General features: G+C 72.6%; 87 protein-coding genes, 1 tRNA gene and 1 pseudogene. 35 read left to right on the forward strand and 54 right to left on the reverse strand.

Going from position 1 to position 109,809, the window contains the following annotated elements:
* Nucleotides 1-155: 155 nt before the first annotated feature.
* From ACFVHO_RS26980 to ACFVHO_RS26990, 3 genes are read right to left on the reverse strand one after another with little or no spacing between them, the layout of a single operon-like run.
* On the reverse strand, nucleotides 156-602 hold the full coding sequence (locus tag ACFVHO_RS26980) for an NUDIX hydrolase (protein ID WP_385719701.1): 447 nt from the start codon (nucleotides 600-602) through the stop codon (nucleotides 156-158).
* Between the two features lie 57 nt (nucleotides 603-659).
* Nucleotides 660-1,574: a pyridoxamine 5'-phosphate oxidase family protein gene (locus tag ACFVHO_RS26985; RefSeq protein WP_385719704.1), complete on the reverse strand. Its 915-nt coding sequence runs from the start codon at nucleotides 1,572-1,574 to the stop codon at nucleotides 660-662.
* 34 nt (nucleotides 1,575-1,608) lie between these two features.
* Nucleotides 1,609-2,061 carry a VOC family protein gene (locus ACFVHO_RS26990; RefSeq protein ID WP_385719707.1) on the reverse strand — a complete coding sequence of 151 codons (453 nt, stop codon included), beginning with the start codon at nucleotides 2,059-2,061 and terminating at the stop codon, nucleotides 1,609-1,611.
* A gap of 127 nt (nucleotides 2,062-2,188) precedes the next feature.
* Here ACFVHO_RS26990 and ACFVHO_RS26995 point away from each other — a divergent pair, with 127 nt between their 5' ends.
* Complete coding sequence (locus ACFVHO_RS26995; RefSeq protein ID WP_385719709.1) at nucleotides 2,189-2,752, forward strand: CGNR zinc finger domain-containing protein; 564 nt, start codon at nucleotides 2,189-2,191, stop codon at nucleotides 2,750-2,752.
* A 225-nt stretch (nucleotides 2,753-2,977) separates the two neighbouring features.
* Nucleotides 2,978-6,307 carry a S8 family serine peptidase gene (locus tag ACFVHO_RS27000; RefSeq protein ID WP_385719712.1) on the forward strand — a complete coding sequence of 1,110 codons (3,330 nt, stop codon included), beginning with the start codon at nucleotides 2,978-2,980 and terminating at the stop codon, nucleotides 6,305-6,307.
* 108 nt (nucleotides 6,308-6,415) lie between these two features.
* Here the strand turns inward: ACFVHO_RS27000 and ACFVHO_RS27005 are convergent, their stop codons facing one another.
* The 3 genes from ACFVHO_RS27005 to ACFVHO_RS27015 all read right to left on the reverse strand — a co-directional run bounded on the left by ACFVHO_RS27005 (nucleotide 6,416) and on the right by ACFVHO_RS27015 (nucleotide 9,738).
* On the reverse strand, nucleotides 6,416-7,915 hold the full coding sequence (locus ACFVHO_RS27005; protein ID WP_385719715.1) for a M28 family metallopeptidase: 1,500 nt from the start codon (nucleotides 7,913-7,915) through the stop codon (nucleotides 6,416-6,418).
* Nucleotides 7,916-8,179: 264 nt separating this feature from the next.
* Nucleotides 8,180-9,172: a hypothetical protein gene (locus tag ACFVHO_RS27010; RefSeq protein ID WP_385719717.1), complete on the reverse strand. Its 993-nt coding sequence runs from the start codon at nucleotides 9,170-9,172 to the stop codon at nucleotides 8,180-8,182.
* Entirely contained in the window at nucleotides 9,169-9,738 is a 570-nt protein-coding gene (locus tag ACFVHO_RS27015; RefSeq protein WP_385719720.1) for an RNA polymerase sigma factor, read from the reverse strand. The genes ACFVHO_RS27010 and ACFVHO_RS27015 overlap by 4 nt, the downstream gene beginning before the upstream one ends.
* Nucleotides 9,739-9,962: 224 nt before the next feature.
* Between ACFVHO_RS27015 and ACFVHO_RS27020 the strand changes: the two genes are divergently transcribed.
* Both ACFVHO_RS27020 and ACFVHO_RS27025 read left to right on the forward strand, forming a co-directional pair.
* Complete coding sequence (locus ACFVHO_RS27020; RefSeq protein WP_385719723.1) at nucleotides 9,963-10,982, forward strand: aspartate-semialdehyde dehydrogenase; 1,020 nt, start codon at nucleotides 9,963-9,965, stop codon at nucleotides 10,980-10,982.
* 152 nt (nucleotides 10,983-11,134) lie between these two features.
* Nucleotides 11,135-11,332, forward strand: a complete 198-nt coding sequence (locus ACFVHO_RS27025; protein WP_385719726.1) for a hypothetical protein — start codon at nucleotides 11,135-11,137, stop codon at nucleotides 11,330-11,332.
* Between the two features lie 132 nt (nucleotides 11,333-11,464).
* On the opposite strand, the gene ACFVHO_RS27030 is transcribed toward ACFVHO_RS27025, so the two are convergent.
* Nucleotides 11,465-12,649 (reverse strand): MFS transporter, encoded by a 1,185-nt coding sequence (locus tag ACFVHO_RS27030; RefSeq protein WP_385719729.1) that lies wholly within the window; start codon nucleotides 12,647-12,649, stop codon nucleotides 11,465-11,467.
* A gap of 98 nt (nucleotides 12,650-12,747) precedes the next feature.
* On the opposite strand from ACFVHO_RS27030, the gene ACFVHO_RS27035 reads away from it, so the two are divergent.
* Nucleotides 12,748-13,641, forward strand: coding sequence for a LysR family transcriptional regulator (locus ACFVHO_RS27035; RefSeq protein ID WP_385719732.1), 894 nt, complete (start codon nucleotides 12,748-12,750; stop codon nucleotides 13,639-13,641).
* 3 nt (nucleotides 13,642-13,644) lie between these two features.
* Here the strand turns inward: ACFVHO_RS27035 and ACFVHO_RS27040 are convergent, their stop codons facing one another.
* The 6 genes from ACFVHO_RS27040 to ACFVHO_RS27065 form a co-directional block, all read right to left on the reverse strand.
* Nucleotides 13,645-14,148, reverse strand: a complete 504-nt coding sequence (locus tag ACFVHO_RS27040) for a DUF1203 domain-containing protein (RefSeq protein WP_385719735.1) — start codon at nucleotides 14,146-14,148, stop codon at nucleotides 13,645-13,647.
* 538 nt (nucleotides 14,149-14,686) lie between these two features.
* Complete coding sequence (locus ACFVHO_RS27045) at nucleotides 14,687-15,979, reverse strand: flavin-dependent oxidoreductase (protein WP_385719736.1); 1,293 nt, start codon at nucleotides 15,977-15,979, stop codon at nucleotides 14,687-14,689.
* Complete coding sequence (locus ACFVHO_RS27050; protein ID WP_385719739.1) at nucleotides 15,976-16,851, reverse strand: ABC transporter ATP-binding protein; 876 nt, start codon at nucleotides 16,849-16,851, stop codon at nucleotides 15,976-15,978. Before ACFVHO_RS27050 ends, ACFVHO_RS27045 begins: the two co-directional genes overlap by 4 nt.
* A gap of 133 nt (nucleotides 16,852-16,984) precedes the next feature.
* A complete protein-coding gene (locus ACFVHO_RS27055) occupies nucleotides 16,985-17,932 on the reverse strand; it encodes an ABC transporter permease (RefSeq protein ID WP_385719742.1) in 948 nt (315 codons plus the stop codon).
* The gene (locus ACFVHO_RS27060; RefSeq protein WP_385719745.1) at nucleotides 17,929-18,861 is read right to left on the reverse strand and encodes an ABC transporter permease; all 933 of its coding nucleotides are present in this window, start codon (nucleotides 18,859-18,861) and stop codon (nucleotides 17,929-17,931) included. Before ACFVHO_RS27060 ends, ACFVHO_RS27055 begins: the two co-directional genes overlap by 4 nt.
* 287 nt (nucleotides 18,862-19,148) lie before the next feature.
* Entirely contained in the window at nucleotides 19,149-20,189 is a 1,041-nt protein-coding gene (locus ACFVHO_RS27065) for an ABC transporter substrate-binding protein (RefSeq protein WP_385719747.1), read from the reverse strand.
* A 189-nt stretch (nucleotides 20,190-20,378) separates the two neighbouring features.
* Between ACFVHO_RS27065 and pepN the strand changes: the two genes are divergently transcribed.
* Nucleotides 20,379-22,979, forward strand: coding sequence for an aminopeptidase N (gene pepN, locus ACFVHO_RS27070; protein ID WP_385719750.1), 2,601 nt, complete (start codon nucleotides 20,379-20,381; stop codon nucleotides 22,977-22,979).
* Nucleotides 22,980-23,222: 243 nt separating this feature from the next.
* Here the strand turns inward: pepN and ACFVHO_RS27075 are convergent, their stop codons facing one another.
* The 3 genes from ACFVHO_RS27075 to ACFVHO_RS27085 form a co-directional block, all read right to left on the reverse strand.
* Nucleotides 23,223-24,119, reverse strand: a complete 897-nt coding sequence (locus tag ACFVHO_RS27075) for a LysR family transcriptional regulator (protein ID WP_385719753.1) — start codon at nucleotides 24,117-24,119, stop codon at nucleotides 23,223-23,225.
* 27 nt (nucleotides 24,120-24,146) lie between these two features.
* Nucleotides 24,147-25,049, reverse strand: a complete 903-nt coding sequence (locus ACFVHO_RS27080) for a DMT family transporter (protein WP_385719919.1) — start codon at nucleotides 25,047-25,049, stop codon at nucleotides 24,147-24,149.
* Nucleotides 25,050-25,169: 120 nt separating this feature from the next.
* Nucleotides 25,170-26,135, reverse strand: a complete 966-nt coding sequence (locus ACFVHO_RS27085; RefSeq protein ID WP_385719756.1) for an EamA family transporter — start codon at nucleotides 26,133-26,135, stop codon at nucleotides 25,170-25,172.
* A 183-nt stretch (nucleotides 26,136-26,318) separates the two neighbouring features.
* Here ACFVHO_RS27085 and ACFVHO_RS27090 point away from each other — a divergent pair, with 183 nt between their 5' ends.
* The gene (locus ACFVHO_RS27090; RefSeq protein ID WP_385719921.1) at nucleotides 26,319-26,870 is read left to right on the forward strand and encodes a MarR family winged helix-turn-helix transcriptional regulator; all 552 of its coding nucleotides are present in this window, start codon (nucleotides 26,319-26,321) and stop codon (nucleotides 26,868-26,870) included.
* A gap of 158 nt (nucleotides 26,871-27,028) precedes the next feature.
* Here ACFVHO_RS27090 and ACFVHO_RS27095 read toward each other — a convergent pair whose 3' ends face one another.
* The 3 genes from ACFVHO_RS27095 to ACFVHO_RS27105 all read right to left on the reverse strand — a co-directional run bounded on the left by ACFVHO_RS27095 (nucleotide 27,029) and on the right by ACFVHO_RS27105 (nucleotide 30,000).
* A complete protein-coding gene (locus ACFVHO_RS27095) occupies nucleotides 27,029-27,268 on the reverse strand; it encodes a hypothetical protein (RefSeq protein WP_385719758.1) in 240 nt (79 codons plus the stop codon).
* A gap of 83 nt (nucleotides 27,269-27,351) precedes the next feature.
* Nucleotides 27,352-29,763, reverse strand: a complete 2,412-nt coding sequence (gene malQ / locus ACFVHO_RS27100; RefSeq protein WP_385719761.1) for a 4-alpha-glucanotransferase — start codon at nucleotides 29,761-29,763, stop codon at nucleotides 27,352-27,354.
* Complete coding sequence (locus tag ACFVHO_RS27105; RefSeq protein WP_385719764.1) at nucleotides 29,764-30,000, reverse strand: hypothetical protein; 237 nt, start codon at nucleotides 29,998-30,000, stop codon at nucleotides 29,764-29,766.
* Between the two features lie 579 nt (nucleotides 30,001-30,579).
* Here ACFVHO_RS27105 and ACFVHO_RS27110 point away from each other — a divergent pair.
* The gene (locus ACFVHO_RS27110) at nucleotides 30,580-33,573 is read left to right on the forward strand and encodes a beta-N-acetylglucosaminidase domain-containing protein (RefSeq protein WP_385719767.1); all 2,994 of its coding nucleotides are present in this window, start codon (nucleotides 30,580-30,582) and stop codon (nucleotides 33,571-33,573) included.
* A gap of 46 nt (nucleotides 33,574-33,619) precedes the next feature.
* Here the strand turns inward: ACFVHO_RS27110 and ACFVHO_RS27115 are convergent, their stop codons facing one another.
* Complete coding sequence (locus tag ACFVHO_RS27115) at nucleotides 33,620-34,156, reverse strand: HNH endonuclease (protein WP_289950701.1); 537 nt, start codon at nucleotides 34,154-34,156, stop codon at nucleotides 33,620-33,622.
* 267 nt (nucleotides 34,157-34,423) lie between these two features.
* Here ACFVHO_RS27115 and ACFVHO_RS27120 point away from each other — a divergent pair, with 267 nt between their 5' ends.
* From ACFVHO_RS27120 to ACFVHO_RS27185, 14 genes are all read left to right on the forward strand, one after another.
* Entirely contained in the window at nucleotides 34,424-35,518 is a 1,095-nt protein-coding gene (locus tag ACFVHO_RS27120) for a mechanosensitive ion channel family protein (RefSeq protein ID WP_385719771.1), read from the forward strand.
* 174 nt (nucleotides 35,519-35,692) lie between these two features.
* Complete coding sequence (locus tag ACFVHO_RS27125; RefSeq protein WP_385719774.1) at nucleotides 35,693-36,883, forward strand: ROK family transcriptional regulator; 1,191 nt, start codon at nucleotides 35,693-35,695, stop codon at nucleotides 36,881-36,883.
* Between the two features lie 108 nt (nucleotides 36,884-36,991).
* Nucleotides 36,992-38,332 (forward strand): ABC transporter substrate-binding protein, encoded by a 1,341-nt coding sequence (locus tag ACFVHO_RS27130; protein WP_385719777.1) that lies wholly within the window; start codon nucleotides 36,992-36,994, stop codon nucleotides 38,330-38,332.
* A gap of 13 nt (nucleotides 38,333-38,345) precedes the next feature.
* Complete coding sequence (locus ACFVHO_RS27135; RefSeq protein WP_385719780.1) at nucleotides 38,346-39,281, forward strand: carbohydrate ABC transporter permease; 936 nt, start codon at nucleotides 38,346-38,348, stop codon at nucleotides 39,279-39,281.
* A 6-nt stretch (nucleotides 39,282-39,287) separates the two neighbouring features.
* Nucleotides 39,288-40,199 carry a carbohydrate ABC transporter permease gene (locus tag ACFVHO_RS27140; RefSeq protein WP_385719783.1) on the forward strand — a complete coding sequence of 304 codons (912 nt, stop codon included), beginning with the start codon at nucleotides 39,288-39,290 and terminating at the stop codon, nucleotides 40,197-40,199.
* Between the two features lie 8 nt (nucleotides 40,200-40,207).
* A complete protein-coding gene (locus ACFVHO_RS27145; protein ID WP_385719785.1) occupies nucleotides 40,208-41,473 on the forward strand; it encodes a 6-phospho-beta-glucosidase in 1,266 nt (421 codons plus the stop codon).
* The gene (locus ACFVHO_RS27150; protein WP_385719788.1) at nucleotides 41,464-42,480 is read left to right on the forward strand and encodes an N-acetylglucosamine kinase; all 1,017 of its coding nucleotides are present in this window, start codon (nucleotides 41,464-41,466) and stop codon (nucleotides 42,478-42,480) included. The genes ACFVHO_RS27145 and ACFVHO_RS27150 overlap by 10 nt, the downstream gene beginning before the upstream one ends.
* Before the next feature lie 379 nt (nucleotides 42,481-42,859).
* On the forward strand, nucleotides 42,860-44,305 hold the full coding sequence (locus ACFVHO_RS27155) for a hypothetical protein (protein ID WP_385719790.1): 1,446 nt from the start codon (nucleotides 42,860-42,862) through the stop codon (nucleotides 44,303-44,305).
* Between the two features lie 17 nt (nucleotides 44,306-44,322).
* Nucleotides 44,323-45,375, forward strand: a complete 1,053-nt coding sequence (locus ACFVHO_RS27160; RefSeq protein WP_385719793.1) for a glutamate ABC transporter substrate-binding protein — start codon at nucleotides 44,323-44,325, stop codon at nucleotides 45,373-45,375.
* Between the two features lie 46 nt (nucleotides 45,376-45,421).
* Nucleotides 45,422-46,741, forward strand: coding sequence for a hypothetical protein (locus ACFVHO_RS27165; RefSeq protein WP_385719796.1), 1,320 nt, complete (start codon nucleotides 45,422-45,424; stop codon nucleotides 46,739-46,741).
* Entirely contained in the window at nucleotides 46,738-49,392 is a 2,655-nt protein-coding gene (locus ACFVHO_RS27170) for a tetratricopeptide repeat protein (protein ID WP_385719799.1), read from the forward strand. The genes ACFVHO_RS27165 and ACFVHO_RS27170 overlap by 4 nt, the downstream gene beginning before the upstream one ends.
* A 2-nt stretch (nucleotides 49,393-49,394) precedes the next feature.
* Nucleotides 49,395-50,873 (forward strand): PP2C family serine/threonine-protein phosphatase, encoded by a 1,479-nt coding sequence (locus tag ACFVHO_RS27175; protein ID WP_385719802.1) that lies wholly within the window; start codon nucleotides 49,395-49,397, stop codon nucleotides 50,871-50,873.
* A 149-nt stretch (nucleotides 50,874-51,022) separates the two neighbouring features.
* Nucleotides 51,023-52,366 (forward strand): VWA domain-containing protein, encoded by a 1,344-nt coding sequence (locus tag ACFVHO_RS27180; RefSeq protein WP_385719805.1) that lies wholly within the window; start codon nucleotides 51,023-51,025, stop codon nucleotides 52,364-52,366.
* 1,278 nt (nucleotides 52,367-53,644) lie between these two features.
* Nucleotides 53,645-54,538 (forward strand): FHA domain-containing protein, encoded by an 894-nt coding sequence (locus ACFVHO_RS27185; protein ID WP_385719808.1) that lies wholly within the window; start codon nucleotides 53,645-53,647, stop codon nucleotides 54,536-54,538.
* 62 nt (nucleotides 54,539-54,600) lie between these two features.
* On the opposite strand, the gene ACFVHO_RS27190 is transcribed toward ACFVHO_RS27185, so the two are convergent.
* Nucleotides 54,601-55,599, reverse strand: a complete 999-nt coding sequence (locus ACFVHO_RS27190) for a methyltransferase domain-containing protein (RefSeq protein ID WP_385719811.1) — start codon at nucleotides 55,597-55,599, stop codon at nucleotides 54,601-54,603.
* 85 nt (nucleotides 55,600-55,684) lie between these two features.
* Between ACFVHO_RS27190 and ACFVHO_RS27195 the strand changes: the two genes are divergently transcribed.
* A complete protein-coding gene (locus ACFVHO_RS27195; RefSeq protein WP_385719813.1) occupies nucleotides 55,685-56,089 on the forward strand; it encodes a globin in 405 nt (134 codons plus the stop codon).
* Between the two features lie 66 nt (nucleotides 56,090-56,155).
* On the opposite strand, the gene ACFVHO_RS27200 is transcribed toward ACFVHO_RS27195, so the two are convergent.
* From ACFVHO_RS27200 to ACFVHO_RS27230, 7 genes are all read right to left on the reverse strand, one after another.
* Nucleotides 56,156-56,842: a hypothetical protein gene (locus ACFVHO_RS27200; RefSeq protein WP_385719816.1), complete on the reverse strand. Its 687-nt coding sequence runs from the start codon at nucleotides 56,840-56,842 to the stop codon at nucleotides 56,156-56,158.
* Nucleotides 56,839-57,312, reverse strand: coding sequence for an acyl-CoA thioesterase (locus tag ACFVHO_RS27205; RefSeq protein WP_385719819.1), 474 nt, complete (start codon nucleotides 57,310-57,312; stop codon nucleotides 56,839-56,841). The genes ACFVHO_RS27200 and ACFVHO_RS27205 overlap by 4 nt, the downstream gene beginning before the upstream one ends.
* Before the next feature lies 1 nt (nucleotide 57,313).
* Nucleotides 57,314-58,978: an energy-dependent translational throttle protein EttA gene (ettA, locus tag ACFVHO_RS27210; RefSeq protein ID WP_385719822.1), complete on the reverse strand. Its 1,665-nt coding sequence runs from the start codon at nucleotides 58,976-58,978 to the stop codon at nucleotides 57,314-57,316.
* Nucleotides 58,979-59,155: 177 nt separating this feature from the next.
* The gene (locus tag ACFVHO_RS27215) at nucleotides 59,156-60,841 is read right to left on the reverse strand and encodes an LAETG motif-containing sortase-dependent surface protein (RefSeq protein ID WP_385719924.1); all 1,686 of its coding nucleotides are present in this window, start codon (nucleotides 60,839-60,841) and stop codon (nucleotides 59,156-59,158) included.
* A gap of 341 nt (nucleotides 60,842-61,182) precedes the next feature.
* A complete protein-coding gene (locus tag ACFVHO_RS27220) occupies nucleotides 61,183-61,791 on the reverse strand; it encodes a single-stranded DNA-binding protein (protein WP_385719825.1) in 609 nt (202 codons plus the stop codon).
* A gap of 256 nt (nucleotides 61,792-62,047) precedes the next feature.
* Nucleotides 62,048-64,132 carry a GTPase gene (locus ACFVHO_RS27225; protein ID WP_385719927.1) on the reverse strand — a complete coding sequence of 695 codons (2,085 nt, stop codon included), beginning with the start codon at nucleotides 64,130-64,132 and terminating at the stop codon, nucleotides 62,048-62,050.
* A gap of 5 nt (nucleotides 64,133-64,137) precedes the next feature.
* Nucleotides 64,138-65,814, reverse strand: a complete 1,677-nt coding sequence (locus ACFVHO_RS27230; protein ID WP_385719828.1) for a dynamin family protein — start codon at nucleotides 65,812-65,814, stop codon at nucleotides 64,138-64,140.
* A gap of 328 nt (nucleotides 65,815-66,142) precedes the next feature.
* Between ACFVHO_RS27230 and ACFVHO_RS27235 the strand changes: the two genes are divergently transcribed.
* A tRNA-Arg gene (locus tag ACFVHO_RS27235) sits at nucleotides 66,143-66,218 on the forward strand.
* Between the two features lie 69 nt (nucleotides 66,219-66,287).
* Here ACFVHO_RS27235 and ACFVHO_RS27240 read toward each other — a convergent pair.
* From ACFVHO_RS27240 to lanKC, 9 genes are all read right to left on the reverse strand, one after another.
* Nucleotides 66,288-67,088: an ABC transporter ATP-binding protein gene (locus tag ACFVHO_RS27240; protein WP_385719831.1), complete on the reverse strand. Its 801-nt coding sequence runs from the start codon at nucleotides 67,086-67,088 to the stop codon at nucleotides 66,288-66,290.
* 9 nt (nucleotides 67,089-67,097) lie between these two features.
* Nucleotides 67,098-69,347 (reverse strand): prolyl oligopeptidase family serine peptidase, encoded by a 2,250-nt coding sequence (locus ACFVHO_RS27245; RefSeq protein ID WP_385719834.1) that lies wholly within the window; start codon nucleotides 69,345-69,347, stop codon nucleotides 67,098-67,100.
* Nucleotides 69,348-69,351: 4 nt separating this feature from the next.
* A complete protein-coding gene (locus tag ACFVHO_RS27250; RefSeq protein WP_385719837.1) occupies nucleotides 69,352-70,587 on the reverse strand; it encodes an MFS transporter in 1,236 nt (411 codons plus the stop codon).
* Entirely contained in the window at nucleotides 70,584-72,485 is a 1,902-nt protein-coding gene (locus tag ACFVHO_RS27255) for an FtsX-like permease family protein (protein WP_385719839.1), read from the reverse strand. The genes ACFVHO_RS27250 and ACFVHO_RS27255 overlap by 4 nt, the downstream gene beginning before the upstream one ends.
* 158 nt (nucleotides 72,486-72,643) lie before the next feature.
* Entirely contained in the window at nucleotides 72,644-72,733 is a 90-nt protein-coding gene (locus tag ACFVHO_RS27260; protein ID WP_385719842.1) for a class III lanthipeptide, read from the reverse strand.
* Between the two features lie 49 nt (nucleotides 72,734-72,782).
* Complete coding sequence (locus ACFVHO_RS27265) at nucleotides 72,783-72,872, reverse strand: class III lanthipeptide (RefSeq protein WP_385719842.1); 90 nt, start codon at nucleotides 72,870-72,872, stop codon at nucleotides 72,783-72,785.
* 65 nt (nucleotides 72,873-72,937) lie between these two features.
* Nucleotides 72,938-73,027: a class III lanthipeptide gene (locus ACFVHO_RS27270; protein WP_385719845.1), complete on the reverse strand. Its 90-nt coding sequence runs from the start codon at nucleotides 73,025-73,027 to the stop codon at nucleotides 72,938-72,940.
* 50 nt (nucleotides 73,028-73,077) lie between these two features.
* Nucleotides 73,078-73,230, reverse strand: coding sequence for a class III lanthipeptide (locus tag ACFVHO_RS27275; protein WP_385719848.1), 153 nt, complete (start codon nucleotides 73,228-73,230; stop codon nucleotides 73,078-73,080).
* Between the two features lie 135 nt (nucleotides 73,231-73,365).
* Entirely contained in the window at nucleotides 73,366-75,933 is a 2,568-nt protein-coding gene (lanKC, locus tag ACFVHO_RS27280) for a class III lanthionine synthetase LanKC (protein ID WP_385719851.1), read from the reverse strand.
* Nucleotides 75,934-76,194: 261 nt separating this feature from the next.
* Between lanKC and ACFVHO_RS27285 the strand changes: the two are divergent.
* A pseudogene (locus ACFVHO_RS27285) lies at nucleotides 76,195-76,485 on the forward strand (response regulator transcription factor); the annotation flags it as partial.
* 81 nt (nucleotides 76,486-76,566) lie between these two features.
* Entirely contained in the window at nucleotides 76,567-76,842 is a 276-nt protein-coding gene (locus tag ACFVHO_RS27290; RefSeq protein ID WP_385719930.1) for a response regulator transcription factor, read from the forward strand.
* Between the two features lie 127 nt (nucleotides 76,843-76,969).
* Here ACFVHO_RS27290 and ACFVHO_RS27295 read toward each other — a convergent pair whose 3' ends face one another.
* The 5 genes from ACFVHO_RS27295 to ACFVHO_RS27315 form a co-directional block, all read right to left on the reverse strand.
* Nucleotides 76,970-77,959, reverse strand: coding sequence for a winged helix-turn-helix domain-containing protein (locus ACFVHO_RS27295; protein WP_385719854.1), 990 nt, complete (start codon nucleotides 77,957-77,959; stop codon nucleotides 76,970-76,972).
* A gap of 71 nt (nucleotides 77,960-78,030) precedes the next feature.
* The gene (locus ACFVHO_RS27300; protein WP_385719857.1) at nucleotides 78,031-78,471 is read right to left on the reverse strand and encodes a hypothetical protein; all 441 of its coding nucleotides are present in this window, start codon (nucleotides 78,469-78,471) and stop codon (nucleotides 78,031-78,033) included.
* Nucleotides 78,472-78,534: 63 nt separating this feature from the next.
* Entirely contained in the window at nucleotides 78,535-79,776 is a 1,242-nt protein-coding gene (locus ACFVHO_RS27305; RefSeq protein ID WP_385719860.1) for a sensor histidine kinase, read from the reverse strand.
* Nucleotides 79,777-79,927: 151 nt separating this feature from the next.
* Nucleotides 79,928-80,413 carry a hypothetical protein gene (locus ACFVHO_RS27310; protein WP_385719863.1) on the reverse strand — a complete coding sequence of 162 codons (486 nt, stop codon included), beginning with the start codon at nucleotides 80,411-80,413 and terminating at the stop codon, nucleotides 79,928-79,930.
* Nucleotides 80,414-80,518: 105 nt separating this feature from the next.
* Nucleotides 80,519-80,929, reverse strand: coding sequence for a DUF3291 domain-containing protein (locus ACFVHO_RS27315; protein WP_385719865.1), 411 nt, complete (start codon nucleotides 80,927-80,929; stop codon nucleotides 80,519-80,521).
* A 109-nt stretch (nucleotides 80,930-81,038) separates the two neighbouring features.
* Between ACFVHO_RS27315 and ACFVHO_RS27320 the strand changes: the two genes are divergently transcribed.
* Complete coding sequence (locus ACFVHO_RS27320; protein ID WP_385719868.1) at nucleotides 81,039-81,665, forward strand: MerR family transcriptional regulator; 627 nt, start codon at nucleotides 81,039-81,041, stop codon at nucleotides 81,663-81,665.
* Here ACFVHO_RS27320 and ACFVHO_RS27325 read toward each other — a convergent pair.
* Entirely contained in the window at nucleotides 81,662-83,578 is a 1,917-nt protein-coding gene (locus ACFVHO_RS27325; RefSeq protein WP_385719871.1) for an AMP-dependent synthetase/ligase, read from the reverse strand. The two genes, ACFVHO_RS27320 and ACFVHO_RS27325, sit on opposite strands and share 4 nt — an antisense overlap.
* Before the next feature lie 347 nt (nucleotides 83,579-83,925).
* Between ACFVHO_RS27325 and ACFVHO_RS27330 the strand changes: the two genes are divergently transcribed.
* The gene (locus ACFVHO_RS27330; RefSeq protein ID WP_385719874.1) at nucleotides 83,926-85,746 is read left to right on the forward strand and encodes a hypothetical protein; all 1,821 of its coding nucleotides are present in this window, start codon (nucleotides 83,926-83,928) and stop codon (nucleotides 85,744-85,746) included.
* Between the two features lie 313 nt (nucleotides 85,747-86,059).
* Here ACFVHO_RS27330 and ACFVHO_RS27335 read toward each other — a convergent pair whose 3' ends face one another.
* The 3 genes from ACFVHO_RS27335 to ACFVHO_RS27345 form a co-directional block, all read right to left on the reverse strand.
* Entirely contained in the window at nucleotides 86,060-87,823 is a 1,764-nt protein-coding gene (locus tag ACFVHO_RS27335; RefSeq protein WP_385719877.1) for a von Willebrand factor type A domain-containing protein, read from the reverse strand.
* 196 nt (nucleotides 87,824-88,019) lie between these two features.
* Entirely contained in the window at nucleotides 88,020-88,931 is a 912-nt protein-coding gene (locus tag ACFVHO_RS27340; RefSeq protein ID WP_385719933.1) for an ABC transporter permease, read from the reverse strand.
* A gap of 47 nt (nucleotides 88,932-88,978) precedes the next feature.
* Complete coding sequence (locus tag ACFVHO_RS27345) at nucleotides 88,979-91,696, reverse strand: alpha/beta fold hydrolase (protein WP_385719881.1); 2,718 nt, start codon at nucleotides 91,694-91,696, stop codon at nucleotides 88,979-88,981.
* 157 nt (nucleotides 91,697-91,853) lie between these two features.
* Here ACFVHO_RS27345 and ACFVHO_RS27350 point away from each other — a divergent pair, with 157 nt between their 5' ends.
* Nucleotides 91,854-93,098, forward strand: coding sequence for a pyridoxal-phosphate dependent enzyme (locus ACFVHO_RS27350; protein WP_385719884.1), 1,245 nt, complete (start codon nucleotides 91,854-91,856; stop codon nucleotides 93,096-93,098).
* A 41-nt stretch (nucleotides 93,099-93,139) separates the two neighbouring features.
* Here the strand turns inward: ACFVHO_RS27350 and ACFVHO_RS27355 are convergent, their stop codons facing one another.
* Both ACFVHO_RS27355 and ACFVHO_RS27360 read right to left on the reverse strand, forming a co-directional pair.
* A complete protein-coding gene (locus ACFVHO_RS27355; RefSeq protein WP_385719887.1) occupies nucleotides 93,140-93,973 on the reverse strand; it encodes an ABC transporter permease in 834 nt (277 codons plus the stop codon).
* The gene (locus ACFVHO_RS27360; protein WP_385719889.1) at nucleotides 93,970-94,995 is read right to left on the reverse strand and encodes an ATP-binding cassette domain-containing protein; all 1,026 of its coding nucleotides are present in this window, start codon (nucleotides 94,993-94,995) and stop codon (nucleotides 93,970-93,972) included. The genes ACFVHO_RS27355 and ACFVHO_RS27360 overlap by 4 nt, the downstream gene beginning before the upstream one ends.
* A gap of 152 nt (nucleotides 94,996-95,147) precedes the next feature.
* Here ACFVHO_RS27360 and ACFVHO_RS27365 point away from each other — a divergent pair, with 152 nt between their 5' ends.
* Nucleotides 95,148-95,843 carry a TetR/AcrR family transcriptional regulator gene (locus tag ACFVHO_RS27365; RefSeq protein ID WP_385719892.1) on the forward strand — a complete coding sequence of 232 codons (696 nt, stop codon included), beginning with the start codon at nucleotides 95,148-95,150 and terminating at the stop codon, nucleotides 95,841-95,843.
* 15 nt (nucleotides 95,844-95,858) lie between these two features.
* Here the strand turns inward: ACFVHO_RS27365 and ACFVHO_RS27370 are convergent, their stop codons facing one another.
* From ACFVHO_RS27370 to iolC, 6 genes are all read right to left on the reverse strand, one after another.
* Nucleotides 95,859-97,298: an APC family permease gene (locus ACFVHO_RS27370; RefSeq protein WP_385719895.1), complete on the reverse strand. Its 1,440-nt coding sequence runs from the start codon at nucleotides 97,296-97,298 to the stop codon at nucleotides 95,859-95,861.
* Nucleotides 97,299-97,618: 320 nt separating this feature from the next.
* Nucleotides 97,619-99,121, reverse strand: coding sequence for a CoA-acylating methylmalonate-semialdehyde dehydrogenase (gene mmsA, locus ACFVHO_RS27375; protein WP_385719936.1), 1,503 nt, complete (start codon nucleotides 99,119-99,121; stop codon nucleotides 97,619-97,621).
* A 31-nt stretch (nucleotides 99,122-99,152) separates the two neighbouring features.
* On the reverse strand, nucleotides 99,153-101,060 hold the full coding sequence (iolD, locus tag ACFVHO_RS27380; protein ID WP_385719898.1) for a 3D-(3,5/4)-trihydroxycyclohexane-1,2-dione acylhydrolase (decyclizing): 1,908 nt from the start codon (nucleotides 101,058-101,060) through the stop codon (nucleotides 99,153-99,155).
* Nucleotides 101,057-101,860, reverse strand: a complete 804-nt coding sequence (iolB, locus tag ACFVHO_RS27385) for a 5-deoxy-glucuronate isomerase (protein WP_385719900.1) — start codon at nucleotides 101,858-101,860, stop codon at nucleotides 101,057-101,059. The genes iolD and iolB overlap by 4 nt, the downstream gene beginning before the upstream one ends.
* Before the next feature lie 31 nt (nucleotides 101,861-101,891).
* Nucleotides 101,892-102,767, reverse strand: coding sequence for a deoxyribose-phosphate aldolase (locus ACFVHO_RS27390; protein ID WP_385719903.1), 876 nt, complete (start codon nucleotides 102,765-102,767; stop codon nucleotides 101,892-101,894).
* 5 nt (nucleotides 102,768-102,772) lie between these two features.
* Nucleotides 102,773-103,771: a 5-dehydro-2-deoxygluconokinase gene (iolC, locus tag ACFVHO_RS27395; protein WP_385719906.1), complete on the reverse strand. Its 999-nt coding sequence runs from the start codon at nucleotides 103,769-103,771 to the stop codon at nucleotides 102,773-102,775.
* A 127-nt stretch (nucleotides 103,772-103,898) separates the two neighbouring features.
* Here iolC and ACFVHO_RS27400 point away from each other — a divergent pair, with 127 nt between their 5' ends.
* The 5 genes from ACFVHO_RS27400 (at nucleotide 103,899) to ACFVHO_RS27420 (ending at nucleotide 109,281) form a co-directional block, all read left to right on the forward strand.
* The gene (locus ACFVHO_RS27400) at nucleotides 103,899-104,825 is read left to right on the forward strand and encodes a sugar phosphate isomerase/epimerase family protein (protein ID WP_385719908.1); all 927 of its coding nucleotides are present in this window, start codon (nucleotides 103,899-103,901) and stop codon (nucleotides 104,823-104,825) included.
* 115 nt (nucleotides 104,826-104,940) lie between these two features.
* Nucleotides 104,941-105,942 carry a helix-turn-helix domain-containing protein gene (locus tag ACFVHO_RS27405; RefSeq protein ID WP_385719911.1) on the forward strand — a complete coding sequence of 334 codons (1,002 nt, stop codon included), beginning with the start codon at nucleotides 104,941-104,943 and terminating at the stop codon, nucleotides 105,940-105,942.
* Between the two features lie 407 nt (nucleotides 105,943-106,349).
* Nucleotides 106,350-106,550 (forward strand): AlpA family transcriptional regulator, encoded by a 201-nt coding sequence (locus tag ACFVHO_RS27410; protein WP_190113812.1) that lies wholly within the window; start codon nucleotides 106,350-106,352, stop codon nucleotides 106,548-106,550.
* Nucleotides 106,551-106,688: 138 nt separating this feature from the next.
* Nucleotides 106,689-106,934 carry a heavy-metal-associated domain-containing protein gene (locus tag ACFVHO_RS27415; RefSeq protein WP_385719914.1) on the forward strand — a complete coding sequence of 82 codons (246 nt, stop codon included), beginning with the start codon at nucleotides 106,689-106,691 and terminating at the stop codon, nucleotides 106,932-106,934.
* Nucleotides 106,935-107,016: 82 nt separating this feature from the next.
* Nucleotides 107,017-109,281 (forward strand): heavy metal translocating P-type ATPase, encoded by a 2,265-nt coding sequence (locus tag ACFVHO_RS27420; protein ID WP_385719916.1) that lies wholly within the window; start codon nucleotides 107,017-107,019, stop codon nucleotides 109,279-109,281.
* The last annotated feature ends 528 nt before the right edge of the window (nucleotides 109,282-109,809 follow it).

The following is a 109,809-nucleotide window of genomic DNA, read 5'->3' on the forward strand; positions in this document are numbered from 1 at the left end:
CCCGGACCCCCGCTTGTCGGCGCTCCGCGCCTCGTCCTCAATCGCCGGACGGGCTAGAAAATGTGCGGCTAAGTCTTAGCCCCTCCGGCGTTTGAGGAGCGGGGTCTGGGGCGGAGCCCCAGTTACGGGAAGGGGCGGGCTTGGGGAGCCTCCGGCTACGGCAGATGCCCGTCCGTCGGGCGCGTGCGCCAGAAGGCGAGGCCTACGTCGACCAGGCTCACGCGGTCCAGCGCGGCGACGTCGTCCAGGGGGTGCCACGCCGCCAGGTCCGTCGAGCCCGACGTCTCGTGGCGGAGGGAGCCCCCGGTGATCCGGGCCTCGTACACGATGCGCACCCCGTGGAAGTCCGCCACCGCCCCGAGGCGCCTCGGATAGCGGCGCCGCAGCGAGTCCACGCCGAGCAGCGTGACGGGCTCCACGGCGTAGCCGGTCTCCTCCTCGGCCTCCCGGATCACCGTGTCGTACGGGTCCTCGCCGTGGTCCATGCCGCCCCCGGGCAGCGTCCAGCGCTTGCTGCCGTCGCCCGCCACCCAGCGGGCGAGCAGCACGGACCCGTCGCGTACGCATACGGCGTAGGCCGCCACCCGCAGTTCTTTGTGCACGGGCCGACGTTAGACCGCGTACACCGGATCAGCACGTCCCGTTCCCCCGCGGCCCGGTCACCCGGTGAGCGGGAGAGGCGGGTTGGCCGGGGAGTACTCCGGGGCCGACCAGACCCAGGGGGAGGCCCCTGCCGTCTCCCTCACCCCGGCGACCGAGAAGCGGACCGTGCGGCTGCCGTCGGGCGCGTACGCGGTGGTGGCCGTGCCCGTCAGCTGCAGCGCGGCGCCCGTCGTCCAGTCCAGGAACAGCAGTCCCGCCCGGGGGTCGGCGGTGAGGTTGCCCAGGGTCAGGAACATCGCGTTGCCGGGGTAGTCGGGCCACTCCAGTTCACGGGGTGAGAGCACGCGTACGAAGCCGGGGTTGCCGCCGCGGTGGCTCGCGTCCGCGCCGGTTTCGTGGACCGTGGCGAGGAAGAAGGTGTCGGATTCGGTGATCAGCCGCTGCTGGGCGGGGGTGAGGGCGGTGCCGGACGTGCTGTGCGGGGTGCCCTGTGGGGTTCGGGTGCCCAGGAGTTCGCGCCGCTGCAGGTGCTTCGGGCAGTTGGAGAAGACCTGGTCCGCCTCGATCGCCAGGCCGCGCGGGGTCGGCCGCGCCCTGCCGTTCAGGCGCATCCGGCGCCGCGTGCGCGGGTCGAGGGCGAGGGTGCCGACGGGGGTGCCCTCGCGTTGCAGGGCGGGCGTCAGGGGGTCGCCCGCCGGGAGTCGCGTCGTGAGCGAGATCTGGTGCGGGGCCGTCGCCCGTACGAAGCCCGGCTCGCCCGTGAGCAGGGACGCCCACACCTCGCCGCCCGCCGGGTCCGCCGCGCCGATCACCAGCATCGGCTGGAGTTCGAGGAACGCGGCGGCCACCGGGCGGATGCCGGGGCCGATGGACCTGCCGACGTGATCGGCGAGTTGGCGTACGCCCACGCGGTCCTGCACGGCGCGCGAGCCCGGGCGGTAGGGGTCGGGTGGGGTGTTCGTGGTGTCCACGGGGCCGTCCTTCTTGAAGAAGCCGCGGGTCGGTCTAGAAGAAGCCGCAGGTCGGTGCCGCCGCCACGGGCGCCTGCGCGGACTCGGCGCCGGTCGGGGCGTAGATCTCCAGGCGGATGCCGTCCGGGTCGTGGAAGAAGATCCCGCCGGACGCGGCGCCCTCGCCGTGCGGCACGACGCCGTCGTAGGCGAACTCCACTCCGTACGCCCGCAGCTCTGCCTCGTACGCCCGGACCCGGTCGATCGTGTCGACCTCGAAGGCGAGGTGGTGCAGGCCCGCGGGGCCGCGCTCGAAGGGGGCTTCCGCCTGCTGCCAGAGCGTGAGGGTGAGCGCCCCTCGGTGGCCGAGGAAGGCGAAGCGGCGGTCCTCCTCCTTGCCTTCGGTGATCACTTCGAGGCCGATCACGTCCCGGTAGAAGGCGAGGGAGCGGTCGAGGTCGGTGACGCTCAGGCCGATGTGACCCGTGCGGGGGGCGTGCGGAGGCATCGTGCCGCCTTTCGACAGGGGTGGCCCGCCCGTGCGGGCTAACCGTCTACATTCATGTTAGAGGTTATAGATCGCAGAGGTCAACCGGTCACGTACTCTTGAGCGGTTAGCGCCGAAGGGAGCCCCCATGCCCGTCACCACCCCGCCCGACCCCCGCCCCCTCACCGGCGAACCCCTCTCCCTGGACCTGCTCAACACCCGGTGGGTCCACGACGGGGTGCGCGCGGACCTGCTCACGGACGTCGAAGGGCTCGCCGTCTGGCTCGGGGCGAACGGCCTCGACGGGCGGTTCGCCGCCGACGGCCGCACCCTGGAGCGGCTGCTTCGCGCCCGCGACGCCCTCGCCGGTCTCGTCGATCTGCCGGGCAAGCCGGGCGGCGCCCCGGACGCCGTCGCCCGCGTCGACGCGGTGCTCGCGCACGGCAGGGTCCGGGCGACGCTGACGCCGGACGGGCCGGGCGAGGAGGCCGAGTTCGCGGATCCGTCGTGGGGGCCTGCGTGGCTGGCCGCGCGGGACTATCTGGAGCTGCTCACCACCGCGCCCGACCGGATCCGCGGCTGCGCCCATGAGGCGTGTGTCCTGCACTTCTTCGACACCTCGCGGAACGGCACCCGGCGCTGGTGCTCGATGGCCGTGTGCGGCAACCGCGCGAAGGCGTCCCGTCACTACGCGCGGTCGCGGGACAGCTAGTCGCGGCCTCGGGGCGGCTTCCGGCCGCGCCCTCCCGGTCGTCAGATCCCGTTATGGGGCGCCTTGTTCCCGATGGCGTATGGCGGAAGTACGCCATCGGACCATTCCAGCCCCGGGCAACTCTCCCCAAACAGGCACCCCTTACGTAAAGCTGAGCGGTCATCCGGCCCCGTATTCCGGACCCTTCGCTGCATCGGCTCGACCAGCCGATCTTTACGTACAGGGATGCTGATGACCCTCGATCCACACCACGCGCCCCAGGGCGCGAGACGCGGCGACCGCGCCAGACGCACCGCCCGCCTCGCCACCGCGATAGGCGTGGCCGCCGCTCTCTGCGCGGCGGCCCCGCTCCCGCTCGCCTTCGCCGCCGACGGCCCCTCCCCCGTCCCGGCCGCCCCCGCGCCCAAGGACGCCGCCGCGAAGCTCGGCGCCCAGGACGCCGAACTGCTCGCCGACGCCAAGGCGGAGGGCGAGAAGACCGTCACGATGATGGTCGCCACCGCGCCCGGCGCGACCGAGCAGGTCGCCAAGGAGCTGGACGCCGTCAAGGGCGGCTCCGTCGGCCGCACCTACGACAAGCTCGGCTACGTCCGCGCCGCCGTCCCGACCGCGCGCGCCGACGCCGCGATCAAGGCCGCGTCGAAGCTGACCTCCGTGCACGCCATCGACCTGCGGCACGAGATCGAGCTGGACGACCCGAGGCCCGGCGGCACCAAGGGCGCGAAGTCCGCGCAGGGCCGGGCCGCCTACCCGGCGCCGGACAAGAACACGCCCGCCAAGAACCCGTACAACCCGTCCTTCGAGACGGGCGCCGTCGACTTCGTGAAGAAGAACCCGAAGGCGGACGGCCGCGGCATCACCATCGGCATCCTCGACTCGGGCGTCGACCTCGGCCACCCGGCGCTGCAGAAGACCTCGACCGGCGAGCGCAAGATCACCGACTGGGTGACGGCGACCGACCCGATCGTCGACGCCGACGCCACCTGGCGCCGGATGACCAACCCGGTGTCCGGGCCCACGTTCACGTTCGACGGCGACTCCTGGAAGGCCCCCGCGGGCTCGTACCAGATCAGCCGCTTCCGTGAGGCCGCCACGACCGGCGGCGACGCCAAGGGCGACCTCAACCGGGACGGCGACACCACCGACACCTGGGGCGTCCTGTACGACCCGGCCGCCGGGACCGTGCGCGTCGACCTGAACGACAACAAGGACTTCGGCGACGACGCGCCGATGAAGCCCTACGGCAAGAACCACCAGGTCGGCTACTTCGGCAAGGACGACCCGGCGACCGACGTCGCCGAGCGGGTGCCCTTCGTCGTCGAGATCCGCAAGGACGTGCCGACCGACCCCTACGGCGGCGACTGGGTCGGCAAGAAGGCCGACTTCGTGAACATCGGCCTCATCGAGTCCGAGCACGGCACGCACGTCGCGGGCATCACGGCCGCCAACAAGCTGTTCGGCGGCAAGATGAACGGCGCCGCGCCCGGCGCCAAGCTGGTGTCCTCGCGCGCCTGCACCTGGACCGGCGGCTGCACCAACGTCGCGCTCACCGAGGGCATGATCGACCTCGTGACGAAGCGCGGCGTCGACATCGTCAACATGTCGATCGGCGGCCTGCCCGCGCTCAACGACGGCAACAACGCGCGCGCCGAGCTGTACAAGCGCCTCATCGACACCTACGGCGTGCAGCTGGTGATCTCCGCGGGCAACTCAGGACCCGGCGCCAACACCATCGGCGACCCCTCCCTCGCCGACCACGTCGTCTCCGTGGGCGCCTCGGTCTCCAAGGAGACCTGGGCCGCCAACTACGGCTCCGAGGTGACGAAGAAGAACGCCATGTTCAACTTCTCCTCGCGCGGCCCGCGTGAGGACGGCGGCTTCCAGCCCCTGGTGACCGCGCCGGGCTCGGCCATCAACACCACGCAGACCTGGCTGCCGGGCGGCCCCGCCGCCGAGGCCGGCTACCAGCTGCCCGCCGGCTACTCGATGCTGCAGGGCACGTCGATGGCGTCGCCGCAGGCCGCGGGCGCCTCCGCGCTCCTGCTCAGCGCCGCCAAGCAGCAGCGCGTCGACCTCACCCCGGCCAAGCTGCGCACCGCGCTCACCTCCACCGCCCACCGCATCCCGGGCGTGCAGGCCTACGCGCAGGGCACCGGCCTGATCGACGTCGTGGACGCCTGGAGCGCCATCAAGGGCGGCGCCAAGGCCCATGAGTACACGGTCAAGGCCCCCGTCGACACGGCCCTGGAGCAGGAGCTGAAGAAGCCCGGCACCGGCCTGTACGACCGTGAGGGCGGCCTGAAGAAGGGCCAGAAGAAGACCTACAAGGTCACCATCAAGCGGACCACGGGCCCGGCCCGTCCGGTGATGCACAAGCTCGCCTTCGCCAACAACCACGGCAAGACCTTCCGCCTGGTCGGCGACGACGACGTGCTGCTGCCCCTGAACACGGCCGTGACCGTGAAGGTGCAGGCCAAGCCGGAGTCCTACGGCGTCTCCAGCGCCGTGCTCACCGTGAACGACAAGCGCACCCGCGGCATCGACCACCAGATCATGACGACGGTCGTCGTGGCCAAGGACCTCGCCAAGCCCTCCTTCACCACCTCGTCGACCAGCTCGGTGCAGCGCAACGGCACCAAGTCCCTCTTCGTGACGGTGCCGAAGGGCGCGAAGACCCTTGAGGTCGCCCTCGGCGGCCTGAAGGACAAGAGCCAGACGCGGTTCATCTCCATCCACCCGTACGGCGTCCCGGCCGAGTCGACGTCCTCGCTCGTCTGCTACCCGAACTTCCCGAACCCGGACAACACCTGCCGCCCCGACCTGCGTTCGTACGCGAACCCGACGCCGGGCGTCTGGGAGATCGAGGTCGAGTCGCGCCGTACGTCGCCGCTGCTCGACAACCCGTACAAGCTTCAGGTCGCCGCGCTCGGCGTGTCCTTCGCCCCGGCGCCGCAGAAGGTCGCGGAGGCCAAGGCCGGTCAGGCCGCGCCCGTCACCTGGAAGGCGACGAACGACTACGCCGCCGTCGACGGCAAGCTGAAGGGCGGCACGCTCGGCTCGGCCGCGACCACGCGTCCCACCATCAAGCAGGGTGAGAAGCAGACCACGACGGTCGACGTGCCCGCGGGCACCGAGCGGCTCGACGTGGCGATCGGCTCGACCGCCGACGCCGCCGCCGACCTGGACCTGACGGTCCTCAAGGACGGCGTGCCGGTGGGCAGTTCGGCGGACGGCGACTCCGAGGAGTCGGTGAGCCTGCCCAAGCCCGCCGCGGGCAAGTACACCATCGAGGTCGCGGGCTACTCCATCCCGTCCGGCTCGACCGCGTACGACTACCGCGACGTGTTCTTCTCCGACTCGCTCGGCCAGATCAAGGTCGACGAGTCGAAGACGGTCAAGCTCGCGAACGGGGCGTCCGCGGACGTCTCGGCGGAGGTCGTCGCGAGCGCGCCGACCGCCGCGGGGCGCGTCCTGTTCGGTGAGGTCAACCTCCTGAACGCGCGCGGGACCGTCGCGGGCACGGGCAGCGTGACGGTGGAGAAGGTCACTCCGTGACGCTGACAGCATGAGAACGGGGCGGGCACTCAAGTGCCCGCCCCGTTCGGCTGTTCAGACCGCGATCAGCTCTTTCAGAACGCGATCAGCTCTTCAGGAAGCAGGAGTTCACTTCTTCAGGGAGCTGAGGTCGTGGGCGTAGGTGCCCACCGCGTGCGCGATGACGTCGATGTTCGTCGCGAACGCCTTGCGGTTGATGTTCTTCAGGTCGTCGCCCGCGCCGTGGTAGTTCGGGTCGTACGGCTGACCGGCCTTGCCGCCCGCCTTCGCCGCCTGCTCCTCGGTCTTGAGACCCTCGGCGCCGGTGAAGGTGCCGCCGGCCGGGATGCCGTTCGCGATGAACGCCCCGTAGTCCGAGCGGCCGTCGAAGTCGGTGCCCCAGTGCGGGACCTTCTTCTTGTCGAGGAAGCCGTTGATCAGCTTCTCGATCTGGGCGGAACCGGCCGGGCCCGCGCCCTCGCCGACCTTGTCGGAGTCGTCGCCGTCGTAGACCAGCTCCGCCGCGTTCGGCGAGGCGATCATGTCGAAGTTCAGGTACAGCTTGATGTTCTTCTTCTGCTTCGCCGACAGCGACTTGACGTAGTGGTCCGAGCCGAGCAGGCCGAGCTCCTCGGCCGACCACCAGGCGAAGCGGACCTTGTTGGTCAGCTTCTTGCCGCCCTTGGTCTCCTTGGCGAGCTTCTCGGCGACCTCGATCAGACCGGCCGAGCCGGAGCCGTTGTCGTTGATGCCGGGGCCCTCGGGCACGGAGTCCAGGTGCGCGCCGAGGCCGACGACGCGGTCGGCGCGGCCGCCGCGGGTCTCGGCGACGACGTTGCGGGTCTTGTGCGGGACGGCCTTGGTGGCGACGTCCACGGAGACCTTGACCTCGCCCTTGGCGAGGTCGGCGGCCAGCTTCTCGCCCTCGGCCTTGGTGATGCCGACGGCCGGGATGTGCGCGTTCGCCGGGACCTCCAGGTTGCCCTTCACGGGCTGGTCGCCGGAGTGGTTGTACAGGACGAGGCCGATGGCGCCCGCCTTGGCCGCGGCGGCCTCCTTCTCGGCGAAGGTGCAGGTGCCGCGCTTCACCAGGGCGATCTTGCCGGTGAAGGTGTCGGACGTGTAGTCGTCGGCCTCGCAGCCCGGGGTGTCGTCGACACGGGCGGCGGCGAGGGGGGCCTGGATGCCGCCCTCGGGCGTGGACTTGCTGAAGTCGAACGCCAGGGCGTCGAGCTTCCGCGCGTCGGGCGTGAGCACCGCGGCGCTCTCGCGCAGGGTCTCGGACTCGTAGAACGTGAAGTCCTGGTACGAGACCTTGTAGCCGGCCTTCTTCAGGCGGTCGTACACGTACTTCGTGGACGCCTTGTGGCCCTTGGTGCCCGCGGCGCGGTTGCCGCCGTTGGCGTCGGCTATCTCCTGGAACTTCTCCAGGTGGCGGTAGGCGCTCTTGCCGGTGGACTTCTTCACCAGCTTCTCGGCGAGCTTCTTCGCCTGCGCGGACTGCGTCGAGTGGTGCCCGGCGGCGCGGGGCGCGTCCTGGGCTCCCGCCGGGGCTGCGGCGAGCAGGAGGGGGGCGGCGACGGCCGCGGAGACGAGAGCGGCCGTGGTCCGGCTGCGGGGTGCGCGCACGGAGGTCCTTCCTTGCGTGGTCGGTTCGGCGCCGGTGACCTCCGTGGTCGGGCACGCGGTCGGTACTGGTCGGGTACGCGACCGGCGTGCGGCGGTGATCACCGGCGAGCGGTGGAAGGACGTTAGCCCGGCGAAACCCCAGTTCAGGGGATTCGCCGGGTTCGCAACCGCGCCTTCACGCAGTTGTCACCGGAACTCAGTACTCCGGGTGTCATCGCCCCGGAATGCGGTGTTCCGACCCCTGGTGCCGCCGGAAGGTGTCACTCAGCACCGCACGCCGCGTGCCCCCGGGAGCGCCTTCTCGATCCACGCGCGGTCCTTGGCGATCCGTTTCCCCGTCGTCCAGAGGTCGGGCGTGGTCTCCCCCGCGCTGATCCCGATCAGCGCGCGGTCGCCCGCCCGCAGCCGCGGGTCCACGTCCGCGTCCATCACGAACGTGATCCTCGGCTTGCCCCCGGCGGGCTTGTGGTAGCGGGACACGTCGAGCGTGATCCGGTCCTGGGTGCCGCCGGGCAGCGCCTCGACGCGGCGCACGGTGCCCTCGACGATGAGCCGCGCGCAGGCGACGTAGCCCTCGCGCGACCGGCTGTCCCCGGCGCCGTCCGAATCGTCCTGCGAGTCGTCCGGGGCCTTCGAGGCGTCGGGGGCCTCCTGCCGCCCCTCGCTGAGCTCCGGCGCCGCGTGCTTCGCGCCGTCGCCGCCCGCCATGTCGCCGTCCCCCGTCCCGGCGTTCGCCCCGAGCCAGACGAGGCCGCCGAGCATTCCGGCGGCGAGCACGGCGGCGAGGGCGAGCACGGTGCGGCGGCGGGCGGCGCCGGGCTCGCGGAAGGGGGTGGCGGGCGGCAGGGCGGGGGCCGGGAGGGGGGTTGTGCGGGCCGGGTCCTCGGGGCGGGTCCGGCCCTGGCCTTCCTGGCTCTCCGGGCGGGTCCGGCCTTGGCCTTCCTGGCCCTCCGGGCGGGTCCGGCCCTGGCTCTCCCGGCCCTCCAGGCGGGTCCGGCCCTGGCCCTCCTGGCCCTCCTCCCCTTCCTGCCCTTCCCGCCCCTCCTCGCGCGCTCGCGCCTCCCCCTCCGGCCCCCGCGCCAGCGTCTCGCCCACGATCCGCAGCTGTTCGCGCAGCGCCGCGACGTCGGCGACCGCCGCCGCGTGCTCGGCCATGAACCGCTCGTCGGCGCGCACGGCCTCGGGCACCGGTGTGTCCGTGACCGCCAGCGTCAGCGCGTCGACGGCGTCGTAACTCTCCTCGTGCGCCACGGTCACACCACCTCTCCCTCGTGCAGCCGCGTCCGCAGCATCCGTACGGCCGCGTGCAGCCTGCTCTTGACCGTGCCCTCCGGGATGCCCAGCTCGGCCGCGATGTCCCGGACCGGCAGATCGGCGTAGAAGCGCAGCACGACGACCTGCCGCTGACTGTCCGGCAGCGCGTCGAGGCCCTGCGCCACGGCCAGCGAGAGGACCCTCGACTCGGCGCCGTCCGCACCGGCCTCCGCGGGGCGCAGCGCGGCGAGCCGTTCGCCGAGCCGCTCCTGGCGGCGCCGGGCGCGGTGGAAGTCCATCGCCCAGTTCGAGGCGACCACAGCGGCCCACGCGGACACGTCACGCGGCGCCTGCTCCCCCTTCGCCGCCCGCTCCAGGAGCCGCAGCCTGACCTGCTGCACCCCGTCCTGCAGTTCCCCGTGCGGCACCCCGCCCAGGGACAGGACGGCCCGGACCCGGTCCTCCTGGGCCGGGTCCAGCGGGTCGGCGGCCTCGGGTCCCCCGTGTCCCCCCGGTCCCCCCTGACCGCGTGGTCCGCGTGGTTCGCGGCGCGTGATTCTGCGCAGCAATGGCCCTCCCCTGTTTCGCGCGCGTGCCCGCGTTTCCCCTAGGACGCCGCAGCGGGCCGAAACGTTCGCGTGGATGTGGCGTCCCGCACCTCGGACAATGGATTGGACAAAGCGGCCGTGGACAGACGCATCATGGAGCGGCGGCGGCAGCGCCCCTGGCCGGACGGCCGCACGCCCGGGCAGGAGACTGCCGCAGCCAGGCACGCAACTACGGAGGGACCCCTGTGAAGGTCGGAATCGTCGGAGCCACCGGTCAGGTCGGCACGGTCATGCGCAAGATCCTCGCCGAGCGGAAGTTTCCGCTCGACGAGCTGCGCCTGTTCGCCTCGGCCCGCTCGGCCGGCTCGGTCCTGGACGGGGTGACGGTCGAGGACGCCTCGACGGCCGACTACACGGGCCTGGACATCGTCCTGTTCTCCGCGGGCGGCGCCACCTCCAAGGCGCTCGCCGAGAAGGTCGCCTCGCAGGGCGCCGTGGTGATCGACAACTCCTCGGCCTGGCGCCGCGACCCCGAGGTGCCGCTGGTCGTCTCCGAGGTGAACCCGCACGCCATCGCGGACCGCCCCAAGGGCATCATCGCGAACCCGAACTGCACGACGATGGCCGCGATGCCGGTCCTCAAGCCGCTGCACCTGGAGGCGGAGCTGACCTCGCTGGTCGTCGCCACCTACCAGGCCGTGTCCGGCTCCGGGCTCGCGGGCGTCGACGAGCTGTTCCAGCAGGTCAAGAAGGTCGGCGACGACGCGCCGAAGCTGACCCACGGCGGCGACCAGGCCGAGTTCCCCGAGCCGGACAAGTACGTCGCGCCGATCGCGTACAACGTCCTGCCGATGGCGGGCTCGGTCGTCGACGACGGTCTGAACGAGACCGACGAGGAGCAGAAGCTGCGCCACGAGTCCCGGAAGATCCTGGAGATCCCGGAGCTCAAGGTCTCCGGCACCTGTGTCCGCGTGCCCGTCTTCACCGGCCACTCCCTCCAGGTCAACGCCCGCTTCGCGCGGCCGCTGTCCCCCGAGCGCGCCACCGAGATCCTCGCCGCCGCGGAAGGCGTCGTCCTCACCGACGTGCCGACCCCGCTGCTCGCGGCGGGCCGCGACGAGTCCTTCGTGGGCCGTATCCGCGGCGACGAGACCGTCGAGAACGGCCTCGCGTTCTTCATCTCCGACGACAACCTCCGCAAGGGCGCCGCGCTGAACGCGGTGCAGATCGCGGAGCTGGTGGCGGCGGAGCTCTCGGGTTCCTGAGTCCCGGCCCCCCGGCTCGCGGCCGCGGCGGGGGAAACCCGCTGGTCGCGGGGGATCGTTTCACCACCCACGGATGAGTGAAACGGCGCATGGCTCCCGGGCGGGTCCGGGCAGTACCTCGGTGCACCGACCGCACCACACAAGGGAAGTTCATGCGCCGTATCACCGCCGTCGCCACCATGGCCGTCGGAACCCTCGCCCTCGCCGGAGCGCTCGCCGCCCCGGCGAGCGCCGTACCGGACCCCGTAGCCACCGTCGACTGTGCCGTCCAGGAGGTCACCGGCCTCGTCGACGTCGCCAACCCCGGTGTGCCCGCCGAGGTCCCCGCCACGGGCTGCCTGGCCCCGTGACCTGACGATCTCAGGCCCGGGACACCGCCGCGCCCGTACGGACCCCGACCAGGTCCGTACGGGCGCGGTGCCGTTAGGTCACTCCTAGCTGATGCGCGACTCCTCACTGACGCACGACTCCTCGCCGTTACGTCACTCCTCACCGTTCCCCGCAACGGCCACCACCCCCAGCGCCACCACCGCGAGCCCACCGCCGACCAGCAGGACTTCGGTCACCCCGATCCCGTCGGCGACGCGGCCCCCGGTCAGCGCGCCCACCGCGATGGCCACGTTGAACACCCCCGCGAACAGCGCGGACGCCGCTTCCCTCGCGCCCGGCGCGGCCGCCATCACCCAGTTCTGCGAGGAGACGGAGACGGCGCCGTAGGACAGGCCCCACGCGATCAGGAGCAGCACCGACACGGCGAGCGAGCCCCCGACCGGGACCAGCAGGAGCATCACGCCGCCGAGCGCCGCCGAGATCAGCAGGAGCGCGCGGCGCGGGTCGCGGGCGGCGAGGGAGCCGCCGAGGAAGTTCCCGGCGATCCCGGCGACGCCGTAGACGAGGAGCAGCGCGCTGACGAGGCCCGCGCCGAGGTCCGGCACCCGCTCCAGGACGGGCCGTACGTAGGTGTACGCGGTGAAGTGGCCGACGACGAGCAGCGCCACCGCGATCAGGCCGATCCGCAGCCGCGGCATGCGGATCAGCTCGGGGAAGACGCCGAGCCGCACCGGCTCGGTGGGCGGGAGCGGGGGCAGGACGGCGGCGAGCAGCACGGCGACGGCGACGCCGAGCACGGCGACGGCCGCGAAGGCCCAGCGCCAGCCCGCGAGTTCCCCGAGGAAGGTGCCCGCGGGCACGCCGAGCACCGACGCCACGGCTATCCCGCTGAAGATCACGGCGGTGGCCCGCCCGACGGACTCGGTGCGCACGAGGCGGACCGCGAGGGAGGCGGCGACGGCCCAGACGCCGCCGATGCACAGGCCGACGACGATGCGGGCGCCGAGGAGCACCGCGAAGGACGGCGCGAGCGCGGACAGCAGGTTCACGGCGCCGAGCAGCAGCATCAGGCCGCACAGCACGGCGCGCCGGTCCGCGCGGCGGGCGGCGACGGGCAGCAGCAGGGCGGCGAGGGCCGCGACGAGGCCGGGCAGGGTGACGGTGAGCCCCGCGGTGCCGTCGCTGACGTGCAGCCCGTCGGAGAGCGAGGTGAGCAGTCCCACGGGCAGCATTTCCGTGGTGACGACGGAGAAGGTGGCGGCCGCGACGGCGAGGACGGACAGCGGCAGGGACCGTCGTCCGGTGACGACCGGCGCGGTTTCAGTCACGGTTTTCATGGGCACCAGCCAACGCCCGAGCGGTCACCGGGAACAACGTCGAACCTCTCATCCTTGAATGAGCGTGGCTCATCGATCGAGGAACGGGGCGAACGCGTATGAGTGGGCTCGAGGTCCGGGAGCTGGAGTGTTTCCTGGCGCTGGCCGAGGAGCTGCATTTCGGCCGGGCGGGTGAGCGGCTCTACGTCTCACAGAGCCGGGTCAGCCAACTCCTTGCCGCCCTGGAACAGCGCATCGGCGCGCGCCTCGTGGAGCGTACTAGCCGACGGGTGCGGCTGACCCCGCTCGGCGAGCGGTTCCACGCGGAACTACGGCCCGCGTACGAGGAGTTGGCGGGCGTCGTGGGACGGGCGCGGGAGTCGGCGCGGGGTGTGGCGGGCCGGATCAGGCTCGGCTTCCAGGGGACGGCGGACGCGCGCCTCATGGAGGCCATCACCACGTTCCAGAAGCGGCATCCGGGCTGTGTGACGGAGATCGTCGAGGTGCCGTTCGCGGACCCGTTCGGGGCGGTGCGGAACGGCGACGTGGACGCGGCGATCGTGCTGCTTCCGGTGGCGGAGCCCGAGCTGGTGCTCGGCCCGCTGTTCTCGCGCCAGCAGCAGACGGTGGCGGTGTCGGTACGGCATCCCTTCGCGTCCCGGACGTCACTGGCCGCGGCCGAACTGGCCGACGTCCCGCTGATCTCGGCGACGGCGCCCGCACCCGCGTACTGGCGCGAGGCCCAGGCCCCTTCGGCCGTGCCCGCGCCCGCCGTGCGCACCCTCCAGGAGGGGCTGACGCTGGTGGCCGCGGACCGGGGCGCGATGCTGCTGTGCCGGCCGACGGCGGAGTACCACGGTCGGCAGGACGTGGTGTTCGTGCCGGTGGAGGGGGTGCCGGACTCGGTGCTCGGGCTTGTGTGGCACCGGGACGGGGAGACGGAGCGGGTGCGGGCGTTCGCGCGGGCGGTGGCCGGGGTGGGGGCGGCCGACGGGGAGGCGTCGGCCGCCTGAGGCTCAGGCCGGGCGGCGGACCTCGAAGTGGAAGCAGCCGTACTCCACGGCGCGGACGTGCACGAGGGCGACCTGCGGGTCGGCGAACGCCTCGGTGAGGGCCTCGTCGAAGCCCGCCGTGGTGTCCTCGGGGACCTCCAGGAGGCGGCCGCCGACGATGTTGCCGCCCGCGTCGTAGCGGCGGAACGCGCGCAGTGCGCCCGCCCTGACGTACGGGTACGCCGTCGCCGGTTCGGGTCCTTCGCAGGGGTCCGCGTGGATGAACACGGGGCCCTGTTCGTCGTACGCTCCCGGCTCGGCGCCGGTGTCGGCCGCCCAGCGGCGCAGGGGGGCGTACGAGACCAGGGCTATGCGTTCGCCCGCGCGGGCGGGGCGCAGGCAGCAGCGCAGGGGGTCGCCGCCCTCCGGGTCGGTGAACGGCACGCAGGGGCGGCCCGCGTCGTCGGTGTCGCGGAGCTGCTTGAGGGTGTCGGGAGTGATGGGGCGCGGGGTGAAGGTTGTGCTCATGGGCCCAGGTTCGCCCCTGCGGGGCGTTCCGGCTGGCGGTTTCCGGACGCCTACCTTCCCCTGGGCCGGGGGCGCCCCCGATTTCGGCGCTCCGCGCCTCGTCCTCAAACGCCGGACGGGCTATCCCCCACCCACCCGCCCAAACTTGCACCGGCCTGCCCAACAGCCCGGCACCATCAGCCCCGAAAGGGCCACCCCCGGATCGCGCTCCGCGCTCGTCCTCAATCGCCGGACAGGCTTTCTCCCACCCACCCGCCCAAACTTGCACCGGCCTGCCCAACAGCCCGGCACCCTTCAGCCCGCCCCGCAGCGCCTTTCGGCCCGCCTCGGCGAAGTATCCAGCCCGTCGTGGGGGTCCCCCTGCTCCTCAAGAGCTTGGGGGAGATTGAGGACGAGGCGCGGAGCGCCGATTCGGGGGCGGACCGTCCCACCCGAAGGGGACACCCATCCCCGGGGTCCAGGGGCGCAGCCCCCCGCGCGGCGGAGCCGCAAATTGACACAGCCGGAGAAGGGGCGGGACTGGGGCGCCCCGCGAGGGCTAGACGCCCCACGACCCCCTCCCGTTGAGCTCCGCCACATCCGTGCCCGTCGTCCACCGATACGCCGCGTCGAGCTCGGCCAACTCCTCGGTGGTCAGCACGTCCTCGACCCGTTCGAAGCCCTCGGGGGCGCGCTCGGCGACGACTTGGAGGAGGCGGTCGGCGGGCATCCGCCGGTTGGCGAGGACGAGCGCGGCCGTGGCCTCGCGCCGCACCTCCTCGTACGCCCGCAGCCCGGCGACCCGGTCGGGGTCGTTGACGGCGAGGCTGCGGGCGAGGACCCGGGCGTCGAGGACGGCCTGCGAACCGCCGTTGGAGCCGACGGGGTACATCGGGTGGGCGGCGTCACCGAGGAGGGTGACGGGCCCGCGGCCCCACCGCGACAGCGGCTCCCGGTCGACCATCGGGTACTCCAGGATGCGCCGCGTCGCGGCGAAAAGCGCGGGCACGTCCAGGTCCCCGATCCGCCACCCGGCGAAGTACGGAAGGACGTCGGAGAGCCGCCCGGTGCGGTTCCAGTCCGCGGCCCCGGACATCGCCCCGTGCTCGACGGGGAACCGCACCTCCGCGACCCAGTTGAGCAGCGCACGCCCACGCCGCTCGGCCTCGCCGGAGATGGGGTAGACGACCAGCTTGGCGTGCGCGTTGCTGCCCGCGATGGCGACGGTGCGGCCGCCGAGCACGGGCTCCCACTCGGTGATGCCGCGCCACATCCGGATGCCGTTCCACAGCGGCGGCCCCTCCCCGGGGTGCAGCCGGGCGCGCACGGTCGAGTAGAGCCCGTCGGCGCCGATCAGCGCCCGCACCCGCACGGCGTGCTCCCGGCCGCGCGCCATGTCCCGCAGGATGACCCGCAGCAGCGGCCCCTCCGTCTCGGCGCACCGCACGAACGACGTGCCGGTGACGACGGCGCGTTCGCCGAGGCGTTCGCGCACCGCGTCGAGCAGGATCATCTGGAGGGCACCGCGGTGGAGGGAGTACTGCGGCCAGTGGTAGCCGAGGGCGTGGCCGCGGGGCTCGCCCCAGATGCGGTTGCCGTGCCGGTCGTAGTGGACCATCTCGGCGGTGGCCACGCCGGTCGCGGCGAGCTGCTCGCCGAGGCCGAGTTCGGTCAGTTCGCGGACGGCGTGCGGCAGCAGGTTGATGCCGACGCCGACGGGCCGGAGCACCTGCACGGGTTCGACGACCCGTACGCCGATCCCCGCCTCGTGCAGGCTCAGCGCCGCCGTGAGCCCGCCGATGCCCGCGCCCGCGATCAGGACGTCGGCGTTCGCGGCGTTCATGGCGCTCATGGCCGCCGCACCGCCCGTCCGACCTCGGCCCGCAGTCTCACGAACTCCGGCAGGCCGCGGGTGCCGATCTGGTCGCGCGGCACGGGCAGTTCGACGCGCAGCTCGCTGTGGACGCGGCCGGGGGCGCCGGTGAGGACGACGACGCGGTCGCCGACGTACACGCTTTCGTCGATGTCGTGGGTGACGAGCAGGATGGTCATCCCTCGGGCGTCGCTGCCATCGCCGCCATCGCCGCCACCGCTTCCAACGCTGCCGCCGCCATCGCTGCCGCCACCACCGCCACCACCACCGCCATCGTCGCCGTCGCGGCCCCCGCCCGACCCTCCGCCGCCGCCCCCGCGCACCGACAGGAGCAGGTCCTCCAGGTCCTCCCTGGTCTGGGCGTCGACGGAGCCGAACGGCTCGTCCATCAGGAGCAGCGAGGGCCGGTAGGCGAGGGCGCGGGCGATGGCGACGCGCTGCTGCATGCCGCCGGACAGCTGCCACGGGTATCGGCCCGCGGTGCCGTCGAGGCCGACCTGCGCGAGGGCTTCCTGCGCGCGGGCGCGGCGCTCGGCGCGGGCGAGGCCGCGGCGGCGCAGCGGCAGGGCGACGTTGTCGCGGACGGTCAGCCACGGGAAGAGCGAGCGGGTGTAGTCCTGGAAGACGACGGCGAGGTCGTCGGGTACGCCGTCGACGTCCCGGCCGCCGACGGCGATCCGGCCCTCGCTCGGCCGCTGGAGTCCCGCGACGCACCGCAGGAGCGTGGACTTGCCGCAGCCGGACGGCCCGACGATGCTCACCAACTCGCCGCGCGCGACGTGTAGTTCGACCCCTTCGACGGCACGGTGCCCGTCGGCGTAGCGATGACTGAGCCCAGCGATCTCCAGCATCCCCTGTTCCCCCTGTCCCCCTGTTGCCAACTGCCTTGCGGTCTAAGTGATGTGAGGGTCCGTAGGCCCCTCGCGTTCCCCGTGCGCCCCCATGGATCGCGGCCGGTCCGCCGCCCCGCGGGGGCCGGGTGGTCTAGGTGTCCGCCCGCCGTGCGCCCCGGTGCCAGGCCAGGACCTTTCGCTCGACGAGCAGGAACAGTCCGTTCAGTACGCAGCCGACGGCGCCGAGCAGCACGATCCCGGCCCACAGCCGGTCCGGCCTGAACTCGCGCTCGGCGGCGTTGAGCCGGGAGCCGATGCCCTCTCCGGACCCCATCAGCTCGGCGATGACCATGAGGATCAGCGCGAACCCGAGCGCGACCCGCAGCCCCGCGAAGATCTTCGGCGCGGCCCCCGGCAGGATGACGTACCGCAGCCGCGCGAGGGGGCCGAGCCCGAGCACGCGGGCGGTGTCGAGCTGCAGCGGTTCCACGGAGCGCACGCCGTCGGCGGTGTTGAGCAGCACCGGCCAGACCACGCCGAAGACGATGGCCGCCAGTTGCATGGACGTGCCGAGCCCGAAGGCGACCATGAAGAACGGGATGAGCGTGGGCGGCGGCACGGCACGCCCGAACTGCAGCACCGGGTCGAGCACGTGGAAGGCCACCCGGGAGAGCCCGATCCCGACGCCCACGGCGATCCCGACGGCCCCGGCGGCGGCCCAGCCGAGCAGCAGATGGCTGAGGCTCGGCACGAAGTCGTCGACGGCGAGGTCGCTCAGCCACAGCCGGGACGGCGGCCCCGACCACCACATCTCCCGCATGGTCCGCACGATCCGCGTGGGCGGCGGAAAGTACAGGTCCTCGGCCCGTCGGGCGGCCAACTCCCAGAGCACGACGAGGAGTACGAGCAGCCAGGCCCGGGCGAACACTCCGATGACGACACGCCGGACCCGCCCGCCGCTGACGCGCCCCGCACGCCCGGGGCCGACGCCCCCGGCCTGCCGGGGCTCGGCGTCCCCCGCACGCCCTGGGCCGACGTCCCGCACGTGCCCGACGGCCGCGTCCACCGCGCGCTCCGACCGCTCCCCTCCCCCGCTCATCGCCCCGCTCCGGACCTGTTGAGCCCGTCGTGGGGGCCTTTCCCTGCTCCTTCAGCGCTCGGGGGAGATTGAGGGCGAGCGCGCAGCGCGACACGGGGGGTCCGGGGGGCGGAGCCCCTTGGCCTCGGGAAGGGGCGCCCGCGCGCGGAGCGCGCTGATCGAGCACTGTGGGGAAACAGAGCCCTCCCCACCCCCACAAGACCGGCGTTGGCCGCAACCCCCAGCGCTCCCGCCCAACACGCCCCCGCCACCATCAGATCGGGCCGCCCGCCCCCGGACTGCGAGTCGAGCAGATAGACGCCGAGTCCCCCGTCACCCCCGGCCCGCAACTCCGCGCTGACCGCCACGATCAGCCCCACGGACGCCGCGATCCGCACCCCCGTGAGGACGAAGGGCCCGGCGCTCGGCAGCGACACCCGCCACACCACCGCGAGCGGCCCGAACCCGAAGGACCGCAGGGTCTCCTTGGCGACGGGGTCGACGTCGCGGAGCCCGTACAGGGTGTTGAGGAGGATGGGCCAGAGCGCGGCGTAGCAGACGAGGGACCGCTCCACCCGGTCGGGCTCGACGAAGACGAGGATCGCGAGCGGGATGAGGGCGACGGAGGGGATGGGGCGGGCCAGCTCGACGACGGCGAGGGCGGCGGCGCGGAGCCGCGGCAGGGAGCCGAGGAGGAGCCCGGCGGGCACGGCGAGGGCGACGGCGAGGGCGAGGCCGCCGAGCCAGGCGGAGACGGTGGTCCAGAGGTCGTCGAGGAAGCCGTCGTCGACGGCCATCTCGGCGGCGCGGGCGAGCACGGAGGAGGCGGGCGGCAGGGCCTGGTCGTCGAACACCCCGCTGCGGGCGACGAGTTCGAGGACGAGGAAGGCACCGCAGAGGCCGAGCGCCCCCAGCAGAACCCGCCCGGACCTGCGCTCGACCAGGCTCACGGAGCGCGCACCGGCGCGCGTGCGAGCGCGCGCCCCGAATCCCGGGCCGAGGCCCGGTCCGGAGCGCGCGTCCTGTTTCACCGCATCGCCCTCTTCATCGCGGCACCCGCGTGGGCGGCGTCGTCCGCCTGGGCCGCGTGATCCGCGTGAGCCGCGTAATCCGCGTGGGCCAAGTGATCCGCGTGACCCGAGTGACCTGAGTGACCCGCGTGAGCCGTGTCGTCCGCGTGGGCCGCGTAACCCCCCTCACCGCATCGCCCCCCTCACCGCACACCCCGCGCCCACCCTCACGGCCCCGCACGCACCAGCAGCGGCTCCACGTCGAGTTTGCGCTTCAGGTATCCGAACTCCCGCATCAGCTCGACCACCCGTTCGAGGCGTGCGGGGTCGAGAGCGGCGGGGTAGCCGCCGAGGTTCAGCTGGGCGGCCTGGTCGGCGGTGATCTTCGTGTAGTCGGGGAGCGTGTCGACGACGGCCGAGCGGTTGGCGGCCTGCCGCTGGGCGCGGGCCATGGCGCGCTGGAAGGCGGCGACCGTCTTCGGGTTGTCCTCGGCGAAGGACGCCGTGGCCGCGTACCCGGCGATCGGGAAGCCCGCGGTCGGCGGCTTGCCGAGGTCGGCGACGACCCGGCCGGTGCCGGACCGCTCGATCGCGGAGACGAACGGCTCGACGGCCTGCACGGCGTCGACGCTGCCGGACTTCAGGGCGGTCTCCATGTTCGGCATGTCGACCTCGACGAAGTTCTTGTCGTCGTCGAAGGCGGCGCCCTCGGCCTTGCCTGCCTTCTTGACGAGCAGGGCGCTGATGTTCCGCTTGGTGTTGACGCCGATCTTCTTGTCCTGGAGGTCCTTCAGGGACTTGACCGGCGAGTCCTTCCGGACCAGGACCGCGTGCGTGCGGGGCGCGGACTGGAAGGCGTCGGAGACGATGCGGACGTCGATGGCCTTGTTGGCGTGGGCGAGGAAGTACGAGACGTAGTTGCCGAAGGAGATGTCGAGGGCGCCCGCCCGCAGCCGGCTGACGGACTCCGCGCCGCCGCTGAGCGTGGTCGTGCGCACGGTCAGCCCCTCCGCCTTGAAGAAGCCCTTGCGCTGGGCCATCTCCAGGGGCGCGGTGTCGGCGACGGGCATGGTGCCGACGGTGATGCGGGTCTTCTCCGGGCCCTTGCCGTCACCGCCGCCGGAGTCGCCGGAGCCCTCGGACGAGCCGCAGCCCGCGGTGGCGGTCAGCAGGAGCAGGGCGAGGGCGCCCGCGCCGCGTAACCGTGCCCGGCTCCGTGACCGCCGCGGCCCGCGCGGGCCCTGCGCACCGCGTGCACCCCTAGCCATATGCATCTGCTCCCGACCGTTTCGGCCCGCTTCGGCCCGCTTCAGGCCGCTCCTCGACCTGAGCCGACGCGCGGATGCTAACGGCCGCGCGACCTGAGAACAATGGCCCGGCGCGGGCGACGGCTGCACATGGAAGGATGGCGAGAAACATCGCAAAAAGTTCGCAAGTCGTACCGAGGAGATGACCGCGTGCCCGGCACCAATCTGACCCGCGAAGAGGCGCAGCAGCGGGCGAAGCTGCTCACCGTTGACTCGTACGAGATCGATCTCGACCTCTCCGGAGCGCAGGGTGGGGGTACCACCCACTCGAGCGAAGCCGAGAGTGGGGGAGGGACGTACCGGTCGGTGACCACGGTGCGTTTCGACTCCGCCGAGGCGAACGCCGAGACCTTCATCGATCTGATCGCCCCGGCCGTCCACGAGGTCGTCCTGAACGGGCACGCGCTCGAGGTGGGGGCGGTCTTCCGGGACTCCCGCATCGCGCTGCGGCACCTGGCGCAGGGCGCCAACGAGCTGAAGGTCGTCGCGGACTGCGAGTACACCAACACCGGCGAGGGTCTGCACCGCTTCGTCGACCCGGTCGACCAGCAGGCCTATCTGTACACCCAGTTCGAGGTCCCGGACGCGCGCCGTGTGTTCGCCTCCTTCGAGCAGCCCGACCTGAAGGCCACCTTCCAGTTCACCGTGAAGGCGCCGTCCGGCTGGACCGTCATCTCCAACTCGCCGACGCCGGAGCCCAAGGACGACGTCTGGACCTTCGCGCCGACGCCCCGCCTCTCCACGTACGTGACGGCGCTCATCGTCGGCCCGTACCACTCGGTGCACAGCGTCTACGAGAAGGACGGGCAGTCGGTCCCGCTCGGCATCTACTGCCGCCCCTCGCTCGCCGAGTTCCTGGACGCGGACGCGATCTTCGACGTCACCCGGCAGGGCTTCGACTGGTTCCAGGAGAAGTTCGACTACGCCTACCCGTTCGCGAAGTACGACCAGCTGTTCGTGCCGGAGTTCAACGCGGGCGCGATGGAGAACGCGGGCGCGGTGACGATCCGCGACCAGTACGTGTTCCGCTCCAAGGTGACGGACGCGGCGTACGAGGTGCGGGCCGCGACGATCCTGCACGAGCTGGCGCACATGTGGTTCGGCGACCTCGTGACCATGGAGTGGTGGAACGACCTGTGGCTGAACGAGTCGTTCGCGACGTTCGCCGAGGCGGCCTGCCAGGCGTACGCGCCCGGGTCGAAGTGGCCGCACTCCTGGACCACGTTCGCGAACTCCATGAAGACCTGGGCGTACCGGCAGGACCAGCTGCCGTCCACGCACCCGATCATGGCGGACATCCGCGACCTGGACGACGTGCTCGTCAACTTCGACGGCATCACGTACGCCAAGGGGGCGAGCGTCCTCAAGCAGCTCGTCGCCTACGTCGGCATGGACGCGTTCTTCAGCGGCGTGCAGGCGTACTTCAAGCAGCACGCGTTCGGCAACACGCGCCTGTCCGACCTGCTCGGCGCCCTGGAGGAGACCAGCGGGCGTGATCTGAAGACCTGGTCGAAGAAGTGGCTGGAGACGGCCGGCATCAACGTGCTGCGTCCCGTCGTGGACGTCGACACGCAGGGCGTCATCACGTCCTTCGCCGTCAAGCAGGAGGCCCCCGCGCTGCCCGAGGGCGCCAAGGGCGAGCCGACGCTGCGTCCGCACCGGATCGCGATCGGCTTCTACGACCTGGACGACGAGTCCGGCAAGCTGCTGCGCACGGACCGCGTCGAACTGGACGTCGACGGCGAACTGACCGCGGTGGACGCCCTGGTGGGCAAGCACCGGCCCGCCGTGATCCTGCTCAACGACGACGACCTGTCGTACGCCAAGGTCCGGCTCGACACCGAGTCCCTCGCCTTCGTCACCGAGCACCTGGGCGACTTCGAGGCCTCGCTGCCGCGGGCGCTGTGCTGGGCCTCGGCGTGGGACATGACGCGCGACGCGGAGCTGCCGACGCGCGACTACCTCTCCCTCGTCCTGTCCGGCATCGGCAAGGAGTCCGACATCGGCGTCGTGCAGTCGCTGCACCGGCAGGTGAAGCTGGCGCTCGACCTGTACGCCGCCCCGGCGGGCCGTGAGGCCGCGCTCGCGCGGTGGACCGAGGCGACCCTGGAGCACCTGCGGGCGGCCGAGCCCGGCGGTGACCACCAGCTGGCGTGGGCGCGGGCGTTCGCCGCGACCGCCCGCACGGAGTCCGACCTGGCGCTCCTGGAGGGGCTGCTCGACGGCTCGGAGTCCATCGAGGGGCTGGCCGTCGACACCGAGCTGCGGTGGGCGTTCGTGGCGCGGCTCGCCGCGACCGGGCGCCTCGACGAGGCGGGGATCGCCGCCGAGGCCGAGCGCGACAGGACGGCCGCGGGCGAGCGACACGCCGCCGCGGCGCGGGCCGCCCGGCCCACCGCCGAGGCCAAGGCCGAGGCGTGGGCGTCCGTCGTCGAGTCCGACAAGCTGCCCAACGCCGTGCAGGAGGCGGTGATCTCCGGCTTCGTCCAGACCGATCAGCGGGAGCTCCTCGCCCCCTACACCCAGAAGTTCTTCGACGCCGTGAAGTCCGTGTGGGAGTCCCGCTCCCACGAGATGGCCCAGCAGGTCGTGGTCGGTCTCTACCCGGCCGTCCTGGTGTCCCAGGAGACGCTGGACGCGACGGACGCGTGGATCGCGGCCGCGGAGCCGACGGCGGCGTTGCACCGGCTGATCACGGAGTCCCGTGCGGGGGTGGAACGCGCGCTGCGCGCGCAGGCCGCCGACGCGTAGCCCTGGCCGGGCGGTTCACGGACGCCGGGGGCGGGCTGGTCGAGCCCGCCCCCGGCACCGGACGACCGTCTTTCTCCCACCCGCCCACCCGTTACACCTCACCACGGATGCGACCGCCCCGGGCGACCTCGCCCTCGGCGACGGCCCACCCGCCCCCGTGGCTGGCCTCTGCGGCTGGGCCCGTCTGGCGTCTGCGGCTGCCGGGAGGGTGGGCACAGCCCCCGGCCGACGGCGCCCCTTACGTCAAGGGGACGTAACCCCACGCAGCGCCGCCAGGACATGGCTCACCGTCGGGGAACCCTCCGCCCCGCGCCGTACCGCGGCCACCACATGCCGGTGCGGGCGCTCCGCCAGCTCCCGCATCACCACCCCGCCCCTCCCGAAGGCGCCAGCCATCCGGGGCACGAGGGCCACCCCCATCCCCGCCCCCACCATCGCCAGGATCGCCTCCCACCCCGCCGCGCTGTGCGCCTGCTCGGGCACGAATCCGGCGGCCTCGCACGCGGCACGCGTGATCTCCGACCAGGGGCCGGAGCCGCCGAAGATCCACGGCTCGTCGGCGAGGTCGGCGAGGCGCAGGGCGTCCGCGCGGGCGAGCGGGTGGTCGAGGGGGAGCGCGACGTCGAGCGGGTCGGCGAGGAGGGTGACGCGGGTGAAACGGCCGTCCCGCCCCCGGGGGGCCTGCGCGGCGAGGGACAGGGCGAGGTCGACGTCCCCGGCGGCAAGGAGTTCGTAGGCCGCGCCCGCCTCGGCCTCCCGCACCCGCACCGTGATCCCGGGGTGCGCGACGCGCAGGGCCCGGACGGCGGGCACGACGAGGGCGGGCACGGCGGTGGAGAAGGCCCCGACCCGCACCTCCCCGGCCTCCCCCTTGGCGTAGGCCGCCAACTCGGCGTCGGCCCGCTCCAGTTGGGCGAGGACGGCGTCGGCGTGGACGAGCAGGAGCCGGGCGGCGCCGGTGAGCCGCACCCGGCGCCCGTGGGCCTCCAGGAGCGGCACGCCGACCTGCTTGGCGAGGTTGGAGAGTTGCTGGGACACGGCGGAGGGGGTCATCAGGAGGGCCCGCGCGGTCGCGGTGACGGTCCCGCGTTCGGCGAGGGTGCGCAGGATCTGCAGCTTCTTGATGTCCCACTCGGTCATGGCGTCAACGTACCCGCGCACCGGCCGCTACTTCCCGCCCGCCGACCCGAGGACCACGCCGCCGAGGATCAGGCCCATGCACAGCACCTGGAGCCATCCCACGCCCTCGCCGAGGACGGCGAAGGACAGCAGGGCCACGCACACCGGCTGCAGGTAGTAGACGACGCCCGCGCGGGCCGCGCCGATGACGGAGATCGCCTTGTTCCAGGCGAAGAAGGCGACCGCGGAGGAGACGACGCCCACGTACAGGAGCGGGGACACCGTCGCGGCCGTCGGTTCGAAGCCGCCCTGCACGGCGAGGCTGACGAGGAAGACGGGCAGCAGCATCAGCGCGCCGAGGACGAAGGTGCTGAAGAGGAAGGGCAATCCGGAGATCTCGGCGGGCCTGCGGCGAAGGAGCGCGCTGTACGAGCCGAAGGCGACGGCGCCGCCGATCACCCACAGGTCGCCCACCGCCAGGTCCATGGCGAGGGAGCCGCCGCTGACCAGGAGCAGGACGCCGACGCAGGCGACGAGCATGCCCGTGACGCGCCGCGCGCCGAGGCGGGCTCCGCCGAGGCGTTCGTACACCGCCATCAGGACGGGCGAGGCGGCCATGATCATGCCCATGTTGCCCGCGGTGGTGGTCACTCCGGCCTGGTTGACGAGGGTGTTGTAGACGGTGACGCCGAGCAGGGAGGCGGCGAGCAGGAAGCGGAAGTGGCGGCGGAGCAGGGCCCGTTGGCGCCAGGTGCGGCGGGCCGCGAACGGCGCGACGGCCGCGACGGCGATGAGCCAGCGCCAGAACGCGTGCTGGATCGGCGGGACGCTGTCGGCGAGGGCGCGGGAGGTGACGAAGCTTCCCGACCAGACGACGGTGGCGAGCACGGCGAGGCCGAGTCCGACGCCGAGCCCCGCGGCGGCGGCAGGCCCACCTCCCGTGCCCCGCACGCTCGTGTCGCCGCCGCCGCTGCCACTCCGGTCCAGGTCCAGGACGCTCGCCACTGGTATCTCCTTGCCTCTCTCCCCGGTACGGGGCGCTCGTCCGGCCCCGCTCCGGGGCCGGCTGAGCTACCGTCCCAGCCCGGAACCACTCAGGTCCATCGAATCTTTCCGACCGGTCTTTGAAGCTGAGCTGAACGATTCCTCGACGAGCAGTTGCGGCTGCGGCTGCGGCTTCTCCTGCGGCTTCGGGCTCAGCTGGCCGAACACCGTCGCCCCGAACGCGATCGCCATCCCCGCCACCTGCACCGCGGTCAGCGACTGGCCGAGCGCGGCCCAGCCGATGACCGCGGCCGTCAGCGGCGAGAGCGGGCCGAGGAGGCTGGCCTGGGTGGCGCTGAGGCGGCCGATGCCGCGGAACCACAGCCAGTACGCGACGGCCGTACCCGCGAGGGACAGGTAGAGGTAGCCCGCGATGTTCCGCCCGTCGAGGGCGGGCGGCGCGCCCTCGACCAGGAACGCGACGGGGGCGATGAGCAGGCCGCCGACCGTCAGCTGCCAGGCCGTCAGCGCGAGCGGGCCGATGCCGTCCGGGCGGCCCCAGCGCTTGGTGAGCACCGTGCCCGTCGACATGGAGGCCGTCGAGCCCACGGCCGCGAGCAGCCCGACCGCGTCCAGCGACCCGGTGGCCTTCAGGACGACCAGGCTGACGCCGAGGGCCGCGGCGGCCCCGGTGAGCAGGGTGCGCGGGGTCGGCCGGTCGGCGAGGAGCAGGGCCGCGAGTCCGGCGACGAAGAGCGGGCCGACGGAGCCGACGACCGCGGCCATGCCGCCGGGCAGGCGGTAGGCGGAGAGGAAGAGCAGCGGGAAGAAGGCGCCGATGTTGAGTGCGCCGAGGACCGCCGACTTCCACCACCACTCCCCCTTGGGCAGGCGTCTGGCGAGCAGGAGCAGCAGCAGCCCTGCGGGCAGGGCGCGCATCAGGGCCGTGAACAGGGGGCGGTCCGCGGGGAGGAACTCGGTGGTGACGGCGTAGGTGGAGCCCCAGGTGAGGGGGGCGTAGGCGGTGAGGAGGATGGCGGTGGCGCGCTTCATGACGGACGTCTCCCAAAGGAATCAAGGACCCGAGGACCCAAGGGCTCAGAGGCTCAGGGACTGAAGGGCTCACGGAGGAAGCTGAGCAGTAAGTAGCTTAGCCGTAAGCTACTTATCGTCAACCCACTTACTTGCAAGCTTCTGTATCTCGTGGATACTTCCCTCATGAACGCGAGCAACGTGATGTCCTCCCAGAGCGCGACGCACTCCGGAGAAGCGGCCGCCGCCGCGCCCGACGGCGTCGACGCGATCATCGAGCAGTGGGCCGTCGTACGGCCGGATCTGGAGACCACACCCATGGAAGTCTTCGGCCGCGTCTACCGCACCACGCAGGCCATGGGCGACCGCACCGAGAAGGCGTACCGCCGCCTGGGCACCACGCGCGGGGAGTTCGACGTGCTCGCGACGCTGCGCCGCCACGGCGAGCCGTACACGCTCTCGCCGCGCCAGCTCTCCTCGACGCTGATGCTGACGACGGGCGGCATGACGGGGCGTCTGGACAAGCTGGAGCGGGCCGGGCTGCTGCGCCGCTCCCCCGACCCGCACGACCGGCGGGGGCTGCAGGTGACGCTGACCGAGGAGGGCCGGGAGCTGGTGGACCGGGCCGTCGTGGCGGGCGTCGAGGAGCAGCGCGCGGCGCTCACGGCCGCCGGGCTCGACGAGGCGGAGACGGCGCAGCTCTCGGCCCTGCTGCGCAAGCTGCTCGCGGGCTCGCAGGCCGGGGACGCCTCATGACGGCGGGCGGCGCCGGAGGTTCGTGAAACACCGAGGGCGCCCTCCGGCCTCGTACGAAGACGTCAACAGGCGTCCGTGTACGTGGCCGAGGGGCGCCCTCGGCGAAGAAAGGCGAAACCGATCAGCTGTGGTGACAGCCGGGCGGCGGACCCGCGTCGTCAGCTCTGCTTCTGCTGCTTGCGGGACTTGTCGCCGACCATCACCAGGCCGGCGATCACCAGGAACAGCACGATCGGCGCGGCGACATACAGGCCGAGCGTCTCCATCACGCTCAGGCCCGGGCCCGGGTCGTCGCCGTCGTCGCGGTTGAGCGCGAGCGCGGGGGACGACATGAGCAGCATCATCAGCGTCGTACCGGCCGTCAGTACACCGGCGCGCAGGGCGTTCTTCTTGTCCACGGTGCCAACGTAGCGAACCGCCGCGCGGCCCGCGCGCCCGGGGTGCCGTACGGGCGCCCCACCCGGTGCGCGGCGGGGCGCGGTCACGGCGTCCGGGACGGGCGGAACACCTCGAGGAGCGCGTGCAGGCGCGGGGCGGCGGCCAGGTCCTCCAGGGTGACGGGACGGCCCGCGGCGTCGGCGATCGGCAGGCGCCAGTTGGGGTACTGGTCCCAGGTGCCGGGCAGGTTCTGCGGACGGCGGTCGCCCACGGTGTCGGGCAGCCAGACGCCGACCATGCGGGCGGGCGTCGCGAGCAGGAACCGGTGCACGGCGCGGACCTCGTCCTCCTCGTTCCCCGCGCCGCCCGGCAGCAGGCCGAGCCGGGACAGCAGGCCGAGCCACTCGCGGACGTCGGCGGCGGCCTCGGCGCGTTCAGCGGCCAGCGGGCGGGTGAGCAGGCCGAGGTCGTACCGCAGGCGCACGTGCGCCCCGGTGACGCGGGCGGCCGTGGACGGCAGGTCGTGCGTGGTGGCGGTGGCCAGGCAGTCGGCGCGCCAGTCGGCGGGCGCGATCGGCTGGCCGGTGCCGTCCCAGTCCCGCTCGAACCACAGCACGGACGTGCCGAGCACCCCGTGCGCGCGCAGCGCCTCGCGCACGCCCGGCTCCACCGTGCCGAGGTCCTCGCCGATGACGAGGGCGCCCGCCCGGTGCGCCTCCAGGACGAGGACGGCAAGCATGGCCTCGGCGTCGTAGCGCACGTACGTCCCGTCGCCGGGGGTACGTCCGTTCGGCACCCACCAGAGCCGGAAGAGACCCATGACGTGGTCGACGCGGACGGCGCCCGCGTGCCGCAGTGTCGCGCGCAGCAGGGCGCGGAACGGGGCGTAGCCGGACTCGGCGAGCCGGTCCGGGCGCCACGGCGGCAGGCCCCAGTCCTGGCCGCGGTCGTTGAAGGCGTCCGGGGGCGCGCCCACCGACATGCCCGCGGCGAAGTACCGCTGCCGCGCCCAGGCGTCGGCGCCGTCCGGATGCACGCCGACGGCCAGGTCGTGGACGAGGCCGACGGCCATCCCCGCGTCCCGTGCGGACCGCTGCGCGGCGGCCAGTTGCTCGTCCGTGAGCCAGGCGAGGCGCTCGTGGAAGTCGACGCGGTCCATCAACTCGGTGCGGGCGCGGGCCGTTTCGGGCGACGCGGGGTCCCGCAGCGGCTCCGGCCAGGCGCGCCAGTCGGGCCCGTGCCGCTCGGCGAGCGCGCACCACGTCGCGTGGTCCTCCAGGTCCTCGCCCTGCTCGGCGAGGAAGTCGCTGTACGCGGCGCACCGGCCGGGCCCCAGCGGCACACCCCGGATCAGCTCCAGCGCCGCCGACTTCACGTCCCACACGGCGTCCCGGTCGATCAGGGCGCCCCCGCTCAGCACCTCCCGGCGCAGCTCCTCCCCCCGCTCCCCGAAAGCGCCCGCCCTCTCGCGCGCCTCGCCCCGCAGGTGGGCGAACTCCGGGACGTTCTCGATCCGCAGGTGCACGGGGTCCGGGAAGCGGCGGGAGGACGGGCGGTACGGCGAGGGGTCCCCGGCGCCGCCCGGCACTCTCGGCACCGCCGCGTGCAACGGATTCACCTGCACGAACCCCACCCCCAACACCCGTCCCGCCCACGCCGCCAGCTCCGCGAGGTCACCCAGGTCCCCCATGCCCCAGGAGTGCCGACTGAGCAACGAGTACAGCTGCACGAGGAAGCCGTAGGTGCGGGGCGGCGGCGCGGGGGCGAGGCGCGGGGCGACGACGAGGTGGGCCTGGGCGGTGCGGCCGTCGGGGGTGGTGGCGGTCAGGCGGTGGATGCCCAAGGGGAGGTGGGGAGTTGTGGGGAGATGGGGAGTTGTGGGGGTGTGGGGGGTGTCAGGGGCGTCAGGGGTCTCGCGGGCCTTGGGGGCGCTGGGAGCGGTGGGGGTGCTGGGAGCGTCGGAGGCGCTGGGGGCGCTGGGGGCGCTGGGAGCCTCGCGGGCGCCGGGAGCGCTGGGGGTGCTGAGAGCCTCGGGGGCGCTGGGGACGTCGGGGAGATTGATGCGCTTGCCGTCCGGCTCCGTCTCCACGACGAGGCGGGTGCCTGGGGGGAGGGAGGAGAGGACCTCTGGGAGAGAGGTGGACTGCGGAGGCTCGGCTTGTGGAGGCTGCGGGGCTTGTGGAGGCTGCGCGGACTGCGGAGGCTGTGGGGCTTGTGGAGGCTGCGCGGACCGCGGAGGCAGTGGGGCTTGCGCGGCTTGTGGGGCCTGCTCGGCCTCCTCCGCCGGGGGCCGTCTCTCCGTCCACAGCACCACGGTGGGCGGTAACAGCCTCTCCCGTAACTCCCGTTCGCGTGCCGCCACCGCGTCCCGTACCGCCTCCGGCGTGCTCGCGTCGACGTCGAGCGCGGCGAGGGCCGCGACGACCGCGGCCTCCGAGGCCTGGACCGTGCGGTCCGGGGACGGTGCGTAGGAGGTGGCCACGCCGTGCAGGGCGGCCAGCCGGGCAAGGGTCATCTATACGCCCATGGGGTCCAGGCCCGCGGCCATGCCCGTGGAGGTGGGCTCGCTGGTCAGCGGGGCGGCGTCCGTCAGGGGCGGCTCGCTGGTGAGGGGGGAGGCGTCGGCCAGCGGGGGCTCGCTGGTCAGGGGCGGCTCCAGGCAGCCGCAGGAGCAGGAGCCGTCGAGGCCGGAGTCGGGGTGCGAGACCTGTTTGGACAGGGCGGAGAGGAGGAGGTTCGCGGAGGCGGGCATGGGGTGCTCCCTTGGTCGCGGATGCCGGTTCCGAAGCCCTACCCACTGCGGTGGGGGGCATCCGTATACGGTCGGGGAACGTGGCGGTGGTCACACCCGGGTCCTGGGGGTTCCCGGGGGTGGGTGTCCCGTGCGGGTGGGACGGGGGCGCCGCCGATCGGCGCTCCGCGCCTCGTCCTCAATCGCCGGACGGGCTCTCTCCCACCCACCCGCCCAAACCCGCACCACCAGCCCAACAGCCCGGCACCATCACCCCCGAAACACCTCACCCCACAGCGCATCACCGGCCCGCCCCGGCGAGATTTTCAGCCCGTCCGGCGTTTGAGGACGAGCGCGCAGCGCGATCGGCGGCGCCCCGTCCCACCCGAAGGGGACACCCACCCCCGGGGTCCAGGGGCGCAGCCCCGGTTTCGGGAAGGGGTGGGATTGGGGAAAGCCCCGCAGGGCCCCCGCATTGACACCCTCCCCACCCCAGTGATGGGCTTCCCGCACCCTGTGTGACCACACGAGTGGGCACAGTGACGAGGGCGGCGAGGCGCCCCACCGCCGGACCACTGCCGAGCGGCAAGGGAGAAGCACGTGCAGCTGCGACGCAGAAGGACCGCGGCCACCCTCGCCCTGGCGGCCCTCGCGGGCACCTTCACCCCCGCCCCGTACGCCCTGGCCACCCCGCCCCCGCCCGACGGCGGCCCCCCGACGACGACCCCGGACGACCACGGGTCGGCACCCGTGCCCGGGGTCTGGCCGAGGCCGCAGACCCAGGAGGCCACAGGCCCGGGGAACACGGTCACGGTCGGCGACGACGTGGCCCTCGTGACGGGGGCGCACGCCGACCCGCACGCCGTAGAAGCGTTGCGCACGCTGCTCAGGACGACGGGCGCCCGCCGGATCGACGAGGTCCCCGCGGGCGCCCAACTGCCCGCGGGCTCCCACCTCGTGGTGCACGCGGGCGGCCAGGACGCCGCGGCGGCCCTGCGCGCGCTGGGCGCGAGGCCCCGCGCCGACCTCCCCGCGGGCGGCTACCGCCTCGCCGTGGGCCGGATCGAGGGCCGCGACACGGTCGCGCTGGACGGCGCGGGCCCCGACGGCCTGTTCCACGCCGTCCAGACCCTGCGCCAGCTCGCCGACGAAAGGACCCGCACGGTCCCGGGCGTCCGCATCCGCGACTGGCCCGCGACGGCGGTGCGCGGCCTGACGGAGGGCTTCTACGGCACTCCGTGGACCCACCGCCAACGCCTGGCCCACCTCGACTTCATGGGCCGCACCAAGCAGAACCGCTACCTGTACGCGCCGGGCAACGACCCGTACCGCCAGGCCCGCTGGCGCGAGCCCTACCCGGCGGCGCAGCGCGCGGAGTTCCGCGCGCTGGCCGCGCGGGCGGCCCGCAACCACGTGACGCTCGCCTGGGCGGTGGCCCCCGGCCAGGCGATGTGTCTGTCGTCGGAGGCGGACGTACGGGCCCTGACGCGGAAGGTCGACGCGATGTGGGCGCTGGGCGTGCGGGCGTTCCAACTGCAGTTCCAGGACGTGAGTTACAGCGAGTGGCACTGCGGGCGGGACGCGGACGCGTTCGGTTCGGGGCCGCGCGCGGCGGCCCGGGCGCAGGCGCGGGTGGCCGACGCCGTGGCGCGGCACCTCTCCGTGCGGCACCCGGACGCGCCGCCGTTGTCGCTGATGCCGACCGAGTACTTCCAGGACGGCGCCACGGAGTACCGCGCGGCCCTGTCCGCGGCGCTGCACGACTCCGTCGAGGTGACGTGGACGGGAGTCGGCGTCGTACCGCGCACCATCACGGGCCGTGAACTGGCGGGCGCGCGGCGGGCGTTCGGGGAGCAGCCGCTGATCACGGCGGACAACTATCCGGTGAACGACTTCGCTCAGGACAGGATCTTCCTGGGGCCGTACACGGGCCGTGAGCCCGCCGTCGCGCAGGGGTCGGCCGCGCTGCTCGGCAACGCGATGGCACAGTCGACGGCGTCCCGGATCCCGCTGTTCACGGTGGCCGACTTCGCCTGGAATCCCCGGGGTTACCGTCCCAGGGAGTCCTGGCACGCCGCGATCGACGACCTCGCGGGCGGCGACGCGAGGGCGCGGGCCGCGCTCGCGGCGCTCGCCGGGAACGACGCGTCGTCCGTCCTCGGCGCCGCCGAGTCGGCGTATCTCCGGCCGCTGCTGCGGGAGTTCTGGCACGCGCGCACGACGGCCGACCCGCGCCGCGTCGACGCCGCCGCACGCGCGCTGGGCGATGCCTTCCGGGTGATGCGGGACGCGCCGGGGGATCTGGCCGCCGGTGAGGCGGAGGGCGTCGGGGAGCTCGCGGCGGAAGTGCGGCCGTGGACGGAGCGGTTGGCGCGCTACGGCGAGGCGGGCGGGACGGCTGTCCGGATGCTGAGCGCGGCGGCGCACGGAGACGGCGAGGGCGCGTGGCGCGCCGCGCGCGCCCTGCACGCGCAACGTGCTGATTGGGCAGAGGAGGAGAACGCGAGGGAAGGCGGGCGGGTCACGGTCGGGGAGGGGGTTCTCGGTCCGTTCGTGGAGCGGGCCCGGGAGGCGTACGCGAGGTGGGCGGGGATCGACGGGGAGCACACCGGGTCGGGCCCGGGCGCCCGCTGGCGGGGGGCCCGGCCGCTCGCCGGGGTGACGGTCCTGGCCGCCCCGGGCACCCGCGGCACCCTGGAGGCCCACGTCCCCGGCAAGGGCTGGCGCCGCCTCACGTCCCTGTCCCCGTCGGGCTGCACGGAGCTGACGCGCCGGGAGACCCCGCGCGCGGGCGGTCCCGTCCTCCCGGAGGGCCTGCGCGCGGACGCCCTCCGCGTCGTCCTCGACCAGGGCGCCGTGCGGCACGTCGTGCCGTGGTTCGCCGACACGGCCGTCGCGCGTTTCGGGCGGATTCCGGCGGGCGTGGACGTGGAGATCGGCGGCGGCGCGCGCCGGGTCACGGCGGAGCTGTTGTCCCGGCGGCCCGGTGACGTACGGGGTGAGGTGACGGTGCGGGCGCCGCGGGGTGTCGAGGTGCGGGCGCCGCGGGCGGTGACGGTGCCGCGCGGCACGGCGGTCGGGGTGCCGCTGGACGTGACCGCGCCCAGGGGCACGCGCGCGGGGACGTACGAGATGTCCGTCACGTTCGCGGGCGGGACGCGGACCGTGTCGGTGCGGGCGTTCCCGCGCACCGGCGGCCCCGATCTCGCGCGCGGCGCGCGGGCCACGTCCTCGGGCGACGAGACGGCGGACTTCCCCGCGTCGGCAGCGAACGACGGCGACGCCACGACCCGCTGGTCCTCGCCCGCCGATGACGACGCGTGGTGGCAGGTCGAGCTGGCCGAGCCGGTGCGCCTGGGGCAGGTGGTGCTGCGCTGGCAGGACGCGTACGCCGCCGGGTACCGGATCCGGACGTCGGCGGACGGTAGGACCTGGCGGACCGCCGCCGTCGTGCGCGACGGCGCGGGCGGCCGCGAGTCCGTCCGCATGGACGCCCCGGGCACCCGCTTCGTGCGGGTGTCGGGCGAGCGCCGGGCGACCCGGTTCGGATACTCGCTGTGGTCGGTGGAGGCCTACGCGGTGGCGGAGGACTGAGGCCGCCTCCGGCACCGCGCACGTACAACAAGGCCCGGATCGATTCCTAGGCGGAAATGCCGTCGATCCGGGCCATCGCGTCGTCCGCGCCGAACGGCTGCAAGTACGGCAGCCAGCGCGGATCCCTATGCCCGGTGCCGATGATGCGCCAGGCGAGGCCCGTGGGTGGGGCGGGCTTGTGACGCAGGCGCCAGCCGAGCTCCAGCAGGTGCCGGTCGGCCTTGACGTGATTGCAGCGGCGGCACGAGGCCACCACGTTGTCCCAGGCGTGCTGGCCGCCCCGGCTGCGCGGAATGACGTGGTCGACGCTGGTTGCGACGCCACCGCAGTACATGCACCGGCCGCCGTCGCGGGCGAACAGGGCACGGCGGGTCAGTGGAACGGGCCCCCTGTAGGGGACCCGCACGAAGCGCTTGAGCCGGACCACGCTGGGTGCGGGGATGGTGCGGGTCGCGCTGTGCATGAAGGCGCCGGACTCCTCGAGGCAGAGTGCCTTGTTCTCGAGGACGAGGACGAGCGCGCGGCGGAGCGGTACGACGCCGAGCGGCTCGTACGACGCGTTGAGGACCAGGACATGCGGCACGGATGCCTCCTTGTACGCCGGCGGCGCGTGGCTCGCGCCGGGACGATCTGTAGCCAGTCTCCCCTCATGCCTGGTCGTAGCGCCAGCATGTGCCGGTAACGGCCCTGAAGTGTTTTCGCCCACACTTCCGATGGAGGCACGTTTCCGCGCTGGTGAGCACCGTCTCTCCTTCGAACATGACAACGATCCCCACACAATGCCCCGTTAGTGTGGTGGGTCTGCCCGGTGCATCTCCTGGGCAGGCCGCTATGCCTGGAGGTACCAGCCGTGTTCCTGTCCGTCCTTTCGGCCGCCGGAACGGACCCGGACCCGACACCGACGCCGACCCGTGAGCCGGTGACGCTCGACGACGCCCAGGAGAGCGCGACGAACGCCGCCAGCTGGGTCGAGGAGAACTGGTCGACCTGGCTCGCCATCGGTCTGCGCATCCTGCTGATCGTCGTGATCGCGATGGTGCTGCGCGTGATCGTGCGGCGCGCCATCACCAAGCTGATAGAGCGGATGAACCGCACGGCGCAGGCCGTGGACGGCACCGCGCTCGGTGGGCTGCTCGTCAATGTGGAGCGGCGGCGGCAGCGTTCGCACGCCATCGGGTCCGTGCTGCGGTCGGTGGCGTCGTTCCTGATCCTCGGCACGGCCGCGCTGATGATCCTCGGCACGTTCCAGATCAATCTGGCGCCGCTGCTCGCGTCCGCGGGTGTCGCGGGTGTCGCGATCGGTTTCGGCGCCCGCAACCTGGTCACGGACTTCCTGTCCGGCGTCTTCATGATCCTGGAGGACCAGTACGGGGTCGGTGACTCCATCGACGCCGGGGTGGCCTCCGGCGAGGTCATCGAGGTCGGGCTGCGCGTGACCAAGCTGCGCGGCGACGACGGCGAGATCTGGTACGTCCGCAACGGCGAGGTCAAGCGCATCGGCAACCTCTCCCAGGGCTGGTCGACGGCCGGCGTCGACGTGACGGTGCGCCCGGACGAGGACCTGGACAAGATCAAGCGGGTGCTCGGCGAGGTCGGCGAGCGGCTCGGCAAGGACGAGCCGTGGAACGAGCAGCTGTGGGGCCCGGTCGAGGTGCTCGGCCTGGACAGCGTGCTCCTTGACCAGATGGTGGTGCGGGTCTCCGCCAAGACCATGCCGGGCAAGTCGCTCGGTGTGGAGCGGGAGCTGCGCTGGCGCATCAAGCGGGCCTTCGACGCGGAGGGCATCCGCCTGGTGGGCGGCCTGCCGATGCTGCCGGACGGCGGCGTGGCCCAGGCCCCGGACCCGACGGCGGGCATGGCGGCCCCGTCCGCGTACGCGTCGTCGACGTCCCCGCAGTCGCTTGCGGCGTCGCCCATCACGCCGCCGCCGAATCTGTCGAAGTAGCCGCCCTCACCACCCCGCATATGACCGCGCCCCCCAGGTAACGAGTTGGTTGCCTCGGGGGCGCTCGGTCTTGACGACCCCTTCACGGGCCTTTACGTTCCTCGCATCAAATAGGAAGCCTTCCTAACAGTGAAGTCAGGGAGGCGGGCCACCGAAGGGCAGGTGTCGTCAGCGATGGCTGGAACCACCCCATCCAATGGGTCTCCCGGCGTGCCGGGCACGCCCCGCGTGCTCCGCGCCATGAACGACCGCGCCGCGCTCGACCTGCTCGCCGCCCACGGCCCGCTCACCCGCACCCGCATCGGCGAGCTGACCGGCCTGTCCAAGCCCACCACCTCCCAGCTCCTGAACCGACTGGAGAGCGCGGGCCTGGTGCGCACCACCGGCCGCCAGAGCGGCCGCCCCGGCCCGAACGCCGTCCTGTACGAGATCGACCCGGCCGTCGGCCACGTCGCCGCCCTGTCCGCCGACCCCACCGGCATCACCGCCCTGGTCGCCGACATCACCGGCCGCGAGGTGGGCCGCCAGCGCATCGAGGCCTACCCCGAGAAGCCGGTCGCCGAGGACGTGCGCCACCGCACCGCCCAGCTGGTCGTGGAGGCCGTGGACGGCGCCCTCGCCAAGGCCGGGCTCGGCCACCACGACCTGCGCGCCACCGTCATCGGCACCCCCGGCGCGATCGACCCGCACGACGGCCGGCTCCGCTACGCCCCGCACCTGCCCGGCTGGCACTCGCGCACCCTGCGCGCCGAGCTGGCCGAGGTCCTCGGCACCCCGGTGACCATCGAGAACGACGTGAACCTCGCCGCCATCGCCGAGCAGTACGAGGGCGCGGCGCAGGACAACGACAACTTCGTGCTGGCCTGGCTGGACGAGGGCGTGGGCGCGGCGATCGTGCTCGGCGGCGTGCTGCTGCGCGGCGCGACCGGCGGCGCGGGCGAGATCGGCTACATGCCGGTGCCGGGCGCCCCGCTGCTGCGCGGCGGCCCGGGGGCGACGCCCGACGCGTACCGGGGCGGCTTCGAGAGCCTCGTCTCCGGCTCCGTGGTCCGCGAGCGCGCGGGCGGCAGGCCGCTCACCGAGGCGCTCGCCGACCCCGTCGTGCGCGACGAACTCGCCGGGCACATCGCCACCGGCCTCGCCGCGGTCGTGGCGGTGGTCGACCCCGAACTCGTCGTCCTGTCCGGGCAGGTGGCCCAGTTGGGCGGCGAGGAGCTGCGCCTGCGCGTCAAGGAGGAGATGACCGGCCTCGCGCTGCCGCGCCCGCTCCTGCGGATCAGCGAGCTGGACGGCGACCCGATCCTCACCGGCGCCCTGCGCACCGCCCTCACCCAGGCCCGCGACACGCTCTTCGACACCGCCTGAGCCCACGGCAGGCCCTCCCTCTTCCCCCCTCCCTCGTCACCCCCTCCCTCGTCACCCCCCTCACCCCCTTCACCTCCCCAACACCGCCTCCCGCAAAGGACGTCCGCCATGCCGCGATGGCGCATACGCACCCGCGTGCCCGCCGCCCTGACCGCGGTCGGACTGCTCTTGGCCGGCTGTGCCAACCCGAGCACCGGCAGCGCCGACGACGACCCGACCAAGCCCGTGACGCTGAAGTTCTGGCACGGCTGGTCGGCCCCCGGTGAAGTCAAGGCGATCAACGCCAGCATCGAGCGGTTCGAGAAGCTGCACCGCAACATCGATGTGAAGGCGATCGGCAACGTCACCGACGAGACCATCAACCAGGCCCTCAGGGCGGGCGGCGGTGAGGCCCCCGACGTGGTGTCGTCGTTCACGACGAACAACGTCGGCCAGTACTGCGACTCCGGGATGTGGGTCAACCTCGACCCGTTCATGAAGAAGACCGGACTCGACAAGAAGAAGACGTTCCCCAAGACCCTCCTCGACTACACGAGTTACGAGGGCAACCAGTGCGCGCTGCCGTTCCTCGCGGACGCGTTCGGCATGTACTACAACAAGGACGCCTTCAAGGAGGCGGGCATCACGCACCCGCCGCGCACCATGTCGGAGTTCAAGAAGGTCGCCGCGAAGCTGACCGTGCGCAGCGGCAAGGACTCGTACGAGCGCGTCGGTTTCATGCCGAACTTCCGGCTGTACCAGAACGCCCCGGACCGGCTCTTCGCGCAGTGGGGCCCGAAGTACTTCGACGCCGACGGCAAGTCGAACCTCGCCGACGAGCCCAAGACGTACGACTACTTCAAGACGACCAATGAGCTGATCGAGGCGCAGGGCGGCTACGGCGACCTGGAGAAGTTCCGGGCCACGTTCGGCGAGGAGATGTCGAGCCAGAACGGCTTCCTCACCGGCAAGCTGGCGATGCACCTCGACGGCGAGTGGCGCGGTCTGATGCTGGACGAGAAGAAGGCGAAGTTCGACTGGGGCGTGGCGCCGCTGCCGGTCCCCGACGACCAGGCGGACAGCTACGGCCGGGGCTTCATCACCGGCACCGTGCTCGGCATCGCGCACAGCAGCAAGAAGCAGAACGCCGCCTGGGAGCTGGTCAGGTTCCTGACGGCGAACACCAACCAGGTCGTGGACCTCGCCAACGACATCCACAACGTGCCGTCGACGTTCGCCGCCCTCAAGTCACCCCGCCTGGACGCCGACAAGCGCTTCCGCACCTTCTTCAAGATCCTGGAGAACGAGCACAGCACGGCGCTCCCGCAGTCCACGAACGGCGGCTCCTACATCGTCTCGCTCGCGGACCTCGCGTACTCCGTCGAAGCCGGCGGCAAGAAGAACCTGCGCGAGGCGCTGAAGAAGCTCGACGAGCAGATCGACGCCGACAACCTCCAGGCAGAGAACTGAGGAGCGCCCCGCCATGGCCCTGACACTCTCCCGTCCCGCGCGCCGCAGACTGCGCGTCCTCGGTTTCCTCTCCCCCTGGCTGATCGGCTTCAGCGTCTTCTTCCTGTATCCGCTGATCGCCACCGTCTACTTCTCGTTCATGCACTACAACCAGATCAAGGAGCCCACGTTCGTGGGCCTGAAGAACTGGCGGTACGTGTTCGAGCAGATGCCGCTGTTCGGCCCCGCGCTGTGGAACACGCTGTGGCTGGTCGTGGTGATGGTGGCGCTGCGGGTGGTCTTCGGGCTCTCGCTCGGGCTGCTCATCACGAAGATCAAGTCGGGGGTCGGGTTCTTCCGAACCGCCTTCTACATCCCCTATCTCGCCCCGCCGGTGGCGGCCACGGTCGCCTTCGTCTTCCTCCTGAACCCGGGCACCGGGCCGGTCAACGAGATCCTCTCCAAGGTCGGCATCGACGCCCCCACCTGGTTCAACGATCCGAACTGGGCGAAACCGTCGCTCGTGATGCTCTCCCTGTGGGGCATCGGCGACCTGATGGTGATCTTCATGGCGGCGCTGCTCGACGTACCGAAGGAGCAGTACGAGGCGGCGGAGATCGACGGCGCGGGCGCCTGGGCGAAGTTCCGGTACGTCACCTGGCCGTCCATCACCCCGATCGTGATGTTCGCCGTGGTCACGGGCGTCGTCCAGACCATGCAGTACTACACGCAGGCCCTGGTCGCCGGAAAGATCGCCTCCGGTGTGTCCATCGGCCCCGGCTCGGTGATCCAGCCCGGCTATCCGGACCACTCGACCCTCACGGTCCCGCAGCTCGTCTACCAGATGGGCTTCCAGAACTTCAACACCGGTGCGGCGTGCGTCCTTTCGCTCGTCCTCTTCGTCATCGCCATGGCCGTGACGATGCTCCTGATGCGCAAGCGCTCCGGTCTGCTCTCGGCGGAGGACTGATCCCCGATGACTTCCACGACACTCAGCGCGCCCGCCACGGCGTCCTCCGCCACGCCCGTCCGGCCGCGCGGCCCGGAGGCCGCCCGCGCCCGCCGCAAGCGGATCCTGCACTGGATAGCGGTGCACAGCGTCGCCATCGCCGTGGCCCTGCTGTTCATCCTGCCCTTCGTGTTCGTCTTCCTGACGTCCGTGATGAGCGACTCGCAGGCGATGAGCGGCGACCTGTGGCCGACCTCCTGGCACTGGGAGAACTACAAGGCCGTCTTCGAGACGGACGGCTTCCTCACCTGGTGGCGCAACTCCCTGCTGTACGCGGGGCTCGGCACCCTGTTCACGGTGTGCTCGGCGATCCCCGTGGCGTACGCCCTCGCCAAGTTCCGCTTCCGCGGCCGCCGCACCGCGATGCTGCTCGTCATCTCGACGATGATGCTGCCGCCGCAGGTCATCGTGATCCCGATGTACCTGGTGTGGGCGCAGCAGTTCCACCTGTCGGGCACGCTGTGGCCGCTGATCATCCCGATGGCGTTCGGCGACGCGTACTCGATCTTCCTGCTGCGCCAGTTCCTCCTCACCATCCCCAAGGAGTACATCGAGTCGGCGCGCGTCGACGGCTGCGGCGAGGTCAAGACCCTCCTCAAGATCATCGTGCCGATGGCCAAGCCCGGCATCGCGGCCATCGCCCTGTTCCAGTTCTTCTACTGCTGGAACGACTACTTCGGCCCGCAGATCTACGCCGCGCAGGACCCGGGCTCCTGGACCCTCAGCTACGGCCTCGAGTCCTTCAAGAGCGCCCACATGGTGAACTGGAACATGACCATGGCGGCAACCCTCCTGGTCATGGCTCCGGTCATCGTCATCTTCTTCTTCGCACAGAAGGCCTTCGTCGAAGGCGTCACCCTCACCGGAGTAAAGGGCTGATTCAGCACATGAAGCTCGCAGTGGTCGGCGGAGGCTCGACCTACACACCCGAACTCATCGACGGATTCGCACGGTTGAGGGACACCCTGCCGATCGAGGAACTCGTCCTCGTCGACCCGGCGGCCGACCGCCTGGAGCTGGTCGGCGGCCTCGCCCGCCGCATCTTCGCCAAGCAGGGCCACCCGGGCCGCATCGTCACCACCTCCGACGTGGACGCGGGCGTCGCCGACGCCGACGCGGTCCTGCTGCAGCTGCGCGTCGGCGGCCAGGCGGCCCGGCAGCAGGACGAGACGTGGCCCCTGGACTGCGGCTGCGTCGGCCAGGAGACCACCGGCGCGGGCGGCCTCGCCAAGGCGCTGCGCACGGTCCCCGTCGTCCTCGACATCGCCGAACGCGTCCGCCGCACCAACCCGAACGCGTGGATCATCGACTTCACCAACCCCGTCGGCATCGTCACCCGCGCCCTGCTCCAGGCCGGGCACAAGGCCGTCGGCCTGTGCAACGTCGCCATCGGCTTCCAGCGGAAGTTCGCCGCGCACCTGGGCGTGGACCCCGCGCAGGTGCACCTGGACCACGTCGGCCTCAACCACCTCACGTGGGAGCTGGGCGTGCGGCTCGGCGGCCCCGGCGGCGAGAACGTGCTGCCGAAGCTGCTCGCCGAACACGGCGAGGCCATCGCGGACGACCTGCACATGCCGCAGACCATCGTCGACCGCCTCGGCGTCGTCCCGTCCTACTACCTGCGCTACTACTACCAGCACGACGCGGTCGTACGAGAGCTGCGCACCAAGCCCTCCCGCGCGGCCGAAGTGGCCGCGATGGAGAAGCAGTTGCTGGACATGTACGGCGACCCGGCGCTCGACGAGAAGCCGGAGCTGCTCGCCAAGCGCGGCGGCGCCTTCTACTCGGAGGCGGCCGTGGACCTCGCGGCGTCGCTCCTGGGTGGCGGCGGCAGTCCCTACCAGGTGGTCAACACCCACAACAACGGCACGCTGCCCTTCCTCCCCGACGACGCGGTGATCGAGGTCCAGGCGTCCGTGGACGGATCCGGCGCGACACCGCTGCCCGTCCCCACCCTCGACCCGCTCTTCTCCGGCCTGATCGCGAACGTCACCGCGTACGAGGACCTGGCGCTGCACGCCGCCCTGCACGGCGGCCGCGACCGCGTCTTCAAGGCGCTGCTCGCCCATCCGCTGGTGGGTCAGTACGAGTACGCGGAGAAGCTCACGGACGATCTCGTCGCACACAACCGGGAGCACCTGGCGTGGGCCTGAGCACACCGCACGGCGCGGGCCCTTCGGCGTCCACGTCCCTGCTCGCCATCGACGCGGGCAACAGCAAGACCGACGTCGCGGTGGTCACGGCGGCCGGCGAGGTCGTCGGCGCGGCCCGCGGGGGCGGCTTCCAGCCCCCGCTGGTCGGCGTGGAGACAGCCGTGGACACCCTCGCCGAGGCGGTCGCCGCCGCCCTCGGGGAGGCCGGTCTCACCTCGGTCGGGCATGTCTCCGCGTGTCTGGCCAACGCCGATCTCCCGGTGGAGGAACGGGAGTTGGCGGCCGCGCTGCGGCGGCGCGGCTGGAGCACCAGCGTGGACGTCCGCAACGACACCTTCGCGATCCTCAGGGCGGGCCTCGTCGAGGACGCCGAGCCGCGCGGGGTCGCGGTGGTGTGCGGGGCGGGCATCAACTGCGTGGGCATGCTGCCGGACGGCCGCACGGCCCGCTTCCCGGCGATCGGCAAGATCTCCGGCGACTGGGGCGGCGGCGGCCACCTCGCCCAGGAGGCGCTGTGGCACGCGGCCCGCGCGGAGGACGGCAGGGGCGGCCCCACGGCCCTCATGGCGGCCCTCCCCGCGCACTTCGGCCTGCCCTCCATGTACGCCCTCATCGAGGCCCTGCACCGCGGCCACATCGACGCCGACCGCCAACACGAGCTGACCCCCGTCCTGTTCGCGACGGCGGCCACCGGCGACCCCGTCGCCTGCTCCCTGGTCGACCGCATGGCCGAGGAGGTCGTCGCCATGTCGACGGTGGCCCTCACCCGCCTCGACCTCCTCGACGAGGCGGCCCCCGTCCTCCTCGGCGGCAGCGTCCTGGCAGCCCGCCACCCCCGCCTCGACGACACCATCCGCACCCTCCTCTCCGAACGCGCCCCCAAGGCAACCCCCCGCGTGGTGGCGGAACGCCCGGTACTGGGAGCGATCCTGCTGGGCCTGGACGAGGTGGGGGCTCCGGCGGAGGTGCACGCGCGAGTACGGGGGCACTACAGCTCCGGCGAGTAGCCCTCCCTCCCCGGCCCGGCGAGATTTCAGCCTGTCCGGCGTTTGAGGACGAGGCGCGGAGCGCCGATCGGCGGCGGCTGTCCCACGCGAAGGGGCCATCGGCGAGGGCGGGGGCCCGGGGGCGCAGCCCCCGGTTACGGGAAGGGGCGGGACTGGGGAGCCCCCGGCAGAGCCCCGCCCCGCTCTCGTACAGGGAACCGAACACGCCCCAGACGCGTGTTCAAAGGCACCCGGTGGCCCACCAATCCGCACAAGATCGAGTCAAGCCCTGTGCGGATGTCAGTCCCTGCGGCGATACTTGCGGCCGTGCACTACTTCCGCCGCCACCAAGGCCCGGAAGGAAGGGCAGTCCGAAGACCAAGGGGGAGGTCGAGGTCAGGTGACACACCCACCACAGGCACCACCGCACGCGCCCGCGCCCACCAGCCCGCCACTGCCGCAGCAGACGACGGCGAGGCCACCGCACCAGGCGCCCACGCCAGGAAGAAGCACGGCGTGGGCGGAGGGAGTGGACCGCCTGCGCGCGGCGGCGACGACGGAGCCGGGCAGGCTGCGCGCCATCGGCGCGGTGCTCGCGGCCCTGGTCCTGGTGTTCGGCGCGGTCACGGCCTGGCAGACGACCTCCAGGGCGGACGCGGCGGACCGCGTCCTGAACCGCAGCCAGCCCCTGAGCAACGACGCCGCCGCGATCTACCGCTCCCTAGCGGACGCCAACACGGCGGCGTCGAGCGGCTTCCTCGCGGGCGGCCAGGAACCCGCGAAGGTCCGCGAGCGGTATCAGCGGGACGTCGACCGGGCCAGCGAGAAGCTCGCGACGGCCGCGTCGAACGCGGGCTCCGACTCCTCGTCGGCGGCGTCGGTGAGCCGCCTGAACAAGCTCCTCCCCCAGTACACGGCCCTGATCGAGCGGGCCCGCGCCAACAACCGCCAGGGTCTGCCCCTCGGCGGCGCCTATCTGCGGTACGCGAACGACACGATGCAGACCCGGATGCTCCCGGCCGCCGAGAAGCTCTACAAGGCGGAGAACAAGCGCCTGACCGACGACTACGGAGACGCGAAGCCGTATCCGTGGCTGGCGATCGCCTTCGGAGTGGTGGCCCTGGCCGCCCTCGGCTGGGCCCAGCACCGCAACTACCGCCGGACGAACAGGGTGTTCAACACGGGCCTGGTGGCCGCGACGACGGCCGCTGCGGTGGCGCTGCTGTGGCTGCTCGCGGGACACACCTTCGCCCGCTCCGGCCTGAACGAGTCCTACGACCGCGGCGTGAAGTCCCTGAACGTCCTCAACGACGCCCGCATCAGCTCCCTGAAGGCCCGGGGCAACGAGAACCTGACGCTGGTCAGCCGGGGCGCCGAGACCGTCGTCGTGGGCGACGCCACGAAGGACAAGTTCGACGTGGCCTACCAGCGGCAGATGGCGCGCCTCGCGGGCGCGAAGGCGGGCGACAAGGGGCTGCTCGAAAGGGCGGCGGAGCTGGCCGACGACGAATCGGGCAAGCGTCCCGTGGCGGCCGCCGCGGCGAACGTGGGCGAGTGGAAGGACCGCCACAAGTCGGCCCGCGCGAGCGACGACTCGGGTGACTACGAGGGCGCGCTGGACAAGGTCATCGGCGCCAAGAGCGACCGGCCGACCGGCGAGTCCTTCGACAATGTGGACGCGGCCCTCGATCTCGCGCTCGCGCACGAGCAGCGGGAGTTCAAGCGGGCCGCCGAGGACGGCAAGGGCGCCATGACGGGCCTGCCCATCGGCGCGGCCGTGCTCGCGGTCGTCGGCGCGGCGGCCGCCGTGCTCGGCATCGGCCGCAGGCTTTCGGAGTACAGGTGATGGGGGGCGCGCGGACGATGCGTACGCGACCTGGCGAGACGGAACGACACTTCGCCGCGGCGACCCGGCACCCGCGCCGCGGCCTCGCGGCCCTGCGCGGCTGGGGCGGCGTCGCCTCGATGGCCCTCGCCTGCCTCCTGGCGACCGCCCTGATCCTGGCGCTGCCGCACCTGCGCGGCGACAACGGCCCCGGCGGCAGCGGCGGTTCGGCCGAAGAGGACCGGCTGACGCAGGCGGCGCCCGCGCGCGCCGACGAGTGCGAGGCCCCCGAGCGCAGCCTGCGGCCCGACACCAAGGACGGCCCGACGATCGAGCGGATCAAGCAGCGCAAGGTCAAGAAGCTCGTCGTCGGCGTCGACCAGAACAGCTATCGGTGGGGGTACCGCGACCCCAACAAGGGCGTCGGCAAGCTGGAGGGCTTCGACATCGACCTGGCGCACGAGATCGCGGAGCGCCTGCTCGGCGACCGCGACGCCGTGGTGTTCCGCGCGATCCCCACCAACCAGCGCATCCCCGCGATCCAGAGCGGCCAGGTCGACATGGTGGTGCGCACGATGACCGTCAACTGCGACCGCATCAAGGACGTCGCCTTCTCCACGGCGTACTTCGAGACGGGCCAGCAGGTCCTCGCCCCGAAGACCTCCGACATCACCGGCTACAACGACACCCTGAAGGGCAAGAAGGTCTGCTCCGCGGCGGGCTCCACGGCGGAGACGGCACTCAAGGAGAACAGCTTCGGTGCCGACATCAGGACCACGGTGCCGAACCAACTCGACTGCCTGGTAAGGCTCCAGCTCGGCGAGGTGGACGCGGTGGTCACCGACAGCGCGCTCGCCGCGGGCCAGGCCGCCCAGGACCCGACGGTGGAGCTGAAGGGCGACAAGCCGTTCACCACCGAGTACTACGGCGTGGCGATGAAGAAGGACGCGGACGACCTGGTGCGGCGTGTGAACGACGTGCTCGACGACTTCCGCAAGGACAAGGACGGCTGGCGTGCCTCGTACGACAAGTGGCTCGCGGACGACCTCGGCGACTCGGCGGGCCCGCCGAAGCCGAAGTACAAGGACTGACCCGCAGGAACCGAAGCACACGCGACACAGAGCGGAGAGGTGATCGATGAGCGTCGCGGGACCCCCCGGCCCTGTCATGGACCGGGACGAGGTGGACCGTGCGCTGGTGCGGCTCGACGCCGAGCACGAGGCGATCGAGACGTCGCTCCTCGCCCTCCAGGACCACGCGGGCCGCCGCCTCCTCGAAGGCGCGCGGCTCACCGGCACCACGCACGAACGCTGGCTCGGCACGGAAGCCCAGATCACGCTGCTCTGGACGTACTTCGACGCGTACGCGGGCGCCCTGAACACCGCCCGCGAGGTGCGCGAGCGCAGGCGCTGGCCCAACCGCGACGACCTGCTCGAACTGACCCGGCTGCTGCGCGGCCAGAGCGTCACCGTCGCGGGCGGCCCGTCGTCCGGCGCCGCGCCGTCGATCACGGGGCCGGCGAAGCTCACCGAACAGTTCACGCTCGAAGAGCTGGTCGCGCGCATGAACGACCTGTACGCCCACTCCCTGGACATGGTCGTCGCCGCCGACGCCGTCTGGTCCGCGCTGCCCGCCCGCATCGACCTGCTCGCCGCCGAACTGCAGCGCACCCGCCAGCTCGCGCACTCCGTCGGCGTGCGCCCCGGCGAGCACCCCTCGGGCGACGACCTGGAGCGCATCACGCGGGAGCTGACGGCGCTGCGCGAGCAAGTCGTGTCCGACCCGCTCGCCTTCTGGCAGCCCACGCGCGGCAGTTCGGCCCCCGGCGGCGGCCGCCCGCACACCGACCGCTACGACCACGCGGCCCGCGCCCTGGAGGACGTGCGCCGCGAGATCGACGCCGTGCTCACGGTCCGCCAGGACGCCGAGGCCCGCCTCGGCAAGCTGCGCGACGTGCTCTCCCGCGCGGACCGCACCCTGGCCGAGGCCCGCTCCGCGCGCGGGGAGGTGCTCGCGAAGATCGCCGCCTCCGAGGTGCCCGCCGTGTCCGGGCCGCCCACGGCGCTCCAGGAGCAGCTGGCGATGGCCGCGGACTACCGCAGGAACGCCCAGTGGCACCGCCTCTCGCCGCTCCTGGAGTCCCTTGAGGAGAAGGCCGAGGACGAACTGCTGCGCGCCCGCGAGTCGTTGACCGCGGTCACCGCGCCGCTCGCGGTCCGCGCGGAGCTGCGCGGCCGCCTCGACGCGTACAAGGCGAAGGTCGCCCGGCACGGCCTCGCCGAGGACCCGGTCCTCATCGAGCGGTACGACGCGGCGCGCCGCATGCTCTGGAGCGCGCCCTGCGACCTGCGCGTGGCCGAGCAGGCGGTGCTGCGCTACCAGCAGGCGGCGGCCGACGCGCTGACGCCGAGGGTCCCGCACCAGGGCGGGCCCACCGACCGGAGGGGGGAAGCATGAGCGAGGAGAACGGCGGACAGCAGCCGTGCCAGCGGCCCAAGTGCACGGGTTCGTACGAGGACGTGGGCGGCGGCGAACTGTACTGCGACACCTGCGGCCTCGCCCCGGTCGTCTCCTCGACCGGCATGGTGGGCTCCCCGGCCACGGGCATCACGGTCGGCGGGCGCAGCGCCCGGGGCTCGCGGGCCTCGGGCAGCGTCGGCTCGCGCGGCACCCGCGGCAGCACCCGCTCATCGCGGTCCTCCTCGTCGCGCCGCTCGGTCTCGGGCCGGCTCTCGCGCTCCACGTCGAGCGGTACGTCGGCGCGGTCGGTGTCGGTGCGCAGCTCCGGTTCGTCGGCGGCGTCGTCCGCCCGCAGCAGGCTCGGCGTCGGCCTGGTCTCGGTGCCGCAGGTGCCGCGCCCGGACCCGCGCGGGGCGGTGCAGCAGAACCCCGAGGTGCCCGAGAGGAAGCGGTTCTGCTCGCGCTCCGACTGCGGCGCGCCGGTGGGCCGCGCCCGCGGTGAGCGCGCGGGGCGCACGGAGGGCTTCTGCACCAAGTGCGGCCACCCGTACTCGTTCGTGCCGAAGCTGGACGCGGGCGACATCGTCCACGGCCAGTACGAGGTCGTGGGCTGTCTCGCGCACGGCGGGCTCGGCTGGGTGTATCTCGCCGTGGACCGCGCGGTGTCCGACCGCTGGGTGGTCCTCAAGGGCCTGCTCGACACCGGCGACCAGGACGCGATGGCCGCGGCGATCTCCGAGCGCCGCTTCCTCGCCGAGATCGAGCACGCCAACATCGTGCGGATCTACAACTTCGTCGAGCACCTGGACCAGCGCACCGGCTCCATGGACGGCTACATCGTCATGGAGTACGTCGGCGGCAAGTCCCTCAAGGAGATCGCCAACGGCCGCCGCACCCCCACCGGCAAGCGCGATCCGCTGCCCGTGGAGCAGGCCTGCGCGTACGGCATCGAGGCCCTGGAGGCGCTCGGCCATCTGCACAGCCGCAACCTGCTGTACTGCGACTTCAAGGTCGACAACGCCATCCAGAGCGAGGACCAGCTCAAGCTCATCGACATGGGCGCGGTCCGCCGCATGGACGACGACGAGTCGGCGATCTACGGCACCGTGGGCTACCAGGCCCCGGAGGTCGCGGAGGTCGGCCCCTCGGTGGCCTCCGACCTGTACACGGTCGCGCGCACCCTGGCCGTGCTCACCTTCGACTTCCAGGGCTACACGAACGTCTTCGTGGACTCGCTGCCCGACCCGGACAACATCGAGGTCTTCCGGACGTACGAGTCGTTCTACCGGCTGCTCGTCCGGGCCACGGACCCTGACCCGGCGCGGCGCTTCAGCTCCGCCCAGGAGATGGCCGAGCAGCTGACCGGTGTGCTGCGGGAGGTCGTGGCGGTGCAGAGCGGACGGCCCCGGCCCGCGCTCTCCACGCTTTTCGGTCCCGAAGTGAAGGTCACGGACACGGAGTTGTTCGCGGAGCTGGCCGGGGAGGTGTCGGTGCTCGGGGCCCGGGGGCCGGTGGCGCGGGCTTCCGGTGGCGCCGGGGACGACGGGATCCTCGGCGACGGAGCCGCGAGCGTGCTGGGGCTCGGGTCGCTCGCGGAGGGCTCCGGTGGTGCGGGCGGTCCCGGCGGGGGCGGGGAAGGCGCCGCGTCCGCCTCGATCGTGCGTGCCCTCGACGCGCCCGTGACGTCGCTCGCCCTGCCCGTGCCGCGGGTCGACCCCGGTGACGCCAACGCCGGTTTCCTCGCCGGGCTCGTGGACTCGTCGGGAGCCGAGCTGATCGCCGCGCTCGGGGCCGCCCCGGCGCCCTCCACCGAGCTGCGCCTGCGCGAGCTGCGGGCGCTGCTCACCATGGGCGACCCCGCCGCCGCGGGCAAGACCCTGGAGTCCCTGGAGATCGACCACCCGGACGACTGGCGGGTGATCTGGTACCGCGGGGTCGCCTCGCTCACCAACGGCGACCACGAGATCGCGGCGCTCTCCTTCGACGCGGTGTACGACGCGTTCCCGGGCGAGCCCGCGCCGAAGCTCGCCCTCGGCGTCTGCGCGGAGGTGCTCGGTCAGCTCGACAACGCCGCCGAGTACTACCGCCTGGTGTGGGCGACCGACCCGAGCTACGTCAGCGCCGCCTTCGGGCTCGCCCGGGTGCAGCTCGCCGCGGGCGACCGGAGCGGCGCGGTGCGTACGCTGGAGTCCGTGCCGGAGTCGTCCATCCACTACACGGCGGCCCGCGTCGCGGCGGTGCGGGCGCGGCTGCGGCGGCGTATGACGTTCGACACGGAAGCCGGGCCCGGAGCCCGGTTCCTGGACGACCTGACGGCCGCCGCCGGGCAGGTCGAGGCGCTCGCGGGCTTCGGCCTCGACGCGGTGCGCAGAGAGCGCCTCTCGACGGAAGTCCTCGGTACGGCGCTCGACTGGGTACTCTCCGGTAGCCACCACTCCGGCCACGCCTCGGCGCCCTCAGGGCCCTCGGCGGCCGCGGGCGACGGGCGTACGGGAACCGTACTGCTCGGCAGCGAGTTGGACGAGCGGGGCCTCCGGTTCGGTCTGGAACGTTCGTACCGGACCCTGGCCCGGCTCGCACAGGGTGGCGAGGAAAGGATCGAACTGGTGGAGCGGGCCAACCGTTTCCGCCCCCGGACGTGGGTGTGAAGATGGCGCAAATGCACCAACCGGCGGCCTTGTCCACGTGTCCGAGCTGCGAGGAGCCCCTGGAGACGGGCGACTTGTTCTGCGGCGCGTGCGGCTACGACCTCTCGGCGGTCCCGGCGCCGCCGGACGATCGGCCCACGCTCGCGATCAACGGCCTGCCGCCGCTGCCGGGCTCCGCGCCCCAGGGCGCGCCGGGCTCCGGTTCCGGCGGCCAGTGGCCCGTGGCTCCCGAGGTCGACAGCTCCGACATCCCGGCCCCGACGCACCGCTCCTCCGACCTGCCCGGCACGGACTCCTCCGGCGCCGAGCTCGGGGACTCCGGCGATGCGGGTGTTCCGGGCGCCGGAGGGGGGATGCCCGGCGGATCAGCTCCCGCGTCCCCCACGGCCGCCGAGCCCGACGACTACCCGCTGCCCGCCCCCGCGCCCCCCGGCGCCGCTCCCGCCGCCGACCCGCGCACCGGCGCGCCCACGCCCGACCAGGCGGCGCCCCCGGCGCCCCAGGCCCCCTCGGCCCCTCCGGCACCCCAGGCCCCGGCCCCCGCGGCCCCCACCCCGCCCGCAGGAACGAAACTCTGCGTCGCCTGCCGCTCCGGGCACGTCGCCCCCGACGGGTACTGCGAGAACTGCGGGCACGCGCAGCCGCGCGAGCGCGACCACATGGAGCTGGAGCTCGACGCGGTCGCCGCCGTCAGCGACCGGGGCCTGCGCCACCACCGCAACGAGGACGCGTTCGCGATCTCCGCGGCCGCGCTGCCCGACGGCTCGCCCGCCGTCATCGCCGTCGTCTGCGACGGCGTCTCCTCGGCGACCCGCCCCGACGAGGCCTCCATGGCCGCGTCCCGCGCCGCCGACGCCACCCTCAGGGCGGCCCTGCCCCGCGGCACCCACCCGCAGCAGGCCATGCACGAGGCGATCATCGCCGCCGCCGAGGCCGTGAACGCGCTCGCCGACGAACCCACCGGCGCCCGCGAGCACAGCCCACACCAGAACGCACCCGCCTGCACCCTCGTCTCGGCCGTCGTCACGGGCGGCCTGCTCGTCATCGGCTGGGTCGGCGACAGCCGTGTCTACTGGGTGCCGGTCGACCGCTCCGGCCCCGCCGCCCGCCTCACCGAGGACGACTCCTGGGCCGCCCAGATGGTCGCGGCGGGCCTGATGAGCGAGGCCGAGGCGTACGCGGACGAGCGGGCGCACGCCATCACGGGCTGGCTCGGCGCCGACGCGTACGAACTGGAGCCGCACACCGCTTCCTTCAAGCCGGACCGCCCGGGTGTAGTGGTGGTGTGCACGGACGGCCTGTGGAACTACGCGGAGGCTGCCGAGGAGATGGCCCGCGCCGTCCCCCTGGACGCCGCCCGACGTCCGCTGCACAGCGCCCAGGTCCTCGTCGGCCACGCGCTCGACGGCGGGGGCCACGACAACGTAACAGTGGCGGTCCTGCCGTTCCCCGCACCGCCGCAAGGGGCAGGATCGGCCTAGCGCGGACGGGGACCGCGCCGCGCGGTCGGCCGGTTGTCCCGATGGCTTTCGCCCCACGCGCGTCACCGGCACCACCCGCACGCGCGGGCACCGCGGCGGGCAGCAGATCCGAGCTCTGTGGATAGAAGTCCTAGGGGGGAGCAACATCCATGGCCAATTTCTCCAAGTCGAACGTTCCGCAGTTCACCGTCGACGTCTACCAGAACGAGTACCTGCCCGAGGGCGGCCGCGAGGTCAACGCCATCGCCACGGTCACCTCGACGGGCGGCGGCACCATCGGCTCCGCGGTCGGCGCGCCCCATCTGTACGCGGTCGGGGAGGGCCCGGACGCGGCAGTCGCGATCATGGTCGACTGCTCCGGCTCCATGGACTACCCGCCGACGAAGATGCGCGGCGCCCGTGACGCCACCGCCGCCGCGATCGACGCCCTGCGCGACGGCGTCCACTTCGCCGTCATCGGCGGCACCCACGTCGCCACGGAGGTCTACCCCGGCGGCGGCCGCCTCGCCGTCGCGGGCCCGCAGACCCGCACCCAGGCCAAGGAGGCCCTGCGCAAGCTCAGCGCGGGCGGCGGCACCGCCATCGGCACCTGGCTGCGCCTGGCCGACCGCCTCCTCGCCTCCGCCGACGTCTCGATCAGACACGGCATCCTGCTCACCGACGGCCGCAACGAACACGAGTCACCGGAGGACCTGCGCGCCTCCCTCGACGCCTGCGCGGGCAGGTTCACCTGTGACGCACGCGGTGTCGGCACCGACTGGGAAGTGAAAGAGGTCACAGGCATCGCCTCGGCGCTGCTCGGCACCGCCGACATCGTCGCCGACCCCGCGGGCCTCGCCGCCGACTTCACGCAGATGATGGAGTCGGCGATGGGCAAGGAGGTCGCCGACGTCAGTCTGCGCCTGTGGACCCCCATGGGCGTGGAGATCATGTTCGTGAAGCAAGTGGCACCCACGGTGGAGGAGTTGACCGACCGCCGCACCGAGGCGGGACCCCGTGCGGGTGACTATCCCACCGGTTCCTGGGGCGACGAGTCCCGCGACTACCACGTCTGTGTACGGGTTCCCGGTGCCGAGCTCGGCCAGGAGATGCTCGCGGCCCGTGTCTCGCTCGTCGTCCCGGCCGCCGACGGCACCGTACAGACCCTGTCCCAGGGCCTGGTCAGGGCCGTCTGGACGGACGACATGGCGGCCTCCACCTCCATCAATCCGCAGGTCGCGCACTACACGGGCCAGGCGGAGCTCGCCCAGGTCATCCAGCAGGGCCTCGACGCCCGCAAATCGGGCGATTACGACGGAGCAACGGCCAAACTGGGCCGGGCCGTTCAGCTGGCGAGCGCCTCCGGCAACGCGGACACCGCCAAGCTCCTTTCCAAGGTGGTGGACGTGGTCGACGCCGCGACAGGTACTGTTCGATTGAAGGCGCGGGTCGCCGAGGCCGACGAGATGACACTCGAGACGCGCTCGACGAAAACGGTCCGCGTGAAGAAGTAGCAGGGCGTCCCACGGCGTCCAGTACGCCGAGCACGCCCCGCGTACGCCCTGTCAGTACCGGAAGAACGCCAGCGCACGCGGCCCACGGGCCGGAGAAGGAGAGGGGGAAGCGCCGACATGCCGACCTGCCCGAACGGACACCAGTCGGGTTCCGACGACTGGTGCGAGGTCTGCGGTCACCGCATGGCCGGTGCCGTACCACCGCCGCCTCCGCCACCGCCCCCGGCCGCGGGTTACGGCCACCCGCAGCAGGGTCCCGGCCAGCCCGGCGGCCCTGGTCAGCCCGGTGGTCCTGGTGGCCCCGGCGGTCCCGGTCAGCCCGGCCGCTCGCACCTTTCCGCGGTGCCGGACCTCGGACCCGAGCCCGAGCTCTGCCCGCAGTGCCGCACGCCCCGCGAGGCCAACGCGCCGTTCTGCGAGGAGTGCCGGTGGAACTTCCTGACGGGTACGGCCACGTCGTACACGCCTGCCGCGCCTAATCCGCCGCTGCCCACTGGTGGGGCGGGGCGGCCCGGTGGGCCTGGTGGTCCTGGTGGTCCGGGGATGCCTGGGCCTGGTGGGCCTGGTGCCGGTGGTCCGGGTGGACCCGGTGGTCCGGGTGGACCCGGTGGTCCTGGCGGACCTGGTGGTCCTGGCTTCGGTGGGCGTGGGCCCGGTTCCGGTCCTGGTGGGTACGGGTATCCGCCTCAGGGTCCCGGCCAGCCCGGTGGTCCGGGTCAGCCGGGTGGTCCGAGCGCTGGCGGTCCCGGTGCCGGTGGGCCCGGTGGGTACGGCTACCCGCAGCCCGGTGGTCCGGGTCAGCCCGGCGGTCCCGGTGCCGGTGGTCCGGGCGCTGGTGGGCCCGGCGGTCCCGGTGGGTACGGGTACCCGCCTCAGGGTCCCGGTCGGCCCGGTGGTCCCGGTCCCGGCGGATACGACGGCCCCGGTGGTCCTGGTCAGCCCGGCGGTCCTGGTGGCCCCGGTGGTCCCGGCCAGCCCGGCGGGTACGACGGCCCTGGTGGGCCTGGTCCCGGCGCGCACGGCGGCCCTGGCGGACCCGGTGGCCCGGGCCCGAGCGGCCCCGGTGGACCCGGCGGACCGGGTGCTCCCGGCGCCCCCAACCCCTCCCAGCAGTTCCAGCAGGGCCCGCCCCCGCCGGGCCCCGGCGCTCCGGGCGGCCCGGGTGCCCCCGGTGGCCCTGGCGGCCCCAACGGCCCCGGCACCACCTCCCCGACCGGCCAGCAGTCCCCCGGCCCCGGCCAGGACCCGTTCGGCTACCAGGGCTCGCGGCCCTCGCAGGTGAACCGGCCCGCCGAGCCGATCCCGCCGTTCGGCAACGGCGCCGCTCCCGGCGGCCCGGGCTCCGCGCCCGGACCGAACGGTCCCGGCGGCCCCGGCGGCCCCGGCGGCCCCGGCGGCCCCGGCGGCCCGAACGGACCGGGTGCCCCGCAGGCGTTCCAGCAGGGTCCGCCCGCACCACCCGCGTTCCCGCAGGAGACGGGCTCCCCGCAGGGCCCGCCGCCCCCGCCCGGCCAGGGCGGTCCCGGTGGACCGGGTGGACCCGGTGGACCTGGCGCGGGCCCCGGCGGTCCCGGTGGCCCCGGCGCGCCCTCCTTCGGCGGTGGCGGAGACGACTGGGTCCTCTCCCCGCCCTCGACCTCGGCACCCGGCCAGGGTCACCCCGGCGGCCCGGGCGGCCCCGCAGGTCCCGGCGGCCCCGGCGCCCCGGCCCAGCAGCCCCCGCAGGGCTACCCCGGCCAGGGCGGTCCGCCCCAGCCGACGGGCCCGGGGACCTGGACCGCGACCATCGGCCCCGACCGTGACTACTTCATGGCGATGATGCAGCGCAGCGGCCCCGAGGCCACGGGCCTGAACCTGCCCGCGTACTCCCCGGAGCAGCAGCGTCCGCTGATCGGCAACCAGATCACGATCGGCCGCCGCCGCCACTCCACCGGCGACACCCCCGACATCGACCTGTCGGTGCCGCCGGAGGACCCGGGCGTATCGCACCAGCACGCGGTCCTGGTCCAGCAGCCGGACGGCGGCTGGGCGGTCGTCGACCAGAACTCGACCAACGGCACCACGGTCAACGGCGGCGAGGAGCCCATCCAGCCCTTCGTCCCGATCCCCCTCCAGGACGGCGACCGGGTGCACGTCGGCGCCTGGACGACGATCACCGTCCGCCGGGACTGACCCCGGCCGCCCGGGTCGCCCCGCACCACCCGCACCACCGAAGGGCCGTACGCCCGCCGCCGTCACAGCGGCCAGGCGTACGGCCCTTCCGGGTCGTCGAGCCACGCCCACGCGTACGGCCCGCTGACCGTCACCCCGAACCGTTCCCGCACCGGCCGTCGCTCCCGCTGCCACAGCGCCAGCGCCTCGTGCGGGTCGAGGCTGCCCGCGGTGAGTTCGAGCAGGAAACGGAACAGCTCGCTCTGCAGCGCCCGCCGCGGCAGTCCGCCGATGTGCTGCTCGGGCCGCACCGGCGCGCTGCCGCCGCGCAGCGGCACGAAGTACGCCGGTGTGTGCAGGAACCGCCCCTCCGCGTGCTCGGCGTCCACGACCCGCAGCGCGATCAGGCCGGTCGCGAGGGGCGCGAGGACCCGCGCGCCGGGGCGGCACTGCGCGAGCCAGGCCCGCGGCACCGAGCTGAGCGTGCACGTGGCGATGATCCGGTCGAAGGGCGCCCGCCGCGGACAGCCCGCGGCGCCGTCGCCGGTCACGACGACCGGGCGGTATCCGGCGGCCGTCAGATGCCGCCGCGCGGACTCGGTGATCTCCGGGTCGAGGTCGACGGTGGTGACGTGCTCGTCCCCGAGGCGGTGCGCGAGCAGCGCCGCGTTGTAGCCCGTACCCGCCCCGATCTCCAGGACGTCGTGCGGCGCCCCGTCCCCCACCTCCAGCTCGACGAGCATCTTGGCCATCAGCGAGGGCTGGCTGCTGGAGGAGACCAGCTCCCCGTCCCGCACCCGGGTGGCGAGCGGCGCGTCCGCGTACGCCCCGCGCAGCCACCGCCCCCGGCGCACCGGGTCGGGGTCCTCGCCCCACATCCGCTCGTACCCGCCGCCCGTGCTCACGTAGTAGTACGGCACGAAAAGGTGCCGCGGCACCGCCCGGAACGCCTCCCGCCAGGCCGGGTCGTCGTCCCAGGCCCCGCCGGCCTCGATCTCCCGCACCAGGCCGGCCCGCGCCTCGGCCGCCAGAACGGGGTCCGGCCCACCGGGTTCGTCAGCAAGTGGAGCGTGCGCACCCATACCCCCACTGTGCTGCCCCGGGCCGCTCGATGCGAGTGGTCCTAAGCCTTCCGTCCTCGTCCTTCGCGTCTGAGACCATGGAAGGGTGAATGAGATCCCGCGCGGCACGCTTCAGGAGCAGACCTTCTACGAACAGGTCGGCGGCGAGGAGACCTTCAGGCGCCTGGTGCACCACTTCTACCAGGGAGTCGCGGAGGACCCGCTGCTCCGGCCGATGTACCCGGAGGAGGACCTCGGCCCGGCCGAGGAGCGCCTCGTCCTGTTCCTGATGCAGTACTGGGGCGGCCCCCGCACCTACAGCGACAACCGCGGCCACCCCCGCCTGCGCATGCGCCACGCCCCCTTCACGGTCAACAGGGAAGCCCACGACGCCTGGCTCAAGCACATGCGCGCAGCCGTCGACGCCCTGGACCTCTCCGAAGAACACGACCGCACCCTCTGGAACTACCTCACGTACGCGGCAGCGTCCATGGTCAACACCCCCGGCTGACCACGCTGACCACAAAAAACGCCCACAGCGGCCTCGGCTGCTGTGGGCGATCGCCCCGCGGGCCCGTCAGGTCGGCGTAACGGTGAGCGCCCCCACGCCGGCCCGGCGCACAGCAATAGACCCAAAGGGCGTCCGCAGCCGCAACCACGGCCCGGCCGACAGCAAGTCCAAGGCGTCCCCGCGCAAGAACCCCAACGACTGCGCCGCATGCGCGGCCCGCACGGGCAACTCGGTCCCCGGCACCACCCGGGACCAGATCTCCCGCCCCACCAGATCCAGCTCGGCCCGAACCCGCCGCTCGGGCGCCAACTCCTCGACCCGCCCCCGGAATTCAGCGACAGCGCCCCGCACAAGCCCTCGCACGTCCTCCGCCGAAGGCAACCCGGGCACCTGCTGCCACCCCCCGCGGGGCGGCAGCACCCCGGCCCACGGCGGCCCGGTGACCGCGTCCGGCACGACAGCCGTACCCGCGGTCTCCAGGGACTCGCCCGCCTCCGCCACGGACTCCAGGAGCTCCCCCGCGGAGACGGTCACGTCGAGCGAGGTGTCGAGCCCGTACTCGTACGGCTTCGCGAGGCGCGCCGTACGAATGGCGAGCACCTCGAACGACGGCGGCCGCCCGAACACCGCGAGGGTGTCCCCCGCGGCCTGCAACCGCACCGCGGCGGCCTTGTCGTAGTGGACGAGCCGCGCCAGGAAGGCGGTGAGATCCACCGCCTCCCCGGCGTCGACGAAGTCCAGTCGCACGGTCATGCGACAAGCGCCCCCGCACCGCCCGCGCGCCGGCCACCCGCCGCGTCCGCCGTGTTCTCGGGGCGGTACTCCTCGAGCACGGCCCGCTCCTCGGCGGTGATCCGCCGCGGCCGCTGGGCCCGCAGGTCGAACGGGACGACGATCGTCGAGGCCCGCACGTACACCTGCCCGCCCGCCTCGGGCTCCTTTATCTCGTACGAGATCGTCAGCGACGCGGCCCCGATCTTCGTCACCCACGACTCGATGGTGACCGGCTCGTGCCGGTGCACCAACGGTCGCAGATAGTCGATCTCGTGGCGCGCCACCACGGAGCCGCCCGAGAACGACGGACCGCCGTCGTCGGACGAGAGCCGGAACATGAAGTCGATCCGCGCCTCTTCCAAGTACCGCAGGAAGACGGCGTTGTTGACGTGCCCGAAGGCATCCATGTCCGACCACCGCAGCGGGCAGCTGTAGATGTGGCGCGCCATGTCAGCCCCGCGTGAGCTTCTTGTACGTGGCGCGGTGCGGACGGGCCGCGTCCGGGCCGAGCCGCTCGATCTTGTTCTTCTCGTACGACTCGAAGTTGCCCTCGAACCAGAACCACTTGGACTCGCCCTCGTAGGCGAGGATGTGCGTGGCGACCCGGTCCAGGAACCAGCGGTCGTGGGAGACGACCACGGCGCAGCCCGGGAACTCCAGGAGCGCGTTCTCCAGCGACGACAGGGTCTCGACGTCGAGGTCGTTGGTGGGCTCGTCGAGGAGCAGCAGGTTGCCGCCCTGCTTGAGGGTCAGCGCCAGGTTCAGCCGGTTGCGCTCACCACCGGAGAGCACACCCGCGGGCTTCTGCTGGTCCGGGCCCTTGAAGCCGAACGCGGAGACGTACGCGCGCGAGGGCATCTCGACCTGGCCCACGTTGATGTAGTCCAGCTCGTCCGAGACGACCGCCCACAGCGTCTTCTTCGGGTCGATGTTGGCGCGGCCCTGGTCGACGTAGGAGATCTTGACGGTGTCGCCGACCTTGATGTTGCCCGAGTCCGGCGTCTCCAGGCCCTGGATCATCTTGAACAGCGTGGTCTTGCCGGCGCCGTTCGGGCCGATCACACCCACGATGCCGTTGCGCGGGAGCGTGAACGACAGGTCGTCGATGAGGACCTTGTCGCCGAACGCCTTCGACAGGTTCTCGACCTCGACGACGATGTTGCCCAGACGGGGGCCCGGCGGGATCTGGATCTCCTCGAAGTCCAGCTTCCGCATCTTGTCCGCCTCGGCGGCCATCTCCTCGTAACGCGACAGTCGCGCCTTGGACTTGGCCTGGCGCCCCTTGGCGTTCGACCGCACCCACTCGAGCTCTTCCTTCAGACGCTTCGCACGCTTGGCGTCCTTCTGGCCCTCGACCTTGAGGCGGGTGGCCTTCTTGTCGAGGTACGTCGAGTAGTTGCCCTCGTAGGGGTGCGCGCGGCCGCGGTCCAGCTCGAGGATCCACTCGGCGACGTTGTCCAGGAAGTACCGGTCGTGGGTGACGGCGACGACGGTGCCGGGGTACTTCGCGAGGTGCTGCTCCAGCCACTGCACGGACTCGGCGTCCAGGTGGTTGGTGGGCTCGTCGAGCAGCAGCAGGTCGGGCGCCTCGAGGAGGAGCTTGCACAGCGCGACGCGGCGGCGCTCACCACCGGAGAGGTTGGTGACCGGCCAGTCGCCGGGCGGACAGCCGAGGGCGTCCATGGCCTGCTCCAGCTGGGTGTCCAGGTCCCACGCGTTGGCGTGGTCCAGGTCCTCCTGGAGCTTGCCCATCTCCTCCATCAGCGCGTCCGAGTAGTCGGTCGCCATCAGCTCGGCGACCTCGTTGAACCGCTTGAGCTTGCCCATGACCTCGGCGGCGCCGTCCTGGACGTTCTCCAGGACCGTCTTGGACTCGTCGAGCGGCGGCTCCTGCAGGAGCATGCCGACCGTGTAGCCGGGCGAAAGGAACGCGTCACCGTTCGACGGCTGCTCGAGCCCCGCCATGATCTTGAGCACCGTGGACTTACCGGCACCGTTCGGACCCACGACACCGATCTTCGCGCCGGGCAGGAAGTTCAAGGTGACGTCATCGAGGATCACCTTGTCGCCGTGCGCCTTGCGCGTCTTGCGCATGGTGTAGATGTACTCAGCCAAGAGAAACCGTCCGGCAATCAGTGTGTGGGCAGATACACCCCATCTTGCCGTACAGCCACCCCCCGGAAGAAACCAGTATCACGAGGCCCCCGTGACCTGGCCCTTCCGCGCCCACCTGCGTAGTTGATCAGTCACCCACCGTGGGCACTGCCCACCCGTGCGTCCCCCGCGCCCCGCTCACTCCTCGGACGCCGCCTTCTCCTCGGACCCCGCCTTTTCCGCGCGCTCCGCCTTCTCCACGGGCTCCGCCTTCTCCACGGGCTCCGCCTTTTCCACGGGCTCCGCCTTTTCCACGGGCTCCGCCTTCTCCACGGGCTCCACCGGATCCTTCTTCCTGCGCAGGAAGAAGACCGCGCCGCCGCCGACGACGACCAGGACGACCGCGATGGCGGCTATCAGCGGTGTCGCGTTCGACCCGCCGGTCTCCGCGAGGTCACCGCCGCCGCTCGTACCGCCCGCCGACGCCGGGCTCGGGTTCGACACGGGCTGCGCCTTGCCGTCGACGGCCACCGCGCTGCCCTCGGTCCGGCAGTCGAGCACTCCCTTGAACCGCTTCTCGAACCCGCCCGGCCCCATGATCGTGAAGTCGTAGGGCTGGTCCTCCTGCAGCGGTATCGTCACCGTCCGCCGCTCACCGGCCTTGATGGTGTGCTTGAACCGCATCAGGCTGAAGGTGAACGCCGCGTCCCCCTTGTTGCTCGCCGTGATGTCCACGCCGTTCTTGGCGCAGTTCTTCTCCGCGGACAGGGCGGGTATCGCGCCCTTCTCCGCCCAGTGCGCCGTCGCCGCGGCGGACACCGTGGACTCGCTGGAGCCCGCGAGTATCTGTGTCTGGCTGCGGGTCTCGGAGGTGAAGGCCCGGCCGACCGGCACCGTCGTCGCGGCCTGCACCTCAAGGGCGGCCGTGCCGTCCGGCGTGCCCTTCGGCACGTCGAAGAACAGGCGGCTGCCGTCACGGGCCGTCTTGACCTGCTTGCCGTTCTTGCCGACGACCTTCACCCCGCTCGCCGAGTCCGCGGGCGGTGTGACGGTCACGCTCTCCGCGTCGGTCCGCACGGTCACCGGGCCAAGGCGCTTCCCGGCGTTCCCGGAGACGGCCGAGGGCTCCAGCGTCAGCGACGCCTTCGGCTCGGGGCTGTTGCGCGCGCTGCGCTCCAGATAGTCCGCGAGCTTCTCGGCCCGGGGGTCGGCGGCCTCGACCGTGGTCCTGCGGGGCTTCGCCGCCTTGCTCTCCGCGCTGGGCCCGCCCGGCTTGCTCGACTTGCTCGCCGTCCGCGAACCGTCGGCCCTGCTCGGCCCGCCGGACCCGCCGGCCCCGCCCGGCTCACTGGGCGTACTCGACGCGCTCGGGGACTTCCACTTGCCCAGGTTCTCCGAATACCGCCAGATCGCCACCTGCGTGCCGGCCGCGGCCGACTTCTCGGTGAGCGTGCCCGCGCCCGACTGCCGCGCGAGCTGGGCGAGGTTGTTCACCCGGGGATAGGAGTGCTGGAGGATCCAGCGGATCTTGCCCGCGTGCGGGTTGCCGTTCAGGGACGTGCCGCTCCAGGGAGTCTCCTGGTACTTCGCGTCCTTCTGCGTGGGGTTGTGCAGGTCGATGCAGTACGTCTGCAGCGTGCCGCCGTTGTCCACGGACATCTCGAAGAGGCCCGCGGGGATTCTCTGGCTCTCGCCGTCCTCACGGACGACCGCCTGGCCGTACGTCTTCAGGCCGCCGAGGGTCGCGCTCGCCCCGCCATGGTGCTGCGGGGCGTCCACCGCGGCCGCCGCGGGCGCGGTGACCGTCACTCCGGCCACGACCAGGCCGGACGCGACCGTCGTAGCGGCGACGCGGGCCGCGCCGCGGCCGCGCGCGGGCGATATCGCGAACGCCTTGAGTGCCCGACACGCTGACAACGCAGAAAACACAGAAATCCCCTCCGAGCGGGACCCAATTCACATGGGGGGACTGGCCCCGCCAGCAGATTCAACCGAGCAGACTCACCTGCCGACCGCCCCGCTCAGGCCTCAACCGCCTTACGGAGCCACGCCCGGCATCCTAAGGAAGCGACGCATCGCCGTTCCCAGTAGCGCCGTCAGGCAACCGATCCGAATCGGAATTGTTATCGACAACGCCCCTTCTGAGCTGGGCATATCGACAAATCCATGGTTCCGGTTAGGGGATCGGGTGCCAGATCGGGTGTTGTCCCGCCGTGCGGCGCGGGTCAGCCGACGGGGGTCGGATCCCGCTCCGACTCCGCCTCCTGGACGCCTTCCACCGCGCCCTCCGGTTCACCGCCCGGCTCCGTCCCCGACTTGGTCCGTTGCTCCGCCCCGGGCCCCGTCCACGCCCGCGCCTCCTGCTGGGACCGGGCGTGCGCCCGGTCCCGGGCCCCGGGCTGCGGGGGCAACTCGAACTCCGGCTCATCCTCCGCCCCCGGCACGGCACTTCGCTCCCTCGCCACGGAGTCCACCGGCCTGCGCGCACGCCGGAACGCGGACGTCCCGCGGGCGAGGTCGTGCCCGACGGACTGGGCGTCGATGTCCACGGACCGGAAGTGCTGCCCGCCCCGCTCCTCGTCCCGCACCCTCAACCTGCCCTGCACGATGACCGGTTCGCCGATCGCGAGCGAGCCCTGCACATTGACGCCCAGCGCCCGCCAGGCCCACACCGTGAAGAAGTTGGTGTGCCCGTCCGCCCACGCGTTGCGCGAGCGGTCGAAGTGCCGTGCCGTGACCGCGATCCGAAAGCGTGTCACCGGTCCGGACGGAAGCTCCCTGAACACCGGTGTCGTCGCCACGTTCCCCACCACCGTCACCACCGTGTCGTTCATGCCGACCCCTCCCCTGCGTCCACACACGTGCGGGCTCCTCCCGCACGCCCACGTCTGAGTCCGCGGCCGCTCGCCCCCGCCTTCGCGCTCCGGCGTCGGCGGTCGGTGGGCTGCCGCGATCTCAGATTGCACCGGCCGGGCCGAGCCCGCTGAGCCCTGTGTCCTACCGGCCGGTTGTGGACAACTCCGTCACCCGACGGAGCCCTTCCGCTTCCCTCGCGCCCCACGCCTCGGCCCAGGCCCGTCCCCCCTGCCCTCACCCCCGCCGAGCCACCCGCACGTACTGCTCCCGAACCTCCCGGTACCGCAACAGCTCAGCCGCCACCGGATCGAGCACCCGCGCCCGCCCGCACCCCGCGGCCGCCTCCCGCAGCCGCCGCTCGGCCTCGAAGCCGTACCGCCGCGCCGGCCCGCGCGCCGCCATCCCGCTGGCCCACTCCACGCACGGCCCGCCGACGATGCCCAGCGCCATCAGAAGCACCGGCACGCCCAGGTTCGGCTCCGCGACGCCGACGATCTGCCCCACGAGCCAGAGCCCGCCGACGACCTGAAGCAGCGTCATGGCCGCCTGCGCGAGGACCGCCACCGGCCACCAGCCGGGCCGCGGCGGCCGTCCGTCCGGCAGCGCCGCCCGCAGCGCCAGCTCGTCGAGCGCCTCGGGCAGCCCCTGGGCGCCGCGCGCCGCCGCCTCCCGGACGGCCTGCCCCCACGGAGTGGGCAGCCCGGTGGCCGCCTCGTCGGCGACGGTGCGTACGGCGTGCTCCACGCGCGCGCGTGCCGTCGCCTCCTCGTCCACGGAGGGCGCCACGACGTGCCTGCCCGTGCTGTGCGGGAAGCGCTGCGCCTCGTACCAGCGCCACAGCCGCAGCCAGGGCGACGAGCACGCCCGGCCCGCGTGCCTGCGCCAGGCCCGCTCGGCGGCCTGGCCCGCCGCCGCCGCGCCGACCGCCTCCCCGAGCCGTTCGGAGAACTCCTCGCGCGCCTCCTCGCTGAGCCCGATCGCGCCCCGCGCGGACGCCGACCCCGCTCCGGCCGCGTACACGGGCCGCAGGTGTGCCGCCGCCGCGTCCAGGTCCGCCTCGATGCGCCGCGCCGCGGCCCCCCGCTCGCGGGTGAACTGGCCGAGGGCCTCGCGCAGATCGCCGACGCCCTCCCCGGTGAGGGCGGACAGCGCGAGCACCGTGGCGCCCGGTTCGCCGTGCTCGCCGAGCGCGATGCCGTCCTCGTCGAGGAGCCGCCGCAGATCGTCGAGCACCTGGTCGGCGGCGTCTCCGGGGAGCCGGTCCACCTGGTTGAGCACGACGAACATGACCTCGGCGTGCCCGGCGAGCGGGCGCAGATAGCGCTCGTGCAGCATCGCGTCCGCGTACTTCTCCGGGTCGACGACCCAGATGACCGCGTCGACGAGCCCGAGGATCCGGTCGACGTGCTCGCGGTGGTCCCCCGCGGCCGAGTCGTGGTCGGGCAGGTCGACGAGAACGAGCCCCTGAAGGGTCTGCGCGTCGGCCCCTTGGAGCGGCCGTCGGCGCAGCCTTCCGGGGATGCCGAGCCGGTCGAGCAGCCCCGCGGCGCCGTCCGTCCAGCTGCACCCGATGGGCGCGGCTGTGGTCGGTCTGCGGACGCCCGTCTCCGAGATCATCACGCCCGCCAGGGCGTTGAAGAGGGTCGACTTGCCGCTGCCCGTGGCACCCGCGAGGGCGACGACGGTGTGCCGGTCGGACAGCCGCCGCCGCGCCGCGGCCTCGTCGAGCACGCGCCCGGCCTCGGCGAGCGTCTCGCTGTCGAGCCGCGTACGGGACAGCCCGATCAGCTCACGCAGCGCGTCGAGACGCCCCCGGAGGGGCCCTTCGTAGACGACGGTCGTGTCCTGCGGGAGGGCACTGTTCTCGTACGGGGTGCGGGTGTCGTACGCGGTGGAGTCCCCGTACGAGGACGGCCTCCCCGTGGACACGGCCGACGGCGAACCGGCTGCCACCGATCCGGCGAGCACCTCGGCCACGGTCCGGGAGCGGCCGTTCCCCGGGGACGCACCGGGCACCACGCGCCGCGCGATGAGCCCGTCGTCCCAGGCGCCGTCGCCCTCGCGCGCGGGGTGGCCGTTTTCGTCACCCGCACCGGCGTGATCAGCGAGCCCCGCGCCCGAGGTGCTCTCGCCTCCGTCAGCACGCTCGCGGCCCTCCGCACGCTCGCCGCCCTCCGCACGCTCGCCGCCGTCAGCACCGCTTGCCGCGGCATGCGTACCGTCCGCGCTGTCTGCGCCGTCCGCACTGTCTGCGTTGCCTACGCTGCCTGCGCGTTCCAAGTCGCCGGTGTGATCGGTGTGTCCCGTGACGGCGGTCACCGCGGTCACCTCTCCTTCTGCAGTACGGACAGCGCGGCGATGAGTTCGGCCTGGGGTTCCGGGTTGACGTCGAGTGCGTCGAGGGGGGCCAGGCGCCGCTCGCGCTCCGCGCCGAGGACCTTGTCCAGGTAGTCGGTGAGCAGGCGGCCGCCGCGGTCGCGCAGCCGCAGCGCCCCGTGGGCGCCGATGCGCTCGGCCAGCGTCTCCCCGGCGGTGCGGGCCCGCCGCCCGCCGAGCAGGGCGGTGGCGAGCAGCGCGGCGACGACGTCGGCGTCGGGCAGGGTGCTCCTGTCGGCGCGGTCGAGGGCGCGGACCTCGTCCTCGGCGTACTCCTCGAGTTCGCGCCGCCAGCGTCGTACGGCCATGCCGATGCGGTGTTCGGGGCTGTCCCCGTCTTCGTAGGGGGCCCTTTCGTACCGTCCGCCGCTGCGGACGAGCGCGGGGGCCTGGGCGGCGGGCTCGCGTCGCCACGCGTCGTCGATGTGTTCGTCGGCGGCGGTGACCGCGCACAGCAGGAGCGCTTCGAGGCTCTCGGAGATGGCGTCGAGGAGCTCTCCGGGGCCGCAGTCGAGCGGGTAGGCGCGCCAGCGCTTCAGGGCGTCCCCGGCGAGCGCGGCGCCTGCCTGGAGGCGGGCACGTACGCGCGTGTGCTCGCTTTCGTAGGCCTCGTCGACGGCGGACGTGAGGCGCAGGGCGGCGGCGTACTGGGCGGCGACGGCACCGGCGAGTTCCGGCATGCGGGAGTTCAGCGAACCGAGGACTCCGTAGGCGGTGCGTTCGATGGCCTGTCCACGGGAGGCGGGGTCTTCCGCGCGGTGGGCGAGCCAGGTGCGCAGGGGTTCCACGGCGGTGGCGGGGAGGAGGCCGCCGCCACCGGCGGACTCGGGCAGTTCGGGGACGGTGAAGCGGGGTACGTCACCGAGTCCGGCCTTGGCGAGGAGGGCGCCGTACTGCCGTGACACCTCGCCGACGACCTGGTGGGGGACGCGGTCGAGGACGGTGACGAGGGTGGCGTCCTGTTCCTTGGCGGTGCGCAGCAGATGCCAGGGCACGGCGTCGGCGTACCGGGAGGCGGTGGTGACCATGACCCACACGTCGGCCGCGCAGATCAGCTCGGCGGCGAGGACGCGGTTGTCGGCGACGAGGGAATCGATGTCGGGGGCGTCGAGGAGGGCGAGGCCGCAGGGCAAGGTGTCGGCGGTCTCGACGCGCAGGACGCGCTCGTTCTCGCCGCCCGTGCCCCGGGCGGCCCCGTCGTCGCCCTTCCCCCGGCCGGCCCCGTCGTCGCCCGCGCGGCCCTGTCGGGGCGCCCACGCGCGCGTGAGGTGCGGCAGGACGCGCATCCCGGCGAACCAGTGCTGGTCCTCCGGGTGGCACACCAGGACGGGCGTGCGGGTCGTGGGCCGCAGGACACCCGCTTCGCTGACCTGACGGCCCACCAGAGAGTTCACGAGCGTGGACTTGCCCGCTCCGGTGGAGCCGCCGACAACGGCCAGCAAGGGCGCTTCGGGGGCCCGTAGCCGGGGCACCAGATAGTCGTCGAGCTGTGCGAGAAGCTCGTCCCGGTTGGCCCGCGCGCGTGGCGCCCCCGCGAGAGGGAGCGGAAAGCGTGCGGCGGCGACACGCTCACGCAGGGCGGAGAGTGCGTCAAGCAGTTGAGGCCGTACGTCCAAGGTCACCACATGCGAAGAATGCCCAATTTTGGCGCCTTTCTGAAGCATATGGGCACCCCTGCGCGCCGATCGGACACCCGCGACGGAAGGGACGACTGGGGCGCAGGCATAACGAGTGCACAACACCCGGGGCGACAGACGCCAAAAGCGGTGCGAGATTCGCACCTGCCTGCGATTATCAGGACCGCTTCACCGAACCTCCACATCGCGTGGCGGAGGTGAAGCACCAGGGACAAGCCACCAGGAGCCCTATCCTTGTCCCCGGTCCATGGTCCACGGCCCCCGGCAAGGCCACGGACCACCCCACACCGGGCTCCAGGCCACCGGCCACCACCCGGCCCCCGTAGCTCAGTGGATAGAGCAGGTGCCTTCTAAGCACTTGGCCGCAGGTTCGAGTCCTGCCGGGGGCGCCACACAGCAGGGCAGCGCGACCCGCCCGTGACGGCTGACGCGTCACGGATGAGCCGGAGCGGACGGATCAGTCACTTCAGGGCACGGCGCTGCTGCGGGTTTCCGTCGAACCGGTTCATGCGCTCCAGCACCTGGGCGACGTCCGGCCGCCGGATCTCGTCGACGATCCGGCCGTCCGCGAGGAAGACGACACGATCCGTGCGGGCGGCCGCCACGGGGTCGTGCGTCACCATGACGATCGTCTGTCCCAGCTCTCGGGCCAATCGGCCGAGCAGCGAGAGAACTTCCGCCCCGGCCCGGGTGTCCAGGTTTCCCGTCGGCTCGTCGGCGAAGATGATGTCGGGGCGCCCGGCCATGGCCCTCGCGCAGGCCACCCGCTGCTGCTGGCCGCCGGACAGCTGTGGCGGGCGGTGGGAGAGACGGTCCGTCAGGCCCAGCGCCGTGACGATCTGTTCGAGCCACTGCGGGTTCGGGCGTCGGCCGGCGATGCCCAAGGGAAGCGTGATGTTCTCGGCCACGGTCAGGGTCGGCAGGAGATGGAAGTCCTGAAAGACGAAACCGATCCGCTCCCTGCGCAGCCGGGTCAGCGCCCTGTCGGAGAGTCCTGACAGCTCGACCTCACCGAGCCTCACCGAGCCGGACGTGGGGCTGTCGAGTCCCGCCAGGCACTGCATCAGGGTGGACTTCCCCGAACCGGACGGCCCCATGATCGCCGTGAACTGTCCCTGGTGGAAGGAGACGGAGACATCGGACAGGGCAGTGACGCGCAGTCCGGCGTCACCGTGCACCTTGGTGAGTTCCGATGCGGATGCCGCCGCGGAGAGTGCCCCCGTCCGGGCTCCGCTGCTGTGGGGAAGATGTGCTGAAGTCACACGGCGCTCCTAGCGGTTCGTGAAGGTGTGCCCGGGCGGGGAGGGCGCACGCAGCCCTGCTCGGCCGGCCAGCAGGGCGAGGAAGCGGGCGTTCAGGGCCCGGGCGGCGCTTCCCGACCGTCCGTCGTGCCCGCTGTTGTCCTGATGGTCGAGGAGAACCGGCGCGTCACTGGAGGTGGCCTCCTGCAGCGCCGCACACAGCTTCCACGCGTGCCAGGGGCGCACCCGCGCGTCATTGCCCCCGGACACGAAGAGGGTGGCGGGGTACGGCGTGCCGTCGCGCACCCGGTGGTAGGGGGAGTAGCCCAGGAGCGCCCGCAGCGCGTCCCGGTCCGCGGGATGGCCGTATTCGGCGTGCCAGAGGTTGCCCAGGCCGCCGATGTGATAGCGCGCCATGTCGGTGAGCGGGGCCACGCACACCGCGGCGGCGAAGAGGTGCGGGGCGCGCACCAGGGCCGCGGCAAGGACCAACCCTCCGTTGCTGGCGGAGAGGGCGGCGAGTTGTCCGGGTCCCGCCTCGCCTTCCGACTGGAGATGCCGGGCGGCCGCGCACAGGTCGTCGACGGTGCCGGACTTTCCTGGACCGCGTCCGGCTCGGGCCCAGCGCGGTCCGAGCTCGCCGCCGCCACGGGCGTGGACCCAGGCGACGCGACCGCCTGCGGCGAGCCATGCCGCGACGACCGGATCCCAGGAAGGCTCGAGCGAGACGCCGAAGCCGCCGTAGACGGTGATCAGGGTGGGGGCCGGTCGGCCTGCGGGCACGGTCGGCGGGTCGCAGATGGTGACGGGGACGGTGGCCCCGTCACCACTGGTGGCGGCTGCCGTGCGCAGGGTTGAAGCTCGTACGTTGCGCGGGGCTGACGCTCGTACGTTGCGCAGAGTTGAAGCGCCCGCGTTGCGCGCGGCTGGACCGCGCGCGTGCGGGCCACGCTGCGCACGCGCGGTGACGCGACAGCTGACCGCGCCGAACCGCGGGTCGTCCACCAGGACCCAGGCCGCGTCGCCCAGTCCGCCGTCGGGACGGCGAGCGGTCGGTCCGACGCGAAGGCGCGCGTGCCAGGTGAACCCGGATGCGGCGGGTTCGCGGATGCCTTCATCCGCGCTCGCCACCGCGTCGTGCTCCAGTGCGTCGCGCTCCGATGCGTCGGACAGCGACCCTCCGGACAGCGGCGCGTCGTACTCCGGTGCCTCGGGCAGCGACGCATCGGACTCCGCGCCAAGCTCCGTGATCACCCGCTGGACGTCCAGCCGCCTCGTGGTGCCCAACTGCCTCAGCACGGCGAGAGACGCAGCGGCACCGACGCTGCCGGAATCGAGTACGCGCAGTGCGCGGATCGTCTCTTCCCTCCCCTCTGCCCCCTCTCGCCCCTCGTCCGCCGCTTCGGAGGAAGGGGAGACCAGGGGGACGAAGTGCGCCGGGTGTCCACGGGAGACTGACGTCAGGTCGAGCCGGAACAGCCCGTTCCCACCGATGTACAGGTCGTCCGGGCCGATGGCGAACGCCGTGACGTGAACACCGGCCATCGGCAGCTCCTGCCAGTCCGGCGTGCCCGAGCCGTCCCATCGCGTACACCACCAGCGTGCGGCCGGAGAAGCAGGCGTCCGGGTCCGCAGGAGCAGGTGGTTTCCGTGACCTGTGTGCAGCGAAAGGCGCACGGGCCCCGGGACGGGCAGCCCGACCGTGCGCGGGGGCCCGCCCTGGAGCCGGCGGACACGCAGCTCGTGCTCGGTGCGGTTCCCGGAGCTGTACACCAGCAGATCGCCGACGAACGCGACGGCGGGGTGCGGGGACGCGTCGGACAGGTGCCACGCCGGTGGCCCCTGAGCGGCGGGGACGACGTGGAGGCCACCGTTCTCGTGGCCGTCGAGGTGGAGTTGCATCACGACGGCGTTCCCGGTGGCGTCCGGGAGCCAGAAAGGCACACGGCCGTGAGAGGAGTGGTCGCCGGTGTCGAGGAGTACGCGCCGACGGCCGTCCGCTTCGGACACGGCGATCACCTCACCGTCGTCCGCGGTGAGGTGATGGCTGAAGAGTCTGCCACCGGCTTCCGCGCGCGGGCTCAGCTCACGGCCGACCGCGGCGGCATCGATCTCTTCGAGCTGCTTCTCCCAGGTGCGTTCCTCGTGGTGTCGTACGTGCCGTGCGAGCAGGCCGTGTTGGAGACGGAGCCACGAACGCGTACGCGGGGAGCCCTCCTCCTCCAGCCAGCGGTACGGGTCGGCGCGGCCGTCCAGGGACGCTTCGGGTGCAACTGGCACGGCGTCACCCACGACGAACCTCCAGGGAGCGTGCTTCAGGGTGGGAGAGGTCGTCGGAATGTCCCGCGTGGTGGGTGGTGATGAAAGCACCGACGACGGCGAGAAGGAGCACCAGACCGGCTGCCCCGAACACCGTCGAGGTCATGCCGAACTGATGGGCGCTCGCTCCGGCCAGCACGGGGCCGAGCGGCGCGATGGCTTGGGCGAGGAAGCCGCTGCCGCTGTGGACCCGCCCCTGCAGGCGCAGGGGGGTGATGCGCATCTGCGCGGCGGAGACGACCACCGTGATGACCGGTCCCGCGGCAGCCGCGAGCGCGAGCATGAGCGCCGAGCCCCAGGTGGTCCGTACCACCGCGAAGCCCAGCAGCGCGGCGGCGATCACGGCGGTGGCCCCGACGATGGCGTGGCGTACGGGAAGGCGGCGTGCCACGGGTGCTGCGACGAGAGCGCCGACGAGAGCGCCGGCTCCGAGTGCGGCGGTCTGCACGCCGACGCTCACTTCCCCGGCACCCGCGCTCTGGGTGGAGGCGATGATGACGATCAAGAGCCCGTTGAAGACGAGGTTGAGCACGGTGGCGTTGAGGGCCCCGTAGCGCAGCAGGGGGGACCGCCAGAGGAAACGCAGGCCCTCGACAGTGGCTCCGAGTGGTGTCTTCTCCTCGCTGACGGGGCCCATGTTCGAGGGCAGGAGGAAGGCACAGCAGGCGGCGGTGAGGTACGTCATGGCGTCGGCGCCGAACACCCAGGCGGCGTCGGCCTTGAGGAGCGCACCGCCCGCCAGGGGTCCGGCGATCATGGCGAACGCCGAACGGCCCTGCAGCAGGGCCAGCGCTCTCGGGAGCAGGTCCGCGTCGACGACGTTGCGTACGGCGACGTTCTCGGCGGGTGCCAGGGTGCTGCCGACGGCTCCCAGGAGGAAGGCGGCGACGAGGAGCAGGGCCAAGTGCGCGGCGTGTGAGGCCTGCAGGGCCGCGAGCGCACCCAGGACCAGCGCGCCCACGGCGTTGCACCACAGGAGGATCGTCCTGCGTTCGTGCCGGTCCGCGAGCAGCCCCGCCGGAAGCCTCGCCGCGACGATGCCGAGGGACAGGGCGGTACTGATGAGCCCCGCGGCCCGGACGTCACCGCTGTCCTGGAAGGAGACCAGGGGCAGCGCGACCGCCGAGGCTCCCGTTCCCACCGCGGAGGCGGACTCGCCGCAGAACAGCAGCCAGAACACTCCTCCCAACCGCGGTCTCATGCACGCCTCCTGGCGAACTGCGCCTGGACGTCGTGCAGGGGGTGGGCCGTCATCGCCGAAGGGACCGCGACGGCAAGCACGGCGGCCAACAGCACACCGACGGTCCACGGCAGGTCGAGGGCCGGGGCCGCGCCGACGCCGAGCACCATGGCCAGCGGGATCAGGCAGGCCAACGCGGTGATCGCGGCCAGGGCGACGCCGATGGCGGCGGCGCCGACCGATTCATAGAGGACGCAACGCAGCATCTGCATGCGGCCCAGTCCGAGTGCGCGGAGGTGGGCGTGCTGGGCGCGCCGGTCGCGTTGGGCGAGCGAACACGTGTTGGCGGCGGCCAGCAGCGCGTAGCCCGAGATCACGGAGACGATCAGACGGGACGCCAGGTCGTCCGCCGGGTTCCTCGGGGTGAGGTGGTCGAGGTAGTGGGCGCGTGTCTCCAGCTTCTGGCCCTTGTCGGCGAGCCCTGGGCGCGGGGCGCCCGTGAGCAGGATCCTGTCGGCGTAGGGGGCTTTGGTGTGCTCCAGGGCCGTGGTGCGCGGGATCACGAACTCCGGGAAGGCCAGGTCGCGTTCGTAGACGGCGACCAGAGTCAGCGCCTGCCGTGATCCGTCCGCCAGGGTCAGCCGGACCTTCTGGCCGAGCCGCCAGTGATGCGCGTCGGCCTGCATGGCGCCCGCGGCGAAGGTTCCTCCGCGTACGGCGGACATCCGGCCTTCGCGTACTCCGAGATCGAGCACCTTCGCCAGTCGTGGGCCGTCCACGCCCCAGGTGTCGACCGGTGCCGGCTGGTCGTCCAACGCCGTCGGCGCGGCGGTCACTTCGGTGTGCACGAGCGCCGTGGCGGGCCCTCCGGGAGAGTGGGGGACGACGGGAAGGCGGTGCCCGGGCTCCGCGGTCACCACGCCGGTGGCGAGGAGTCCGTCCTCGGTCTGGCGATGCACTGCCTGCCCGATGGTGGCTCCGGCGCCGAGCAGGGACACGGCGACCCCGACGGCCAGCATGACCGGCACCGCCATCGCTGTCGTACGCGAGGCTGCCGCGCTCAACCCGGCCGCGGCCACCCGCCCGACACGGCGGTCGACGATCCGCAGGACGGCGCACACCGGACGGATCAGGGGCGGCACGACCCAGGGAGCGAGCACGGCGAGGCTGGGGATCAGGGTCAGTGCCAGGCCGGGGGTCATCGCGGCCCGCACGGTCACCGGCAGATCCATGAAGGCCATGACGCACAGCAGCGGAACGCACAGCATCAGGATCATGAGGAGACCGGTCACCAGGCGGGCCCGGCGACGGGAGTTCGCCGTGGCCGACCCCGGGTCCTTCAGGAGCATCCCGGGGCTGACCCGCCCCGCCGCGAGCACACTGGCAAGAGCCGCAAGGACCGCGACGGCTCCGGTGATGAGGCAGACCCCGGCCCCGGTCGACCAGGCTTGGCCGGCGGACGGCAGCGAAGCCGTCCCGGGGAAGAGCTCACGGTCCACGAGCAGTTGGCGTCCCAGCCGTGCGAGGGGCACCATGCCGAGCGCCGCTCCCACCGCGGCGGAGGCGAGCGCCAGCGTCAGCACGTCACCGGCGACCATGCGGCGCAACCGCCCGGCAGTGACTCCGAGGGCGCGCAGCACGGCGAACTGGTGCAGCCGCTGGCCCGTCCAGAGCGAGACGGTGGAGCCGACGACGAGGACCGCGGACATCACGAGCAGGGACAGGAGCAGGGCGAGCAGGTCCTGGGCGTCCTGGGCGGCGGCGGCCTCAACCGAGTTCTCCGCGTAGTCCGGGAGACTCGCGGCTATCAGCAGCAGCGCGCTCGCCCCCACACCGGCCGCGGTCGCGGCGCAGGCCAGGGCTGTGCCGGCGACTCGACCGGGGTAGGCCCTGGCTTCGGAGACGAAGAGACGTCGCATGCTGGTCGAGCCAGCAAGGGAACGAGAGGTGCGTGACGCCGCGGACATCGGCTTTCTGTCCTCCACCGGGGGCACATATGCTGGGCGAAGTACGGGGGGCCACCCGAATCGTGGCCCCCCGTACTCATCGGCTAGAACGGGACGGGCGTGCTCCCGTCTCAGTGGCAGGCAGCGCCGCTGAGGGTGCTGATCGGAGCGTCAGTGACGGTCTCCTCGTCGAGCTCCTGAAGAGCCAGAACGTTCTGCATGGCAATCACCTCCCTTCATCACAAGTCACCGATCGACGGCCTCCGCACCTCAGTGGCAGGCAGCGCCGCTGAGCGTGCTGATCGGAGCGTCAGTGACGGTCTCCTCGTCGAGCTCCTGAAGAGCCAGAACGTTCTGCATGGCAATCACCTCCCTTCGCTGTGAATCACCGCGAATCACCGACCGACGACCTCCACGGCAACACCTCAGTGGCAGCCGGCGGCGCTGAACGTACTGATCGGAGCGTCAGTGACGGTCTCCTCGTCGAGCTCCTGAAGAGCCAGGACGTCCTGCATGGGCGATCACCTCCCTTCGTGGCACGTCACCGATCGACGGCCCCCGCACGTCAGTGGCAAGAGCCCACGCTGATCGTGGTAACGGGGTGGCAGCCGGTGAGGCTGAGAGTGCTGAGCAGAGCGTCGACGCCTGTCTCCTCATCGAGCTCCTGGAGCTCAAGGACTTCGAGCATGGGGAGTGGCCTTCTCTCACATCGCGTCATGGTCGATCGGGTCCGGCCGCGGCCGGGGCTCAGTGGCAGGCACCAATGCTGATGCTGCTGACGAGAGCATCTGCGCCGGTCTCCTCAGCCAGCTCTTGCAGCGCGAGAACGTTCAGCACAAGAAGTCACCTCCTCTCATGTGTCGGACGGCAGGGTTCCGGTGTGACCGCTTCGACCGAGGCCCACGTCGCAGACCGGGTGGGCGCCGGGAAGCAGACAACTACCGGGGCTTTGGGCGGCCACCTGGGTGAGCACCGCGCCGGCGGAGCCCGTGGCCAGATCCGTCGACAGCCGGATGAGCTGGTCACCGTGCAGGACCTGGGCGTCCTTGAACGGTGCCAGATGCAGGGCGAGGGCGCGCAGGTGGTCGTCCAGCGCTTCCTGCCACCGGGGTGCACGGGCGACGGCGTGGCAGAGCAGATAGGCGAGCCCGCTCCTCCCGTTGAAGAGGCCGCCCTGGATGACGACTTCGACGGCACCGGCGCGGACGGCACCGTCCACGAGGCCTTCGGCGCCGAGGGATTCGGCCTGCGCGGCGGGCAGCGCCAGGGCGGCGAGCGCCACACCGGCGGATCCCTCGCCGAGATAGGGCAGCAGCCGGTCCGAGCTGTGCATCTCCAACATGCCGTCCAGTTCCCGGGCATGGCGCAGATCGCAGCGCACCGCGCGCTCGGCGGCCTGGGCCCACTCCAGGTCCCCGGTCGACTCGGCGCAGCGGGCGAACAGGACCGCGGGGCCGGACCAGCCGAACATCAGCCCGGGCCGGTCCAACAGGCCCTCCGCCCCGATGCGTTCGCGTGCCAGCAGGGCCAGCTCGAGCCCCTCCTCCTTGAGGCCGACGTCCATGAACAGATGGGCGATGCCGGTGATCCCGCCGAACAGCCCGGGAGAGGCGGGCATGGGGCCGTCGACGAGGCGATCGATCAGGTTCGGCGCTTCCGGGTGGCCGAGCCGGTGCAAGAGCCACGCGGTGCCCGCAAGGCCGTCGTAGAGCCCTCGGGGCCCGCCGGGAGGAGCCTGGCGCGCGGTGCGCACCAGCCATGCGACGTGCTCGTCGGCCGGTATCGCTCCCGCCACGTGCTGGGCAAGGAGCACTCCGGGGGTGCCGTACGCGAGGCCGAGGGACGCTCCTGGCTGGTGCCCGTGGACATCTCCGGGGAACAGCCGGTCCGTACGTCCGGGGTCCGCCGCACGAGAGATTCCGTCCAGCAGGGCCGCGGGGTCCGGCGGGGGCAAGGGGGCCACCGCCGTGGCCTCGGGAGAGGGCAGGTGGGGGCGGAGCGCCGGGGACAGCGCCAGGCGCTCGGTCATCCGTTGGACGAACTCCGCCGGCACCGTCGGAAAGGACCTGGTGGCCATGTCGATCAGGGATGCGACGACGGCCGGATTCCGCAACGTCAGTACGGTCAGCGGGGCGAGAACGGCGAGCTGGCAGCATCCCAGTGCGAACAGATCCGCGTCACGCGGATCGGTGATGGTCGGATCCGTGAATCCCGGTGCTCCCAACGCGGCCCTGCGGACGGTGTCCACGGGCGTGGCGAGTTCGAAGTCGATGAGCGCGACGGTGTTGTCGGGGCGGATCAGGATGTTGCGGTGATGCAGATCGCCGAACGCGACTCCCGCGTCGTGCAGTGCCTTGACGCACCTTTCGACCTGCTCCAGGCGGTCGACGGCGAGTGCGGCGAATGCCTCGCGGGCGGCTTCTGTGGGGTGGTGCCGCGTGAGGGGATACTCGCGCCCCAGCCATGAGGTGACGGTCTCTCCCTCCACGTGTTCCATGGCGAGGAAGGAGTGTTCCCAGGAGGTGAAGGAATCGAATCGCCGGGGAACGAAGGGCAGTTGCTCGAGCTTCTGGAGCATCTGGTCCTCGATGCGCAGCCGGTCGACCGCGTCGACACCGTTCGCGTCGAGACCGGCGTACCGCCGGGCCTCTTTGAGCACGACCTGTCGGCCTTGGGAATCCTGGGCTTGATAGACACCGCCGCCGTTGGAGAAGTGCAGTGCCTTCTTCACTTGATACTCCGCCAGCGGGCCTTCGCTGTCGGGTGTTTCACCGGACGCCAGACCGTCGGCAAGGAAACGCGGGGTGTCGGCCCAGTCGGGAACGCTGAACACGGGGCGGCGGTGATCAGGGACGAGCCGGCCTTGGGGGTCGCGCAATGCGGGCACGCGGGAACCGTCGGGCTGCTCGCACCACATCAGCGCGAAGGCGCCGTACCGCACGAACACGGGCCCTTTGTTCCACCGGCGGTCGGACAGCACGTAAGGGCCCGGTTCTCCGCCGAGGGCGGCATCCAGTTCCTCCAGTGCGGTGTGCAGTTCCTCCGCGTTCCGCGGGTAGACCGTTATCGCCTTGCCGCTCGTGGCCCGGTTCGCGTACTTGGAGTTCATCATCGTGACGATGTACTTGCTGCGCAGGAACTTCCAGGGCAGCGCCAGACGACGGCATACGTCCCACGCCGCCTCGATGGTTTCCGCGGCGCTGTCCGGCGTCGCCGTCACATGGATCTTCCAGCCCTGCTCCGGCAGTTCAGCGGCGTCGTCCGGGGTGAGGAACCGCCAGACCCCGTGCTCTTCCCGGCGCCAGCCCTGAGGCGGTTCCGAGGAACCCAGGGTGAACAGGGAGTCGGAATCCTTGCAGCGCTCCAACGGTTCGTACCAAGTGGCGTCTGCGATCGCATACGCCTCGTATCTCGGATTCATCCACTCCCCCACCGGACCGAAAGCTGCACAGCGAATCCCGGGAATCAAGGAGCTTCGCTGCCCGATGCATCTAATCTTTGACGTGCCGCTTTACGACAGCAACCTCGTTAAGTTCACCCTTAATCGGAGCAGCCTCCTCCGATTCAGAATGGGTCACGGACCGCGCCCCCACACAACGGGCGTCACGCTGGCCGGAATTCTTCGGCTGTGGCCAGAACTCTCCACCTGCAGGAGATCATCTCGCGTGGCACCATGAACCACATGAAGACGCGTGTCCTCCTGGCGGACGACCAAGTCAGCATCCGGACAGGTTTTCGCAGGATCCTGGAAGCCCAGCACGACATGCAGGTCGTCGGTGAGGCCGAGAACGGGGTCGCGGCCCTTGCGGCCACCCGTTCCCTCGTGCCCGATGTGCTGCTCGCGGATGTCCGCATGCCGGAGATGAACGGGCTGGAACTGACTCGGGAAGTCATGCGGTCCACGCCTTCCGTGCATGTGGTGATCGTCACCACCTTCGATCTCGACGAATACGTTCACGCCGCGTTGGACGCGGGGGCCTGTGGATTCCTCCTCAAGCGTTCCCGGTCCGCAGTGCTCGTCGAAGCGGTCCGGGCAGCGGCCGCGGGTGATTCCATGATCAGCCCGGAGATCACCACCCGGCTGCTGAGGCGTTTTCGAAGCAGGCCCCTCACGGGTCATCAATCCGGCGAGCCCCTGACCAAACGTGAACAGGAAGTCGCCAGGCTGGTGGCGGAAGGAATGACCAACGCCGATATCGGGGCCGAGTTGTTCATCTCCGCGGGAACGGTCAAGACGCATCTCGCCCACCTCCAGAGGAAACTGAAGGTCCAGAACCGTGTGGGTATCGCCGCATGGGTCTGGGGTTCCGGCCTGATGGAAGAACCTTAGCCCCGGTCCCCCGCACACGGCACAATCTGCCGAACGGCCGATAGCCCGGCACATCGGCTTCCGACATCATGAGCGGTGTGCGGAGGATTTCCACGGTCGGCATCGACAAGGCACTGTCCCAAAAACGTCACGCGAAGGTCGGTCGCGGTGCGGACACGGGTGAACCCGAAGCGGTGGGCCATGAATCAAATGAACCCACTTGCAGCAGAAGACGGCCGAGGTGCGTGACGGTATGCACCACATGGCTGCGGTTGCGGCGCGTGGCGATGAGGCCGGCCGCCCGAAGTACGGTCGTGTGCTGGCTCACCGCGGCAGCGGACACCCCGAGGCGCTCGGCGAGTTCGGCGTTCTTCCAGCCCTCGCGCTCTCTGAGCACACGGAGCGCGGCCGCTCTCGTTCTGCCCAGCAGTGCCGCGAGGCCGTCCGATTCCGTTCCGCGTTCCTCATCGGCAGAGGTGGTGTCGCTCAGCAGCCGCCCGAGCTCTTCCGGGGCCGGGCGGTCGGGGAAGAAAAGGACAGGCGCTTCGCGCGCCCTCTTGCCGGTACATCGGACCACGTGCCCGGTGCTCGTCAAGAAGATCGAAGGCGCCAATACGAGTCCGGTCCCGTTCAGTTCCAGCTCGCCCGCTTCGACATTGTGGATCTCCAATGCCGGAGCATTCCAGCGGATGTCCGGGCCCAAGGCGTCGAGGAGCACGCGCACCCCTTCGCGGGACATCACCTCTCTGCGCATGTTGCCGGCCAGGGTCAAGTGGGCGGAGAGGGGCCCCCAGTGCGGCGCGACAGCAAGCCGGAAGAAGTCCTGGATCGCTGCTGTCGACTGGATCTGCGACGCGTTGCCACCACCACGTTTCCCGGAATCCGAAGGCCCTTCGCCGGCGCACAGCGCCAGCAGCCTGTCCGGATCGCTGACGGTACGGACCAGGTTCGCCATACGTTGTATCCGTGCGCCCGGGCGCATCAAATGTCTCCCCACGCGCAGACGCCATTCCCCGAATCCATCATGGCCACTTCCGTGAAGCGTCTGCAGCGCGAACACGGCCTCCATGATCGGATTGCTGGTCTCGCTTACCCTGATGCTCATGATGTCGTCGGCAGACAGAATGATTCGATACACGGCGAAGCTCCCATGAGGGCATTTTTAGATGGGCAGCACAAACAGCCGACCTGGGTCGGCGGCGATCCACTTCACACTTCCGCGTCACACGTGCGCCGCTCACCATTCAGGTCCATGATCGTGACACCGGGTGACGTAGAGACGGATACATCAACATCCGGGGGAATGTGAACGACGTACTGAACGCTGCAATTTATCGGGATGCCGGTGCATCTCGCGAAGAGACGCAGGACATCACCGTCCAAACTCCAGGAAGAATTCCCTTCCTTTGCCGCAGCGCCGGTCAGCTTCCGGGTAACGGTGACCTCTCTCTTCTTTCCGTACCTCAGCCTTGCGCGGCCGTCACCGTTCACGACGACGGAAAGACGCGCCCCATCGAAGTCGAACCGGCGTCGTCCGTCACGAGGGCTGGCGTCCAGGTCGTCCAGCGCACCTGTGCTCAACCCGGTCAGCGCCACAAGCGTGATCAGCGCCAACGCCAGAACGATCTTCGCCCCCGTTCGCTCAGACATGGGGATCATGCTGTCAGGACAAGCCCCGTCCCGGTATCGGCCGTTTGGCAGATGCAAATCGGGTCAGGAGGCCATCTCGCCCGGCAGGGGCACCACGATGCTCACGCTCCACCCGTGCGGTCGGCGCGGCCCGGCCGTCAACTCGCCGCCGAGCGCCTCGACTCGGTCGGTGAGGCCGCTGATGCCCGTGCCGCCCACGCCTGTGGCACGGTCCGCCAGGCCGGGCACGGGCTGCGCGTGCTCCGCGTCATCCGTGACCGAAATGCGCAGTGCGTCGCCGTCTCGCCAGGTGCCGGCCTTGAGCGCTATGTCCACCCGCGAGGCCGCGGCGGCGTGGCGACGCACATTGGTGAGGGCCTCCACGATCGCGCGGTATCCCAGCGCGCTCACTTCCGCCGACAGGCGCTCCAACACTCCCTCGGCCATCTCCAGCACCGCTTCGGGGGTGCCCGTGCGATTGAACCGGGCGATCAGAGAGGGAAGTTCGCGGAGGTCACGCCGCGTCCCCGTGCCCTTGCCCGCTCGCACCGCGCCCCCCTCCGCGTCCTCCGTGGCGGGAGACGCGCGGTCGCCCGCCACCCCCGGGGAACCCTCTCGTTCCGTTTCCGACGGAGCTTCGGAGAGCAGCTGGACCGTGTGATCCATCGCCTGCAGTGCCTGCACCCCGGCGGCGCCGATCTCAGGAAGCAGGTCCAACGCCTGCTGGGGGTCCTCGGCGGCCAGGACCTGGGCGGCTTCGACGAGGACGACGACCGCCGAGATGTCGTGGGCCGCGTAGTCGTGCAAGTCCCGGGCCAGGTTGATCCGTTCGGCTCGGCGCTCGGCGGCGGCCCTGGCGAGGCTGCGGGTGTCCAGGCTGCGCAGGTAGACACCGATGCCTGCGGCGGCCATCGCAAAGATGGCCCACAGCAGACAGAGTTGCAGGGTCTCCGCGCCGCTCGCTCGAGGTACGACGTTCATGGTGATGCGCAGGGGCGACAGAACGATCGACGTGGCCAGCAAGGTGCTGAGCCCCAACGCCGTGCTCACCGTCGCCCGGCGGACGCTGAAGATCACCAGCGCCATCAGCGCCAGCGTCTCGGTCGTCCACCAGTTCGCCGCCGCGGTCCTGGCCGGGCCCTGATAGGTGAAAGTGACGATCAGGGACGTCCCCGCGGCGATCAGCATGGTGGGCAGCAGCACGGCCGACCGCCTCGATCTCCATGCGGTCAGCATCAGCACGGCAGCAACCGAAACCGAGCCGGACCCGCTGATGAGCGGCCCGACCGACCGGGTCGTGGCGGTGGCCACGATCAGCGTCGCCACCGCGAGGACCGCACAGAGAAGTTCGCGTAATCCCGTCCGCTTCCGTCTCGTCACGTGGCGAAAGCGTACTTGCCGCCTGATCCGGACCCGGGCTCCGTCGGCCTGAACACGACGCCCGTCGGGTCCCGTTGGGCGTCACGGCCGCGCGCCCTCAGCCCCTGGAGCGCAGCCGCCCCAGAGCCACCCACTGCACCCCCGCGAATCCCCCCACCACCACCGCCTGCAGGACGACCCACACCGTCCCCGCCGTCGTGGCGGACAGTGCGTCCGTGGCCGCGAGGGTGAGGCTGAGGACGGTCCAGAGGAGGTTCGCGGTGATGATCGCCGCCAGGACGGGGCGGGGCACGCGGGGGCGGGTTGCCGTGAACTGGACTGCTGCCGCGTAGAGCAGGAGGAAGGCACCCATGGGGTAGAGGAGCGCCGGTTCGAGGCCGAGGAAGGAGTCGAGGAGCTGGGCCAGGGCCAGGTAGGCGAGGCCGTTGGAGCCGGTGACGGCCGCGTCCAGTTTCAGGGTCAGGCGGGCCAGGGAGTCCTCGCGTCCCGCGTGTACGGCGTCGTGTCCCGCGTGTACGGCGTCATGTCCCGCCTGCGCCGCGTCAGTTGTCGTGAAGGGTCCGGAGTAGTTCGCCGACGTCATCTTTCGGTTCCTCCCGCTCGTCTTCCCGCCCCGTTCCGGGCGACTCCAGACTCGTTCGGCGGGTGGGGTGCGGCAATTACCTGTGAGGTAAGCCCGGGGGCCTCGTCAGGGGTGGCCGTGTGGCGTCGACGCCTCCTCCGTCAGGCGTCGCTTCGCGTCCGCCCAGTCGATCGGGAGTTCCCCCGCCGGCACCTCCCAGAACGTGAACACCGAGTCCCGCGTCGCCGGGCGCAGGCCCGTCATGATGCTCTTGTGGGGTTCCGTGCGGGCGTACGCGTACAGGGCGGCGCGGTCCTGCCAGGCGGAGAGGGTGTAGAAGACGCCCTTGGTGAGCTGGGCCTCCAGGGAGGCGCCGAGGGCGCCCGGGGCGGTGCGGACCTGTTTCCAGGCCTTGTAGGACTGCCAGAAGAAGCGCGGGACGTGCTTGAGGGACTTCGTCTCCAGGCGGGAGGCCATGACGAACGCGGTGGTGTCGGGGGGCGCCTCGTGCGGGGTCACCCAGGGAATGATCGGCACGGTATTCTCGATCCCTAGTTAGAGAGTGGCGCTATCTATATTAGGTAGTGGCGCTCTCTAATGCCATAGGGGAAGCCCCCAAGGGCCAGTGCGGAGAAGGGCGGCGGCAGTGCGCATCTCGGAGTTGAGTCGGCGCAGTGGGGTGCCCACCGCGACGATCAAGTTCTATCTGCGGGAGGGGCTCGTGCCGCCCGGGCGGGCCACCTCCGCCACGCAGGCCGAGTACGACGAGACGCATCTGCGGCGGCTGCGGCTCGTCCGGGCGCTCATCAGCGCGCGGGGGCTGAGCGTCAGCGCCACCAAGGAGATCGTGGGCAGCCTGGGCGAGGTGGAGGGCGACACGTACGAGCTGCTCGGGCTCGTCTTCGGGGTGTGGCCCGGCGCGGGCGGCGGCGCCGAAGTCGCCCCCGACCCCGACGTCGACGCGCTCATCGCCGAACTCGGCTGGGACATCACCGAGTTCAGCCCCGCCCGCGAGACCCTCACCCGGACCCTGGACACCCTGCGCGGCCTCGGCGTCCCGTACGACTGGCGCACCCTGCTCCCCTACGCCCGCCTCGCCGAACGCACCGCCGTCCTCGACCTCGACCAGATCGAGGGCCCGGAGGACCCGCTGGAGAAGGCCGAGCGCGCCGTCCTGCTCACCTACCTCCTCGAACCGGCCCTGCTGGCGCTCCGCCGCCTCGCCCAGGAGTCGGAGGCGGCGGCACGCTACCGCGACCAGCCGTACGGCTAGTCGTACAGCTTCTCGATCTCCTTCGCGTACGCCGCCGCCACCGCCGACCGCTTGATCTTCAGGGACGGTGTGAGCAGGCCGTTCGCCTCGGTGAACTCGCCCTCGGCGACCACGAAGCGGCGGATGGCCTCCGCGCGCGACACCGCCTCGTTGGTGTAGTCCACCGCCTTCTGCAGGTCCGCGAGCAGTTGCGGGTCGTGGCACAGCTCGGACAGGGGCGTGTCCTTGGGGCGCTTGCGCACGGACAGCCAGTGGGCGACGGCTTCCGGTTCGAGGGTGATGAGCGCGGCCACGTAGGGGCGGTTGTCGCCGACGACGAGGCACTGGCCGACCAGGGGGCGGCCGCGCAGGCGGTCCTCCAGGACGGCGGGTGAGACGTTCTTGCCGCCGGAGGTGACGATGAGATCCTTCTTGCGGCCGGTGATGGTGAGGTAGCCGTCGTCGTCGAGGGACCCGAGGTCGCCGGTCGCCAGCCAGCCGTCCGCGAGGACGGCGTCGGTGGCTTCCTTGTTGTTCCAGTACGCGTCGAAGACGATGCCGCCCTTGATGAGGACCTCGCCGTCGTCCGCGATGCGGATCGCCGTGCCGGGCACGGGCGTGCCGACGGTGCCCGGGCGCGGGCCGAGCGGCGGCACGATGGTCGCGGCCGCGGTGGTCTCCGTCAGGCCGTACCCCTCGTAGATGAGGATTCCGGCGGCGTAGAAGAAGAGGTTGAGGCGCTTGTCGAGCGGGGAGCCGCCGCTGATCGCGTACCGGAGGCGGCCGCCGACCTCCTTGCGGACGCGGCGGTAGACGAGGAGTTCGTACAGCGCCCAGCCGAGGTAGAGGCCCGGGGACGGGCCGCGGCCGCGGCCCTGGAACTTGGCCAGGTACGTCTCGGCGAACCGCACCGCGATGCGGTCGGCGCGGTCGAAGGAGGCGCCGCGGCCCATCCGTTCGGCGGTCGCGCGCCCGGTGTCGTGGATCCGCTCGAAGAGGTACGGGACGCCGACGACGAACGTCGGCCTGAAGGCGCGCAGTTCGGGGCGGAGCTCGTCCGGTTTGACGCTCGGGAAGTGGCCCAGTTCGATGCGGGCGAGCATGCAGGCAATCTGGAGGGAGCGGCCCAGGATGTGGGCGAGCGGCAGGAAGAGGAGGGTCGACGCGGTCTGGCCGGTGACCTCCTTGAAGACCGGGTGCATGAGCTCGACGGTGTTCGCGGCCTCGGCGTGCAGATTGCCGTGCGTGAGGACGCAGCCCTTGGGTCTGCCGGTGGTGCCCGAGGTGTAGCAGAGGGTCGCGACGGAGTCGGGTGTGAGGGCCGTGCGGCGCGCGGTGACCTCGTCGTCGCCCACCGCGTGGCCGCGCTCGGCCAGTTCGAGGACCGCGCCGTCGTCGAGGACCGAGACGGCCGGGGGCGCGGGGTGTCCGGCGACCGCGCGGCGCGCCGTCTCCGCGTTCTCCGCGGTCTCGGCGATGAGGAGCGTGGCGCCGGAGTCGCGCACGATCCACTCGATCTGGTCGGCGGACGACGTCGGGTAGACGGGCACGCTCTGGCCGCCGGCCGCCCAGATCGCGAAGTCGAGGACGGCCCACTCGTAGCGCGTACGGGACATCAGGGCGACCCGGCCGCCCGGTTCGAGGCCGGACGCGATCAGGCCCTTGGCGGCCGCGGTGACCTCGCGGGCGAAGGCGGCGGCCGTGACGGGGCGCCACTGGCCCGCCTCCTTGCGGCGCAGGACGACGGCGCCGGGGGCCTCGGCGGCGTTGGTGAAGGGGATGTCGGCGGCGCTGCCCCGGGTGGCGGCCGCCGCGAGGGCGGGGGTGCGGGCCTCCCGTACGACACCGTGCTCGTCCCTGACGGTCTCGACCTTGGCGCGATCTGCCAGATCGGTGCGGCGGCGGGCCTGTTTCAGGTCCTTGCGTACGCCCATGACGGCTCCCGTTGGTTCGCTCGGCGCGGGTGCGGGGTGCGGCTGTGCGGCGGTGCGGTGCGGGGGGTGAGGGCTGTGCGAGGTGCGAGGTGCCCGGGGGGCGGCTGTGCGGGGTGCCCCCGAGAGGGGACGGCTGTGCGGGGGTGCGGTGAGGGCGCGACGTGGCGCCGGTGCGGCGGATCCCTGCGCTTACTTGAGCGTCAACTTACCGACGCGTAAGGGAAATTCAATGGTTCGCGCAGAAGAACTCCGGACGCCGTCCCCGAGGGCCCGCCGACCCGCGCGAGCGGCCGCCGCACCGGTCCCCGCGCCTCAAGACCCGGCTGACCTGCGCCGAAGTACGCTGCATGACCTCTACACGCACCCCAGTCCGCGGCCGCGGCACGCTGGGCGCCCTCATCGCCCTGACCGGGACGGCCACCGCGCGGCCGGGCGACGGCCAACTCGCCGCCGCCCGGCCGTATCTGCGGGCCGCGCTCTGTCTGGCGCCCGCCCTGGTGATCCTCGTCGCCGGGTACCAGCGGCGCTGGATGTCCGACGACGGCCACATCTACGTCCGCACGGTCCGGCAGATCCTCGCCGGGCACGGGCCCGTGTTCAACGCGGGCGAGCGCGCCGAGTCGTCCACGGGGACGCTGTGGCAGTGGCTGCTCGTGCTCGCGGGGCTGCCGGGCGCGGACATCGCCACGGCCGCCGTGTACGGCGGGCTGCTGCTCACCGCGGCGGGGTTCGCGCTCGCCGCGTGGGGGGCGGTCCGGCTGTACGACGGGGGCGGCCGGGGCGGCGCGCGGGGCGGCGCGGGCGGTACGGGCAGCGCGCGGGACGGCGGGCGCGGCGGCCGGGTGCTGCTCCCCCTCGGCGCCCTGGTGCCGCTCGCCCTGCCGCCCGTCTGGGACTTCGCCACCTCCGGCCTGGAGACGGGGCTCGCCACCTGCTGGCTCGGCGGTGCCTGGCTGCTGCTCGTCGCACGGCCCCGCTCCCTCGCCACCGCCTTCGTCCTCGGGCTCGGCCCGCTCGTACGGCCCGATCTGGCGCTGGTCTCCGCCGTGTTCCTGGGCGCGCAGTGGCTGAGCGCGCGCCCCTCCCGGCGCGCCGCGCTCGCCGGTGCGGGGGTGGCGGGGGCGCTGCCCGTCGCGTACGAGATCTTCCGGATCGGGTACTACGGGCATCTGGTGCCGCTGCCCGGCGTCACCAAGGAGGCCTCGCAGAGCCTGTGGGGGCGTGGTCTGGGCTACCTCGGCGACTTCGCCGGGCCCTATCTGCTGTGGGTGCCCGCCCTGTTCGTGGTCGCGGCCGTACTGCCGTCGGGGCGCGCGCGGCTGTCCGGGGGCGCCGGAGCGCGCGTGCCCCTCGCCCCGGCGCTCGCGCCCGTCATCGCCGGGGCGCTCTGCTGGGCGTACGTCATCAAGGTCGGCGGGGACTTCATGCACGCGCGGATGTTCCTGCCGGGGCTGTTCCTGATGGTCCTGCCGGTGTTCCTGGTGCCCGCCACGCGCGCGTGGGCACTGGCCGCCGCGGGAGTCTGTGCCTGGGCCGTGGTGTGCGCCGCGGTGCTGCGGATCGGGTACGAGGGGCGGATCGGCCCCGGCGGCATCGCGGACGAACGCGGTGTGTACGTCCGGCAGAACGCCGCCGCCCACCCCGTCCACCACACGTTCGGCGGCTACCGCGAGAACGCCGCGTACGCGCGCGAGGTGCGCGAGGCCGGGCGCGGCGACGGGGCGGCGCTGTTCCTCTCCCGCACCCGCGTGGCCGCCGCCACCCCCGCCGTGACCGCCTTCTACGCCACCCTCGGCCTCAACGGCACCGTCGTGCCCCTCGACGGCGCCGCCCTCGACCCCATCGGCCTCGCCTACCCCCTGGCCGCCCACTCCCAGCGCATCGCCCACGCGCGCGTGGGTCACGACAAGTGGCTGCCCGACGAGTGGGTCGTCGCCGACCGCGGCACCGCCGACCTGCCGTCCGGGCTCGACCCGGCCCGGGTGGCCGCCGCCCGCCGCGCGCTCGCCTGCGGGCCGCTCGCCGAACTTCGCGCCGCCACGCGCGCCCCCCTCACGCCGGGGCGCTTCCTGCGCAACGCCGCCGGGGCCCTGGAGCGGACGTCCTTCCGCTTCCCGAACGACCCGGTGCGGGCGGAGCGGGAGTTGTGCGGTACCCGCGCCCCCTAGGGGGCGCGGGGGTTGTTTCGGCGTGCGGCTCCGCCGCGTGGGGGCTGCCAGGGCGGGAAAGCGGGAACGGGAAAGCGGGAAAAGGGGAAAGCCGCGGACGCGTCTGCTCGGTGATCCGGCAGACGCGTCTGCGGCTTTGTCGTGGCTGGTCGCGCAGTTCCCCGCGCCCCTACGGGGCGCTGCCCGGCACAGTTCCCCGCGTCCCCTACGGGGCGCTGCCCGGCACAGTTCCCCGCGTCCCCTGCGAGGCGCTGCCCGGCACAGTTCCCCGCGTCCCCTGCGGGGCGCTGCCCCGCACAGTTCCCCGCGTCCCCTACCGGGCGCTGCCCCGCAGGTCGTTCGCCTCGCTGATGCTCTCCGCCAGTTCGCTCACGTCCTTGTCGCCCGTCGTGTACGCGAGGCCGCGCGCCCACTCCTCCAGGCGGTCCGGCGCCGGGGCGCCCGGCAGCGGGGCCGTGCTGTGGTCCTCACCCTGGCCGTCCTGGCCGTCCTGGCCGCCCTGGCTGCCCTGGCTGCCCTGGCTGCCCTGACCGTCCTGACCGCCGTAGCCGTCCGGGGCGCCCTCCCTGGGCGGTTCGGCGTCGGCGAAGCGGTCGTACGCGCGCAGGCCGTCGGCGAAGTACGCGGCGGTGGCGGCCACTTGGAAGCCCGGCTCCGCCTTGTCCAGCGTGCCGTCCAGGTCGCCGGTGCGCAGGTCCGCCGACTCCTCGCGCGGGGCGCGGCTCTCGGGGTCGAGCCAGCGCACGCGCGCCGTGGCCACGGGGCCGCTCGCGCCGGGCCGGGTGCGCACCGCGTACAGGGCCGTCACCGTGTGCCCGGGCCCGACCTCCCCGCCGTCCACGCGGTCGTCGCGGAAGTCGTCGTCGGCGACGCGCCGGTTGTCGTACCCGATGAGCCGGAACCGCTCGACCGTCTCCGGGTCGAAGGACACCTGGGACTTGGCGTCGCGGGCGCGCAGGTCGATGTTCGCGGGCAGCCGCTCGCAGAACACCTCGCGGGCGTCGTCCTCGTCCGCCACGTACGTGGTGTGGCCGTCGCCCCGGTCGGCGAGCCGTTCCATCAGGGCGTCCCCGTAGTCGCTGCCGACGCCGACGCCGAACAGCGTGATGCCGTGCGCGCGGCGGGCGTCCTCGACGCGTCGCAGGATGCCGTCGGCGCTGGTGTCGCCCGTGTTGGCGAGGGCGTCGGAGAGCAGCACGACGCGGTTGGTGGCGCCCTCGCGCAGGCCTCGGGACGCGGTCTCGTAGCCGGTGGTGATGCCCGCCTCCACGTTCGTGGACGCGGTGGGGCGCAGGTCGTCGACGGCGGCGTGCACCCGGTCGCGGCTGTCGCCGAGACGGGTCATGGGCAGTACGGTCTCGGCGCGGTCGCTGAAGGTCACGAGGGCGACCGAGTCGTCGTCGCGGAGCCGGTCGGTCATCACGCCGAGGGACTTCCTGACCAGGTCCAGGCGGCCCGGCTCGGCCATGGAGCCGGAGATGTCGATCACGAAGGTGAGCGCGGCGGGCGGGCGTCGGCGCTCCTCGTCGTCCGGGCGGGTCGCGAGGCCGACGCGCATCAGGGACCAGCCGTCGGCGCCGGTGCGGGCGCCGTCCACGCTCACGGAGAAGCCGTCGCCCGAGGGCTTCGGGTAGTCCTGCCGGAAGCTGTTGACGAACTCCTCGGGGCGCACGGTCGCCGGGTCGGGCAGGATCCCCTGGTCCAGGGTGCGGCGCGCGAAGCCGTACGAGGCGGTGTCCACGTCCAGGGCGAAGGTGGAGCGCATGTCAGCGGGGCCGGGGCCGGGGCTCGGGGCGATGTCGCGGCTCTGGCCGCTCTCCCGCTGCCGCGAGTCCTGCGTCCCGTCGGGCGGCGGGGCGGGCGCGGGGAGGGCGTTCGACCCGCGTTCCTTGCTCGACGCGCGCTTGTCGCCGCCGTCGTCCCCGCCGCCGCTGCAGCCCGCGAGGAGCAGGCCGCCCGCGAGGAGGGCGGCGGCCAGGGCGGTGCGGCGGTCACGTGGGCGGGTGCGGGCCCGGGTGCGGTCGCGGGCCCGGGTGAGGGTGCGGTCGGCGTTGCGGGTGGACAGGGTGTGTCGCATGGGTCGGCCCCCCGGTTCGTCTCGTCGGCGTTCGTGACTGTGACGGCCGAGGGGCCCAGGACGATCGGTCCCGTACGTTGCGGAAGGGTCTCAAGTCGGCCACGGCGAGCGGAAGTCGAGGCTCCGCCACCGCGGCTGGACCGTCCCTCTACGGCACCACGCCCTTACGGCACCATGTCCTCACGGCACCACGCCCTCACGACACCACGTCCTTCCGCGAGAACCCCCGGAACGCGAGCGCGAAGAGCATCAGGGCGTACGTCACCGAGATCGCCGAGCCCTGGATCATGCCGCCCCACTCCGGTGTCGGCTGGAACACGTCCGCCCAGGCGAACTGCCAGTGCGCGGGCAGGAAGTCGCGCCAGCTGCCGAGGGCCGTCACGGCGTCCAGGACGTTCCCGGCGATGGTGAGGCCGACGGCGCCGCCGACCGCGCCCAGCGGGGCGTCGGTCTTCGTCGACAGCCAGAAGGCGAGCCCCGCGGTGACCAGTTGGGACACGAAGACGTACGCCACGACGATCGCGAGACGCCGGGCGGCCGTGCCCGCGTCGAGCGTGCCGCCGGTCGGGATCTCCAGCGGCCCCCAGCCGTACGCCGCCGCGCCGACCGCGAGCGCGACCACCGGGAGCAGCAGCATCGCGGCGGCGCTCAGGCCGAGCGCCACGGCGAGCTTGGACCACAGCAGCCGGGCGCGCGGCACGGGCGCCGCGAGCAGATAGCGCAGGCTCGACCAGCCCGCCTCGGAGGCGACGGTGTCCCCGCAGAACAGCGCGACGGGGATGACGAGAAGGAACCCGGCCGACACGAACAGGCAGGTCGCGGCGAAGTTCACGCCGGACGCCGTGGCCGTGTCCATGAGGGTGACCTGGTCGTTCCGCCCGCCCGGTGATCCTGCGACGGTGAAGGCGATCCACAGCACGAACGGCAGCAGGGCGAGGATGCCGCCCATCACCAGGGTGCGCCGCCGCTTCAGCTGGCGGATCGCCTCGACGCGCAGGGGCAGGGTGCGCCCGGCGCGGTATCCGGGTGCGGTGGCGCGCTCGGCGGGGCCGTCCCCGGGGGCCGCTGCCGCCGGGGCCGGCGCGGTCGCCACGTCCCCCACGCCCATGTCCGCCACGTCCGCGTCCGGCGCGTCCGGGGTGCTCTCGGTCGCCGTCATGCGGTGCCTCCGATCAGGGTCAGGAACGCGTCCTCCAGGCGGCGGTGCGGTCCGACGGACTCGACGGGGACTTCGAGCCGGACGAGTTCGACGAGCAGCCGGGACGCCGGGGAGCCGTCCCCGGTGCCCGGTCCTTCGAGGCGCACCAGGAGCCCGCCCTCGGCGCGCGTCGCCGACGCCACGCCCGGCAGCGACGCCACCTTCTCCACCAGCGGGTCCGCGATGTCGGCGGCGAGGCCGACCAGGAGGGTGTCCCCGGAGCCGACGATCTCGTCGACGGGGCCCGCCTGGACGAGGCGGCCGCGGTCCATGACGACCAGGTGCGTGCAGGACTGCTCGACCTCGGCGAGGAGGTGGCTGGAGACGATGACGGTGCGCCCGCCGTCGGCGTACCGGATCATCACCTCGCGCATCTCGCGGATCTGGGGCGGGTCGAGGCCGTTGGTCGGCTCGTCGAGGATGAGCAGGTCCGGCAGGCCGAGCATGGCCTGGGCGATGGCGAGGCGCTGGCGCATGCCCTGGGAGTACGTGCGCACGGCGCGGGCGAGGGCGTCGCCGAGCCCGGCGATCTCCAGGGCCTCGTCGAGGTGGGCGTCGGCGGCGGGGCGGCCGGTGGCCGCCCAGTACAGCTCCAGGTTCTCCCGGCCGGAGAGGTGCGGCAGGAAGCCCGCGCCCTCGACGAACGCGCCGACCCGGGACAGGACGGGCGCGCCGGGCCGGATCGCGCGGCCGAAGACGCGGATCTCGCCCTCGTCGGGGCGGATGAGGCCCATGAGCATGCGCAGGGTCGTCGTCTTGCCCGCGCCGTTCGGCCCGAGGAGGCCGAGGACCTGGCCCTTCTCGACGCGGAAGGACAGGTCCTTGACCGCGTACCGGTCGGTGGACTTCGCGTACCGCTTGCTCAGGTCCGTGATCTGCAGGGGGACTTCGGCGAGCGCCGGGTCGGGCGCGGGCGCCGTGGTGCGCCTGCGGCCGAGGACGAGCAGGGCCACCGCGAGCGCGGCGCCGGTGATCGGCAGCCACCACACCCAGGCGGGCAGCGGCGCGGCTGCGGTCTCCACGCCGGGAGCCGTCGGGACCTTCAGGCCGCTCTTCAACGACACCGTGTACGCGGCCGGGCGGGCCGGTGAGGCGTAGCCGAGGTCGGTCGAGGCGAGCACGAGGCGCAGCCGGTGGCCCTTCTTCAGCTCGTGGTCGACGGCGGGCAGCGTCAGGTCGACGTCGACGCCGTCCACGGCGCCCTCCACCCGCACGGGGGCGACGAGTTGGGCGGGCAGGACGCGCTGGTCGCCGCCGGGGCCGACGTCGTACACCTTCCCGAAGAGGACCGTGTCCTCGCTGTCGGACTTCACATGTGCCCGCACGGTCGGCGTGCCGGTGACGCGCAGGTCCGAGGAGACCGGCTTGGACTCGAACGCCGCGTACTGGCCGGGGAAGTCGAGGGAGACGCCGATGCCGAGCGAGGAGAGCTGGGCGAGTCCGCCGCCGCCCCGGCCGCCGCCACCGGCCGCCGAGCCGATGCCCGGCAGCGAGGACACGGCGGGCGGCGAGGCGCCCGCGGGGTTGTCGAAGGTCTGCGGGCGCCCGGCGAGCGGCACTTCGCGCACGCCGCCGGCCAGGCCCGGATAGCGGTCGCCGCTCGCGCCGCGCAGGGTGGCCGCGCCGTCCGTGGAGTCGATGCCGCCGGTGCGCGTGACGCGGAAGGCGGGCCCGGTGTCGACGCCCTTGTCGTCCTTCAGGTAGCGGTCGAACCAGGTCCCGACCCGGCCCGCGACCCGGTCGGTCTCCATGTCGCCGCCGTCGTGCCCGCCCGCGATCCAGTCGACCGAGACGGGGGCGTGGTTGCCGCGGATCGCCCGGGCCATGGCGTCGGACTGGTTCAGGGTGAACAGGGAGTCGGTCTGGCCCTGCACGATCAGGGCGGGCACCTTGATGCGGTCGCCGACGGCGGAGGGGCTGCGCTCGGAGAGCAGCTCACGCGCCTTCGCGTCCGGCTTCCCGGCCACCGCCACGCGGTCGTACATCTCGCACAGCCGCTTCTCGAACCGGTCGCAGCCGCCGCCCGCGCTGAGGAACATCCCGGCCCACAGCTTCTTGAACACGCCCTGGGGGAACAGCGCGTCCGCCAGGTTCCAGTACGTGATGACCGGGGCGATGGCGTCGACCCGCTGGTCGTACCCGGCGGCGAGGAGGGCGGCCGCGCCGCCGTACGACGCGCCGGTGACGCCCACGCGCGGGTCGCCCGCCTTGTCGAGCCGCACCTCGGGGCGGGTCGCCAGCCAGTCGACGAGCCGGGAGACGTCGGCGACCTCGCCCTTGGGGTCGTTCAGGCCGATCCGTCCGGTGGACCTGCCGAAGCCGCGCGCGGACCACGTCATGACCGCGTAGCCCTTGCGGGCCAGCTTCTCGGCCTGGTCGCGCACGTCGTTCTTGCTGCCGCCGAAGCCGTGCCCGATGAGCACGGCGGGCCGCTTGGTGCCGGGGTCGCCCGCCGTGAAGTACGACGTGTCGATCCGCACCTCCTGGCCGTCGGCCGCCCTGCCCATGGTGAGCATCCGGTCCGAGCGCCGCACGCCGGGGCCCTCGTCGGACGCCAGCGCCGTCCACGTACCCGCCCCAGCCAGCACGACAACAGCGGCCGCGGCGGCGAACAGCCGCCGCGGCCCGCGCAGCGCGGCCTTCCAGGCTCCGGCCTTGGGCCGTCGTAGATCCATGGCGTCAACCGTACGGGGGCCCGCCGACAACCAATGCCCCCGCCGGTCGGAACCCGGGTGCCTCCCCGGGAAGTACGCGGAGGCGGCCGCGTACCACCGACGCGGTAGGGCGCGGCCCCTGCCGTCCAACTGTCAGGGGCGCCTACCCTGTTGACCCATGACATCTCCGCTCGCGAACCTCGGGACGCCCGCCGCCCCCTCGGACTCCCTAGCCGTCGGCCAGCGCTCGCTCGGCGACCCCGACGTCCGGTACCCGCTGTGGCCGCCGCTCACCGAGGGCTGCCCGGTCACGAGCACCGAGTCCGTCGCGTACCCCGTAGAGGTCGACTACGCCTACGACAAGGTGCCCGCCGACTTCTTCGCGACCGCCTCGGCGCGGCCGCGCGGGCACGAGCGGTGGGCGCCGCTGCTGCCGCCGCTGCACGGCCCGGGGCTCGCGGAGGGCGGCACTCCGCTGCTGCCGCTCGGCGACGGCGTGTGGATCAAGGACGAGTCCCGCAATCCGACGTGGAGCCACAAGGACCGCCTCAACCGGGTCGCCGTCGGCGCGGCCGCCGGGGTCGGCGCGGAGGGGGTCGTCGTCGCCTCCTCCGGCAACCACGGAGCCTCCGCGGCGGCGTACGCGGCGCGGGCCGGGCTGCGGTGCGCCGTCCTCACCTCCGACGAGGTGCCGGCGGCCGTCGACGCGTTCCTGCGCGGCTACGGAGCCGCCGTCCTGCGCGTGCCCACCGAGGCGCGGTGGCCGCTCCTGCGCCGGATCGTCGAGCGGACCGGCTACCACCCCGTCAGCAACCTCACGCCCGCCGCGCACACCGGGCACGGCTTCGGGCCCGAGGGCTACAAGACGCTCGCCTACGAGATCTTCACCGACCTCGGCGTCGTCCCGCGCGCGGTGTTCGTGCCCACCGGCTACGGAGAGATGCTGTTCGGCATCTGGAAGGGCTTCGCCGAGCTGGTGCGACTCGGGCACGCGGAGCGGGTGCCCCGCCTCTACGGGTGCGAGCCCGCCGCCGGGGGGCCGCTCGCCGCGGCCGTGCGGGGCGGGGTGCCCGCGGCGCACGTCCCGCTCGGGCCCACCGCCGCGTACGCCATCGCCTGTCCCGTCGGCGGGTATCGCGGGGTCGTCGCCCTCCGGGAGAGCGCCGGGGCCGCCCTGCTCGTCACGGACGAGGAGATGGCCGCGGCCCGCTCGGAGCTGGCCCGGAACGGGGTGTGGGCGGAGCTCTCCGCCGCCGCGGGCCTCGCCGGGCTGCGGCAGCTCGGCGCCCCGGACGACGGCCCTGTGGTGTGCGTGTCCACCTCCAGCGGCTTCAAGGACCAGGACCTCCTGGCCGCCGGTCCTTCCCCGGTGGTCGACCCGGAGGACTGGGACGCGGTGGAGCGGCGGCTGCGCCAGGTGTGACGGTCCGCGGCCGGGCGCGGGCGGAGGGCAGGAGCAGGCCCTCAGCGCTTGACCGCCCGGCCGAAGACCGAGCGGGCCCAGAGGAAGCCGACCAGGGTCAGGCCCGCGATCCAGGCCAGGGCCTGGACGCCGCTGGTGCCGATCCCGGTGCCGAGAAGCAGACCGCGCAGCGTCTCGTTGATCGGCGTGAAGGGCTGGTACTCGGCGAACCAGCGCAGGCCCGTCGGCATCGACTCGGGGGTGACCACGGCGGAGCCGAGGAAGGGCAGGAAGGTCAGCGGCGCGGGCGCGTTGCTCGCCGCCTCCACGGTCTTGGCGCCCAGGCCCATGGCGGCCGACACCCAGCTCAGGGCGAAGGCGAGCAGCACCAGGATGCCGAGGGCGGCGGCCCACTCCACCGGTCCCGCGTTCGGCCGGAACCCCACCGCGAGCGCCACACCGATCACGAGGACCAGGCTGACCAGGGTCTGGACGACGTTGCCGACGACGTGCCCGGTCAGGACGGAACCACGGGAAATGGCCATCGTGCGGAAGCGGTTGACGATGCCCTCGGTCATGTCGCCGCACACCGACACGGCCGTCGAGATCGCCCCGGCGGTCACCGCCATGAGGATGATCCCCGGGGTGACGTAATTGGTGTACTCGCCCCGGCCGTCCGCGCCGCCGCCCGGCAGCCCCATGCCGTCGCCGATCGCGCCGCCGAAGACGTACACGAAGAGCAGCAGCATCAGGATCGGCATGGCGACGATCGAGAGCGTCATGGACGGATAGCGCTGGGCGCGCTTGAGATTGCGGCGCAGCATCGTCAGGGAGTCGCGCAGGGCGTGCGAGCGGGTGGGGCCAGTGGTGCCGGCGGTGTACGAGGTGGCGCTCATCGGGCGCTCTCCTTCGGGGAGTTGGTGGTCGCGCTCAGGGAGCGCGTGGCCGATCCGGTGGCCGCGCCGCCCGTCAGCGTCAGGAACACGTCGTCGAGGTCGGGTGTGTGCACGGTCAGGTGCTCGGCGGGGACGCCTGCGGCCTCGAGGACGTCGAGCACGGAGCGCAGGGCGGGGATGCTGCCGTCGCTGGGGATCTGGAGGGTCAGCGCCTCCGCGTCGCGGACGACCGTGTCCAGGGCGAGCCGGTCGGCGGTGGCGTCCATGCTCGCCGCGTCGGCGAACGCCAGGCGGATGTGGCCGCCGGGGATGCGCCGCTTCAGCTCGTCCGGCGTGCCCTGGGCGACGATCCGGCCGCCGTCGAGGACGGCGACGCGGTCGGCGAGCTGGTCGGCCTCCTCCAGGTACTGCGTGGTGAGGAAGATGGTGGTGCCGTTCGCGACGAGTTCGCGGACGCTGTCCCACATGGTGCGGCGGCTGCGCGGGTCGAGGCCCGTCGTCGGCTCGTCGAGGAAGATGACGCTCGGGTCGCCGACCAGCGTCATCGCGAGGTCGAGCTTGCGCCGCATGCCGCCGGAGAAGGTGCCGGGCAGCTGCTTCGCGGCGTCCGCGAGGCCGAAGCGGTCGAGCAGTTCGGCCGCGCGCCGCCTGCCCTCGCTCCGGGGCAGGTGCAGCAGGTCGGCCATCATCAGCATGTTCTCCTCGGCGGTGAGGAGCGCGTCCACCGCCGCGTACTGACCGGTGACGCCGATCGCGCGGCGTACGGCGTCGGGGTCGGCGACGAGGTCGTGGCCCGCCACGCGTGCCTGCCCGGCGTCCGCGGCGATCAGCGTCGACAGGATCTGCACGGTGGTGGTCTTGCCCGCGCCGTTCGGCCCGAGCAGCGAGAAGACCGCGCCCCGGGGGATGTCGAGGTCGATCCCGTCGAGCACCACCTTGTCGCCGTACGACTTGGCGAGCCCGGAGGCCTCGATCGCCGACGCGCCCATGGCGTCCCGCGGGATGTTCCTGCTCCTGGTCATGCCCGATCACTCCATGCTCGTACGGCGTTCAAGTCAGACTTTTACGGCGTTCAAGCGCCGCGCTCGAACACTGTAAAAGACCACTTGCACACCGTGCAAGAGCTTCTCCGAACTTCCTGAACACTGTGCAAGTGGTGGGCTATCCTGGCGGCATGCCACGCGAGACCTTGAACCGTGACCAGATCGTCCGGGCCGCGATCGAACTGCTCGACGCGGAAGGGGTCGACGGTCTGAGCATGCGGCGCCTCGGCCGCCATCTGGGCTCGGCCGCCACGGCGATGTACTGGCACGTCGGCAGCAAGGACAAGCTCATCGCGCTGGCGGGCGACCACGTGTGGGGCGAGGTCGGCCTGCCCGACCCGGACGCGATCGGCTGGCGGGACGCGGCCGCCGCCTTCGCGCAGGAGTGGTACGCGATGCTCACCCGGCACCAGTGGCTGATGCCCGCCAGCAGCGCCCACATCATCTACGGCACGGAGACGGCGCGCCGCCAGGACCACTGCTACCGCATCTTCGAGACCGCGGGCTTCGCCGACGAGGAGCTCGACGCGGCCGTGGCCACGCTCCTGACCTTCGTGACCGGCACCGCCCTTGAGGACGCGGCCGCGGCCACCACGCGGGCGCGGATCCGCCGCGAGGGCGGCGACGAGGAGGAGGGGGTCAAGGAGGTCCTGGAGTGGGCGAACGGCATCGCGAGGGAGTTCCCGCGGCTGCGCGCCCGCATCGACGCGGGGGCGCAGGCACGCATCACACAGGCATCCACGAAGATCGCCTTCGGCGTCGGGATCATCCTCGACGGCCTCCAGGCCCGCCTCGACGCCGGGACCGGCGGCGCGCCCCAGCCGTAGCGGGCCCGGCCGGACCTACTCCCTGGTGTCCTCCGGAATCGTCACCAGCCACCGGCTGTCCCTGCGCGGACGCAGATAGAACAGCCAGTACAGCGTCGCCCCGCCCACGATCCCGCCGGTCCACAGCAGGTACGACGCCTCCTGCTGGCTCAGCACGTACGCGAGCACCGCGACGAGCACCACCGGCACCGCGGGCCACAGCGGCATCCGCCAGGCGGGCGCGTGCCTGCGCGACCCGCGCCGGGCGAGCAGCGCCGCCACGGCGACCAGCAGGTACATGCCCGTCACGGAAACCCCGGTCACTCCGTAGAGGGTGTCGAGGTTCACGAAGCACAGCGCGGCGCCCGGCACACCCACCAGGAGCGTGGCGACCCAGGGCGAGCCGAAGCGCCCGCCGAGCCGCGAGAGGACCTTGTTCACCGGCGCGGGCCACGCCTGGTCCCGGGCGGAGGCGAAGAGGACCCGCGAGTTCTGGATGACCATCACGATGCCCGCGTTGATGATGGCGAGGGCCACGCACAGGCTGATGAAGGTGCCGACGCCGGAGCTGGACCAGGCGGCGACCATGGCGCCGATGTCCCCGTTGGTGAGCGCGGCGAGGTCGGGCGCGCCCATGGTGATGGCGGCGACGGGCACGAGCAGGACGACGGCGGAGATGCCGAGGGTGAGCAGGACGGTGCGGGCGACGTTCCTGCGCGGGTTCTCCATCTCCTCGGAGAGGTACACGGCCGTGGAGAAGCCCTGGGTGACGAAGAGGGCGATGGCGAGCCCGGAGACGATCAGCATGGCGGTGACGGTCTTCGTGCCGTCGCCGGAGCCGGACCCCGCGGCCACGCCGAAGTCGACGAGGCTGCCCGCGCCCCGCTCGGCGTGCGCGAACCCGAGCACGGCCACCACGCCCGCGGCGATCACTTCGAGGACGAGGAAGATCCCGGTGATCCACGCGTTGGCGCGCAGGTCGAGCAGGCCGGCGAGGGTGGCGAGGAGCATCACGGCGGCGCCAGCGTAGGACGGGTCGAGGTGGACGACGGGCGCGAGGTAGTCGGCCGTGCCCATGGCGATGACGGGCGGCACGATCATCACGACGAGCAGGGAGAGGACGAAGACGAGCCAGCCCGCGAGCCGTCCGGCCATGGTCGACACCATCGCGTACTCGCCGCCCGCGCTGGGGATGAGGGTCCCCAGCTCCGAGTAGCAGAACGCGACGCCCACGCACAGCAGCGCGCCGATGGCGATGGTGAGGGCGGTGGCGGTGCCGAGCGTGGAGAACAGGTCGGGCACGACCACGAAGAGCGTGGAGGCGGGCGTGACACAGGACAGCGTGAGCAGGGTGCCGCCGACGACGCCGATGGAACGCTTCAGCTTGCGCGGCGCCTCGTCCGGTTCCTGCGCGGGCGCGGTGACCGGCCCGATGACCGCGGACTCGGGCGGCGGCGTGTGAAGCGTTTCGGTCATACGGCGTTTCCGATCGGCTCGTACCAAGGAGGAGGCGGAGCCGTCATGGAAACCCCGGCGTAAGGAGAACGTCAATGGCCGATTACCTACGGAATCCGCAGCTCGGGGGATCATCAACTCACCATTGAATCCCAGACATTGGCGACAAGTAGATGACACTAGTCAGCCACTTCACCACCAGACCTTCGATAGCAAGGTCAAATACACAGATCGCCTTCCTCGCCCGATTTAAGCGATCAGTGCGGGAACCGCAGCCGCGCACCGAAAAATAAACGAGACCGTCCGCAGTGCGGACGGTCTCGCTCGGTGCGCTCAGGTGCTCAGTGGTTGCGCGGGAACCCCAGGTCCACGCCCGCCGGGGCGTCCGACGGGTCCGGCCAGCGGGTCGTGACGACCTTGCCGCGGGTGTAGAAGTGCGTGCCGTCGTTGCCGTAGATGTGGTGGTCGCCGAAGAGCGAGTCCTTCCAGCCGCCGAAGGAGTGGTAGCCCACCGGCACCGGGATCGGCACGTTCACGCCGACCATGCCCGCCTCGACCTCCAGCTGGAAGCGGCGCGCCGCGCCGCCGTCCCGGGTGAAGATCGCCGTGCCGTTGCCGAACGGCGAGGCGTTGATGAGGGCGAGGCCCTCCTCGTACGTCTCCACACGCAGCACGCACAGGACCGGGCCGAAGATCTCGTCCTTGTAGGCGTCCGCCGTCACCGGCACCCGGTCGAGCAGCGAGAGGCCGATCCAGTGGCCGTCGGGGTGGCCCTCGACGGTGTAGCCGGTGCCGTCCAGGACGACCTCGCTGCCCTGGGCCGCCGCGCCCGTCACGTACGACGCCACCTTGTCGCGGTGGGCGGCCGTGATGAGCGGGCCCATCTCCGAGGACGGGTCGGTGCCGGGGCCGATCTTGATCTTCTCGGCCCGCTCCTTGATCTTCGCCACCAGCTCGTCGCCGACCGCGCCGACCGCCACGACCGCCGAGATGGCCATGCAGCGCTCGCCCGCCGAGCCGTACGCGGCCGAGACGGCGGCGTCGGCGGCCGCGTCCAGGTCGGCGTCCGGCAGGACCAGCATGTGGTTCTTGGCGCCGCCGAGCGCCTGGACGCGCTTGCCGTTGGCGGAGGCCGTGGTGTGGATGTAGCGGGCGATCGGGGTCGAGCCCACGAAGGACACGGCCGCCACGTCCGGGTGCTCCAGGAGGCGGTCCACGGCCACCTTGTCGCCGTGCACGACGTTGAACACGCCGTCCGGCAGGCCCGCCTCGGCGAGCAGCTCCGCGACGCGCATCGACGCCGACGGGTCCTTCTCGCTGGGCTTGAGCACGAAGGTGTTGCCGCACGCGATGGCGAGCGGGAACATCCACATCGGCACCATGGCCGGGAAGTTGAAGGGCGTGATGCCCGCGACGACGCCGAGCGGCTGGCGGATCGAGGAGACGTCCACGCGGCTCGCGACCTGCGTGGACAGCTCGCCCTTGAGCTGCACGTTGATGCCGCAGGCCAGGTCGACGACCTCCAGGCCGCGGGCGACCTCGCCGAGGGCGTCGGAGTGCACCTTGCCGTGCTCGGCGGTGATCAGCTCGGCGATCTCGTCGCGGTGCGCGTCGAGCAGCGCCCGGAACTTGAAGAGGACCGAGGTGCGCTGGGCGAGCGAGGACTGGCCCCAGGTCGTGTACGCGGCCTTCGCGGCGGCCACGGCCGCGTCCACCTCGTCCACCGACGCGAAGGCGACGCGGGTCGTCACGGCGCCGGTCGCCGGGTCGGTGACGGGGCCGTACGTACCGGACGCGCCCTCGACGGTCTTGCCGCCGATCCAGTGGTCGACGGTCTTCGTCATGCTCGTCATGCTGCTCATGCCAAGTTTCCCTTCACAGCTGGCGGCGCCGGGCGGACACGTGCCGGTCGTACTCCTCGCGTGCCTTGACCGCCGACGCCCGGGTCGCGGTCTCGGCCACGGGCACATCCCACCACGCCTGTGCGGGGGGCGGGCCCGACACTGTGTCTGCCGTTTCCGTCTCCACGTAGACACATGTGGGGCCGTCCGCTTCGCGTGCTTCGCGCAGTGCCTCGCGCAGGTCGCGGACGGTCTTGGCGCGCCGCACCGGCAGTCCGAGCGAGGCCGCGTTGGCGGCGAGGTCGACGGGCAGCGGGGCACCCGTGTAGGTGCCGTCGGGCGCCCGGTGGCGGTAGGCGGTGCCGAACCGCTCGCCGCCGACGGACTCCGACAGGCCCCCGATGGAGGCGTACCCGTGGTTCTGCAGGATCACGACCTTGATCGGGATGTTCTCCTGGACGGCCGTGACGATCTCGGTGGGCATCATCAGATACGTCCCGTCGCCGACGAGCGCCCACACGGGCCGCTCCGGCGAGGCCATCGAGACCCCGATCGCGGCCGGGATCTCGTAGCCCATGCAGGAGTAGCCGTACTCCACGTGGTACTGCCTCGGCGAGCGCGCCCGCCACAGCTTGTGCAGGTCGCCGGGGAGCGAGCCGGCCGCGTTGATGAGCACGTCGGCGTCGGTGACCAGCTCGTCGAGGAGGCCGAGCACCTGCGCCTGGGTGGGCCGCACGTCCGGCTCGTCCGCTTCATAGGCGGCGTCGACGCGGTGCTCCCAGCGTGCCTTGTCGTCGGTGTACTCCGCCGCGTACGCGGGGTCGACGCGATGGCCCGCGAGCGCGTCCCGCAGCCCTTCGAGGGCGGCGCGCGCGTCGGCGACGACGGTGGCGCCCGCCATCTTGTGCGCGTCGAACGCGGCCACGTTGATGTTGAGGAAGCGCACGCCGGGCGCGCCGAAGAGGGTGCCGGACGCGGTGGTGAAGTCGGTGTAGCGGGTGCCGACGCCGATCACGAGGTCGGCGGTGCGGGCCAGTTCGTCGGCGGTCGCGGTGCCGGTGTGGCCGATGCCGCCGACGTCGGCGGGGTGGTCGTGGCGCAGGGAGCCCTTCCCCGCCTGGGTGGCGGCGACGGGGATGCCGGTGGCGTCGGCGAGGGCGGCGAGGGCCTGCTCGGCGGCGCTGTGGTGGACGCCGCCGCCCGCGATGATCAGCGGCCGGTCGCCGCCCCGCACCAGACGGGCGGCGGCGGCCAGTTCGGCGGGGTCGGGGGCCTGACGGCGCACCTTCCAGACCCGCTCGACGAAGAACTCCTCGGGCCAGTCGTGGGCTTCCGCCTGCACGTCCTGCGGCAGCGCGAGGGTCACCGCGCCCGTGTCGACGGGGTCGGTGAGCACCCGCATCGCCTGGAGCGCGGCCGGGATCAGGGCCTCGGGGCGGGTGATCCGGTCGAAGTACTTCGAGACGGGCCGCAGGCAGTCGTTCACGGACACGTCGCCCGCGTAGGGCACTTCGAGCTGCTGGAGGACCGGGTCGGCGGGGCGGGTCGCGAAGGTGTCGCCGGGCAGCAGGAGCACCGGCAGGTGGTTGACGGTCGCGAGGGCCGCGCCCGTGACGAGGTTGGTGGCGCCGGGCCCGATGGACGTCGTCACGGCGTGGGTGGAGAGCCGCCCGCACTGGCGCGCGTACCCCACGGCGGCATGCACCATGGACTGTTCGTTGCGCCCCTGGTGGAACGGCATCTGCTCGCCGTACTCCACGAGCGCCTGGCCGAGTCCCGCCACGTTGCCGTGCCCGAAGATGCCCCAGGTCGCGCCGATGAGGCGGCGCCGCTCGCCGTCCCGCTCGGTGAACTGCCGGGCCAGGAAGCGCACCAGGGCCTGGGCCGTCGTGAGCCGGATCGTGCCGGGCGCGCCGCGCGTGCCCCCCTGTGTCTCGCTCATCGGTAACCCTCCGTGTGGTCGGGGTGGAAGCAGATCTTCCACTCCCGCTCGTCGCCCGGTCCCGCCATGACGTTCAGGTAGTACATGGTGTGCCCCGGCTGGGCGATGGACGGGCCGTGCCAGCCGTCGGGCACGAGCACCGCGTCGCCGGAGCGCACCTCGGCGAGCACGTCGGTGCCGCCCTCCCGCGAGGGGAAGACCCGCTGGTAGCCGAAGCCGTGCTCGCCCTCGATCTCGAAGTAGTAGATCTCCTCGAGGACCGACTCGACGCCGGGCCGGTGCTCGTCGTGCTTGTGCGGCGGGTACGAGGACCAGTTGCCGCCCGGCGTGATCACCTCCACGGCGATCAGCCGGTCGCAGTCGAAGGCGTCCGCGGACGCGAAGTTGCGGACCTGGCGCGCGCAGCTTCCGCTGCCGCGCGCTTCGACGGGGACCTCCGGCGCGGGGCCGTAGCGGGCGGGGAGTCGGCGCTCGCACTTCGCTCCTGCCAGGGCGAAGCGGCCTCCCACGCCGGAGGCGATCTGGATGTGGGCGTCACGGGGAACGTAAGCGAAGTCGGTGACTCCGCTGAACACGCTCTCGCGGCCCAGGAGTTCGATGATCTCGCCCTCCGCGTGCACCGTACAGCCGCCGGTCAGCGGGAGCACGATCCATTCACTCTCACCGGTGGCGAAGGAGTGCAGTCCACCGGCCGGGATCTCGACGACACGCAGCCCGGCATACGTCCACGCTGCGGTTTTGGGGTCGATGGCGACGGCGTAGCCGCCGTCGGCCGCACTTCCTTTTGGTACGTACGTCATGCGTGGCTCCTCCTGATTGCGTACGTCACGGCTACAGCAGGCCCACCGCGGTGTCGACGGCGCCCGCGACATCGCCGTCCGCCGGGTACAGCAGCGTCCGGCCCGCGACCAGGCCCTGCACGGTGGGCAGCCGCAGGGCGCCGCGCCACTTCTCGTACGCGGCGTCCGCGTCGCCCGCGATGTCGCCGCCGAGGAGCACGGCGGGCAGCGTCGAGGTCTCCATGACGCGGGCCATGTCGTCGGGGTTCTCGGTGACGGGGACCTTCAGCCAGGTGTACGCCGAGGTGCCGCCGAGTCCCGCCGCGATGGCGATGGACCGGGTGACGGCCGCCGCGCTCAGGTCGTTGCGCAGCACGCCGTCGTCGGACCTGCGGCACAGGAACGGCTCCACGAACACGGGCAGGCGGCGCGCGGCCATGGCGTCGACGGCGCGGGCGGTGGTCTCCAGGGTGGTGAGGGAGCCCGGGTCGGCGTAGTCGACGCGAAGGAGCAGCTTGCCCGCGTCGAAGCCGAGGCGCCGCAGATCCCGGGGGCGGTACCCGGTGAACCGGTCGTCCAGCTCGAACGCGGCGCCCGCGAGGCCGCCCCGGTTCATGGAGCCCATGACGACCTTGCCCTCCAGGGCCCCGAGCAGCAGCAGGTCGTCGAGGATGTCGGCGGTGGCGAGCACGCCGTCCACGCCGGGGCGCGAGAGGGCGAGGCAGAGCCGCTCCAGGAGGTCGGCGCGGTCGGCCATCGCCATCGGGTCCTTCCCGACGCCCAGGGCGCCCCGGGCCGGATGATCCGCCGCGATGATCATGAGCCGTCCGGATTCCCCGACCAGCTCCCGCCGCTTCCGCCGGGCGGCGGCCTCGGCGATGGCCTCGGGCTCCCGCACCCGGGTCCGTACGAGCTGAGCAACGTCCACGGCGGTCACGTGACGGCCCCCGCCCGCAGCGCGGCTTCGACCTCACCGGCGTACGGCATCGCCGAGGAACACTCCAGCCGGGAGGCGACGATCGCCCCCGCCGCGTTCGCGTACCGGATCACCCGCTCCAACTCCCACCCGGCGAGCAGCCCGTGGCACAGCGCCCCGCCGAACGCGTCCCCCGCCCCGAGCCCGTTCAGGACGGTCACGGGCAGCGGCGGCACCTCGACGACGTCCCCCTCGCGGTTCATCGCGAGCACCCCCTTGGGCCCCTGCTTGACCACGGCCAGCTCGACCCCGGCCGCGAGGAGGGCCCCCGCGGCGGCCCGCGGCTCCCGCACCCCGGTGGCGATCTCCACCTCGTCCAGATTGCCCACGGCGACGGTGGCGTGCCGCAGCGCTGCGGCGTAGTGCAGCCGTGCCTCGTCCGGATCGCTCCGGGCTGTGCCCTTCCAGAACGCGGGCCGCCAGTCGAGGTCGAAGACGGTGATGCCGCCGGAGCGCGCGCCGAGCGCGGCGATGGTCGCCGTCCGGCTGGGCTCCGCGCAAAGGCCGGTCCCGGTCATCCAGAAGATGCTGGCCTCGGCGATCGCGTCGAGGTCGAGGTCGGCCGCGGCGAGCTCCAGGTCGGGCGCCTTGGGCTGCCGGTAGAAGTACAGCGGGAAGTCGTCGGGCGGGAAGACCTCGCAGAACGTCACGGGCGTGGGCAGGCCAGGGACCTCGCCGACCCACCGGTCGTCGACCCCGAACTCCCGCAACTGCTCCCGCAGATACGTGCCGAAGGGGTCCTGTCCCGTCCGCGTGACAACGCCCACGCGCCGCCCGAGCCGGGCCGCCGCGACCGCCACGTTCGTGGCCGAGCCGCCGAGGAACTTCCCGAAGGTCGTGACCTTCGAGAGCGGCACCCCGGTCTGCAGGGGGTAGAGGTCCACCCCGATCCGGCCCATCGTGATGACGTCGTACGGGTCGTACGGATCGGTGTTCGGATCGCTCACCCTGCACATCCCTTCCTGGAGGCAGCCTGTCGCCTCCCCCAGGTCTAATCCCGTCCCAGGAACCCTGTCAACATTTTGTCCTTACATTCGGACTACTCCTTGACACTCTTCTCGGCCGCCGTGGAGGCTGACGCCCATGGCGACCACGACCTCCTTGACCCCATCGTCGGCTTTGTCCCGCATCCGTGTCGGCTCGGCCCCCGACTCGTGGGGCGTGTGGTTCCCCGAGGATCCCCAGCAGGTCCCCTGGACGCGCTTCCTGGACGAGGTCGCCGACTCCGGTTACGAGTGGATCGAGCTGGGCCCGTACGGCTATCTGCCGACCGACCCGGCGCGGCTGACCGCCGAGACGGACCGCCGCGGCCTCAAGGTGTCCGCGGGGACGGTCTTCACGGGCCTGCACCACGGCCCGGACGTCTGGGACAAGACCTGGGACCACGTCTCCGCCATCGCGGAGCTGACCCGGGCGATGGGCGCGCGCCATCTGGTCGTCATCCCGTCCTTCTGGCGCGACGACAAGACCGGCGAGGTCCTGGAGGACTCCACCCTCACCGCCGAGCAGTGGCGGCAGCTGACCACCCAGACCGAGCGCCTGGGCCGCGAGGTGCGCGAGCGCTACGGCCTCACGATCGTCGTCCACCCGCACGCCGACACCCACATCGACACCGAGGAGAACGTCACCCGCTTCCTGGACGGGACGGACCCCGACCTGGTCTCGCTGTGCCTGGACACCGGGCACTACGCCTACTGCGGCGGCGACAGCGTCAAGCTCATCGAGACCTACGGCGAACGCCTCGGCTATCTGCACCTGAAGCAGGTCGACCCGGCCGTGCTCGCCGAAGTCCGGGCGCAGGACATGCCGTTCGGCCCCGCGGTGGCACGCGGCGTGATGTGTGAGCCGCCGACCGGGGTGCCCGCGCTCGGCCCCGTCCTCGAAGCCGCCCAGAAGCTGGACGTCGACCTGTTCGCCATCGTCGAGCAGGACATGTACCCGTGCGAGCCGGACAAGCCGCTGCCCATCGCCCGCCGGACGCGGTCGTTCCTGCGCTCCTGCGGGGCCTAGGCCCGGTCGGCGGACCTGGCATCCGGTGCCGCCCCGGGCCTCCTGCGCTGCGCTTGCGTACGGCACCCTTGTCGCACGACGGGCGAGGCCGGGCCGACGACGAGCGGGAGGCCGGATGAACGCGGGCCGCTGGCACGACGCACGCACGCGCGCCGCGGTGCGCTCCCTGCACGGCCCCGACGGCCTCTGGGAGGTCGCCGTGGCCCGGCCGCACCCCCGGCTGCGCCCCGGCGTCATCAGCTACCGGGGCTTCCGGCTCGCGCTCGCGGCGCCCCGGCGGCGGCTCGAAGTCCCCATCGGAGCCGTCACGTTGATGCTCGGCTTCGGTGACCGGCTGCGCATCCTGGGCCTCACGGGCCCCGCGCGCCCGCCGGTGTCCCTGGTCTCGGTGGTCTCCGGGCTCACCACGCGGCCGGTGCTCGGCGAGCACGACGGGCGGCTCGCGGGTGTCGAGGTGCTGCTCACGCCGTGGGCCTCGTTCACGCTCCTCGCCACGGAGCAGCACGAGCTGGCCGAGCGCACCCTGGACCCGGACGTGCTCGGCGTCCTGCCCGGACCGGGCCGCCGGGACCGGGTCGGGGACCTCGCGGCGGCGCTCGGCGCGCTGCCCCGCTGGAGCGACCGCTTCGGCCTTCTCGACGACGTCCTCATCCGCTGGTCCGAGGACGGGCCGCCGTGCTCGGCGCGGATCGTGCGGGCCTGGGAGGAGCTGGTGCGCAGCCGCGGCCGGGCGTCCGTGGCCGGGATCGCGGCGGAGGTCGGCTGGAGCGTACGGCAGTTGGAGAACCGGTTCCGCGAACAGATCGGCGTCGGCCCGAAGGCGGCGTGCCGGATCCTGCGCCTCCAGCACGCCCGCCGACTGCTCGCCGCGGGCCGCAGCCAGGCGGAGACCGCGGCGCTCTGCGGCTTCTACGACCAGGCGCACCTCAGCGGCGAGTTCAAGGCGATGACGGGCTGCACCCCGCGCCGGTTCGCGCTCGCCGGGGCCGCCCCGCTCCCGGCGCACAGCGGGCCGCCGTCCGCCGCGCGGCTCGCGGGCGAGCAGACGAGCCTGGTCCTCACGCCAGGATCGCCGGAGCAGCGGGCGGTGTTCGCGAAGGCCGGCCGCCGCCGCTGAGAGCCGACCGGCCGGTGTTCACGAAGGCCGACCGCCGCCGGGAGCCGACCGGCCGGGGAACGCACCGGCGCCGACGGCATCACGCGCCGAGGCCGGGGCACCCGCACGCCGAGGACCGGGGGCACCGCCCCCGGACGTCAAGGCCGCCGAGGCCACCACGGGTAATCACGCGCCCCGGGCACGCCCCACGTCCACGCCCTCCACGGGCGACACTTCCGTCACAAACGCCCTCTTCTCGTCACACATGTCCCGTGTACGCGGGTCTTGCGTCACAGCCAGTCGACAGACGCCTCCGCGCGGTCACTCTGCGTCGTTCACGGGGCACAGGCTGAGTGATCGCCAGTGCCGTGCCCAGCTCCCCCGTCGGCCGTACCGGCCGCCCTGGGCACGCACAGGGAGGAGCCACCATGACCGACCGCAGGCTCTGGTCGTACAAGGACATCGCGGCGCACATCCGGGTCCAGCCCGACACCGTGCGCTCCTACCGCAAGCACGGCCTGCTGCCCGAGCCCGACCACGTCGAGGGCGGCAAACCGTATTGGTACGCCGACACCATCCGCGCCTGGGTCGCGTCCCGGCCCGGCAACCGCGCCCGCAGGGATGGCTGAGACGGACCGGCTCCCCCTCTTGGATTGGTACCCCCTAGGGGTATAGTGTGAAGCACGTCAGGGGTTCCCTGGAACCAACGGGACCCCACGCGTGCGCAGACGTCCCGTACGTCCACACCTTTCACCGAGGAGAACGACATGACCGCCAACGCCCAGACCTCGCAGACCGACTCCGTCACCACGGTGTTCGCCGTGACGGGTATGACGTGCGGCCACTGCGAGGGCGCCGTGGCCGAGGAGATCGGCGGGCTCGCGGGCGTCAGCTCAGTCAAGGCCGAGGCCGCCAGCGGCAAGGTGACCGTGGTCTCCGCCGCCCCGCTGGACGAGGAAGCGGTCCGCGCCGCCGTCGACGAGGCCGGCTACGAGCTCGTCGGCAAGGCCTGACCGCCGCCCCGCCCCTCCTCCGGGCCCCGCGGCACGCCACCCACGGCCGCGGGGCCCGGCGCCTTTCCCCGAAAGAGCCGTCATGAACACCTCCGAGGTCGAACTCGCCATCGGCGGAATGACCTGCGCCTCCTGCTCGGCCCGCATCGAGAAGAAGCTGAACCGGATCGAGGGCGTGACCGCTTCGGTCAACCTCGCCACCGAGAAGGCCAAGGTCGCCTACGCGGACGGGGTGGAGGTCGGCCAACTCGTCGCCACCGTCGAGAAGCTCGGCTATACGGCGCGCGAGATCGTCCCGCCACCGCCGGACGCGGGGCCGGGCGACGACGCCGCCGACCGGCCCGTCAGCACCGACCTCACCGAGGCCGACCGGCTCCTGCAGCGCCTGCTCGTGTCCGCCGCCCTCGCGCTGCCCGTCGTGGTGCTCGCGATGGTGCCCTCGCTGCAGTTCGAGTACTGGCAGTGGCTGTCTCTGACCCTTGCCGCGCCGGTCGTCGTGTGGGGCGGCCTTCCCTTCCACAAGGCGGCGCTCACCAACGCCCGGCACGGCGCGGCGACCATGGACACCCTGGTGTCGCTCGGCACGCTCGCCGCGTTCGGCTGGTCGGTGTGGGCGCTGTTCCTCGGCACGGCGGGCGAGCCGGGCATGCGGCACGGCTTCGAGTTCACGATTCGGCGCGGCGACAGCTCGTCGGCGCTCTACCTCGAAGTGGCCGCGGGCGTCGTCACGTTCATCCTGCTCGGCCGCTATCTGGAGGCCCGCTCCAAGCGCAAGGCGGGCGCGGCGCTGCGGGCCCTGCTCGAACTCGGCGCCAAGGACGTGTCCGTGCTCGGCCCCGACGGCACCGAGACCCGGATCCCGGTGGGGCGGCTCGCCGTCGGGGACCGCTTCGTCGTCCGGCCCGGGGAGACCGTCGCCACCGACGGCACCGTCGTCGAGGGCGCGTCCGCCGTCGACGTGTCGATGCTGACCGGCGAGTCCGTGCCCGCCGACGTCACGGTCGGGGACGCGGTGACCGGCGCGACCGTGAACGCGGGCGGGCGCCTGGTCGTCGCGGCGACGCGCGTCGGCGCCGACACCCAACTGGCCCGCATGGCCCGGCTCGTCGAGGACGCGCAGAGCGGCAAGGCCGAGGTGCAGCGCCTCGCCGACCGGGTCGCCGCCGTCTTCGTGCCCGTCGTCATCGCGCTCGCCGTGGCGACGCTCGGCTTCTGGCTGGGCAACGGCGTGGGCGCGGCCGCCGCGTTCACGGCCGCCGTCGCCGTACTGATCATCGCCTGCCCCTGCGCGCTCGGCCTCGCCACGCCCACCGCCCTGCTCGTCGGCACCGGCCGCGGCGCCCAGCTCGGCATCCTCATCAAGGGCCCCGAAGTCCTGGAGTCCACCCGCCGCGTCGACACGATCGTCCTCGACAAGACCGGCACGGTGACGACGGGCCGCATGGCCCTTCAGGACGTGTACGCGGCCGAATCGACCGACGAGAAGGAGTTGCTGCGGCTCGCGGGCGCCCTGGAGCACGCCTCCGAGCACCCCGTGGCGCGGGCCGTCGCGGCGGGCGCCGCCCAGCGGCTCGGCCTCGACGCGGGCGCCCTGCCGGTGCCGACACGCTTCGAGAACGTCCCGGGGGCCGGGGTGCGCGGCACCGTGGACGGGCGCGAGGTGCTCGCCGGGCGCGAACGGCTGCTCGCCGGGGCGGGCGTCACCGGCCTGGCCGGGCTGACCGCCGCCCGGGAGCGGGCCGAGGCCGGGGGCCGCACCGCCGTGCTCGTCGCCCTGGACGGGGTGGCCTGCGGGCTGCTCGCGGTCGCCGACACGGTCAAGGACACCAGCCCCGAGGCCGTACGCCGATTGCGGGAACTGGGCCTCGAACCGGTCCTTCTGACCGGCGACAACCGGAGCGTGGCCGAGGCGGTCGCGGCGGCCGTGGGCATCGCCCCCGACGCCGTGCACGCCGAGGTGCTGCCCGAGGACAAGGCCGACGTGGTGCGCCGCCTCCAGGACGAGGGGCGGGTCGTGGCCATGGTCGGCGACGGCGTGAACGACGCGGCGGCCCTGGCGACGGCCGACCTGGGGCTCGCCATGGGCACGGGTACGGACGCGGCCATCGAGGCGGGTGATCTCACCCTCGTCCGGGGTGACTTGCGGGTGGCCGCCGACGCGATCCGGCTCGCCCGCCGCACCCTCGCCACCATCAAGGGCAACCTCTGCTGGGCCTTCGGCTACAACGTCGCCGCGCTGCCCCTGGCGGCGGCCGGGCTGCTCAACCCGATGATCGCCGGAGCGGCCATGGCGTTCTCCTCCGTGTTCGTCGTCACCAACAGCCTCCGCTTGCGGTCTTTCACATAGCCTCGCGATCCTTCACACTGTCTTCGCGGGACTCTCACCTCAGGCGAGACATCCGCATATGGGCCCTCTTGCGTGCGTTCGATGGCATATGCAAGAGACGTAGATCACAGCGATCGCAACGTAACCATCAGGGGGGCTCGCGAGTCTAAGAGGGCGACACCAGAGGGATCTTGGGGGATCCATCGGGCGTCGGGGGACATCTTGGGGGATGTCCCTGATGGGGGTACCCCCCTGCTCCTTCAGAGCTTGGGGGAGCGTTGGCCGGGGCACGTGCACCGGGGAGCTTTGAGCGGCCCTCCCGATCCCGTACGCGTCCCGGCAGACCGCACCACAAACTCCCGGCCGGATCCCGTGGGGGGAATCCGCACCGGGGCACAGGAAAGCGCCCCGACCGTCGACCCGTGGGGGGATCGACGGCGGGGTGCTTTTCATAGGCGGGGGCGCCTTGACGAGTGGCTCAGCCCCGTAAGGGGCGCGGGGAACTGCGCGCTCAGCGCGCGAAAAGCCGCAGTCGCGTCTGCCGAGATC

It is taken from the genome of Streptomyces sp. NPDC127108 (assembly GCF_042677545.1).
GTDB lineage: Bacteria > Actinomycetota > Actinomycetes > Streptomycetales > Streptomycetaceae > Streptomyces.

Coding starts and splice junctions, on each gene's coding strand:
- ACFVHO_RS26990 (WP_385719707.1), bottom strand. CDS start 2,061: ATGCCTCCGCACGCCCCCCGCACGGGTCACATCGGCCTGAGCGTCACC.
- ACFVHO_RS26995 (WP_385719709.1), top strand. CDS start 2,189: ATGCCCGTCACCACCCCGCCCGACCCCCGCCCCCTCACCGGCGAACCC.
- ACFVHO_RS27000 (WP_385719712.1), top strand. CDS start 2,978: ATGCTGATGACCCTCGATCCACACCACGCGCCCCAGGGCGCGAGACGC.
- ACFVHO_RS27025 (WP_385719726.1), top strand. CDS start 11,135: ATGCGCCGTATCACCGCCGTCGCCACCATGGCCGTCGGAACCCTCGCC.
- ACFVHO_RS27030 (WP_385719729.1), bottom strand. CDS start 12,649: ATGAAAACCGTGACTGAAACCGCGCCGGTCGTCACCGGACGACGGTCC.
- ACFVHO_RS27035 (WP_385719732.1), top strand. CDS start 12,748: ATGAGTGGGCTCGAGGTCCGGGAGCTGGAGTGTTTCCTGGCGCTGGCC.
- ACFVHO_RS27040 (WP_385719735.1), bottom strand. CDS start 14,148: ATGAGCACAACCTTCACCCCGCGCCCCATCACTCCCGACACCCTCAAG.
- ACFVHO_RS27045 (WP_385719736.1), bottom strand. CDS start 15,979: ATGAGCGCCATGAACGCCGCGAACGCCGACGTCCTGATCGCGGGCGCG.
- ACFVHO_RS27050 (WP_385719739.1), bottom strand. CDS start 16,851: ATGCTGGAGATCGCTGGGCTCAGTCATCGCTACGCCGACGGGCACCGT.
- ACFVHO_RS27055 (WP_385719742.1), bottom strand. CDS start 17,932: ATGAGCGGGGGAGGGGAGCGGTCGGAGCGCGCGGTGGACGCGGCCGTC.
- ACFVHO_RS27065 (WP_385719747.1), bottom strand. CDS start 20,189: ATGGCTAGGGGTGCACGCGGTGCGCAGGGCCCGCGCGGGCCGCGGCGG.
- ACFVHO_RS27075 (WP_385719753.1), bottom strand. CDS start 24,119: ATGACCGAGTGGGACATCAAGAAGCTGCAGATCCTGCGCACCCTCGCC.
- ACFVHO_RS27085 (WP_385719756.1), bottom strand. CDS start 26,135: ATGAAGCGCGCCACCGCCATCCTCCTCACCGCCTACGCCCCCCTCACC.
- ACFVHO_RS27090 (WP_385719921.1), top strand. CDS start 26,319: ATGTCCTCCCAGAGCGCGACGCACTCCGGAGAAGCGGCCGCCGCCGCG.
- malQ (WP_385719761.1), bottom strand. CDS start 29,763: ATGACCCTTGCCCGGCTGGCCGCCCTGCACGGCGTGGCCACCTCCTAC.
- ACFVHO_RS27105 (WP_385719764.1), bottom strand. CDS start 30,000: ATGCCCGCCTCCGCGAACCTCCTCCTCTCCGCCCTGTCCAAACAGGTC.
- ACFVHO_RS27125 (WP_385719774.1), top strand. CDS start 35,693: ATGGCTGGAACCACCCCATCCAATGGGTCTCCCGGCGTGCCGGGCACG.
- ACFVHO_RS27130 (WP_385719777.1), top strand. CDS start 36,992: ATGCCGCGATGGCGCATACGCACCCGCGTGCCCGCCGCCCTGACCGCG.
- ACFVHO_RS27135 (WP_385719780.1), top strand. CDS start 38,346: ATGGCCCTGACACTCTCCCGTCCCGCGCGCCGCAGACTGCGCGTCCTC.
- ACFVHO_RS27140 (WP_385719783.1), top strand. CDS start 39,288: ATGACTTCCACGACACTCAGCGCGCCCGCCACGGCGTCCTCCGCCACG.
- ACFVHO_RS27145 (WP_385719785.1), top strand. CDS start 40,208: ATGAAGCTCGCAGTGGTCGGCGGAGGCTCGACCTACACACCCGAACTC.
- ACFVHO_RS27160 (WP_385719793.1), top strand. CDS start 44,323: ATGCGTACGCGACCTGGCGAGACGGAACGACACTTCGCCGCGGCGACC.
- ACFVHO_RS27165 (WP_385719796.1), top strand. CDS start 45,422: ATGAGCGTCGCGGGACCCCCCGGCCCTGTCATGGACCGGGACGAGGTG.
- ACFVHO_RS27170 (WP_385719799.1), top strand. CDS start 46,738: ATGAGCGAGGAGAACGGCGGACAGCAGCCGTGCCAGCGGCCCAAGTGC.
- ACFVHO_RS27175 (WP_385719802.1), top strand. CDS start 49,395: ATGGCGCAAATGCACCAACCGGCGGCCTTGTCCACGTGTCCGAGCTGC.
- ACFVHO_RS27180 (WP_385719805.1), top strand. CDS start 51,023: ATGGCCAATTTCTCCAAGTCGAACGTTCCGCAGTTCACCGTCGACGTC.
- ACFVHO_RS27190 (WP_385719811.1), bottom strand. CDS start 55,599: ATGGGTGCGCACGCTCCACTTGCTGACGAACCCGGTGGGCCGGACCCC.
- ACFVHO_RS27200 (WP_385719816.1), bottom strand. CDS start 56,842: ATGACCGTGCGACTGGACTTCGTCGACGCCGGGGAGGCGGTGGATCTC.
- ACFVHO_RS27205 (WP_385719819.1), bottom strand. CDS start 57,312: ATGGCGCGCCACATCTACAGCTGCCCGCTGCGGTGGTCGGACATGGAT.
- ACFVHO_RS27220 (WP_385719825.1), bottom strand. CDS start 61,791: ATGAACGACACGGTGGTGACGGTGGTGGGGAACGTGGCGACGACACCG.
- ACFVHO_RS27250 (WP_385719837.1), bottom strand. CDS start 70,587: ATGAGACCGCGGTTGGGAGGAGTGTTCTGGCTGCTGTTCTGCGGCGAG.
- ACFVHO_RS27255 (WP_385719839.1), bottom strand. CDS start 72,485: ATGCGACGTCTCTTCGTCTCCGAAGCCAGGGCCTACCCCGGTCGAGTC.
- ACFVHO_RS27260 (WP_385719842.1), bottom strand. CDS start 72,733: ATGCAGAACGTTCTGGCTCTTCAGGAGCTCGACGAGGAGACCGTCACT.
- ACFVHO_RS27265 (WP_385719842.1), bottom strand. CDS start 72,872: ATGCAGAACGTTCTGGCTCTTCAGGAGCTCGACGAGGAGACCGTCACT.
- ACFVHO_RS27270 (WP_385719845.1), bottom strand. CDS start 73,027: ATGCAGGACGTCCTGGCTCTTCAGGAGCTCGACGAGGAGACCGTCACT.
- ACFVHO_RS27275 (WP_385719848.1), bottom strand. CDS start 73,230: ATGACGCGATGTGAGAGAAGGCCACTCCCCATGCTCGAAGTCCTTGAG.
- lanKC (WP_385719851.1), bottom strand. CDS start 75,933: ATGAATCCGAGATACGAGGCGTATGCGATCGCAGACGCCACTTGGTAC.
- ACFVHO_RS27290 (WP_385719930.1), top strand. CDS start 76,567: ATGATCAGCCCGGAGATCACCACCCGGCTGCTGAGGCGTTTTCGAAGC.
- ACFVHO_RS27300 (WP_385719857.1), bottom strand. CDS start 78,471: ATGTCTGAGCGAACGGGGGCGAAGATCGTTCTGGCGTTGGCGCTGATC.
- ACFVHO_RS27310 (WP_385719863.1), bottom strand. CDS start 80,413: ATGACGTCGGCGAACTACTCCGGACCCTTCACGACAACTGACGCGGCG.
- ACFVHO_RS27325 (WP_385719871.1), bottom strand. CDS start 83,578: ATGGGCGTACGCAAGGACCTGAAACAGGCCCGCCGCCGCACCGATCTG.
- ACFVHO_RS27330 (WP_385719874.1), top strand. CDS start 83,926: ATGACCTCTACACGCACCCCAGTCCGCGGCCGCGGCACGCTGGGCGCC.
- ACFVHO_RS27335 (WP_385719877.1), bottom strand. CDS start 87,823: ATGCGACACACCCTGTCCACCCGCAACGCCGACCGCACCCTCACCCGG.
- ACFVHO_RS27340 (WP_385719933.1), bottom strand. CDS start 88,931: ATGGGCGTGGGGGACGTGGCGACCGCGCCGGCCCCGGCGGCAGCGGCC.
- ACFVHO_RS27345 (WP_385719881.1), bottom strand. CDS start 91,696: ATGGATCTACGACGGCCCAAGGCCGGAGCCTGGAAGGCCGCGCTGCGC.
- ACFVHO_RS27350 (WP_385719884.1), top strand. CDS start 91,854: ATGACATCTCCGCTCGCGAACCTCGGGACGCCCGCCGCCCCCTCGGAC.
- ACFVHO_RS27355 (WP_385719887.1), bottom strand. CDS start 93,973: ATGAGCGCCACCTCGTACACCGCCGGCACCACTGGCCCCACCCGCTCG.
- ACFVHO_RS27360 (WP_385719889.1), bottom strand. CDS start 94,995: ATGACCAGGAGCAGGAACATCCCGCGGGACGCCATGGGCGCGTCGGCG.
- ACFVHO_RS27365 (WP_385719892.1), top strand. CDS start 95,148: ATGCCACGCGAGACCTTGAACCGTGACCAGATCGTCCGGGCCGCGATC.
- ACFVHO_RS27370 (WP_385719895.1), bottom strand. CDS start 97,298: ATGACCGAAACGCTTCACACGCCGCCGCCCGAGTCCGCGGTCATCGGG.
- mmsA (WP_385719936.1), bottom strand. CDS start 99,121: ATGACGAAGACCGTCGACCACTGGATCGGCGGCAAGACCGTCGAGGGC.
- iolD (WP_385719898.1), bottom strand. CDS start 101,060: ATGAGCGAGACACAGGGGGGCACGCGCGGCGCGCCCGGCACGATCCGG.
- iolB (WP_385719900.1), bottom strand. CDS start 101,860: ATGACGTACGTACCAAAAGGAAGTGCGGCCGACGGCGGCTACGCCGTC.
- iolC (WP_385719906.1), bottom strand. CDS start 103,771: ATGTGCAGGGTGAGCGATCCGAACACCGATCCGTACGACCCGTACGAC.
- ACFVHO_RS27400 (WP_385719908.1), top strand. CDS start 103,899: ATGGCGACCACGACCTCCTTGACCCCATCGTCGGCTTTGTCCCGCATC.
- ACFVHO_RS27405 (WP_385719911.1), top strand. CDS start 104,941: ATGAACGCGGGCCGCTGGCACGACGCACGCACGCGCGCCGCGGTGCGC.
- ACFVHO_RS27410 (WP_190113812.1), top strand. CDS start 106,350: ATGACCGACCGCAGGCTCTGGTCGTACAAGGACATCGCGGCGCACATC.
- ACFVHO_RS27415 (WP_385719914.1), top strand. CDS start 106,689: ATGACCGCCAACGCCCAGACCTCGCAGACCGACTCCGTCACCACGGTG.
- ACFVHO_RS27420 (WP_385719916.1), top strand. CDS start 107,017: ATGAACACCTCCGAGGTCGAACTCGCCATCGGCGGAATGACCTGCGCC.